Raw genomic sequence first — 113000 nt, 5'->3', positions numbered from 1 at the left:
GCTTCCTTGGCCTGCCCCTCGTCCTTGTCCTTGGTCTTCTTGCCCCTGGTGAACAGCTCGCTGGCGCCGTCCAGCAGCTGCCGCTTCCACTGGCTCACCTGGATTGGGTGAATAGCGTGATCAGCGGCGATCTCCTGGATCGTCTTGCGGCCACTGATCGCCTCCATGGCGACCCTGGCCTTGAACTCGGGGCTGTGAGTGCGGCGTTTGCTCATCGGTGGGAGCCCCTTTCAGGGGCGGTGCCCCGCCTCAGAGGTTAACGATGGGCCCTGTCCAGAAAAACCAGACCACCTCAGGGAGGCCGCCTGCAGTTCTTTGGAAGGATGTACGACTATATTTTGAAGCCAAGTAAGAAACGGGCTCTCGCAGGCAAACCACAATCCGAGGCGTGATCCCCGCCGCTGTGCAAGCCTTGGCCAGGGGGTGAACAGGAAAGACCACGTCGCGACCCGGATCTACCAGATGCGATCCATTCAGGGATGCAGCCGTATCCAGCAGGCGCTCAGTCGACAACAGAACGCTGCCGCCAACCGCAACACGCACAAGGCGACTGATCGCCTCCGAAAGAAAAGCCCTGACCGCATCCTCCCGCGGGGGCGACTCCAGGGCAAGGTGGAAAGACATGGTCAGGATGTATCGGAGTGCCTGCTCTCGAAGCTCCTGGGTCATGCCACCTGCGGGCAGCCCCGCAAAGAATTGCCCGGCATCACGAAGGCCCCACGAATGAATCAGTGCGCTGTGATGGGGTCTTTTCCCGCAATAAGAAGAGTTTTGAATGTGCGGGAAAATATATTTCTGGAGAACAGTGGTGCCGGTTCTGGGGGCGCCAATGTGCAGGGTGATTTGAGCCACGACCTCCCTCGCATTGCATCACGCCACCATAAAAGATGGCGATTGCGTCAGAATCTGCATCGACGCTCGCTGGGGCTTGCGCCTGTCAGGTGAACGTATTGATTACCAGCCAGGTTATTCCACCGTGACGCTCTTGGCCAGATTGCGCGGCTGATCCACGTCCAGGCCCCGGTGGGCAGCGATGTGATAACTGAGCAGCTGCATCGGGATCACGGTGAGCAGGGGGCTGAGCATCTCCTCCACCTCTGGCATGGGCAGCAACTGGTCGAACAGGGTGGTGTCCGGGCCTTCAGGAGCCACGCCGATCAACTGGGCATCGCGGGCCTTGGCCTCCTGGGCATTGCTGAGCACCTTCTCGAACACCGGGCCGGGCATGGCGATCGACACCACAGGCACCCGGGCATCGAGCAGGGCAATCGGGCCATGCTTCATCTCGCCGGCCGGATAGCCCTCGGCATGGATGTAGCTGATCTCCTTGAGTTTCAGGGCACCCTCCAGCGCGATCGGGTAGTTGATGCCCCGGCCCAGGAAGATCACGTCCTGGGTGTCGGCGAACAGGTGGGCCAGCTCCTCACAGCGGCGGTCGTGGTCGTTCACGAGGTCCTGGAGCAGGGCCGGGATCTGGCGCAGGTCTTTCGCCAGGGACCGCAGCCGTTCCGGGGGGCAGCCGGCCCGACCGCCGCCACGGCGCTCCGCGAAGGCCAGCGCCAGCCCATAGAAGGCCAGCAGCTGGCCGAGGAAGGTCTTGGTGGCCGCCACCCCCACTTCGATGCCGGCGCCGATGTCGAGGATGTGGGGCACCAGACGGCCCAAGGAGCTCTCCGGACGGTTGGTGATGCCCAGCAGCTTCGGGGCATAGGCCGGATCGGCCACCAGCCGGCGCCGGTCCCGCTCCATCGCCAGGGCCGCCAGGGTGTCCGCCGTCTCGCCGGACTGGGTCACCCCGATCGTGAGCGTGTGGGGGACCAACGGCGGCGGTGCATACCGAAATTCGCTGGCGTAATAGACGCTGGTGGGGATGCCGGCCAGCTGCTCCAGCAGGTGGGCTCCCACCTGGGCGGCATGGCGGCTGGTGCCGCAGGCCAGGATCTGGATCCGCTCCACCTCCTCATAGACCACCTCATCCAGCGGTAGGGCCACAAGGGCCAGCCCATCGGCACCGGGCCCCGCCCCGCCGCCATCGTCCTGAGACTCTGGCCTGGGGTGCGGCAGGTGCCGGGCCACCCACAGGGCCGCTGTTTCCGGTTGTTCATGGATCTCCTTGAGCATGAAGTGGCGGAAGCTGCGCTTGTCGGCCACGTGCTCGGTGCCGCTCAGCAGCGATGGGGTGCGTTCCACCCGCTCCCCCTGGGCGTCGTAGAGCTCAATGCCCAGGGGTGTCAGCAGCGCCACCTCGCCATCCTCAAGCGGCAGGATCGTGCGGGTGAATCCGGCCAGGGCTGGGGTGTCGCTGGCGCAGAGGAATTCCCCCTCGCCCAGGCCGATCAGCAGCGGCGCGGCCCGCCGGGCCACCACCAGGGCCCCAGGAGCCTCGGCCCAGACCAGGGCAAGGGCATAGGCGCCCTGCAGCAGCGGCAGCACGTCCTGCACCGCCTCGAGCAACAGCCGCCCACCGATGCGGCGGCCCTGCTGGCGGAGTTCCGCCAGTCGCCTCGCCACAAGGTGGGGAATCACCTCGGTGTCGGTGTCGGAACGGAACACAACGCCGCCAGCTTGAAGCTCCTCCCGGAGGCTGCGATGGTTCTCGATGATGCCGTTCTGGACCACCGCCAGACGGCCGCTGCCATCGAGATGGGGATGGGCGTTGCGCTCCTCCGGCTTGCCATGGGTGGCCCAGCGGGTGTGGCCGATGCCGCAGTGGCCCGGGGCCCCATCGGCCTCGTAACGGGCTGTGAGATTGACCAGCTTCCCCTCAGCCCGGAGGCAGTGCAGCAGGCCTTTCGTGCTGGGCACATCCGAGGATGTGGCGCCATCCACGCAGCCGGCATTCACCGCGGCCGCGTCTACGGAGAGCGCCTCCACAGTGGCGATGCCGGCCGAGTCATAGCCGCGGTATTCCAGCTGTCGCAGCCCTTCCAGCAGCTGGGGAGCCACCTCCCGCGATCCGATCAGGGCAACGATGCCGCACATAGGGGCGTCTGCAGCGGGAAGGGCAAAAAAAAGCCCGGCGGTGGGCCGAGCTGAGCTTATTGGGAGCCGATTCTTTCAGATGGCTTGCGGCAGTAGCATGGAGACCGCATTCCCTCAGGAAGGCCCTCTCTCTGCCGCACTGCGACAAGCTGATTGGTCGCTGAGCTGAAGCTGGCTGTTCAGCTCCAATTCAGTAGGCCAGGCCCATGGAGCGGCTGGTCTCATCGCCCAGGTATACGCGGATTGAGAGGAAGTCCGTGGGGCAAGCGGTTTCACAGCGCTTGCAGCCGACACAATCCTCGGTGCGGGGAGAGGACGCGATCTGGCCGGCCTTGCAGCCATCCCAGGGCACCATCTCGAGCACGTCGAGGGGGCAGGCGCGCACACACTGGGTGCAGCCGATGCAGGTGTCGTAGATCTTGACGGCGTGGGACATGTGCCTCGGTGCGGAGGTGGCCGGTAACGAACGGCGTGGCCACGAACGTACCCACACCGGCCGGAGAGCAGGTCGGCGGGGCGCGAGGCCGTCACCCTTGTTCATAAGTCCGAGGGGGGCGGTTCAGGGCGACCCGTAGGATGCGGCCTCCCTCCCCAGCGGCCATGTCCCAGGAAGCGATCTTCGAGAAAGTCCGTTCGATCGTTGCCGAGCAGCTCAGCGTCGACGCCGGCGAGGTGAAGCCCGAATCCAACTTCCAGAACGATCTGGGCGCCGACTCGCTCGATACCGTCGAGCTGGTCATGGCCCTGGAAGAGGCCTTTGACATCGAGATTCCCGACGAGGCTGCCGAAGGCATCACCACGGTCGGCGATGCCGTCAAGTACATCCTGGACAAGCAAGCCTGAGGCGATTGATGGTGGAGGGATTCCACCGCGTCGTCGTCACAGGTCTCGGCGCGGTCACACCGATCGGAAATGACGTTTCCCAATACTGGGAAGGGTTGAGCGCTGCACGTAATGGGGTGGCACCGATCACCCTGTTCGATGCGGCGCGCCATGCCTGCCGCTTTGCTGCGGAAGTCAAGAACTTCGATTCCAAGGGTTGGCTGGAGCCCAAGGAAGCCAAGCGCTGGGACCGGTTCTGCCAGTTCGGTGTTGTGGCGGCCAAACAGGCCGTCGGCCATGCCGGCCTCGTGGTCGACGAGAGCAATCAGCACCGCGTCGGCGTTGCGATCGGCTCCGGCGTGGGCGGCCTGCTGATGATGGAGACCCAGGCGCACGTGCTCAAGGATCGCGGGCCGGATCGGGTCAGTCCCTTCTGCGTGCCGATGATGATCCCCAACATGGCCACCGGCCTCGCGGCGATCGCCCTCGGCGCCAAGGGACCGAGCACCGCCGTGGCCACGGCCTGCGCCGCCGGCTCCAACGCCATCGGCGATGCCTACCGCCTGATCCAGATGGGTCTGGCGGACGTGATGATCTGCGGTGGTGCCGAATCGGCGATCACGCCCCTGGGTGTGGCTGGCTTTGCCAGCGCCAAGGCGCTTTCGTTCCGCAACGATGATCCCGCTACTGCCAGTCGCCCCTTCGACGCCGAGCGCAACGGTTTCGTGATCGGAGAAGGATCGGGAATTCTGGTCCTGGAGAGCCTGGAACACGCCAGGGCCCGCGATGCTGAAATCCTGGCCGAGGTTGTGGGGTACGGCATGACCTGCGATGCCCATCACATCACCTCCCCATCTCCGGGAGGCGTTGGAGGCGCTGAGGCGATGCGGCTGGCCCTGCGCGATGCGGGCCTCGAACCCGAGCAGGTCGACTACGTCAACGCCCACGGCACCAGCACCCAGGCCAACGACAGCAACGAGACATCGGCCATCAAGGCGGCCCTCGGTGATCATGCCTACCGGATTCCGGTGAGCTCCACCAAGTCGATGACCGGCCACCTTCTCGGCGGCAGCGGTGGCATCGAGGCCGTGGCGGCGGTGCTGGCGATTGGCCACGACCTCGTACCCCCTACGATCAACTACCAAAATCCGGATCCGGCCTGTGATCTGGATGTCGTTCCCAATCAGGCCAGGGAACAGAAGCTGAACGTGGTGCTCTCCAATTCCTTCGGTTTCGGTGGTCACAACGTCTGTCTCGCCTTCCGTCGGATGCGCTGATCCCGGCTCTCCCGGGCCCGGCCCACGGACTCCTCTACCCCTTACCCCTTTGCTGCCACCCATGGTCGTCGCCACCCCCACGTCGGTCGAAAGTCTCTGCATCAACAGCATCCGCTTCCTTGCGGTCGACGCGATCAACAAGTCCAACTCGGGCCACCCCGGCCTGCCCATGGGCTGCGCGCCGATGGCCTTCGCCCTGTGGGACAAGGTGCTGAAGCACAACCCCCGGAATCCGAAATGGTTCAACCGGGATCGCTTCGTGCTGTCGGCCGGCCACGGCTGCATGCTGCTGTACGCGCTGCTGCACCTCACCGGCTACGACTCAGTGAGCCTCGACGACATCAAGCAGTTTCGCCAATGGGGCTCCAAGACTCCGGGCCACCCTGAAACCTTCGAGACCCCCGGGGTTGAAGTCACCACCGGACCCCTGGGTCAGGGCATTTCCAATGCGGTGGGCCTGGCGATCGCCGAAGCTCACATGGCCGCCAAGTTCAACAAGCCCGGCTGCACGCTCGTTGATCACACCACCTACGTGATCATGGGTGATGGCTGCCATCAGGAGGGCGTCAGCAGCGAAGCCGCCTCCCTGGCCGGCCACCTGGGCCTGGGCAAGCTGATTGCTCTCTACGACGACAATCACATCACCATCGATGGCAACACTGCGGTGTCGTTCACCGAGGATGTGCTGAAGCGCTATGAAGCCTATGGCTGGCATGTGATTCATGTGCCCGACGGCAACACGGATGTGGCCGCCATCGCCAGGGCCATCGAAGAGGCCAAGGCGGTCACCGACAAGCCGTCGATGATCAAGGTGACCACCACGATCGGCTACGGCTCTCCCAACAAGGCCAACACCGCCGGGGTTCACGGCGCAGCCCTCGGCGCCGACGAGGCCGAGCTGACCCGCAAGGCTCTTGACTGGAGCTACGGCGCTTTCGAAGTGCCTCAGGAGGCCTACGACCACTGGCGCCAGGCGATCAGCCGCGGTGAAGCCGCCGAAGCCAAGTGGACCGCCAACCTGAGCGCCTATCGCAGCCAGTACCCGGCTGAAGCCGCCGAGTTCGAGCGGATGCTGCGCGGTGAACTGCCCCAGGGCTGGGACGCCAAGCTGCCCGCCTACGCCGCGACGGACAAGGGTCTGGCCACCCGGCAGCACTCCTACAACTGCCTCAACGCCATCGGCCCTGCCCTGCCCGAGCTGATCGGCGGTTCCGCCGACCTGACCCACTCCAACCTCACCGACATCAAGGGTGAGGCCAGCTTTCAGAAGGGCGGCGAAGCTAATCGCTACCTCCACTTCGGTGTGCGCGAGCACGCCATGGCTGCGATCCTCAATGGCATCGCCTATCACGGCAGTGGCCTGATCCCCTATGGCGGCACCTTCCTGGTGTTTGCGGGGTACATGGTGGGCGCCATGCGCCTTTCGGCCCTCAGTGAACTGGGTGTGATCTACGTGCTGACCCACGATTCGATCGGCCTCGGCGAAGACGGCCCCACCCATCAGCCCGTGGAGACCCTGGCCAGCCTGCGCTCGATCCCCAACCTGCTGGTGATCCGCCCTGGTGATGGCAATGAAACCAGCGGCGCTTATCAGGTGGCGGTGACCAACCGCAAGCGCCCCACCGTGCTGGCCCTCAGCCGGCAGGCCATGGCCAACCAGGCCAACTCCAGCGCCGCCGCTGTGGCTAGGGGTGGATACATCCTGGAAGACAGCAACGGCACCCCCGAGCTGATCCTGATCGGCTCCGGCACCGAGCTTGAGCTCTGCACCAAGGCCGCTGCCCAGCTGCGCGCCGACGGCAAGAACGTGCGCGTTGTGTCGATGCCCTGCGTGGAACTGTTTGAGGAGCAGGACGCCGCCTATCGCGACAGCGTGCTGCCGGCGGCCGTGCGCAAGCGTCTGGTTGTGGAAGCCTCCAGCTCCTTCGGCTGGCACAAAGTCGTGGGCCTCGATGGCGACACTGTCTCGATCGACCGCTTCGGTGCCTCGGCTCCTGGTCCTGTGTGTCTGGAGAAGTTCGGTTTCACCGTGGACAACGTGGTGGCCAAGGCCAAGGCTCTGGGCTGATCCGTTGAGAAGCACATACTGAGACGCCACCCTGTCCCAGAGCAGGCCCTGCCAGACATGCGGGGCTTGTTCTGGGCAAATTATTCATCAATATTGCATGCTAGCCTCTTTATATCTTCGCAAGAGATGCTTTTGTGTAGGCTTGATTGCGATTGAAGTTTATGGTCAAAGCTGCACACTGTCTCAAGCTCTTGCGCGTTCAGCGCGGGTTTCTACCGGGTATTGAGCCTTATTCTCTATGGATTAAGTGGGAGCTGGCAAGGTACTTTAAGATAGGAATGAACAGGCTGGCAACAGTAAAGGATCTGTGTCTGTCCACACTTCAGATCACGAGCTCTGAATACGAAAATAGCCTTCGCAATATTTCTGTCGAAACTTGCGATCCAGCCGGAAGAGTATTCCTGGCAATAGCTGACGCAACCCAGCGGAACATAGGCCTGCCCTCAAGGGCTATTCCAAGGGGCCGAGCGCTTCGAGGTGTCGATTCCTATTTGCTAATACTTCCCGCAAGTGAATACACGTGGAGGCCAGCCTTGGAATTGTTGCGATTATGCACTATTTTATCTTTGAACCAGGAGGATCGCCAGGAAACAGCTCAAATCCCTGCAAGATTGTTCAAATGCAAAAAAGATATGCAGGAGAGCCTCCCGCAAGGAGTCAACTCCTTGCGCTTGCTTGCGGCAGCTCAAGCGATGAACATTCCGACAAAACGAATCACCGGCAGATTGCACAGATATGGATGGGGCTTCACTTCAATTCTTATGGATAGTTCTGTAACGCAATTTGACAGCGCCATCGGCTGCAATGCCTCGAAAGACAAGCTCTTTACAAAAAATATTCTCCGTGACGCTGGCCTGCCAGTCGTTGAGGGCGAAGTGGCCAGATCAGTGGACCATGCCTGGCAACTCGCGAGTCAGTTTGGTTTGCCTGTTGTCCTCAAGCCCCGAAATGCTGATGGGGGCCTGGAAGTCCACGTGAGGTTATCCAGTGAGGAAGAAGTCAGAGAAGCCGCTAATGCGATTTTTGCGCGCAGTCATCAAGTCTTGGTTGAAAGATACTATTCAAGTCGTGACTATCGGGTTCATGTTCATCAAGGCTCAATATTCAGAGTGGTTGAGCGTCGCCCTGGATTTGTCAGGGGTGATGGTAAAAGTACCATTCTTGAGCTCTTAAGTCTTAAGAATCTCGAGATTGCGAAAGTCGTTGGCAGTCAGGGTGGACAACGCATGCCGATTGAGCTTGATCTGGAGGCCAAGCGGATGTTGGCCTATCAGGGGCTCACCCCGGCGAGCATCCCAACTGATGGGGATACTGTTTATCTTCGTGGGGCTGCAAACATCTCCCGCGGAGGTGAGATTGTTCCTGCTCTTGACAGTGCTCATCCCGATAATCTCCGCCTCGCAATTCGAGCAGCAGAGGCCTTACATCTTGACCTTGCGGGTGTAGATCTTCTGCTCCCTGATATCAGTGAATCATGGTTGCAGACAGGTGGCATCATCTGCGAGGTGAATGCTCAGCCTCAAATAGCAACTGGACACGATGTACTCCTAAATAAATTACTCGGAGGGGATGGACGTATCCCCATTGATGTTGTGCTAGGATTTGAGAGTGTGTTGCCTTTGAAGGACAGCCTTGACCGACGTCGCCGGCAGGGCGATTCTGGTGGTATTGGCTTGGTGGGCCAGGATGGCGTCTTCCTTGATGATGAGTGCTTGAGTGGGCCGCCTGAGGATCAGTTTCTGGCAACATCTATGCTGCTTGGCTGCCAGCATCTACGACATCTAATCTTGGCGCCTTGGCATGACTCTTTGGCCGTGGATGGGTTGCCCATTGATCGCTTCGACAAACTCATTGTTTGCACGAGTGCTGACAATCTATGCAATGGGCAGAGCCAATCCCTCCAACCGGAAGGGAAGCTGTGGTCAACGCTGAAGCAGATGTGCCATTCCTGTCATCGCACTGATACACTTGAAGCCCTGCTTGAATATTTTGTAAATGGTGGCCGAGAATAGGAAGATGATAGAAACTAGCTCAGCAGCCAAGCAATTCTATCCGAATGACTTGGAGCCGTATCAGTCGGCTTATCTGCATGGCGGTAAAGCTAAGGAGCAATGGTGTATTCAGCAAGTGAGCATTGATGGCGAGATCCTTCAAGCCATGGTGGATATTCTCAATCCTTTCTCCTCGTCAACAGATCCAGGAGGCTTTCATCTTTCAGTGTTCAGTTCGCAGGAGTTCTGCGCAGAGCTCAGTCTTTTCTGGTTGTTCAAAAAACTTGAATTGCCTTGCAAGGCCCAGGAAGCATGGATGCGCGAGTGCAGATGCTCTCTACGCAGGCCGATCCGCTCACGGCAGAACATCCGTGTCGACATGAAGTGCAAGTCGTTTCGGGTTATCGGTGGCATGGCCTATATCCATGCACGATTTACGGTTCGCGATTCTGGCGACGGTCTCTTCTTGTTGGAGCAGCGAGGAGGATTCCGTTGTTAGAATTCAATCTAGGCTTGGAAAGCAACATGCAGAGATCCTGGTCTTCGCACTCTCTATTGAGTGCTTTGGTGAATGACCCATATGCTGTGTATGCAGAGATGAGAAGGCTTGACCAGCCGCTCTTTATCCCCCATCATCCTGGTGAGGCTAATCGAGCTCAAGGGAAATGGCTGCTCAGTACTTATGCTCAAGCTCAGGCGGTGCTTGCGGATACTGTTCACTTCAGCAAACGCAGTGCAGATGCAAAGGGTGAGGAAGCTGAGGCAGGATTTGATGACAGCATGTTGTTTCAGGATGATCCTGATCACAAGCGATTGCGCCATTTGGTCGAGGGCTTCTTCCGAGGGAAACCCGTTTCTTCCTATGCAGAAGTTGTGAGGTGTAGCTCCATTGAGCTGCTAGAGGTTGTGGAACTCAATTCCGTGATCGATCTTGTTCCAGCTTATGCGGAGCTGCTGCCTCTCTCTGTTATTGCTCGTCTCATTGGGCTGCCACAGGAAGAAATACCACTCCTTCGAGACCTTTCGCGTAGGATTACAGCCGCCTCTGATGATCTTGCCGTCAACGATAGTTCACTCGCGGCCAAAGCTTTGGCTTTCCGCCAACTTCAGCAATTGTTTCAAGCGGGGCTCAAGGGCGCATGGCGACCGCGTGAGGATTCCTTGCTAGAGGCATTGCTAGATGCTCAAGAGGCTCATCTTCTTGCTGGCAACGAGGCAGCTGCGATGTTGATGCTGCTGATGTTTGCTGGGCATGAAACCACAATTGCTTTAATTGGTAGTTGTCTGAACTTATTGTTGAGCAATCCAGATCAACTTGGCTTGCTCCATGCCAACCCTGGTCTTATCAAGGGAGCAGTTGATGAGACTCTGCGTTTTGAAGCTCCCCTTCAGCGCTCGACCTTCCGCATGGCTATCGATGAGGTAGCCATCGGAGCGCATCGCTTCGTATCCGGTGATCAAGTCTCGGTCATCCTTGGCTCCGCAAATCGAGACGAAAAGATATTCACTGATGCCGACACATTCCAGATTGATCGATTCCCTAATCCGCATCTTGCGTTTGGTCGCGGCAGCTACCATTGTCTTGGGAGACATCTTGCTGTCATGGAAGCCGAGGTTGCTGTGCAGGCTTTTCTCCAGCACTTCCCTAGAGCTCGCATTTCAGGGGAAGTTGTCTGGTCCCGGAATAGCTTTATCCGATCTCTGCAGTCCTTGCCTGTGCTGGTTGGTGCGTGAGCTGTGAATCCGTCTGTTTTTAATAGTCAGAGACTGACTCGCTTTGTGATGGAGTCGTTGCAAGAGCGCGGATGGGCATTGGTGCCTGCTCCCCATGGGGGCATTACTGGACTTCGAAAACTTTCGGAACAGCTTTCCCTTGAGGTGCTTCCCAGTATCGGCAGGCAAGTTTATCAGGCTCCCTTTCCAGGGGGCACTCTGCATCATGCTCCCTGCGGGCAAAAGGAAGTGCTTGGACATTCTGAGCGTGCATATCGTCCAATTCTGCCCATGCCTGATCTCTGTATCTTTGCTGCACTCCGATCCATACCAGTCCACCTTGGTGGCCAACTCACATTGGTTGATGGAGAAAGCATGCTTTGGCATTTGCCGAGCAGCCTGGAGATGCGACTGCGACGTGAGGGAGTTGTCTACGAGATGGAGTGGGGAAAGGAGCGGTGGCAATCTGAATTCGGGCTTGATCATCGAGATGATCTTGAGATGTTATTGAGCACTTGCCCTCAACTGTCCTATCAATGGAAAGGGGAAATTCTGAGTCTTCTTTGGCGTCAATCCCCGCTGCGTCGCTCCTGGTCTTCAGGCCGTGAAGCTTTTGCCAATGGCATGCTCGCCCATCTTGCATCATTACCGGCTGGTGTCGATAATGCTGGCCAAATCTATTGCCATGCAAGCAATGGCATTTCCTGGGGTGGGGGAGGGCCATTTGCTGATAGAGAATTGGTGGAGATCATCAAGGCGCATCAGCGATGCATGCATATCTTGACTCTGGCCCCTAAAGAAATGGTTGTGATTGACAATACAAGGGTCATGCATGGTCGAAAAGCTTCCGCTGTTGCTGTAGGCGATGAACTGGTTTGTAGATTTGGCAGGCTGACCAAGCCAGCTCCAGCTGAACGATCAAGATGGTGCTGAGGTTTTGAATCTTTCGCGACCTTGTTCCCTCGCAGTCCTTGGGCTGGGCAACCCCTTCTGCCTGACATCTTGACACCCCGCCGTTGGGCTGAATTGAGTACCACCCTGATCGCGCATCGCAGCCAGTACCCGGCTGAAGCCGGCGAGTTCGAGCGGACGCTACGCGCTGAACTACTCCAGGCCTGGGACGTCAATCTGTCGACTGACACCGCGGCGGACAAGCATCTGCCACTCAGCAGCACTCCTGCAACGGCAGGGCTGATTCAAAGTTTCAGCACGGGTTGGGCAGTGCCCGCCGCCGCGCCATCTTCAGCATCGCCGTGATGTCGTGCATCACCGCCTGCATCCCAGCTCGGATCGACGGAAACCCCGCAAGCCTGAGCAGGTTCAATGCCAGGGTTCGCAGCGCGGCCATCGCCCCAGCGCCGTTCCCGCGGTAGCGGTGAGCATCTTCCTGGAGCTGGGTGTCACGAATCCAGTGCCAGCCTTCAATGCTCCAGCGGTCTCGCACCAGTTTCAGCAGGGCCACTGGGGTGGTGCGCAGGCTGGTAAGAAACAGGTGGGTGGCCTGAAAGGGCTTGCCTTCGCGGCTGCCGGTGGCCGCCACCTCGACGATCCAGCTGCTGCCGCCCCAGGCCTCACGGATATGGTCCGGGGCCTCTTTAGCCCGCAGGGTCCAGGTGATCTCCCGACCGTGGCTGATCTCGTGATCCGTTGCCACGAAAGGGATCTTGCGCTTCCCTTGGAACTGGCTCCGGATCTGGCGATGCAGCGTCTTCTGGTTGGCCTTGACGGTCAGGAGGAAGTCGGCCCCCTGCTCCTGGAGCTGCCGAAAAACGGCTTCTGCGTATGCAGGGCATCCGCCTGGATGAGCACGCCGTCCAGATCAAGCTCACCGAGAAGCTGGCGCAACACAGCTCGCTCGTGGTTTTCTCCGGTGGCATAGCAGGCCTGGCTGATCGCCACGCCCAGGGCGGCGGAGTAAAGCGTCACCTGGGCAATGAACGCCGAGCCGCCACCGGCGGTGGACTCGATGGAGCCTCGCAGGGTCTTGCCGTCACAGATCAACTGGTCGAGATCCGCTGCACCACCTGGGATCTGGGCGATTGTCCAGTCACGGATCGCAGCGCAGAGGGCCGCCACGTCCACCTGCAGGAAGAAGTAGCGGAAGGAGGAATCCGATGGCGGTCGCCGCAGCTCCTGGCCCAGCGCCTCGGTGAGAGCACCGTGGTGCCGGCGGGCAAAGCGTTCCAGATCCCGCAAGCTCTGGCAGCGGCTGAGGATTCCCAGCACCGCCACCAGCAGGAGGTACCAAGCCGGAAAGCGCACGCCCCGGCGCATGCGAGCGTCCGGAATCGCCTTGAGGTAGTTGATCAGATCGAGATCGGTTGCGGCAGAGGCGATTTCAGGCACCAAGCAGGGGCAAGCCTGCTCAGTTCACCCCATGGGGAGCACCGGCGCCAGAGCGACTGTGACGCACTTTGAATCAGCCTTGCCTGCAACGGCCCCAACGGGTATCGCGCCTGCCCTGAGCTGATCGACGGTTCCACCACATGCGGTGATCCCAGCAGACTGGAACCCTCAGCCCAGAAGGCATGCTCTCCTCCCTTCAGCGGTTTCGCAGCCACTCGGCCCCCTGGATCACCCTGGGGATCGGTTGTGCCGTCGTTGCGGCATTTGGGCTTGGACTGTCGCAGTGTGCCGCGCAAACTGGTGGCTCTGCTCAAACTGCCGCTTCCGGTGCCGCCCGCCCGGCCACCCTGTTGAGTCCGGATCCAGAGGGCTTGCCCGTGGAGCCGGTGACGCTGACCCCGGTGGTGCAAGGGCTGGAGCACCCCTGGGGCATGGACTGGCTGCCCAACGGCGATCTGCTGATCACCGAGCGGCCGGGACGCCTGCGGATCGTTCGGGCGGGGACGCTTGATCCTGTTCCGGTGGCTGGTGTGGCCCCGGTCGCCGCGGATGTGGTGGCCGAGCAGCTGTTCGCCTCAAGCCAGGGGGGGCTGCTCGACGTCGCGGTGCATCCCGGCTTCGCCGACAACGGTTGGGTGTATTTCAGCTATGCCCATGGCGATCAGCAGGCCAACGGCACCAGGGTCGCCCGGGCTCGCTTCGATGGACGGACCCTGCGAGGCTGGCAGGTGATCTTTGAGGTGAACCGGACCAAGGCCGGTGGCCAGCACTTCGGATCCCGTCTCGTGTGGTTGCCCGATGACACCCTGCTGGTGTCGATCGGTGATGGCGGCAATCCTCCGGTGAGCCTGGACGGCGCCTGGATCCGCCTTCAGGCCCAGAATCCGGCCAGTCACCTGGGTAAGGTGGTCCGCCTCCGCGAGGACGGCTCCATTCCATTCCTCCAGACAACCCCTTCGTAGGCCGTAAGGGAGCCAATGCGGCGGTGTGGAGTCTCGGCCACCGCAACATCCAGGGCATGACCTATGACGCGGTGCGCCGCAGCGTGTGGGCCACGGAGCACGGTTCGCGCGGCGGGGATGAACTCAACCTGCTGAGCCCCGGCATCAACTATGGATGGCCGATCGTGTCCCATAGCAGGGAATACGACAGTGGTCGTTCCGTGGCACCCACCAGCTCTTCGCCGGGATTCGCCGATCCGCGTCGGGTGTGGATGGCCACCATCGCTCCATCCGGCCTGGCCGTGATGCAGGGAGATCGGGTTCCCCAGTGGCGCGGCAACCTCTTCGCGGGTGGTCTGGTGGCCCGAAGCGTGCGCCGGTTGCAGTTGAATGAATCAGGCGATGTGATCGCTGAATCGATCATTCCCATCGGCGAGCGGGTGCGTGATGTGCGTCAGGGCCCCGATGGTGATCTCTATGTGCTCACCGATGCTCCGCAGGGCCGGCTGTTGCGGTTACGCCCCGCTGGGACGTAGCCCTGCGGCAGGGCGAGTGGCAGGAGTTACTCGTGCTGGCTCAACACGGCAACCTGAGGCGGTGGGCCAGGGGGGCTTGCACCATGCGTCTGGCCGCCGCCGTTGGGTCGGCCTGGCCCCGGCGACAGGAGAGGATGAGAACCCGAAGCACACAGCCGATGATCCGCTCCCGCGCCGCCGTGGCCTGGGCCCAAGGCCAGCCCCTGGAGGTCACCGAAGTGGACGTGGCTCCGCCTCGGGAGGGTGAGGTCTTGCTGCGGGTGGTGGCCTCGGGCGTGTGCCACACCGATGCCTACACCCTTTCAGGCGCTGATCCCGAGGGCCTGTTCCCTGCGATCCTGGGCCATGAAGGTGGCGCGATCGTGGAGGAGGTGGGCGCTGGGGTGACCTCGGTGGCGGTGGGCGATCACGTGATTCCGCTTTACACGCCGGAATGTCGACGATGCAAATTCTGTCTCTCCGGCAAGACCAATCTCTGCCAGGCGATTCGCACCACACAGGGCCAGGGATTGATGCCCGACGGCAGCAGCCGCTTCTCGAAGCAGGGGCGGATGATTCATCATTATATGGGTACTTCTACGTTCTCCGAATACACCGTACTTCCGGAGATCGCTGTGGCGAAAATCAGCAAGCAGGCACCGCTCGACAAGGTTTGTCTGCTTGGCTGCGGGGTGACAACTGGCATCGGTGCTGTGCTCAACACGGCCAAGGTGGAGCCCGGCAGCACGGTGGCCGTGTTCGGTCTGGGTGGTATCGGCCTGGCGGTGGTGATCGGCGCGGTGATGGCCAAGGCCTCGCGGATCATCGGCATTGATCTGAACCCGGAGAAGTTCACGATTGCCCAACAACTTGGCGCCACTGAATGCCTCAACCCGCATGATTACGCTGCCCCGATTCAGCAGGTGCTGATCGACCGCACTGATGGGGGTGTGGATTATTCCTTCGAGTGCATCGGCAACGTCGATGTGATGCGTGCCGCCCTGGAGTCCTGTCACAAGGGCTGGGGTGAATCCACGATCATCGGGGTGGCGGGTGCCGGCCAGGAGATCAGCACCCGTCCCTTCCAGCTTGTGACCGGCCGGGTCTGGCGTGGCTCGGCCTTCGGTGGTGTACGAGGCCGCACCGAGTTGCCCGGTTACGTGGAACGATTCCAGAAGGGAGAGATCCCCCTCGATACGTTCATCACCCACACGATGGGGCTGGATGAGATCAACCGCGCTTTCGAGCTGATGCATGCGGGCCAGAGCATCCGCTCGGTGATTCACTTCTGATCGGCTGCACCATGACGTCAGACCGGCGATTGCCTCTCCAAGGGTATTCACCCGAAGGGTCATCGTTCTGGCAGGCGAATGATGGGTCCTCTTCAGGCAGGCAAAACCATTGCAGGGTAAATTGAATGATGTGAAAAATCCTAATGCTGATGATTCTTCGGCAAGACAGCCGAGGCGGAGACAAGGGGATCGATTGAAAGTGGGATCTCACGGAATTGCTGTCGACAGATTCGACGCCTGATCCGGTGAATCGATGGATGGCCATCTAGCCGACAACCAACTGAACACCCATCCATGCCTCTTCCAGCTGCTGCGAGCCATCCCGCAGGGACTCGAAAGTCCTTCAATAGTCTCGCCAAGGCGCTGGCAGGCTTGGCGGGCATGGCCACCTTTCTATTTCTTCTGGCGAACTTCTACGCGGCATCTAAAATTCCCAAATGTCCGCATATACCAACGCTCGTCAACTGCACCAATAAGGCGTATCCGGTTCTGGGTGGCGCCGATGTCGTTTCCTTTTTCGGCCGTGCGGATGGCACTCCTCCCGCGCGGGGCAAGCCGGCCTATAGGCACGTTCATCTTGGCTATACATACTATTTTCATAACAGCGAAAACATGAGGCGTTTCGCTGAGTCGCCAAGCCGGTTCATCCCCAGGAATGGCGGTTTCTGCTCCTGGGGAATCTCCAATGAATTCGAACCGGAGTTTGTATGGGCACGTGACTGCCTGGGTCCAGCCGTAAGCCTGAACGCATGGATCATTCGCAATGATCGCCTTTACCTGTTTCTTGCCGACAAGCCAGAAGAGAAGTTCGAGAAAAACCTTTCAGAGAACGAGAAGAAAGGTGATCGGCGCTATCTCGCATGGTTTCCTGAGCAGGGATTCAAAATGAACACGACATGTGTCTTCGAAGACCACAGGCGTCTGGATATAGAGATTCCGCCTTAAAGTTATCTCTTGTTGGCCGCGGTATGGTTGGCGGTGGGTCGTCTTGGGTGGCCCCGGCTGTCTTCCTGGGGGTTGATGCAGTGGCTTCAATTCAGCATGTCCGCACCCGGCTCTGCATCCTGATCAAGCATCCATCCGTTCTTGGAACATCTTTCCAGGACAGATAAGATAGGCCGAATCACTGCGGGTCCACTGGGATGCTCACCCTGCTCTCCGAGAGTCGCAGCTTCGGCGGTCTCCATCGCCGCTACCGGCACCGCTCCCGGCAGCTGGCCTGTGAGATGGTGTTCGGTGTGTTTCTGCCTCCCCAGGCCCTCGCCGGCGGGTCTGTTCCGGCCCTTCACTGGCTGTCGGGCCTCACCTGTACCGATGAGAACTTCGGCCAGAAGGCCGGTGCCCAGCGGCTGGCGGCGGAACTGGGCCTGGCCCTGGTGTTGCCCGATACCAGCCCGCGCGGGCACGAGGTGCCGGGCGATCCGGATGGCGGCTGGGATTTCGGCCATGGCGCCGGCTTTTATGTGGACTCCTGCGCCGAGCCCTGGCGTCGCCACTACCGCATGCACAGCTATGTGGTCGAGGAGCTGCCGGCCCTGGTCGAGGCGGAGCTGCCGATTCGCTCCGATCGGCGCGGCATCGCCGGTCATTCGATGGGGGGCCATGGGGCCCTGGTGTCCGGCCTGCGCCACCCGGGTCGCTACGCCTCCGTGTCGGCCTTCGCACCGATCGCCCATCCCAGCTTGTGCCCCTGGGGCCGCAAGGCGTTCGATCACCTGCTCGGTCCCGATCCTCTGAGCTGGGCTGCCTGGGATGCCTGTGGCCTGCTGGAGGGCGGCGCCACCCTGCGGGGACCCGACGGAGATCTCCTGTCGCTGTTGGTGGATCAGGGCACGGCCGATCCCTTCCTGGCCGAGCAGCTGCGGCCCCACGACCTCGAAACCGCCTGCAGGGCTGCGGGCCAGCCGCTGGAGCTGCGCCTTCAGCAAGGCTACGACCACAGCTATTTCTTCATCGCCAGCTTCATCGACGACCATCTGCGACACCACGCCCGCGCGTTGATCGGCTGAAGCTTCAGCTGCTCAGGTGCTCAGGTGCTCGCACCTCGCCCGCGCCCGCCGTGGCGGCACACGCCATACATTTCCCTCATGGCTTTCTCCGCACCCCCCACCGAATCCTTCGACGTGATCGTGGTGGGCGGTGGCCATGCCGGCTGCGAGGCGGCGATCACGGCGGCGCGGCTGGGGCTGTCCACGGCGCTGTTCAGCCTCAACCTCGATCGGATCGCCTGGCAGCCCTGCAACCCGGCGGTGGGCGGGCCCGCCAAGAGCCAGCTGGTGCACGAGGTCGATGCCCTCGGCGGCGTGATTGGTCGCCTGGCCGATGCCACGGCCCTGCAGAAACGGGTGCTCAATGCCAGCCGCGGTCCGGCGGTGTGGGCCCTGCGCGCCCAGACCGACAAGCGCCAGTACGCCCGCCAGATGCTGCAGCTGTTGCAGCACACCCCCAACCTGCACCTGCGCGAGGCGATGGTCACGGGGCTGGAGGTGGAGCTGGAGAGTGGTGAGCCCCTGCCGCCAGCCGCTTCCCAGGGCAGTGGCCCGATCAGCGGCCCCATTGGCCGCATCCTGGGGGTGCGCACCTATTTCGGCAGCACCTACGAAGCCGGTGCCGTGGTGCTCACCACCGGCACCTTTCTGGGGGGCCAGATCTGGGTGGGAAATCAGTCGATGCCGGCCGGTCGCGCCGGCGAGCAGGCCGCCGAGGGGCTCACCGAAGCCCTGCAGGCCCTCGGATTCCGCACCGATCGCCTCAAGACCGGCACCCCGGCCCGGGTCGATCGCCGCAGCGTGGCCCTCGATCAGCTGGAGGAGCAGCCGAGCGATGCCCACGACCGCTTCTTCTCCTTCGATCCGGCCAGCTGGGTGAGCGGCGAGCCGATGAGCTGCCACCTCACCCGCACCACGGCGGCCACCCATCAGCTGATCCGCGACAACCTTCACCTCACCCCCATCTACGGCGGCTTCCTCGACAGCGCCGGCCCGCGTTACTGCCCCTCGATCGAGGACAAGATCGTGCGCTTCGCCGATAAGGACAGCCACCAGATCTTTCTGGAGCCGGAGGGACGCGACACCCCGGAGCTCTACATCCAGGGCTTCTCCACCGGGCTTCCCGAGCGTCTGCAGCTGCAGTTGCTGCGCACCCTGCCGGGGCTGGAGCAGTGCGTGATGCTGCGGCCCGCCTACGCCGTCGACTACGACTACCTCCCGGCCACGCAGCTGAAGCCTTCGCTGGAGACCAAGCGGATCGCGGGGCTGTTCAGCGCCGGCCAGCTCAACGGCACCACCGGCTATGAGGAGGCCGCGGCCCAGGGCCTGGTGGCTGGCCTCAATGCGGCTCGGCGGCTGCGCGGCCAGGCGCCCGTGCAGGTCCCCCGCCAAGGCAGCTACATCGGCACCCTGATCGACGACCTGGTGACCAAGGATCTGCGCGAGCCCTACCGGGTGCTCACCAGCCGCAGTGAATACCGCCTGATGCTGCGCGGCGACAACGCCGATCGCCGCCTCACTCCCCTGGGCCGCGAGCTGGGCCTGATCGATGACCGCCGCTGGGCGATCTATGAGCGCAAGCAGGAGGCGATCGCGGCCGAGAAACGCCGGCTCGAAACCGTGCGTCTCAAGGGGAGCGATCCTGCGGCCGCGGCGGTGGAGGCCGAAACCGGCGCGCCGATCAAGGGATCGATCCTGCTGGCCGATCTGCTGCGCCGCCCCGGATTCCATGCCACTGCCCTGGTGCGCCATGGGCTGGCCGATCCGGAGCTGCCGGCCGTGGTGCGGGAAGCCGCTGAGATCGACATCAAGTACAGCGGCTATCTGGCCCGCCAGCAGCAGCAGATCGACCAGGTGCAACGGCAGGAGCATCGCCCGATCCCCGCCGACCTGGACTACGCCGCCATCGCCACCCTCTCCAGGGAGGCTCGCGAGAAGCTGGCGGCGATCCAGCCCCTCAGCCTCGGGCAGGCGGCCCGTATTCCGGGAGTGAGTCCGGCGGATGTGACCGCGTTGCTGCTCTGGCTGGAGCTGCGAAAGCGTCGTGAGGCGGCCGCAGCACCGTCCCCTTCGACCTCGTCAACCCTGGACAAGGTCGGTACGTTGAGGCGCTCTTCCTGAGACGCACGCGTGTCGCCCCGTCGAGGCATTCCCACCTCCCGGGCCTACTGGGAGCTCAAGGCCGATCAACTCCTCAACCGGGTCTTCGATCCGGCCCCCACGATCGAGGTGGAGTTGTGCGACACGCCTGTGGCCGGCTCGCTGTTCAGCGCCGCCGGGGTGTCTGCGGCGGCGACCCCGATGCCTGCAGAACAGGCCGTCCCCCCTGCGATGCAGGCTGTGGAAGCCGGACTGCAGATTGCAACATCTCCAGGCTCTGTCCCGGCGCCGATGGCTGTTGCCGAACCCATGGCGGCAGCCACAGCGCCGGCGGCGGCTGCCGCCCCGATGGCTGGAGCCCCGCCAGAGCCCCCGGATGCCCCTTTGCCGCACCATCAGCTCGTCGCTGATCCCCTGGCCGCGAGCGGTCGGCGTGGCATGGTGCCGAATGCAGTCCAGATCACCCGGATTCCCTGGCACCGCCGGCTCGGCGAGTGGGTCAGTGAGCGTCCCGGCCTGGCGCTCGCTGGTTTTGGTGGCACCTGCCTGGCCATGGGAGCCAGCTCGTTGCTCCTGCTCAGCCACTGGAACGCCACCCAGCAGGCCCTGCGTCAGGAGAGAAATCTGCTGCTGGTGGAGCGGCTGCGGGCACTGGGCCCTGCCGCCACAACCACGCCGGCCGGCAACACCGACCCTGCCGAAGGCAAGCGTGGCGCTCCCCCCGAGGAGGGAGTCAGTGCATCGCTGCCGCCGCCGCCGCCCGATGAGCCCTGGATGGAGGAGCTGGCCACGTTGCCCCAGGGCGGTGCCCCCACGGCCGCGCCCCTGAGGGTGCCCGTGAGTTCCTCGATCGCCACACCTGCCCCGGCCTCCAGCGGAGGCGGTGGGGGCTCTGCTCAGGCTTCAAGCGCCAGTGCAGATGGCTCTGAGGGAGGCGGCGGCGGTGGCGATGCTCCTCAGCTCGTGGGTGTGGTGCAGATCCCCGGCCGGGGAGGTTCGGCCATCTTCCAGATGGGCGGCACCTCCACCACGGCCGGAGTGGGCGAGTCGATCGGTGGCAGTGGCTGGCGACTGCGCTCAGCCACCGGCGACAGCGCCGTGATCGAGCGTGGTGGCCAGCAACGCCGCATCAGCATCAGCAGCGGTTTCTGAGGCCAGGGTTCCGCCATCCCGGTTGGATCCTCAGTTCCTTGTTCGGCGCGGTCGATCGAAGCCTCTGCCTAGGGTGAATCTCCGGGCCTGAGGCTGTGCATGACTGGGTCCGCTCCGTTGCTGCCCTCGCCTCGGATTCTCTGGCAGGCCCCGTATCAGGACGTGGTGGAGGCAACGGCGGGCCTGGATGCCGCCGCCACCCAGCCGCTCACCGGGCCCTGGAAGTTGCTGTTGCTCGGCGATGGCAGCCCGACCCGCCATCTGCAGTTGCTTACGGGTACGCCCGTGCAGGTGGAGCTGATTGCCATGGCAGCCGAGCCCGAACAGCCAGCTGGCGCCCATCCCCCGGCTGAGGTGGCTGAACTGGCCCCTCCCCTGTTGCGCCGCCAGGTGTGGCTGCGTTGCGGCGCCCATACCCTGGCCTGGGCCGAGAGCTGGTGGAATCAGGCGGAGGCGGAAGCCCATCTCCAGGATCGGCGCCTGCCCATCTGGCGCAGCCTCACCACTAACCGTGCGGAGCTGTTCCGGGAGGTGGATGGCCTGGCCCTTGTGGAGGCTCCCTGGCTGGAGCGGGGCTTCGGGGTGGCGGGACCGTTCTGGAGCCGCCATTACCGCTTCTTTCGCGGTGGTCAGGAACTGACTGTGATCCGCGAAGTGTTCTCTCCCTTGCTGGAGCATTGGCTAGGGCCCGCTGGTACCCCGGCAGTTGGATCCTCCGCAGCGATACCCAGCCATGCCTCGGTTGCCCCCAGGCTGGCCCACAGCCTCTAACGGCGGCCGCTTCTGATGTCGATCGACCTGATGTCCATTGGCACCCTTCTGAACAACGCTTTATGAAGTTGGTAACGCGTTGTCACTGTTTGTTGTTGACAGATTGACGACCTTCGTGGCCGCCGGAGCATGTGGACGTCTGAATCGATGCCGCCATGGCCAACTCTCACTCCCGGCGCACTGGCCCGCCCTCTCCCGGCCCGGCTGTGGAATGGCTGAGCCTCACCGACCTCGGTCGCCTTTATGGCGTTTCGGCCGTGCAGACGGGGCGCATCCTGGTGGCGGCTGGCCTGCGGGAACGCAGCGGCGAGCCGACCGCGGAGGCCTTGCGACTCGGCCTGGCCGTGATGGGGCCGCCTCGCCACCACCACCACAGCGCCCTCTGGAGCCGCCAGGGTTGTGCCTCGGTGCTGGAGGGTGATGGTCTGATGCCCATGGCCCAGCGCTCCCTGGTTTCGCTCTGGGCCGACCTGCTCAGCGCCCTCCAACTGGGAGCGCCTGGAATCAGCACCTCGGCCGAGGAGATGGCCAGCGAGTTGCCCCAGGAGCTGGTGCGGCCCGTGAACCTGGCCCTGGGTCAGCTCGGCTCCAGCTTTCGGGTCCAGCCACCGAAACGCAGCGGCATGGCTCAGCCCAAAGGTGGCCGGCGCGAGAGCCTCAGGTAGCGGGGAAGGCCTTTCCAGACCCCTGTTTCCAGACCCCTGGCATGATCCTGCCCACGCCAGGGCCAGGGGTGCCGCGAAACTCAGGCCAGCCGCAGGGCCTGGGCCTGCTTGCTCGCCTTGTCAAGCAGCTCGCGCAGATGGTCTTCGTCGGTGTGGCTGAGGTTGGTGCGCAGCAGCTTGGCGTGGGGGGCGTGGGTGCGCAGCCGCTCGATCACCCGATCCGGCGTGGCCTCCCGCACCAGCAGGCACAGGGCGGCACTGCCCTTGGGCAGGGTTTCGCCCAGCTCGCGCATGAAGGCGTCGTTGATGCCCAGATCCGACAGGGACCCGGAGGCGGCGCCCACCCCGGCACCCACGGCGGCGCCGAGCAGGGGATTGAGGAAGAGCAGGCCCACCAGGGTGCCCCAGAAGCCGCCGCCCAGGGCACCGGCGGCGGCCAGGTTGATCGCCTGGCGCAGGTGCACCTGGCCTTCCGAGTCGTGCTCCACTACCACGGCATCCTCCAGGGAAATCAGCTGCTCCCGCTGGATGTCCACCAGCTCCCGGCGGACCTGCTCGGCCTCCTCCACCTTCGGGAAGCTCACCACCACCAGACTGCTCATGATCTCTGCGCCAATGCAGGTTCAGGCTAAGCAGGGGGATGGGTACCGCTGGTCAGCTCTAGGGCCGGCGACGGCTGGATCGGGGCAGGGGCCGCCCGCCCGCTTCCCGCTCGATGGGCGTCGTGGGCGCCGTTGGAGTCGTGCCGGGGCTGGGACGCTGCCAGCGGGGTAGGCTGAAGTTGGCCTGATCAGGCCACTCTTCCTGGGTGTCTGGTTCGCTCCTGGGCGGCCTGGTTTCGGCTGGCCTGGCCTGGTCTGAACGGGAGTCGACCGGCTGGGAGGCGCGTGGGCCGGAGCTGGCGATCCGCGGGTTGGTGCCGGCGGATCCACCAGCCCGTTGGCGCCGGGAGATGGCTTCGAGGGGGCGCCGACCACCGGTGCCCTGTCCAGCACGGGACGCTCCCCGGTTGGAACGTCCAGCCCCGGACGGTTCGGTGGTGAACGGTTCGGCGTTGAACGATCCGCCGCTGGATGCTCCGGAGCCGGAACGCCAACGGGTCGAACGCTCGTCAGGAAATCGCCCATCACCGGACCCGTCATCACGGGAGCGCGTCACCGGCGGCTCGGGTTCAGGCCGGCGGGGGGTCGGGTCGTTCTGCTGCCAGGGTTCGCGCCAGTCGTCGTCGTTGTCATCGAGCAGCCAGTCGAGCTTGTCGCCCATCCAGCGGCCCAGGTCGTCGAGGCGTGGCCGTGAACCGGCTCGGGGGGTGGCTCCACGCCCTGACGGACGCGAGCCAGGGCGAGCCCCGGACACCCCATCCACCAGTTGCCGTCCCGCGCTCACCCAACGATCCAGCCGCTGCTCCAGCGGGTCATCGCCGCGCCGCCCACTGCCCGGCCGGGAGTTCCAACGGGGTTCGTCGCTCATCGGGCCACCTGCTCGGTTCAGCCTATCGACGCCGCCCCGCCAGCCACCGCTCCCGGCGCAGGCCCACCAGCGCGATGGTGAGACCGCCGAACTGCAGGGCCCAGAGAAAGCTGTCCATGGCGCGACCCTAGAGGCCTTGCCGAGCGGCCCCGACAGGCTCCTGGGCCGGCCTGAACACCAGCACGCAGCTGGCGTGCCAGAGCCCGTTGTGCCAGCGCTCGCAGCACTGGCGGCAGGCCAGGTTGCGGCGGCGGCGCTGGTAGCGGGCCTGCAGGCCGCATCGGGGACAGTGGGCGATCCAGCGGGTCGCGGTGGTGGGGACCGGGAAGCTGTGGCGCAGGCTCACCACGAAGTCGTGCTGGCGGGCGTTGATCGATGCCATGCGGGCGCGGAAGTGGGGGCCATGCACTTCCCGCAGGTCGAGGATCCGGTCCACCCAGGCGTGGATCATCTCGTGGCAGAGCGTGCTCAGGGTGGCCTGGCGCGGCAGCGGTTCCAGCAGCGGGCGCGACAGCACGATCTCGCAGAGGTCGCTGCCATCGGCGCGGCGGCCACGGCGGTAGAGGCCGGCGGTACGCGACAGGCGGCCATCGCTCCAGCGCAGGGTCACCAGCGGCTGCCCGCCGGGCGCCAGGCTGCCGTCGAAATGCTCCCGGTCGAGGCGGTGGAACAGGGGCAGCAGGGGCTCCAGGGTCATGGGGTTGGTGGTCCCGCGGCGACAGTCTGACCGGCCCGTCCGTCAGACTCCGGTGCTCTGAACTGCAGCCGCGCGCACATGGACTGGGGATTGGCCCGCACGATCGGTAGCAAGGCCCTGCTGGCCGGAGCCGGCGCCCTGCTTCTTTACTGGACCATCAGTGCCGTGCGGCTGGTGATCAGCGCCAGGGGGATCAACCCGCTGATCAAGCAGTTCTTCACCCAGGTGGCCAGCGGCCAGGTGGATGGGGCCTACCTGCTCACCACCAAGAACTACCGCTCCCACGTGAACCGCCAGCAGTTCATCCGCTTCCTGGCCGGCCTGCAGCTCAACAAGTACCGCAACCTCAAGAGCGGCCGCCCCCGCATTCAGGACGGCCAGGTCATCCTCACGGTGAAGCTCAAATCCGAAGGCAACGAGGAACTGCCGCTCGACTTCACCTTCGCCAAGGTCGACGAGGCCTGGCGGGTGGACCGCATCCAGCGGCTGGCCGCGGCCTGATCGCCAGCGCAGGATGGCCGCCGTGAGCACGACGGACCCGAGGGGCGGCGCCCCCAACGGCGGTGGCGGCCCAGCCCCGGGGGCCGCGCGGCAGCGGGCCGAGGAGCTGCGGCGGCTGCTCAGCCGCGCCGCCCATGCCTATTACGTGCTCGACGCCCCCGCGATGGAGGATCCGGTCTACGACCGGCTCTACCGGGAGCTGCTGGAGCTCGAGGGGACCCATCCTGAGCTGATCACGCCGGACAGCCCGACCCAGCGCGTCGGTGGGGCCCCGGCCGAGGGGTTCGTGAGTGTGGCCCACCGCATCGGCCTGCTCAGCCTCGATAACGCCTTCTCCCTCGAGGAGCTGGAGGCCTGGTACGGACGGCTGCTCAAGGTGCTGGATCGCCAGCCCCAGCCCGGCGCTCCCCTGCCGGCCCTGGCGATGGTGGGCGAGCTCAAGATCGACGGCAACGCCCTCGCCCTCAGCTACGAGCACGGCCTGCTGGTGCGGGCCGCCACCCGCGGCGACGGCGAGCGGGGCGAGGAGATCACCGCCAACGTGCGCACGATCCAGAGCGTGCCGCTGCGGCTCCAGCTCAAGCGCCCGCCGGAGTGGGTGGAGGTGCGCGGCGAGGCCCTGATCCCCGACGCGACCTTTGCCGCGATCAATGTCGAGCGGCAGGCCCGGGGCGAGGCCCTGTTCGCCAATCCCCGCAACGCCTGCGCCGGCACCCTGCGCCAGCTGGATCCGCGGGTGGTGGCCGCCCGCCGGCTCGATTTCTTCGCTTACACCCTGCATCTGCCGGACGACTGGCAGCCCGCCGCCGCTGATCCCCAGCGCCCCACCGGCCAGTGGCAGGCGCTGCAGTGGCTGCAGAGGGCCGGGTTCCGGGTGAATCCCAATGCCTCGCTTCTGAACGATCTGGCGGCGGTGGAGGCCTTCTTCGCCCAGTGGGAGGAGGGGCGCCGGCAGCTGCCTTATGCCACCGACGGCGTGGTGGTGAAGCTCAACGATCTGCGCCTGCAGGCCGATGCCGGCTTCACCCAGAAGGCACCCCGCTGGGCGATCGCGCTCAAGTACGCCGCCGAGGAGGCCCCCAGCAAGTTGCTGCGGCTGGCCTGCCAGGTGGGACGCACCGGCGTGGTGACGCCCGTGGCCGAGTTCGAGCCGGTCCCCCTGGCCGGCACCACGGTGAGCCGCGCCACCCTCCACAACGCCGACCGCCTGGCGGAGCTGGATCTCCATGCCGGCGACACGATCGTGGTGCGAAAGGCCGGCGAGATCATTCCGGAGGTGGTGCGGGTGCTGCCGGAGCTGCGGCCTGCGGCGGCTCCGCGGCTGGCCTTGCCCCAGACCTGCCCGGAATGTGGCTCGGAGCTGGTGCGGGAGAAGGGCGAGGCGGCCACCCGCTGCGTCAACAGCAGCTGCCCGGCGATCCTGCGGGGCGCCCTGCGCCACTGGGTCAGCAAGGGGGCCCTGGATGTGGACGGCCTCGGCGGCAAGCTGATCGAGCAGCTGGTGGATCGGGGCCTGGTGGCCTCGATCGCCGATCTCTACCGGCTCGATGCAGCCCTGCTGGCCAGCCTGGAGCGGATGGGCGAGAAGAGTGCCGCCAATCTGGTGGCGGCCCTGGCGGCCTCCAGAACCCAGCCCTGGCCGCGGCAGCTCTACGGGCTCGGCATCCATCACGTGGGGGAGGTGAATGCCAAGGCCCTGGCCCGCGCCTTCCCCAGCGCCGCCGATCTGGCCGCCGCCGCCGCCGACAGCCCGGAGCGGATCATCGCCGTGTTCGGCATCGGCGGGGAGATCGCCCAGAGCCTGCAGCAGTGGTTCGGCACCCCGGCCAACCAGGCCCTGCTGGCGGAGCTGGAGCAGCTCGGCTTCTCCCTGGCCTTCAGTGCGGCCGAGCAGCAGGCCATGGCCGGTCCCAGCGAGGGGGCCGCGGCCCTGGCGGCGCCCCTGGCTGGCTCCACCTTCGTGCTCACCGGCACCCTGCCCAGCCTCAGCCGCCGCCAGGCCCAGGAGCGGATCGAGGCCGCCGGCGGCAAGGTCACCGGCTCGGTGAGCAAGAAGACCAGCTACGTGGTGGCCGGCGAGGAGGCCGGCAGCAAGCTGGCCAAGGCGGAAAGCCTCGGAGTGGCGGTGCTGGATGAAGCGGCTCTGCTGGCCCTGCTGGCCGAAGCATGAAAAAGGGCCCAGCTGGGGGCCCTCAACATCATCGGCGGGTCACCCGAAGGCTCAGAGCACGCCGGTGTCCTGGATCAGGTTGAGCTGGCCACCCTGCACAAGGTTGCCGTTCTCGCCGATGTTGCCGTCGCGCAGGCTGTGGGCCTGTACGTCGGCCAGGAAACTGGTGCCGGGGAGCTGGTTGTAGAGGGTGGAGACATCAAGAATCCCGGAGGATTCCCAATTGCCCGGATCGGTAGCGCTGGGGTCGGTCTGGCCGTAGTCGGTAGGGACTGCGGTCCGATCGATCTGGGCCCAGCGTTCAGTGGAGGCCTGGCCCGTGATGGAATCTGTCTCGGTGGGGCTCACCTTCCAGATCGAGGCCTCTTCCTGGGCGAAGTAAGGCGCAGGCACCGAGCGATCTTCCTGCACATAGATTGACCCATCAGCCGACCAGGTGAGGTTGTCGGGGCTGCGGATGATCGTGGCACCGAAGGCGGCCTGTTCTTCGGGCGTATCGATCGCACTCCCGTTGGTAGTCTCCCAATCAGAAATTTCTCGATCGCCGTCATAAATCACGGTCAGATTGGTGCTGTTGTTTCCCGCAACAATCTCTCCATCAGGATTGAAAGCACCGCTGAGATCCAGGGTGATCAGGTTGCCGAAGGTGTCGGCCCCAGCAAAGGCCGAATTGCCGGTGGTGGCGAACACCACCTGCTGGCCATTGGTGGGATTGATGCTGGCGTCCTCCAGGCGGCTGAGCTGGAGCGCCCCGAGGGCGTTGGCGTTGGCTCGCAGGGTGGCCTCATCCCAGCTGGCCACTGTGGAGCCGTCGCCCACCAGCTCCCAGCTGCCGGCGGCGGCGGTGCCCAGGGCCAGGCCATTGAGGTCAGCGGTGAGGTCAGCGGAATCGGGTACAGCCACCGGATTGTCGACATCATCATCCGTGTAGTCCTGCTCGACCAGGCCAGCATCCGTGCCAATGCTGCCACCCGTCGGAACCCAGGTGTAGACATTGCCCTGGCTCGCCGCCAGGCCGTTGCGTTCCAGGAAAGAGGCCGCCGGATCCACCGACTTGCTGCCCACCCACAGATAGAGGGGGGAGGTGTTGTCATCCATCAGGATCACAGCCACGGTGTTCGCGCTGCCCGTGTCCACCTGCACGGCGGTTTCCCAGCCACCGCGGCCCAGCCCCGGCAGGGCGTAGAGGGTTTCGGTGGCGGTGTCGAGGGCATAGAAGAGACCCTCATCCGTCTCCTCACCGGTGAGGTAGATGGAATCCACAAAGCCATGGCCGGCCCCGAAACGGTCGGCTATCTCGAAACTGCCAGAACAGAAGCGATTGAAACCTCCGTTCAGCTGGGCGGCATCGGTGACCAGATTGCCGTTGGCATCCACGATGGTTGTGTAAGCGATCCCTCCATCGATCACCGCCGACTGGTAGCCGTTGCTGGCGTCATCATCGACGTCCTTGTCAACGATCAGCTTGTGGATGCGGGCGCCGTTGAGGGCCACACCGCCCACTACATAGGGGGTGCCGGTGCCGTTGTTGAGCTCGCTGTTGGCCAGCACGGTGTAGGTGCCATCTCCGTTGTCGTAGGCACCAAGGCCATCGAAGATGCCGGTGGGTGTGTAGACACTGGCGCCGGGCTCCAGGCCGTTGGTGAACTCACCATTGGTGATCAGACTGCTGATCTGCAGCTCGGGCCCTCCGGCCACATCCTTGAGCATCGTATGCTCGAAGACGCCCGCACTGCCGGGGCCAGGGGTGTTGATCAGAGCACTCAGGTCGAGGATGTCCAGGGTGTTGCTGACCTCATTGGAGATCACCAACTGGCTGCGGCGTGTGGGGCTGTCCTTGGCGGGAATCACCAGCAGGCCCTCGGGGGAGAGACTGCCCTCAATCACGCTGTGGCTGACGTACTGGCCATTCGTCGGCTCACTGATGTCGAAGATGACCAGGGTGGTCTTGAGGCCACGCTCCATCCCCACGATGGCGTAAGTGCGGCCGTCTTCCTGGATGGTCGTCACCGTCTCGGGCTCCACACCCTTGGCATCACTGCGGCCGTCGTCATACGTGCCCGCTGCGAAGGCGATTGTCTGAAGGCTGTTCCCGCTGTCCCAGACAAGCTCGCCGGTCTGGGCATCAAAGATGCTCACCGAGCGACTACCAAGGGAGACGTTGGTGGGCGTGCCATCAGAGGCCAGGATGGTGTCCAGTCGGCCATTGGCGGCAGCGGGATTGCGGGCTATATCTTCATAGTCTCCGTATTCCCGGGCATCCCCTTCATTGGCGGTGATGTAGTAGGTCTTGCCTTCCACTTGGAAGGCGCTGATACCATCGGGCATGCGTAAGCCGACAAAATCCTGTCCCAGTTGGGGCAGGAAGTCCTCGCCACCGTTGCTGCCATCTCTGTCGGAGAGATCTACGGCTAACTGGCTGTAATCGACTGAGCCCAGTTCGTGAATCGCCACGATGCGGCGGGTCCTCAGATCAACTACGGCCACGCCGTTGTTTTCCTGAAGGCTGACGTAGGCTTTGTCACCGAGAATGCTGATGTACTCTGGCTCAATGTCCTGGGATGCGGTGGTGCCGTCGGGACCGGAAATGCGCAGGCCAGTGGGTAGATCCAGGCCGTCAAAGCTGAGATCCGTATAGTTGAAGCGAGGGTTGAGTCTGGAGCCCTTGATGTCGATAATGCCAATCGAGCCCGCAGGATCGATGCCGTAGTCACCGCTGGGCTGGGCCTCATTGGCGATTACCAGTTGGCGTCCATCCTTGCTGAAGGCGATGCCGTCAGGCAGATAGCCGACTTCCACATCTCGCAACTTGGTGAGCCGGCCGTTCCTCCCCATCCGGAAAAAGCGCACCAGGCCCTTGGAGGGGATGTCGTCGTAGTCCGCCGGCGTGAGGGCCACAGCCACCAGGTTTCCGTAGGCTGCCACCGAGGTGCTGTTGTAGGCACCGCCGTAGCTACGGCGCTCCACCAGTTGCGGCGAGGCCGGATTGGTTGCATCGGTGATCTGAAGCGTTTGACCTCCCCCCGAGGAGAGCAGAAACAGCTTCTTGCCGAGTCGCACATAGGCAGAGATCTCGGTCTGGAGCTGTTCGCCAGTGGTGCCGCCTGGCGAAAGATCGAGACTGCCAAGTAAGGGATCGGCAGGGTCCGCATTGAAACGGAACCTGCGAGCAAACCTGGAAAGCTTGTCCTCAAATCGATCGAAGGAGAATGACCTCCGGCGTCCACGTCCACCATGCAGCGCTTGATTCAGACCGAAGAAGCCGTTTGATGAAGCGACCATGGATGAAATCCTAGGCTCTTGAAGCTCTCAGAGGCCCCGCCTTGTGATCACTAACAACTGTTTAAGAGCCTGAAATTATTCTGGCAAAGGTGTTTGCTGACATGTCGGCTTGTGTTCCTTGATGCACTGAGCCCTGTGCTGAGCTCGATCAGAGCGATTCCAGGGCCAGAGGCGTGCCGGTGGGCCCACCCGCAGAATCCAGGAGGGAGGACAGAGAGCTGCTGAGCTCCTGTTGAGCTCTGATCACGACTGAGCGGTTGACCCATGTCGCAGACAGGACATGGCTTTTCAGCGAACTCTTAGGCCAACCTGGCGCATGCGGCCCTTGCCGCTTCTGATTTGACCGTCTCTTTGTCCGATGCCCAGACCTCCTGCCTCCTCTGCGCCCCCGCCTGTCCCTCCGGCCGTCTTCCGCTGGATCAAGACCGAGTGCGGCCGGGCCAGCTACCTGGAGCTCGCCTCGCGCCCCGGCTTGCCGGCCAGGCTGCGGCTGGCCTGGTTCGTGCTGATCGCAGCGATCCGCGACTGGCCCCTGCCCGATCCGGACGCGCAGGCCGGGCCCTGAACCCGGGCAGGGATCCTGACGCGAGGCGCTTCAGCTGGATTCCTGCTGCTCCAGCGCCCGCCGGGCCGCCCTGCCCACCACCCACACCGAGCCCACCGTGGCGATGACCCCCAGAATCCGCAGGGCCCAGGTGCCGGCATCGGCCTGGCCGTGCAGCACGTCCCCGAAGCGGGCCACGTCGCCGGCCAGGGCACCGAGGGCACAGAAGAGCACGGTGCCAGGGAGGATGCCGATCAGGCCGATGCAGTAGTCGCGCAGGCTCACCTCGCTGAGCCCGTAGGCCAGGTTCAGCAGGCTGAAGGGAAATGCCGGCGACAGGCGGGTGAGCAGCACCAGGCGCAGCCCCTCGCGGCTCACGGCCACCTCGATCGCCTGCAGCTTCGGCACCGTCGCCAGCCGCCGGCGGGCCCAGTCGCGCAGCCAGTGGCGGCCCAGCAGGAAGGCGGCCACCGCCCCGAGGCTGGCGCCCACGAACACCACCACGCTGCCCCACCAGGTGCCGTAGAGGGCGCCCGCCAGCATCGAGGCCCACACGCCGGGCAGCAGCAGCGTGACCCAGAGGGCATACAGCGGCACGAAGGCCACGGCGCCGGCGGGGGAGCGCAGGGCGGGAAGGATCTGCTCGAGCAGGCCGGAGGCATCCATGGCACGAGCCTGGGAACGCAGCATTCTGGGGAAATGGACAACCCCTCCGCCACGCACTGATCAGACGGCGGACCTCAGAGCCCCGCAAACCACTCGTAGCCCTGGTCTTCCCAGGTGCCGCGGCGCTCGCCCAGGCTGGAGGCCACCCGCAGGCCCGTGACCCACTTGCTGAGCTTGTAGCCCAGTTTGATCGGGGTGGCGATCCGCACCGGGGCCCCGTTCGCCGCCGGCAGGGGCGCGCCGTTCATGCCCGTGGCCAGCAGGGTCTGGGGGTGGAGGGCCGAGGCCCGGTCCCAGCTGGAGAAATACTGATCGGCCGAGCTGATCTCCACGTAGCCCCCCAGGGGCGAGATCCCCGCCAGGCTGAGCACATCGGCCAGGCGCACGCCCGACCAGGCCACGATCGCCGACCAGCCCTCCACGCAGACGTGGCGCATGACCAACGTGTGTTGGGGCAGGGCCGCAAGAGCCGCCAGACCCAGGCTCTGGGGACGGCTCACCAGGCCATCGACCCGCAGGCGGTAGCTGCTGGGATCAAGCCTGGGCACGCCATTGAAGCTGTTGATCAGCAGGGCAGCCGGTTCCACCTGATCGGGCCGGAACAGCGGCACCGGCCCCCGACCCTGCAGCAGGGCTTCGAGACGTTCGTTCAGGGGTTGGGTGGCGTCGCCCACCGAGGAACTGAGGTCATTGAGCGCACAACCGCCCAGCAGCAGCGAGGAGCCACCGGAGATGCCCAGGCCCAGGAGCTGGCGGCGGCTGAGAACGGGTGTGCTGGGCATGGCAGGGCTCAGGCGGGCATGGAGATTCAGACGGGCCTGCACTCAAGCGAGCATTGAGCGCAGCAGCCGCATCCCGCCGATCCGCCACGACAACAGCACGTGGGCGATCAGCAACAGAGCGATGGCAGGGATCGTGGCGAAATGGCAGACCCGCAGGGTCTGCCAGGCGGTGACACCGAAGGCCTCCCCGAAGGAAAACAGGCTCGAAAGCCACCAGAACTGGGCCGGCTTGTACATCGCCAGGCCGGTGATCAGGCTGAAGCCCAGCAGGATCAGCATCAGGCTGTACACCAGCCGGTGGCTGGCCAGCTGGCGCTTGCCAGCGTTGCCGCTGCCCTTGAGGGTGCTCAGATCACCGGCCTGGGCCAGCCGCCGCCGCCGCTGGACCAGCAGCAGGGCGATCCAGACGCCGAGGTTGAGGGCGTAGAGCCCCATGAACCCGAAGTGCCAGTCGCGCCCCCCCGCCAGCCAGCCCCCCAGCGTCAACAGATCCGGAATGGTGGCGCCTTCGCGGCCGCCGAACACGGGATTGGCGTTGTAGATCTGCAGGCCGCTGGCCGCCATCACCACCAGCACCAGCAGGTTGAAGCCATGGAAGGCCCGGGTCCACCAGGGGGCGTGCCGGATGCGGGCGGACTGGACCGGAGCCTCGGGCATGGGTGAAGGCGAGCCTGAAGGGGATACCGGTGAGCCTGGCGGATGGATTGTTGGAAGGGTTCCACTGATCTTGGCGCCATCGCTTGACACGCCATTGCCACGTCATTGCCAGGTCATTGCCAACGATGCCGCCTCGAGGGTTGTCCGTTCTTCCGGCCGGTAGGTTGTCGCGAGTCCTCCGGATGTTCGGCTGATGGCCCCGCGTCGCTCCAGTTTCCTTGCCGATTTCAAGGCCTTCATCAACAAGGGCAATGTGGTTGACCTTGCTGTAGCGGTGGTGATCGGCGGCGCCTTCGGCAAGGTGGTCGACGCAGTTGTGAGCCTGGTGATGACCAGCCTGCTGGAGCCCGCGCTCAAGGCTGCCCAGGTCGACTCGATCAACGCCTGGCCGGCCGGCGCCGTGATCGTGGCGCTGATCAACTTCCTGGTGATCGCCTTCGTGGTGTTCCTGATCGTGCGGGCGATCGAGGCCACCAAACGCAAGGAGGAGGCGGTGGCACCTCCCGATACTCAGGCCCAGCTGGCTTCGGCGGTGACAAGGCTCGCCGAGGCGCTCGACCGCAAGGGGCTGTAGGAGACGGCCGCAGGAGCCGCTGCAGATGGGGGTTGTCAGGCCCCCTTCTCGATGCAGAGGTCTTGAAGGGTCCGAAAATCGGCTGGCACGCTGCCAAGCGCACCTGTCGGTCCGTGCGGTGGGGCAACCAACTGGGGAGTCCCGTGACCCCATTGCAGTCCGACGTTCCCGTCCCGTCAATGGCCTGTCCGTCTGCCCGGCTGGTTGCACCCCCTCCCGTTCCCAGCCGCCATGAGCGCAGCGCCAATGGCGGCCGGCTGAGCAGCCTCAAGCTGGATGCCAAACGCAGCGGCTACCTTCAGCTGACTTGATTACCCATAAGCCTCCGCAAGCCTGAGATCCCGCTCCGTGCAAGGCATGCAGCAGCAAACTGCATTGGCGATGCGCTCGGTCATCTCAGCCATGGCAAAGCGCCGATTGAAGCGGAAGCAGAAGCCGCCCAGGTAGCGCTTGGCGTACTTGTCAAAGTTGAAGGCATGGAAGGTGCCGTTGAAGCTGGTCTTTAGGTTGCCCAGCAGGGTGTTGATCCAGCGGAACTGCGGCAGGTCGTTGGGGTGCTGGCCGGTGGTGACATTCGCCTTGTGGTGGCAGTTGGCCGTGGTCACGGCGCGGAAGCAGGCCAGGCCATCGGAGAGTACATCGCTACCGGGAGTCAGATTATTCAAGGACCAGTTAGCGATCGCCTCTGAACTGAAGCTATTCACCGGCGCGATCTTTGCGTGGATCGGATGGCCGGACTCGTTCAACGAGACGGCTGCCACGATCGGAATCTTGTTTTCTGATCCGCGACCCACCTTGCCGCCAGTGCGTTCTCCGCCGAGGTAGGCATCATCTATCTGAATCTTTCCCCGCAGCAGATACTCCTCCTCCCGTTCGCTCATCGCCCGCAGGATCTTGTTGTGAAGCAGCCAGGCGGTGTCGTAGTTGACGCCCAGGTGACGACTCAATTCCAGCGAGGAGATCCCGTTCTTGGCCTGGCCGATCAGATAAAAGGCCAGGAACCAGTTTGTCAGAGGGAGCTTGGTGGCCTGCAGGATCGTGCCGGCCGTGAGTGTTGTCTGATGGCCGCAGTTGCGGCATTGGTAGCGCTTGAGTCGTCGGCCGTAAACCAGGCCATGCTCATGCCTATTGCAGCGAGGGCACCGGAACCCATCCGGCCAGCGAGCCTTCTCCAGAGCAGCCTCACATTGCTCCTCTGTGCCGTAGAGCCGCTGGAACTCAGGCAGAGACAGGCCCTTCTGGAACTGGATGCCGTTGCGCGCCATGGCCAGAACAGTATCTGCGTACCACTCTAGTCGGGACAAATGGCCTGCACGGAGCGAGCTGGGTAATCAAGCAAGCGATTCGTGGCCCGCGAGGTGTTTGGCATCCTGCGCGGGGGGCCTGCGGTGCGAACGGCACCCGGCCTGATCAGCAGCCGGATTGGAACAGTCCTCCAGGCTCCCGCCGGAGCCGTTGCCTGCCCCTCCAAGGCAGGCGGCGGTTCCGGCGGAATCAGAGCCGGCCGGTGGTTCAGCTGTCGACGGGAATCAGCACATCGAGCAGCTCGGTCCGTAACGGCTGGCCGGGTTGCTCCGGCACAACGAGGACGACGGCCTTGGCCTCGATCAGATCGCTGTCGTCAGCTATGGCCTCGCTATCGGCATCCCAGCTCTCCAGCGCTGCATCCAGCCAGCGGGTCTTGGTTTCCAGAAAAGCGATCGCGTCATCGGGACTCCAGCGGGCTTCGCTGCCGCGGCAGGGATAGCGCTGCAGAAGCTCGAGGATGCCGATCTCCTGCAGCTCAGGGGTGCCGGAGGGGTCGCGCACCAGCACGGCGTCGGCATCGGTGGAGTTGTCGATCAGCTTCTGGATGTCGCTGCGATCGTCGTCCTCCTCCAGCTCCTGCCAATCCCGGAGATCAATGACCTTCTCCAGCAGGGCCTGCAATTCATCCATAGGCATCGGTGGCGCTTGTTTTGGCCTGGTGGGATGGGAAGCGAGCTCGATCAGGCCTTCCGCTGCCTCGATGATCTGCGTCAGCGCCATTTGCTCCGCCACCAGGGTGAACGTGGTCTCGGTCAATTCTTCGAGTGGCAAACGCGGAGCATCCACGTCGTTTCGTACCCGATCGATAGCCTCCAAGAGGAGAAGCTGGTTCGATGTGGTGATCGGCTCCACAGCATGGGCAAGGCGGTATCGGTTCCATCTTTGCTCAGCTGTCGTGCCCCTCCAGTACCGGGCAACCACCTGCCGATGACGGAGGTGAGGCGGGGCTTGACAGTCCAGAGGAGTGTCAGGCTGGAAGCAGACAATGGCCTCTGGTTCTCAAGCAGACAGCCATGGCCTCCGGCATCACGGTTACGTCCAATCCAGATCCGGCTCAGCTGGCCAGCCTGGGCGTGACGAGCTGGCCGTCCTGGGGATGTGAGGTCAGCACCTTTCCCTGGACCTACGACGAGCAGGAGACCTGCCTGCTGCTGGAGGGGGATGTGACGGTCACCCCCGATGGCGGTAAGCCGGTGCGCTTTGGGGTCGGTGATCTGGTGGTGTTTGACGCCGGGCTGAGCTGCACCTGGGAGGTGCACGCCCCGGTGCGTAAGCACTACCGCTTTGGCTGAGCACTGCCGCAGAGTGGGACAGATGCAGACACCACCCCGCCCCGCGCCCCGTGAGACCACCGAGGCGATGGTGCGCAACATCGGCCGGGAGCTGGCGGAGATCGAACAGGCCATCGGTCGCTGCCGCGGCGATCTCATCGCGGAACCCAAGCTGACCGGCACCTGGATGGCCCACCTGCTGATCAGCACCACGGAGCTGCTGCGCAACCTGCTGATCGAGTCGGCCAAAAGGCCCCAGCGGATCAACGGTTCGGGGTGACGGGCCCCATCCAGCGCCGGTAGAACCAGACCCCGCCGCTGCCCCAGCCCAGCACCCAGGTGAACAGGAAGCCGATGGCCTGGAGGTTGCCCGTCATAGGAGTGAGAGGGGAGTGGTGGCCATCAAAATCCCCCGGGGTTGCCGGGGGTGGTGGGAAGCTTGAGCGGAGCAGGAGCTCAGAAGCAGAAGGGCAGGAACTGGGTGCGGCAGGCGGCGTAGCCATCCACCAGGGCGCCGAGGCCGATCTGATGGGCGATTCCAGAACCGGTGAGGCCTTCCACCACGATGCCGATCACGATCCCGAGCATGGCGGCGCGGCCGTTGAACAGTTCAGCGCGCTTGAGCTGCTCCATGTGAATCAGCTGCTCGGCGCGGTTCTCGAACCATTTGTCGTTGGCAGGGGTGTTGGTCATGGGAGCTCCGGTGCGGTGGATGGTGGTCTTGGACGAATGGCTCAGTCGGCCGGTCGGGGCTGGAGCAGGGCACCTGTGATCCAGGCGCCGATCAGCAGGAGAGCAAGAGTGCCGGTCATCGCTGGGGGGTGGGGGCGAGATCGCTGGGGCGGGTCAGAACGAATGCGGTCATGCCGGTGAGCAGCACCACCAGTGCGACGACGGCGGTGATGGCGGCGGAGTAGTCGGTACTCATGGCGATCAACCGAGCCCGATCTGCTGAAGGATGCCCTGGCCGGTGAGCAGCTCGGTGGCAAGGCCGATCACGAAGCCCAGCATGGCCAGGCGGCCGTTCCAGGTCTCGGCGAAGGCGACAAACCCGAAGCGGGGAGCGGGATCAGTCATGAGTGTTTCAGTTCGTTACGACAACTGTAACGCCATGTGAAGCGGTTGGGACATGGCGGATTCCCGCATGGGTGCCTGAATGGTGGGAGCGCCGGGCCGGCAGGGTGATCCATTCCCCCGCCGGCAGCGGGCTGGAGAGCTTGAATCCCGGCACCAGCAGCTGCAGGCCGGCCGGGATCGGCGTGGTGGAGCGGTAAACGGGCAGCAGCAGGGTGGTGCCAGCCGGCAGCGGTTCCTCGCTGGGCCAGCTGGCCAGCTCCGGCTTGAATTGCCACAGCAGGCTCAGGCTGAGATTCGGCTTGGCCGCCACGCTGCTCAAGGTCTCGCCCTCAGCGGTGACGTAGGCCTCGCTCTGCTGCAGCACCACCAGCGCGAGCGGAACTGGAACTGGCTGGCAGCTGAGCTGCACCAGAGGTTCAGGCCTCGTGCAGCAGGCCCAGGGCCTGCATCACTTGGAGACGGATGCCGCCCAGTCGGCTCCAGGCTCGCACCGCATCCTCTCTGCTCCGGTAGGGACGCCAGTCGTCTTCAGCGATGCGGCGTTGCAGATGGGCCGCCACGCGTTGCGCGACAGTCACATCGCTGGGCCTTGCCAATCGCAGCGTTTTCCTCCCGATCACCACTTCGGCAGCCATGGCACTCCGGGTCACCGCTGGAAGGCAGGGTTCATTCCAAGCCATTGCCGCAGCTGCGGCGTAACCAGCAGGAACAGGAAGAGTCCCATCGCCATTGCGCAGATCACAAAGCTGATGCCGAACAAGCCGAGCAGCCCCGGCCCCCACCAGCAGGCCACGAGCAGAACAGCCCCATAGCTATGGAGGGGTGATGCCCATCGCCTGGCTACCGAAGGACCTCGTCATATCAGACTGCAGGCGCCAGGCCGTGAGCAGGGTTTTGGCGATGCGCCTGAGCTCGGCAACGTCGTTGCAGGCATCGCCAGGGCCGCCGGGGCTACCGGAGAATCGCGGCAGGCTGGACTGGAGCGCCCATCGCCCGGGTGAGTGACAACCGATCAGACCACTGAGCCTGCGACTTGAGGATGGCAGATAAATTGACCTGACTCTCTATAAGGCAGGCATGCCCGCTATCGGGAAGCAGCAGGGTTGTTGCCCTCGGCAGACAGCGTTCCAATCGCCACGCCTCGCGCCGGGAAGGGAGGAGGCGATCCGCTCCTGAGGCCAGGATCAGAACAGGCTGACGAACGCGATCGATTGCAAGATCCTCCAGACGAAACTGCCGGAGCAATGCCAATCGCCAGGCGGCACTCTGGGGGCTGACTGCCTGCATGGCAGCCAGCAGCCGCTGCCGTCGTGGCCTGCTGACCCGGTGGGATGCAATCAAAAGATTGCAGAGACTGAGGGTGGAGAGTCGGTAGAGCGGTGCCGGCAACAGCTGAGTCAACGAACTGCAGGCACTGATCCATGGTTGTCGCCCGGCTGATGAAGCGGGATTGACCAGAATCAACTGGTCACACAGGTCTGGAAAGTGCGAGATCAGGCTCAACGCCAAACAACCTCCAAACGATTCGCCACAAACTGTGGTCGTGTGGCCAGGATGCCGTTGCTGCTCCATCCTGATCAGAGTGGCCACCCGCTCGGTCAGTTCGCCCCATCCTGTGCGGTCGTCTGGGGGAATTGACAGACTGCGGATGTCAAAGTGCGGGCTGAGTCCGGCAACCTGGGATTGCAGCAAGGTGCCGCTGCCGTCCATGCCAGGCAAAAAGACAAACAACGGCCGAGATGGTGTTGCAGGCGTGCAAGGGATTAGCCGTAAAATCTTGGAGGTGGTGATCATGAATCTGGAAGCCTCAGCAGCGTCTGTGAGCCAAGAATTCAGCAATCTGGCTCCAGCAGACCTGGGTGATTTCTCTGACAACAGTGGCTCCGCTGCTGCCTCGATAGCGGGATCTCAAACCCTTATCGATCAGCAGAGGATAGCCAAAGAAAACATCAACATGTCGATAGACGACCGCAGAATGCCAGCCATCACCTTGAAACAGTGCTTCCGATGGATCGAAACGCCGAAACCATTCAAGCGGTGCAAGCTTTCCCTGCTTTTCATCCCTTGAAGCGATGGCAACTGGCAGAATCGCCAGGTCATCCACCGGCACCCTCAGGGCAAGATGGGCAAAACCCCTGTGGAACGGGCTCAGCTGATGGGGGGCGTTGACCTTCACCATCGGATCCGCGCCTTCGGGAAACACGCCTACCACCTGATTGTCTTGCAAAAACCTTGCTGACTTCAGAAAGAATGACGACTGCCTTCCTTGACCAGTCTTGAGCGGGAAGGCACCCATCAGCATCATTGCCTGCTGCAGTAGCGGCACTTGACTCATGTAATAGTGATAGACGAACCGCACCGGCCGACTGATCGCCGTCATCAGCAGGGGAGCATCAAAAAGACTGCGGTGGTTGCTGACAATGAGTAATCGATTCCTGGTGGGAATTCTCTCAAGATTGTGCAATGACGCTGAAATCCCTGCGGCACCCAGCAGGCTGCGTGACAGTTGCAAGGGGATGGGGTGTTGCATGCTTGCGATCTTTCCAGTCTCAGCAACGTGAAGGGCAAGCGGCTGGTTCCACCTCGCTGGAGGGACGCCACCTGATGCTGGCCTTGCCGTCAGGTGGTTCGGAGCAGGGAGGATCTGCTCCGCCGGTCCAGCGGCACGAACCACTCGCGCAGCACCTGCCGTTTCCCTTGCCAGTGCGGTGCAATTCGGCACCCCAGTTGGATCTGCCCATGATCCAGCAGCCGTCCCAGCCGCTGCATCGCCGCTTGTTCGGATCTCGAAAAGCGACCCTGCTGGCTGACCAGCCAGTCGATCTCGGCCTGGGTGATCACCCCGGAACTGAGGCTCTCGAGGAACAGCTCGCCAGCGGTCATCGGCTTGTAACGGATCTGTTACATCCTGGCGATTCGGCGGGACCTCCGCGAGGTCTCCACCACCGATCTGTTGCTCGGATGGCCTGCTGTGACTTGGCCCGGACGCGCACCCGGCGCTTCACGTTCCTTCATAAGGCTTGCCATGATTTTTGCAAACGTTTCCTCCCAGTGTCCACGTCCACCCTGCTCGAGCTCTTCGTGGCCTTCATGGCCGCCTGCTTCGCCCTCTGGTTCGTCGCCCTCGGCAAGCCCGTCACCAGCTTTGCCCCTCCGGCTCGGCTCACGGCGTTGGCTCCCGCGGTGAAGGCCTATCTGAGGCCCGGCCCCATGGCGTCCTTCGGTCTGCTGCTGCTGCGGCTCACCATCGGCGCCCTGATGATTCACCACGGCCAGGAGAAGCTCGCCGATCCCCAGCAATTCGCCAACACCTATGTGGCCTCGCTGCATCTGCCCTTCCCGCTGTTTTTCGCCTATGCCGCCGGTTTCTCCGAGCTGATCGGCAGCTGGCTGGTGATCCTCGGCCTGCTCACACCCCTCGGCGCCCTGGCCCTGAGCGGCACGATGACCGTGGCGGCCTACCAGCACATCTCCACCGCCGGCTTCAACATCTACGTGCTCGAGCTGGTGCTGCTGTACCTGGGCGGCAGCCTTGCGCTGCTGTTCAACGGCCCTGGCCGCTTCTCCTTTGATGCCGGCATCATCCCGGCCGTGCTCGATGACATGAGCGTTGTCGCTGCCTCCGACTCGGCTGTGTCGTCTGGCGACGTTGGCGACCTGCTCGCGATTCCCGTGCCCGTGACCCACAGCCCCCGGGGTTGAGTGCCCTTGCCTGATGAGGCGGCGCCAGGCCGCAGGGCCAAGCAACGGTGTCGCTCTGCGGAGCTTCAGTCGGGGCGCTGCCTATCCCGACCTCGGCCTGCGTCCCATCGATGGCCACCTCATCGGGGAACAAGGCCGCCACAGCGGCTGGAGAACGATCGCACTCAGCCTCTTCACAGACGCCCCGTAATCTGCCCAGATCCCAGTGACTGCAATGGATTCGGGCGAGAGAATACGGTGTGCAGAAGCCCAGGCCCTTCCGTCCCTGGCAGCCGGAGCAGACCACCTTGCTGCCGCCATCACCGAGTGATTGGCTCCCGGATGACCACCGGGTGTAGTTCCGGCTGGATCTGATCTGGTCGATGCGCTGGCTCTCTCACAGGTCTTGATCCCCGCTCTGGCCAAGGATCCCCGCGGGGAGAAGGGCTTTGATCCGCGGATGTAGCCGCAGGCTTCCGCGCAGCGGTTGACGATGCGGCTGCTTTACGAGTTTGCTGAAAAACCCGGCCATCTCTGCGAGAATGGGCCAGCTGTCCAGCCCAGATGCGAGGTCAACGGGAGCGCAGCGGCTCCCTGTTCTCCTACGTGTCGATTGAGGATCGGATCCCGGCCGGCCATCCGCTGCGGCGGATCCGCAAGCTGGCCGATCAGGCCCTCGATCGCCTCAATCCCACCTTCTGTGATCTGTACGCCGCAGAAGGCCGGCCATCAGTGCCGCCGGAGCAACTGCTGCTGGCCTCGTTGCTGCAGGCGTTCTACGGCATCCGCTCGGAGCGGTTGCTGCTCGAGCAGCTCCACTACAACCTGCTGTTCCGCTGGTTTGTGGGGCTGAGCCCAGATGATCCGATCTGGCATCCCACCACATTCACAAAAAACCGGGAGCGGCTGCTGAACGAGCAGGTGATGGGGAAGTTCCTGGAGAAGCTGATGGGTGCTCCGGAGGTCAAGCCGCTGCTCAGTGACGAGCACTTCTCCGTCGATGGCACCTTGCTGCAGGCCTGGGCCTCCCATGCCTCACTGGAGCGGATCGATGGGCAGGACGATCCGCCGCCACCGCCGTCAGGCCCTGGCGAGGGTTTTGGCGCTCCAAAGCCCGGCAAGAAGCGAGCGAAAGGGGATTTCCGAGGCATCAAGCTCAGCAACAAGACCCACCGCTCCGGCAGTGATCCCGACGCCTTGCTGGCCCGGAAATCCAACGCCCACCCGGCTCAACCGAGCTACCGGGGTCATGTGCTCATGGACAACCGCCATGCCCTGATCGTCGATTGCAAGGTCACGCAAGCCACGGGCACCGGGGAGCGGGATGCCGCCAAAGCCATGGCCGCGGATCGTCCCGGTGCCCACCAGAAAACCATCGGTGCCGACAAGCACTACGACACCAGGGGCTTTGTCGCCGAGATGCGCCGCATCGGCGTGACGCCGCACGTGGTGCAGAACACCGCCCGATCTGGTGGTTCCGCCATCGATGGCCGCACCACCCGCCACGTGGGCTACGCCAAGTCGATCCATGCCCGCCGCGGCATCGAGAAGGTGTTTGGCTGGATCAAACAGTGGGGAGGTCTGCGCCAGTTCAAGCTGCGCGGCACCGAGAAGGTGAGTGCGGTGTTCGGCCTGAATGTGATCGCCTACAACCTGATCCGCCTGGGCAACCTGCTCAAACCGGCGATGGCGGCGGCGTGAACAGGTGGTTGCCCAGAAGTGTGCCCAGACGGCAGTGATCAGGGAGCCCCAAAGGGGCAAAACACACCAAAAGGGGAGCTCTGAGCCGCTGAAACTCTGAAAACCAGACCGAAATGAGCTGCACCAGCTCTCAGGAGGGAAAAACGCTGCTTCTCAGGCGGTTTTTCCGCAAACTCTTACGCCTGCTACGAGGATCTGGCGTTCCGCGTGCTGACCGGTAATCAGCAACCTGATCACAGCCGCATCAGTGAAGTCCGGCGCCGCAACCTTGATGCCCTCAAAGGCCTGTTCATTCAGATCCCTGGCCGACTGGCCATCTCTGCCGTGCGGCACCAGAGAACTCGAGCAATCCAAACCACGCATGGATGCCCAGCCCTTCCTGCACGTTCGATCAGCCGGGCTGCGGATTCTCCCCGGTGAGGATCAGGAGCTGGTGAACGAAGGCACCTACGGCAAGGCCTGTGCCCTCTATCTGCAGGCGCAGCTCATGGCTCAGGGGTATGCAGTTCCGTTCTTCACCTGCGAAGACTGGGGATGGTGGGTGGAGATCCAGGGCCTGGGTAGGGTCTGCGGGATTGGGATCTACGGCAGGGCCCTCGATGATTCGGAAGATCTTGATCTCTGTGTCACCGTACTCACGCCCAGCGCCAGTCGATGGGCCTGACTTTAGCGCTCAAGCGCAGGATTCTTCGCCCGAGATTGCACGGCTGCAGGAACTGGTTTGAATGATCTTCGAGGCCGATCCAGAAAGTCACGATTCTTGGTGAATCATCTGAGTTCCCCCTAGAGGACTGTCCGTTCTTCCGACCGGTAGGTTGTCGCGAGTCCTCCGGATGTTCGGCTGATGGCCCCGCGTCGCTCCAGTTTCCTTGCCGATTTCAAGGCCTTCATCAACAAGGGCAATGTGGTTGACCTTGCTGTAGCGGTGGTGATCGGCGGCGCCTTCGGCAAGGTGGTCGACGCAGTTGTGAGCCTGGTGATGACCAGCCTGCTGGAGCCCGCGCTCAAGGCTGCCCAGGTCGACTCGATCAACGCCTGGCCGGCCGGCGCCGTGATCGTGGCGCTGATCAACTTCCTGGTGATCGCCTTCGTGGTGTTCCTGATCGTGCGGGCGATCGAGGCCACCAAACGCAAGGAGGAGGCGGTGGCACCTCCCGATACTCAGGCCCAGCTGGCTTCGGCGGTGACCCGGTTGGCCGATGCCTTGGACAGGAAGGGTCTGTAGGGGCGGCCGCAAGAACCACCCGCTCGATCTCCAGCTCGAGATCACTGCGCGCGTAGGCGAGCTCAGCTGGGCCGACCGCAACTCGGATGCACCTACGGTGACTGAGCTGAATCTGGGAGTCGACCACCATCGCCCGCCGCGAGCGATCCACCACCTCAGGAGCCAGCCGAGGCTTTGCCTCCGGTCCACGAACCGTGAGCGCGCCACCGGGCGCTCCGGAAGAGCAGCTGGTGCAAAAACTGCGGCGGATCGAGGCCCTGTTCTCCAGGCCTGGCACAGACGGCGAGCGGGAGGCGGCCGAGCGGGCCCGCGAGCGCATCCAGGGCCGTCTGCGAGAACTGGCGGCCGAGGAGCCCCCGGTGGAGTTCCGCTTTTCCCTGGCCGACCAGTGGTCGCGGCACCTGTTCGTGGCCCTGCTGCGGCGCTATGGCATCCAGCCTTACCGGTATCGCGGCCAGCGGCGCACCACGGTGATGGCGCGGTTGAGTCGCCCCTTCGTGAATGAGACGCTCTGGCCGGAATTCCAGGAGCTGCAGCAGACCCTCTCGGCCTACTTCGATGCCCTCACCGACCGGGTGATCGAGCAGGCCCTGGAGGTGACGGCTGGTGAAGCGGAGGAGCGGGCCGAGCCAGCGCAGCTGGAGCCGATGGACCATCAGGGGTCGTTGCTGTAGGGCGGCACCCGACGCCGCCCAAAGGCTCAGATTCAGATCAACCCGTACTCGATCCACAGGCCTGGCCTGCCAGAACAGATCACTGTGATCAAGGCCCTCTTGTCAAGCGTCAATCTGGGCAAGGCTGCCAACAGGAAACTTTCACCGGCCGATGTAAACGGAAGCGGGAGAAGCGCCACCTGGCTTGACAAATCAAGCCAAAGGCAAGACGATGCAAGCAAGAATCAGAGTCTTGATGACCTATATCCTGTCTGACTTCTTCCCTGGCGCCAGCGAGCAAGAGTACAGGGACGAGATTGCCGCAGTTCATCCCGGTGAGGGCTTGCCGGAAGGGCAGCTCCATCATTTTGCCGGTCAATCCGATGATGGTGTTCTGATCGTTACGATCTGGGATTCCAAGGAGTCTGCCGATCGATTCCTTTCCGACGTTCTGATGCCGCGCGTTTCGGCGTCGAATGGTCTTCGCGGTGAGCGTCAGCACCTTGGCGCCGTTGGTTTTTGATCTTTCGTTGGCAATACCAGGGGCGTGTTCGCCGATCGGCCCGACCGTTGCGGCCAGGCCCAGGATGCGCAGGGCTCGGGTGATGGGGGCCGTTTGGCCTGAACGCACCTCACCGAAGCGGGTCACATCACCGGCAGACTGAACCAAGGTTTCAATGCCTTCCGATGAGTATCATTGCTATGGTATTTGATACTCCTGTGGCCCTGTCGAGGGTGCCCCTCCTCGTCGCCAGCCGGGCACAGAGGGAGCTGGGTTTGCAGGGCAGTCCACCCCGGCCGGCATGCCCACCCTGGCCGGCTGGCCATCTCTGCCGTGCGGCACCTGAGAACTCGCGCAATGCAACCACGCATGGAAGTCCTTCCCTTCCTGCACATCCGATCGGCCGGGCTGCGGATGCTCCCCGGTGAGGATCAGGAGCTGGTGAATGAAGGCACCTACGGCAAGGCCTGTGCCCTCTATCTGCAGGCGCAGCTCACGGCTCGGGGGTATGCGGTTCCGTTCTTCACCTGCGAAGACTGGGGATGGTGGGTGGAGATCCTGGGCCTGGGAAGGGTCTGTGGGATTGGGATCTACGGCAGAACCATCGATGATTCGGACGATCTTGATCTCTGTGTCACCGTGCTTACGCCCCTCGCCAGTCGATGGCCCTGGTTTGGCGCTCGGGCGCAGGAATCTTCTTCCGAGATCGCCCGGCTGCAGGAAAGGCTTCGAATGATCTTTGAGGAAGATCCAGATATCTCGATCCTTGGTGAATCTTCTCAGTTCCCCCTAGGGTGAAGAGCATCACTGCCCCGCCCTGGAGGGAGGCCTGCTCCCCAGACCACTATGGAACCATCCGCTCTCGGCTGTCCGGTCCCACGTGATCGATTCCCGGGCCGCGAGAGGCTCTATCCCTGGATCTACAAGATCCGGGAAGACTTCGTATTCCAGAGCATCCATCGGGGTAAAACGTTTCACGCCGAATGGCTGCGGCTGGAGCCGGATGGAACAGTTACGATCAAGGCCAATGCCACCGGCTATGCCTGGGATGGCTGCACGCCCAAGTTCAGTGTGCTCGGCCTCTTCATTCTGGGCACGCCAGACGGACACATCGACATTGAGACCGGGAAGTCGCTCACCTATCACGCCTCCCTGGTTCACGATGCGTTCTATCAGTATCTCGAGGATGTTCCGATTCCCAAGCGGGAGATCGATCGCCAGTTCTACGACATGCTCAAGGAGCGGCGCTTTCCTCTGGCCTGGCTCTACTACAGGGCTGTTCTGTACTTCGGGGGCTGGGGTGTGAAGCAGCGCAACCTTTAACCAGCACCGGCACCCGCTTGAAGCCAGGTGTGCCGCTCTCGGGATCCTTGTGCGGCCGCATCAGCACATTGGCCTCGGGGTAGAACATCAGCCCCGCGCCGCGGCGGATCGAGCCGGGGATCAGCTCGATCCCCTCCAGGGCGCCGGCCTCGCCCTGCACCGTGACGCGCTGGTGGGCCCGCAGGCCGCTGGCCGCCAGGTCGTCCGAGTTGATCAGCAGCGTGTGGCGGTGCGGCATGCCGCGGTACTGGTCGCCGGTCTTGTACACCACGGTGTTGTGCTGGCCGTAGCTGCGGGCGGTGATCAGGCTGAGCACCAGGCCCCGCTCGCCTTCCGCCAGGCCGCCGAAGTGCTCCGGGCCCGGCAGGGTGAGGTCGGGCAGGGGCGTGACGGCGAGCTGGGCGCGGCCGCTGGCGGTGGGGAAGCGCGGCTCGTGGAACACCCTGCCGGCCACCTCGAACTCGCGCCGGCTGGCGGCGCCATTCGATCGGAGCGCTGCCATTCCGGCGGTGGGCCAGCTCCGCCAGGAACTCCACCTCGCTGATCAGCTGGCCGCCACCTCGCGGGGCACCGCCGGTTGCAGTTCGGCGCCGATCGCCTCCACGCTCTTGAGGCAGCGCTGCAGCGGTTCCCCCAGTTCATCGCGGAAGCCGCCGTTCTGGCCGCCGGTGCCCCAGGCGCACGACAGGCAGGCGCTTTTGTGGGTGAGGGTCTGCCAGAGCCGGGCTCCGGAGGGGCGGCGGCCGGCTGAGCTGCGGTTGGATCGGCTGCCATGTTCGGGTGTGGCCGGGGGGTGCAGTGGCTATGCCGGCAGGGTTGTGATCGGTCAGCACGCCCGCTGGAGGATTCCGAGGAAACCATGAATCAACGGATTCAGAGGGCCTCTGGTCCTCCTCCCTCCGGGTACGTTGAACCTTTTCTGTCGTTGTCGGCATGAACGTCGGTCTCCGCGTTGCCCTCCTTGCCGGGCTGGGCCTTGCCCTCTCCGCGCCTCAAGGCTGGTCGGCGGACGTGTCCAGCGCTTCGCAATCAGCCTGCATGACGGCGATCAACACGCAATACGCTGGCAAGGTGCGCAACCTCAAGGTGGTGCGCAGCGAGTTCTCCCAGGCCAATTCCGAAGTGATGGTGAAAGCCATCGGCGTGCGGGGTACCAGCGAGAACGAAACCTGGAGGTGCCTGGTGTCGAACAGCGGCAAGGTGGAAGATCTCTCCGTGGTTCCCTCCGCCCCGCGCAGCAGCAGTTCCAGCTCGGTGAGCGAAGCGGCCAAATCAGCCTGCATGACGGCGATCAACACGCAATACGCCGGCCAGGTGCGCAACCTCAAGGTGGTGCGCAGCGAGTTCGCCCAGGCCAACTCGGAGGTGATCATCAACGCGATCGGCGTGCGCGGCGGCTCCACCAATGAGAAGTGGCGCTGCCTGGTGTCGAATTCCGGCAAGGTGCAGGACCTGAGCGTGCTCGGCAACTGAAGACGCTGGCCCTGGTTCTTGCATGACGCCGCATGGAATGCAATCCGCCTCCCTGCCGGACCCTGAGCAGCCGCGGCCTCCTCGAGGCGCCCAGCGCGCCATGCAGGAATGGGAGGTCAGCCTTCTCGGCAGAGACTGCCGGGAAGTGGTGAGCCAGCTCTTCACCGAGGTGTTCACAGCCTCCGAAGGTGCGCAGGAAGGCTTGCTGGTGGGCCGGCTTGCCTCTGCACTGTCCGCCCTGATCGACGATCAGGAGGTGATCGCCTTCGGGGCCCAGCAGGGAGCCTGCCTGCTGGGCTGCCTCTTCTTCACCCGCCTGCACTTTGCGCAGCATCAGATTCGTATCGACCTGCTCGCTCCGTTGGCGGTGAGCACGGCCCATCAGCGCCAAGGCATCGGCCTGGGGCTGATCCATCACGGTCTGCAGGAGCTCAGGCGCCGCTCGCTGGCGGCGGTGCTCACCTACGGCGACCCCGCCTTCTATGGACAAGCGGGATTCAGGCCTCTGGCGCAGGAGGTGATCCAGCCGCCGCTGCAGCTCTCGCGGCCGGAGGGATGGCTCGGCCGTTCGCTCACGGCAGAAGCCATTCCCGCCATCCCGGAGCGCCCCACCTGCGTGGAGCCCTTCCGGGATCCGGTGTACTGGTGATGCCCTGCCCCCAGGCGGTGTCCAGAGGCGGCCGGGCTCAGCCCAGCCCTTCCAGTCGCCCCCGGGCCAGCGTCGCCTGAGCTTCGGCTTCGGCCAGGTTGGCGCGGCACTCCGCCACCACCTCCGGGGGAGCCTTGCCGGCGAAGTTGGGATTGGCGAGGCGGCTGGCCAGGCCCTTGATCTCCTTCTCGGCCTTGGCGATGTCCTTCTCGAGGCGGCCGCGCAGGGCATCGAGATCCACCAGGCCCTCGATCGGCAGCAGCACCTGCAGTTCGCCGCTCACGGCGGCGAGGCAGCGTTCGCTCGCCGCAGCCTGGGTTGAGGCAGCTGGATCGCGCACCTCCACGGAGGCGGCGCGGGTGAGGGCGGTGATGTCGCCGCTGGCTGCGTTCAGCACCGCCGCCAGCTCCGGCCGTCCGGTGACGAACACCACCGGCGCCGGTTGGGAGGGCTTGAGGCCGGCCACGGCCCGCAGGTTGCGCACCACCCGGATCGCCTCGATCAGTTCGGCGAACTGGGCTTCCAGGGGGGCGTCAAGGGCGGCCTCGTCCACGGCGGGCCAGGGCTGCAGGGCCAGGAAGGTGCCCTCGGGTGCGCCGGTGAGCCCGTGCCAGAGCTCCTCGCTGAGGTGGGGCATCAGCGGATGCAGCAGCACCAGCAGCTCCGCCAGCACCTTGGCGAGCACCTGGCGGGCGACGCGCTGATCGGCCAGGGCTGCCGCGCTGAGCGGCTCGCCCGGGGTGCAGGCCTCGCTGGCAGGGCGGGGATTGAGCCGCCGCTTGAGCAGCTCGATCGTCCAGTCGCACACCTCATTCCAGGCGAACTCGTAGAGCCCCTTGGCGGCTTCCCCGAGGCCGTAGCTGCTGTAGCGCTCGGCCGTTTCGCGGTTCACCCGCGCCAGGCGCGAGAGGATCCAGCGGTCCGCCAGGGTCAGCGCAGCCGGATCGGGATTGCCGAGGCTGGCGGGGGTCTCCCCCCCGAGATTCATCAGGGCGAAGCGGGTGGCGTTCCAGAGCTTGTTGGCGAAGTTGCGGGCCGCCTCCACCGTGGCGGAGCTGCCGTCCTTGCGGTCGTAGTCGAGGCGGATGTCCTGGCCGGCGCCGGCCACTTCGCGCACCAGGGCGAAGCGCAGAGCGTCGGCGCCGTAACGCTCGATCAGGGGCAGGGGGTCGATGCCGTTGCCCGCTGACTTGCTCATCTTGCGGTTGTTCTCGTCCCGCACCAGGCCGTGAATCATCACGTCACGGAAGGGGATCCAGGTGTCGCGGCCGCCGACCGGTACCTCGCCCTCCTGCAGAAAGGCGCCGGAGAGCATCGTCATCCGCGCCACCCAGAAAAAGATGATGTCGAAGCCGGTCACCAGCACGCTGGTGGGATACCAGGTGGCCAGATCGGCGGCGTTCTCGTCGGGCCAGCCCAGGGTGGAGAAGGGCCAGAGGCCGCTGGAGAACCAGGTGTCGAGCACGTCGGGGTCCTGCTCCAGCTGCAGCTCCCGCCCGGCCGCCCGGCTGGCTTCACCGAACTGGGTCTCCGCTTTGGCCTGGGCTTCGGCCGCATCGCGCGCCACCACGTAGGGGGTGGCGTCGGTGATCACGCCGCCGGTCTCGCTCACCACGAACCAGGCGGGGATGCGGTGGCCCCACCAGAGCTGGCGGCTGATGCACCAGTCGCGGATGTCGGTGAGCCAGTCGCGGTAGACCTTCTCCCAGCGCTGGGGCACGAAGCGGGGCTCACCGCGATCAAGGGCCTCGCGGCAGCGGGCCGCCAGCGGCTCGGCTCGTGCGAACCACTGGGTGGAGAGCAGCGGCTCCACCGGCACCTTGCCCCGATCCGAGAACGGCACGCTGTGGCGGTGGGGTTCCACCTTGACCAGGAAGCCTTCGGCCTCCATGGCGGCCACCACCGCCTGGCGTGCCTCGAAGCGATCCAGCCCTGCGAAGCGGCCGGCCGCGGCGTTCATGGTGCCGTCCTTCGCCATCACCGTGATCAGCGGCAGGCCATGGCGGCAGCCGATGGCGAAGTCGTTGGGGTCGTGGGCGGGGGTCACCTTGACGCAGCCGGTGCCGAAGGCGGGATCGACGTGCTCATCGGCCACGATCGGAATCTCTCGGCCCACCAGCGGCAGGGTGATCGTCTGGCCCACCAGGGCGGCGTAGCGGGGGTCGGTGGGGTGCACCGCCACGCCGGTGTCGCCCAGCAGGGTTTCGGGGCGGGTGGTGGCGACCACCAGGTGATCGACGCTGTCGGCACCGTTCTCGCTGCCATGGGCGGCTGAACCCTTGGCGCCAGCCGTGAGCGGATAGCGGAAGTGCCAGAGGTGCCCGTCGAGCTCCTTCATCTCCACCTCCAGATCGCTCACCGCCGATCCCGAGGCCGGGCACCAGTTCACCAGGTACTCACCCCGGTAGATCAGCCCCTGCTCGTGCAGGCGCACGAAGGCCTCCACCACGGCTTTGTTGAGACCGGGATCGAGGGTGAAGCGCTCCCGCTTCCAGTCCACCGCATAGCCCAGCCGCCGCAGCTGCCCCACGATCGTGCCGCCGCTCTCGGCCTTCCAGCTCCAGGCGCGCTCGAGGAAGGCGTCGCGGCCCAGGTCATCCTTGCTGCCGCCCTCGGCCTTGATCTGCTTCTCCAGGATCGACTGCACCGCGATCGAAGCGTGGTCGGTGCCGGGCAGACACAACACGTTCTTGCCGCGCAGGCGCTGGAAACGCACGATCGTGTCGATCAGGGCCGTCTCGAAGCCGTGGCCCATGTGCAGGCTGCCGGTCACGTTCGGCGGCGGAATGACTACCGAGAAGGGCTCACCCGGTGCGTTCGGATCGGGGTGGAAGGCACCGGCCGCTTCCCAGGCCGCCTGCCAGCGGGCTTCGGTGCCGGCCGGGTCGTAGGTCTTGGGCAGGGCCGCGTCAGCAGCCGCAGGGCCGGCGACGGTCACGGCCTGGGAGGCGGAATCAGGGGTGGCCTCGGCCATGGAAACGGTGCACCGGCGGTGGTCCCATGGTCTCAAAGCGACCCTGTCCCTGCGCTTGCTTCGGCGGCGCCCCAGCTCAGCCTGTCGCGAGCCTCGCCAGGTAATCCTCGAGCCGACCCGCATTGATCCAGCCGGTGGCGATCGTTTTGGTATGGGTGTGACTCACCCGCCCCCGGTGAATGTGGGAGAGCCCGGCCGGAAAGATCACGAGCTTGCCCCGCTCGGCCTCCTCGTGGTGCTCCTGCCAGTGGAACTCGGTGCCCCCCTCCGGCAGGCTGTTGCCATAGAGGATCCAGGCGAGCACGCGGCGATTCGGCTCGGTGGCCTCCTCGCTCAAGGTCCAGTCGCAGTGCCAGCTCCTGAAGCCTTCCCCGGGGGCGTAGCGCTGCAGGTTGAAGATCGGGTTGACGAACAGGGCCTGCTCCGGGCAGCACTGGCGCAGCAAGGGACGCTCTTTCAGGTACTGGTTCAGACCGGCGGTCACGCCGCGCACGATCACCTCCGCGAGGGCAAAGGCCTCCGGATCGCTGCGGTCGATGGCCACCAGGCTGATGTCGGTGGAGATCTTGTCGGGCTCCTGGTCGCCGCCGGCCGCTGCCGCGCCCTGCCCTTCTGCGCTCCGACCCTCTGCGCCACCTGAGGAGAAGGCCACACCGCGGCGGTGCAGGTCGGGGCGGCGATCGAAGAAGGCGATCACCCCATCGGCGAGGGCTTCGTATCCGGCATTCCGGTAAGAGGCGATCAGGCGCATGGGCCTTCTCCAGCCGTGCCGTCCGTGCCGGCCGCGCTGCCGGCGGCGTGTCCGTTCCCATTCTGGGCCCAGGGCACCGCCAGCACGGCCTCCAGGGCCTGCCAGCGCTCCGGCTCCACCACCCGCTCTCTCAGGCCCAGCTGCTCCAGGGCCGCTGCCGCCAGCTGCTGATCCACCGGCCCCTCGCCCGTCAGGGGCAGCACCAGCACCTGCTGCTCGGCCGGGTCCGCCATCACCTGCAGACCGAGATCCTCCAGCTCCCGCTCGAAGAACAGGCGCCGCATCCGGCGGGTGAGCACCGGCCCCAGGGCGGCAGCGAAGGCCTCCAGGTCATCGCGCTCGCGGCCGGAGCCGCAGTTGAGCGCCAGCCAGATCAGCAGCTTCGCCCAGCTGTCGCGGGTCCAGAGGGGCGCAAAGCTCTGGCGGTGCTGACGCACCAGTTCGGCGATGGCGAAGTCGAACAGGGTGGCCTGCAGCGCCGCAGCTGAGGCCTGGGAATCGGAAGCCATCGGCCCATCCTCCCGCCAAGGTCGCCGCCAGCGGGCAAACTGCAGAGGCAACGTCCCTGGAGACGCCTGATGCCCCTGGATCTCAACGACCCGGAGCTCGAGTTCGCCGATCTGGTGACCGCCTACCAGAGCTGGGTGATGGCCGTCATCAACGACGAGAAGCTCGGTGGTGAGCCCCTGCTCACCGAGGACATCGCCGACGATGCCCTGAATGCGATGCGCTTCCTGCCCGATGTGGTGACCAGCGCCATCGAAACCACCCTCGCCCGCGTCTACGACGTCGATCCCGACGAACTGGCCTCGCTGCTCTACCCCGAGGACTGACCCGCGTGGCCTCAGGCGCCTACGTGCTCGGAACCGAGCCACCCGAGCGGGAGCGGCTGCGCCTGCAGCATGAGGTCTGGTTGCCCCTGGCCCAGGCGGCCTGGGAGAGGGCCCAGCTGGCACCGGGTCAACGGGTGCTCGATCTGGGGGCAGGACCGGGCTTCTGCAGTGTGGAGCTTGCCCGGGCGGTGGGGGCGAAAGGGCGGGTGCTGGCGCTGGAGCACAGCGACACCTACGTGGACCACGCCCGTGCGGCGGCGGCTGCCGCCAACCTCGCGCAGCTGGAGGTGCGCCGCCACGATCTCGCCGGCGATGGCCCGTTCGACTGGGGGCGGGAGGCCGGCAGCTTCGATCTGGCCTGGAGCCGCTGGCTGGCCATGTTCCTCCCCCGGCTGGAACCCTTTCTGGCCCTGGTCGGGGAGGGGCTGAGGCCGGGCGGCCGCTTCGTGGCCCATGAATACATGCACTGGGACACGTTCGCCCTTCATCCCTATGGCGAGGCCGTGGACCGCTTCGGCAGGGCCGTGCGGGCCAGCTTCCGCGAGGCCGGTGGCGATGAGGATGTCAACCGGCGCCTGCCGGCCCTGTTGGTGAGCCGTGGCTTCCGCATCGACGATCTGCGGCCCCTGCCGGTGCTGGGACGTGGCGGCGATGGCTGGTCTCAATGGATGGAGCGGTTCGTGAGCCTCTACGGCGAGGAGCTGATCCGCCAGGGCCGCTGGAGTGAGGCCGATGCCGAGGAGGCGGTGGCGGAAATGGCGGCGGCACGCTCCGATCCCGGTAGCTACTGGGTCGGGCCCACGGTGCTCGAACTGCGGGCCACGCGGGTGGGCACCTGACGGATGGCTGAGCGGCCTTGGCAGAAGCGACGCTTGCAGCTGTGGCTCCGGCACCATTCCCCTGTGGCCCTGCCCCTGGCGTTGTTGCTGCTGGTGATCGGGGGCTGGTCGCTGAAGAGCGCGGTGCAGTGGCTCGGCAGGGATGCCGATTCCGCCAGCCCTGCGCTGCGCTCGAAGCTGCAGGGCATGGCCCTGGAGAGCCTGGAGTCGGTGTCCGGTCCGCCGCTGAGGGGCACCCTCTACATGGGAATCGTGATCGACCCGGACCGCATCCTCAACCCTGAGGCCTATGGGGATCTGAACAAACGGGTACAAAGTCTCACCAATGCATTCCGCACCGTTCATCCCGGCGTGACGGTGCAGGTACAGTTGTTCCGCAGTGACAGCGTCATCCCGAAACTGAAAGCCAGGGTGCGCAGCGGTCTCGGTCCTGACCTGCTGGTGGCCAGTGGACTGATCGCCGGTGATCTGCATGCGATGGGCCTCTCCGACTCTGTGCAGCTGACGACGCAGGAACAGCAGCAGTTCCATCCGGCATCCCTTGCTCGCCTGCGACTGCCGAATGGGCGGCTGAGCGGCGTGCCTCTCTTGTATTTCCCAGAGGTGATCTGCTTCAACCGCAGCAAGGTGAAGACCAGTCCAGCCACTCTCGAGGAGCTGCTGCAGGCCAGTGCAGAGGGCCTGCGGGTGGGGCTGGCCACCAATCCGATCAACATCTATTGGACGGCCGGTGCCCTCGGTGCCAATCAGGCTCTCGTGACGGTGATGCGGGGCAAACCACTCCAGCCGGAGCTGCGCCAGCGGCTGCTGGGCTGGCTGCGCTGGTTGCAGTCCGCCAGCCTGCAGCAGCGGGTCACCTTCTATGCCGATCAGGGGCAGGTGCTGGACGACTTCCTCCACGACCGGCTCGACTGGATCAGCTGCAGCAGCACCAACTTCTCGACCCTCCAGCGCCAGCTGGGTCCGCGGCTGGGGGTCGCGACCATGCCATCCGGCCTCGGCGGTGAGCCCACCCCGATTTCGCGGGAGCGGGTGATGGTGCTCGGCAAGGGCTCCAGCCCGGATCAGCGCCGGATTGCCAAGGCGATGGCGAGCTTTGCGATCAATCCCCTGATTCAGCGCAGCATGACGATCGGCACCTTTTCCCTGCTGCCGGTGAACCGGTTCGTGCCGCCACCGGTGAGCAGCTCCTCGACCCTGGAGGCGCTGGTGGAATCCCAGCGCCAATCGAATGCCACAGAGCCGCTGCTGGATCTGCTCCATGCAGGCGATCCCCGTCTGGAGGCGCTGGCCCAGACCCTGGTGCAGCTGGTGTTCGGTGCCCTCAGCCCTGAGGCGGCCACCGAGGCCCTGATCCGCGATCTCCGGCCTCTGCCTTCCCTCCAGGCCAGCCGATGATGCAGTTGCTGCAGGATTTCTTCGGCTGGTTCGGTTATCTCGAGCGGCCCTCCGTGCTGGGCCAGATGTTGCTGGCGCTCCTGCCCCTGGTGGGGCTGCATCTGTTGCGAAGGCGGTTGCGCCGCCGCTCTCCTCTGGTTCCTCTGCTTCTGCCCCTCACCCTGGCTCTGATCGGTCTGGGAACTGGCCTGCTGGCCTGGGCTGGTCAGCCCTACGGGTTGGCCCTGCTTCTGCTGCAGCTGCGTGCAGCCTGGTTCGGCCTGGATCTGCTGCAGCTCCTGCTGACGAAGGTGCTCCCCTCCGGACTCCTGCATCAGCTGCAGAGTCGTCTGATTCGTCCGGCTTTTCTGCTGCTGGCGGGGATAGCCCTGATCGACCAACTCGACACCCTCGACGACCTGGCGCTGATCTCAGTCGGCACCTGGTTCGGAGTGCCGCTGGATCTGAGCAGGCTGTTTCTGGCGCTGGTGATCCTCTATCTGGTGGTGGTGGGCTCAGGCCCTCTGGCTGCGGCCCTGGCCCTGTTGGTCAAGAAGGTGCTCGAGATCGATGAGGGCAGTCGCCGTGCCGTGCAGTTGCTGTTCCGCTACCTCGTGGTGGCGATCGGCGTGGTCTGGGTCTGCAGCCATCTCGGGCTCAACGCCACGGCGATCCTGGCGATCGCCGGCGGGCTCTCGGTGGGGCTGGGCTTCGGCATCAAGGAGGTGTTCTCCAATTTCGTCAGCGGCCTCTGGCTGCTGTTCGAGGGGTCGGTGCGGCCCGGTGCAGTGCTGTTCATCGATGGGGATCCCTGCGAGGTGCGTAGCCTCGGTCTGCGGGCGGCGGTGCTCTGGCGCGACCGCGACAACGCCGAGCTGGTCATCCCCAACCAGACCTTCTTCACCAGTACCACCACGACCTACACCGGCAGCGATCGGATGCGGCGCTCCCAGGTCAGTGTGGGAGCGGCCTATCGCCATGATCCCGAGCAGGTGGTGGCGCTGCTGGAGGCCACGGCCCGTGCCCAGGCGCGTGTGTTGCCCTCGCCGCCGCCCAAGGCGCTGGTGCTGGCTTATGGCGAATCGTCGATCGATTATGCCCTGCGTTTCTGGATCGCCAATCCGATGGACAACGTGTCGATCTGCAGCGAGGTGAATATGGCGGTCTGGAAGGCTTTTGACGCGGCGGGCATCGAGATTCCCTTCCCCCAGAGGGTCGTCAAGACCATCGAGGCGCCCAGTCCCGTGTCCGTTCCTCCCGCAGCGCCTGATCGATAGGGTTCGGGCACCTGCCTGATCCCGATGAGCACGCTGCCGTCCGCTCTTTCGGGACGCCAGGCCCACCCGGCCGATGCCCTGGCCGATTCCCATGCCCGCGCCGGCCCGGAGCTGCTGGCCAGCCTCGACAGTGATCCCACCGCTGGCCTCACGGCCCATGAGGCGGAGGCGCGGCTGCGGCGCCAGGGACCCAACACGCTCACCAGCCGCGGCGGTCAGCCGGCCTGGTTGCGCTTCCTGGGCCAGTTCCACGATCCGCTGCTCTACACCCTGCTGGCGGTGGGGGCGATCAAGGCGCTGATCGGTGATCCGCGCGAAGCCCTGGTGATCTGGAGCGTCACCCTGATCAATGCCGTGATCGGCTACGTGCAGGAGAGCCGGGCCGAAACCGCCATCGCCGCCCTGGCGCGCGCGGTGCGTACAGAGGTGACCGTGATCCGCGGCGGCCAGCCCCGGCGTCTGCCCTCCGAGCAGCTGGTGACCGGTGACCTGGTGCAGCTCGAGGCCGGCGACAAGGTGCCGGCCGACCTGCGCCTGCTGCAGTCCCGTGCGTTGCGGGTCGATGAATCCGCCCTCACCGGCGAATCCCGGCCCGTGGTCAAGGGCACGGCCGCCGCGCCCCTGGACACCCCCCTGGCGGAGCGCAGCGGCATGACCTATGCCGGCAGTTTCATCACCGCTGGCCAGGGCGAGGGCCTGGTGGTGGCCACGGCCGATGCCACCGAGGTGGGACGCATCTCCACCTCGCTGCAGGAGCAGGTGAACCTGAGCACGCCGCTGACGCGGCAGTTCGCCCGCTTCAGCACCACGATCCTGCGGTTCATCCTGGTGCTGGCCCTGCTCACCTTCCTGGTGGGACTGCTGCGGGGCCGTGCTCCGGCCGAGATGTTCGACGGCGCGGTGGCCCTGGCGGTGGGGGCGATTCCGGAGGAACTGCCGGCGATCGTGACCATCACCCTGGCGATCGGGGTGAACCGGATGGCCCGCCGCAACGCGATCATCCGCAAGCTGCCGGCGGTGGAAGCCCTGGGCAGCACCACGGTGATCTGCTCCGACAAGACCGGCACCCTCACCCAGAACCGGATGACGGTGCGGGAGGTGTACGCCGGAGGGGTGGTGCTGCGGCTGGAGGAGCTCTGGCCCGAAGCCCCCGAGCCTGATGCGGCCGATCCCCTCGCCGCCAACGTGGCCCTGCGCGAAACCCTGCTGGCGGGTCTTCTCTGTAACGACGCCCGCCCCAGCCACGATCAGACTCTGCTGGGGGATCCCACCGAGACCGCTCTGCTGGTGGCGGCCCAGGTCGCCGGATTGGATCGGGACCGCTCCCTCGATCGCCATCCGCGCCGCGATGCCATTCCCTTTGCGGCGGAGCAGCAGTTCATGGCCACCCTGCACGGCAATCAGCGGATCCTGGTGAAGGGATCGGTGGAAACCGTGCTGGCCCGCTGCAGCCACCAGCTGGGGGCCGATGGCCGCGAGCAACCGCTCGTGGCGCCCACGATCGAGGCGGTGGTCTCGGCCATGGCCGGCCGCGGTCAGCGGGTGCTGGCCTTTGCGGTGGGGCGGGCCGAACCGCGCCAGACGCGGCTCGAACCCCACGACGTGGCTGCCGATCTGGTGTTCCTGGGGATGCAGGGCATGCTCGATCCGCCCCGTCCGGAGGCGATCCAGGCGGTGGCGGCCTGTCAGGCCGCCGGCATCACCGTGAAGATGATCACGGGGGATCACCTCGAAACCGCCCGTTCGATCGCCCGTCAGATCGGCCTGGGCCGGCCCGCAGCCGAGGGGCAGGGGTCTGAGGTGCGGGCCCTGGAGGGGCGAGAGCTGGAGGCGATGAGCCCCGAGCAACTGGCGGCCTGTGTGGGCGACACCGATGTCTTCGCCCGCGTGGCTCCGATCCAGAAGCTGGCCCTGGTGCGGGCCCTGCAGGCCGGTGGTGCCGTGGTGGCGATGACGGGCGATGGCGTCAACGATGCCCCTGCCCTCAAACAGGCCGATATCGGTATCGCCATGGGCCGCGGCGGCACCGAGGTGGCCCGCGAAGCCGCCGACATGCTGCTCACCGACGACAACTTCGCCTCGATTGAAGCGGCGGTGGAGGAGGGGCGCGCGATCGCGCTCAATCTGCGCAAGACCCTGGCCTTCGTGCTGCCCGTGAATGGAGGCGCCTCGATGACGATCCTGTTTGCGGCCCTGTTCGGCCTGGAGCTACCGGTCACGGCGCTGCAGGTGCTCTGGCTGAACATGATCAACGCCCTGCTGATGTCGGTGCCGCTGGCCTTCGAGCCCAAGGCGCCCCTGCTGATGCAGCAGCCCCCCCGGCCACCGGGCCAGCCGATGCTCACCGCCGCCCTGATCCAGCGGGTGCTGCTGATCTCCCTGTTCAACTGGGCGCTGATCTTCTCGCTCTTCTCCTGGGGACAGGCGCAGGGCGGCTCTCTGGCGCTGTCGCGCACCATGGCGATCCAGGGATTGGTGCTGTCGCAGGTGGTGTATCTGCTGAGCATCTCCCAGATCGGCAAGCAACCGATGCGCTGGATCCGTCATGGCTGGCAACAGTTCACCCTGTCACCGGTGTTGATGCTGGGCCTGGGTCTGGCTTTGCTGTTCCAGGTGGTGTTCAGTCAGCTCGGCTGGATGAACGCCTTCTTCGGAACGGCACCGTTGGGCATGACGGAGTGGTGGATCTGTGCATTGCCGATGCTGCCGATGATTCCGCTGGCCGTTCTGGCGGAGTGGCTCGATCCCACCACGGGTCGGCATGAACGCCCCGCCAGGTAGTCGGTCGCATCGTGTAGGGCCTCCGTGGCGGCCTGAATGACGATGACCCGCTATGTTTGGTGAGTTCATCACATCGACCCAATGCTCACGGGATCCGATCTACTCGCCAAGGTCAAGGAACTGGGCGATGTCTCCAAATCCGAACTGGTCCGCAGCTGCGGCTACGTCAGCACCAAGAAAGACGGCAGCGAGCGGCTGAACTTCACCGCTTTCTACGAAGCTCTGCTGGAAGCCAAGGGCGTCAGCCTCGGCGACGGCGGCAGCAAAGGCGTGGGCAAAGGCGGCCGCAAGCTGAGCTACATCACCAAGGTGCAGTTCAACGGCAACCTCCTGGTGGGCAAGGCCTACACCGCCATGCTCGATCTCCAGCCTGGCGACGAATTTGAGATCAAGCTTGGCCGCAAGCAGATCCGCCTGGTGCCGGTCGGCAGCACGGACGACGAGGATTGAGCCGCCAATCGGCTTGACTCCGAAGGGCGGCGGGTTGCAGTGGCGCCTGTCCTGCTTCCCGCCTGCCCGATGCCTTGCTTGTCCGGCAATCACTCCAGCTGCAGCGTGCCCCGGGTGCGCTGGCGTCGCTCGAAGTCCTGAGACTCATAGCGGGCCATGCAGTCTCCCTGAGGCACCAGCAGGCAACTCACGTAATCCGAGGCTTCCACAAGTGCCGCACGGATCGCTTTCGCCGCCGGTGTGCGTTGTGTTTCGCTGCTGTTGTTGCCGAAATTCAATGTGCCTGCGGCGCCGGTGAGTGCCTGGCCTGTCCGCCCCATGTTCGGTGCCAGATAGAGAGCCAGTCCGGCCGCCGGCAGGAGACTCCCCCCTGATTCGCGCGCCTCGCTCACATTGCTCGCCCGTCCTTCAACGGTGCGACGGCCCACCACCTCGCCGCTGGTGCTGTCGACCACTCGCACATCGATCGCCACGTAGTCCTTGGTTTCGAGCTGCTGTTTGCGAGTGCCGAAGCCCAGCAGGCCGAAGTTGCTGCCCGAGCTCTTGCTATCCACCGTTGAGTCGTAGGAGGTCACGGTGCCAAGCACGATGTAGCGCGCCCCGGTCATTCGCCCTTTCTGTGCCGCATTCGTGCCCTGGCGCACAATGCCAAGCTCAGTCAGTTCCTGCTCTGACAGCACCTCCTGCAGTTGCTGCCGCTCCACCACCTGCAGGGTGCCGGTGGCCTGCAATTCGTTGGCCAGTGCCGCGGCCAGATCCGTCGCCACAGGGCCCTGCCACCACCAGGCTGGCTGTGTCACGGTGTTCTTGAAGTTCGGCACCGAAACGGTGGGTTTGCCGCCACGGATCGCCTGCTGAGCATTCGCGGCGGGCGAGCCCAGCAGCAGAGTCAGCAGGGGCAGGGCGAGGGACAGCCGGATCCAGGGCGCCGCCATGGGTTGTGTGGTCATCTGCGGGTTCAACTCTGCGGAATGTTGTCGTTCTGGCCCTCAGGGACTCTGCGCTGCATGGCTGGTGTCCCCCGACGACCACTCCGCATTCTGCGAGTCCTTCTCCCCCGCTTGCCTTGGTTGGAGCGTCAGTTGCCAGGCTGGTGTCAATGCCCGAACTGGACGAGGCTGGGCGGCATTCCGTAGTGACGCCCACGTTCCAGGGGGCCAACGGTTCGGTTCACTGGAGTCACTCAGCCCTTGATCCGTCCGATACGGATCTCCTGCCATGACCGCCACCCCCCTCTCCGCGGCAGCCCATCCCTCCCCTCTGCCCCTGCAGCAGGAGCGTGAACGATCAGCGCCGAGGCCGGCGCCGATGTTCGAAATGATTCCCTACGAGCGCTTCCGCGATACGCCGGCGGTGCGCTTTTACGACATCACCGTGCCCACCTCCAATGCCCGCGATCTGGTGGTTCACAGCGGCCCGGCGATCAGCCCACCGGATGATCCTGAGACCGGCGCCTGGCAGTTCTATCTGCATCCCCACCAGGAGGACAACCTGCTCGCCCTGCACGGCGGCCGCACCTTCTATCTGGTCAACCTGGGCTGGAACTATCCGTTCCACATCGTGCGCTTGCAGACCGGAGGCGACATTCTCCGCATTCCCCCCGGTACCTTCCACCGTTCCGTCTCGGACCCCAATGGCTCAGTGGTGATCAACCAGGCCGTTCGCGACGAGGGGGCCAGCGTGGTCCGGGAGTTCCGTGTCTACAACAGCCATGACATCCCCCGGCTGTTCGCCACCACCTCCCGCACCGCTCCCCTGCCGAAGCTTCACGGCGTCCGCTGGTAAGGGGCCTTGGTGCGTGCAGGCCTGCTCGGCACCGTCGTTCAACCGGCGGTGCCCTTCAACTTGCTGGCGAACTGCTCCGGGGGCAGGGGCCGATCGAACAGGTACCCCTGGAACAGATCGCAACCCAGCTCCTGAAGCAGGTTCCACTGCTGCTCGGTTTCCACGCCTTCGGCCAGGGTGCGCAGGCCCAGTTCGCGCGCCATGCTGATGGTGGCGCGCAAGATCACGCGATCGGTGATCGTCTGCTCAAGGCGGTCCACGAAGCAGCGATCGATCTTGAGTTTGCTCAGATGCAGCGAATGCAGCGTGGCCAGAGAGGAGTAGCCGGTACCGAAATCATCGATGGCCAGCTTGAAGCCCATTGCTGTCAAAGCGTTCAGCTGTTCCGCCGCTTCCTTGGGATAGGCCATCAGGGCCGTTTCGGTGATTTCCAGTTCCACCTGCCTGGCTGCCAGGCCATGCCGCTGCATGGCTGAGCGCACGGTGTCCGGCAGGGAGGGAAGGCGGGGTTCGAGTTGCACGGCTGAGACGTTCACGGCGATCGGCGGCACGATCAGTCCCTGGTTCTGCCAGCTGAGGATCTGGGCGAAGGCTGCTTCGATCACCCAGGCCCCGATCGCATGGATCTGGCCGGTCTGCTCCGCGAGTGGAATGAATGTGTCGGGAGGAATGGTCACCCCCTGGTGATTGGTCCAGCGCACCAGGGCTTCGGCGCCCACGATCACCCCCTCCCCATCCACCTGGGGTTGGTAGAGCAGGCGCAGCTGCCCCCGTTCCACGGCATGCTCCAGCTGGGTTTCCATCTCCAGCCTGGCCCGCAGTCGCTGGCTCACAGTTGTGGAATAGGCCTGCATCTGGTTGCGGCCACGGCGCTTGGCTTCCATCAGGGCTGAATTGGCGCACTGAAGCAACGTGTGGGCATCACTCCCATGCTCCGGGCAGCTGCTCACGCCGACGCAGGCGGTGGGCTGCACCGGCAGGGTCTGGCCCACGAGCCTGCCTGACGCAAGCTTGCTCTGCAGTGCGTGCCCCAGTTCGACCGCCGCCCCCAGCGAGGTGATGCCGCGATGGCGGATCACCAGGAATTCGTCGCTGCCCAGCCTGGCCACCCAATCGTCCGGCTGCAGCAAATCGCGTAGCGTCAGAGCGGTGGAGCAGAGCACCCGGTTGCCGACCTCGGGCCCGAAGGTCTCGTTGACCGAATCGAACTGATCGAGATCCAGATTGATCAGGGCGATGGATTCGTTGTAAGTCTTGCTTTGCAGAAGCCCTTCCAGATGGCGCAGCGTCGCGGCTTTGTTGGGCAGATCGGTGAGTGAATCACGGTAGGCGGCATCCTCGAGCTGGCGCTCGAGTTCGTGCATGGTGGTCACGTCCTGTACGGTGCCGATCGTGGTCAGCGGCCATCCCCGGTTGTCGTAGGTGGTTTTGCCCCGCTCGAGCACGTGTTTCTCGCGTCCATCCGGGAAGAGCAGGCGATGCTGGATGCGATAGGCATTGCCGCTCAGGAGGGCCTTCTGATAGGCGGCGTCCACGGCCCTGCGATCGTCAGGATGGACCAGCGTCAGGAAGTTTTTGTAGGTGTTGGGCGGGGCGTTGGGATCGACTTCGAAGATCCGGAAGGTCTCATCTGACCAGCTCAGATGACCGCTGGCATGAATCAGCTCCCAGCTGCCGATGTGGCTGATCTCTTCGGCTTCGTTCAGCTGCCGGTTCATCTGGGCGAGCTTCCAGCTGATCTCCCCCTGCTCGGTCTGATCCAGAAAGGCCTGCAGGATGATCGGTTGCTGATCCACCTGCACCCGCAGAAACCGTACGGTCACGTTGCGGATCAGCCCTGTTTTGCTGCGGTGAAGGGAGGCAAAGCTGCCATGCCCTTCCTGCAGCATCCGGGCCGCCAGTTTGGCGAGCCAGACGCAGCCCTCGTTGTGGTTGGCCTGGATCTCGGCGGGGTCGAGGGCGAGAAATTCCTCCCGGCTGTACTGAAGCCGTTCGTGGGCGGAACGGTTGCAGTCGAGGAAGCGGAGCGCTATGGGATCGAACAGCACGTAGTCGTCGCCACTGACCTCCGGGGCGTAGCGGAACACATCAGCGAGGCTGAGGGCGCGGGGGATGAATGGATCCGCCGGCTCGTCGGTAGGGTTCTCGGTCGCTGGGCCGCTGGCCCTGAGGACCAGAGGGACCTTGGTTCGCAGGGGATCGTGCGGATTCGACGACGCTTGAGGCCCGACCATGGTCACCCCGAGCCAGCCTCCCCGGTGCCGAATCCATCCACTGTAGTCAGGCCAAGGCTTTCAGCTACGGCCAGTTTGACGAGGGACACAGCTTGGTACGTCCTGGAGCATTTCTTCGCAAGGTTGCCCGCGATTCAGGTCGAGCCGGCGGTCTGCGCCGGGCTCAAGCGGTCTGCGCGGAGGGGGTGAGGGGCTCGAGCAGCCGTTGTGCAAAGGCCTCTGCCGTCAGGGGGCGATCGAAGAAATACCCCTGGAAGCTGGAGCAGCCCAGCTGCTTGAGCAGCTGCCACTGCTGAGCCGTCTCCACGCCTTCGGCCAGGGTCTCCAGCCCCAGCTCCCGCGCCATCGACAGCGTGGCGCGCACGATCACCTGATCGGTGAGGTCGGTCTCGAGGGCGTTGATGAAACAGCGATCGATCTTGAGCTTGTTGAGCGCAAGGGCGTGCAGGGTCTCCAGGGAGGAGAAGTCGGTGCCGAAGTCGTCGATGGCCAGGCGAAATCCCTGATGGGCCAGTTGCTGCAGCTGCTGGCGCGCTTGCTGGGGATTGCTGATCAGGGCGGTTTCCGTGATCTCCAGCTCGATCCGCTGCGGGGGAATGGCATGCCGTGCCAGGGCCGCTGCCAGGGCCGCCTCCAGGGGTGGGTCCTGCGGCTCCAGTTGCACGCCGGACACATTCACGGCCAGCAGCGGCAGCCTCAGGCCCTGCAGGTCCCACTGCCGCAGCTGCCGGCAGGCTTCCTCCACCACCCAGGCGCCGATTGCGTGGATCTGGCCCGAGCGCTCCGCCAGGGGGATGAACTGATCCGGGGGTACGCAGGTCGCGGGCGTCTTGAACCAGCGCACCAGGGCTTCGGCGCCGATCAGCCGCCCCTCCCCATCCACCTGGGGCTGATACACCAGCCGCAGCTGCTGGCGCTCCACGGCATGGCTGAGCTGCATCTCCAGATCCAGTTGTTCGCGGATGCGGGTGCTGAGGCTGGTCGAATAGGGGTGCAGCTGGTTCCTGCCCCTGCGCTTGGCCTCCATCAGGGCGGTGTTGGCGGCCTGCAGCAGCAGATGGGGGTCGATGCCGTGTTCGGGGCAGGTGCTCACGCCGAAGCAGGCGCTGGGTTGCACCGGCAGCAGCGGGGCCAGCTGGGCCGTCTGGATCAACGACTGCTGCAGTTCCTTGGCCAGGGCCACCGCATCTCCCAGGGAGTTGGTTCCGTTGCCGCGGATCACCAGGAATTCATCGCTGCCCAGTCGAGCGATCCAGTCGTCGGGCTCCAGCCGGTTGCGCAGCCACATCGCCATGGCGGAGAGCAGGTGGTTGCCGGCCTCCGGTCCAAAGCTGTCGTTGATCGACTGGAAGCTGTCGAGATCGAGGTTGATCAGGCCGATGCACTGGTTGTAGGGCCGCCCCTTCAGCAGCTGCTCGAGATGGCGCAGGCTGGCGGCCTTGTTCGGCAGTCCGGTGAGCGGATCGGTATAGGCGGCCTGCTCGAGCTGGTCCTGCAGGGCGTTGATCTCAGTGATGTCCTGCAGCGTGCCGACCGTGTGCAGCGGCTCGCCGTTCACGGCGTAGTCGGTCTCGCCCTGCTGCCGCAGGGTCCTGCGGGGGCCATGGGGCAGCTGCAGGTGGTAATCCACCTGGAACGGATCGCCGATCTGGATGGCTCGTTCATAGGCGTGCAGCAGCCTGGTCTGATCGTCGGGGTCGAGCCGGGCCAGCAGGCTGGCGAAGCGCAAGGTTTCATCGCCGCTGTCCTCCAGTCCCCAGATCCGGCGGGCCTCCCTGGAGCAGACCAGCGCATCGGTGGCGTGCACATGCTCCCAGCTGCCGATGTGGGATTGCCGTTCGGCTTCGTTCAGCAGATCGTTCAGGTGCTGCAGCTGCACGACCGGCGGAGACCCCAGCGGCGGCTGGGGCTGATGCAGCACAAGCAGCAGCACGTCCAGAGAGCCGCTGTCGCTCTCCAGGCCCTGCAGCCGATAGGTCAGCTCCACAGGCAGACCTGGATCCGCTGCCGTCCACAGGGCCACGGCGCGGCCCATGGGTTGCTGCCGCAGCTGGCTCAGCGGCGGCAGCTGAGCCAGCAGAGCTGACAGCACCGCAGGATCCGCCGGGGCGGCGGGATTCGAGCTGGCGACGCCTGGTCCACCCGAGCCGCTGTCAAGCAACCGGCGGGCGGCTGGATTGGCCTCGATCAACGCACCGCTGGTCGCCTCGATCAGCAGGATGGCGTCGTGAACCAGCTCCAGGCTGGCCGCAGCCAGGTCATTGAGGCTGGGCAGGATGCGTCCTTCCTCCGAATCACCGCCCTTGGTTTTCGGCGTTGGTGAGGGCATCAACACATCTTGCTGGGCCTGGCTGCTATCTGAGCTGCTGCCTGGCCTGGAAGAGTTGAATCTAATCGTTGGAGTGGAACGCTTTATTGAGCGTGCCGGCCCGCCCCGGCTGGGGTGAACACAGTGAAGCTGGGTTCCCTGTCCCCTGCTCCAGTTCCGGCAACGAATCTGCCGGACAGGTTGTTCTTCTTCCGGTTCGGTCCGCCAGCTGCATGGCCACCCTGTTTCCCCAGCCTTACACCAGCCTGGACATCCGCCAGCCCCTGGACAGGCGTCTGGCTGAGTTGCACGGGCAGATTCGCAGGCAGGTGCCGGCTGTGGAGCGGCTGGCCTTCGCGCTCTATGAGCCCCGCAATGATCTGCTCAGCACCTATGCGAGCCACAGCTGCATCGCTCCCAACCTCACCTTCTACGACCATCAGCTCGCCACCATCCCCAGCCTGTCTCAGCTGGCCGCGTCACGCCAGTGTCGGGTGATCGACGACATGCTGGCGGAGCTGCCACCGATCTCGCTCCACACCCGCTGGCTGCTCCAGCAGGGCTGGCGCAGCTCCTACACCGTGCCGCTCCATTGCGGCGGTGAGCTGCTCGGTTTTCTCTTTCTCAATGCGATTGAGCCGGGTCTGTTCACGGCCGATCTGTTGCAACGGCTCCAACCCTGGGTGGAACTCAGCGCCAGCATGATCATGCAGGAGATGGGCTTGGTCCATGCGCTGCGGCAGGCGGTGCAGCTGGCCCTGCACCTGGCGGATCTTCCCGAGGGCGGCAGTGCCGATCATGTGGAGCGTGTGGCGCTCTACAGCCGTCTGATCGCCATGGAACTGGGGCACCGTCGACCACTTCCCCCAGACTTTGCCGCCGATCTCTATGGCTTCGCCTCCCTTGCCGATGTGGGCCGGCAGCTCACCTCCGTCGCCCTGGCCAGCAAGCCCGGCCGCCTCAGCGTGGAGGAGCGCCGTGCCATGGACGCTGAGGTGCTGCGTGGCGTGGAGCTGGTCGACGCCCTGATCGCGGGGCTGCGCCTGGTGGCCAGCCCCAAGGCGCAGATGCTGCATCGCATGCTGGCGGGCCGCCACGAGCTGCTGGATGGCAGCGGCTACCCCTTCGGCCTGGAGAGCGGGGCCATTGCCCTGGAGGCCCGCATCGTGGCGGTGGCGGACATCTACGACGCCCTCCCCGCGGAGGAGGCCGAGGCGACCTTGCTTCAAATGGCAACTGACGGCAAGCTCGACCGCGCCTGTGTCGATGCCCTGCTTGGGGCCAGGCAACAGCGCCATGCCATCGCGGCCGCCTATCGGGATCCCTAATCGGCGAACTGCCACTACGGTTGGGCCTCCTTCAACCGCCTGCGGACTTCCGCCAGCGGTCTTCTGGCGTCTGCCGCAGCGCCTTGCCTCCCCGCCATGTCCCTGCAGCTCTCTCAGCAGACCTGTGCCAACTGCCGTTTCGCGCGGCGCTCGGCGGCGTTCGATGCCGATGGCCTGCTCTCCTGCCGCTATCTGCCACCCCAGCCGAGCAGGGACCACAACTGGCGGATCGTGCCCGAGAACTTCTGGTGCGGATGCTGGGACTGGGGGCCGCCCGATCCCTTGGTGGGACCGGTGCCGCCCGTTCCGCCCGAGTCATGACCCGCTTGCCGTTGTGCCGAGGCGGACGACTCCAGGTTCAGGCCAGCCGTAGGTCCACCGTGCAGAGGCCTTCAGCGGGCAGGGTCCAGGGAGGGGCATCGCCTTCGCCGACCCAGCCACTTCGGATGATCGGTTGGAATGTGGTGCCGTCGTCGTCGAGGCAGAAGCGGGCCACCGTGTTCAGGTTGCCCTCAGGGTTGGGGCTGTGCTGCTCGATGCTCAGCTCCAGCGGCATATGGGGCTCGATGGCCGGATGCATGCAGGGGTAGAGCCTGTGGTGGCGGTAGCGCACCGCCAGCGGTGGTTCCTCACCCCCCGCTGCCAGCGGCGCCAGAGGCAGCAGGCGGCCATTGAGACGGAGGTGGTGGTGGTCGCGGAAGCTGCCGCTCGCTCGGATCTCCAGGCGGCGCAGCGAGGCATCCACGAAGCGGCTGGTGAAGCCCCCCTCCACCGGGGTGTCGCAGATCAGGGGCCAGGGTTCCAGGGCGGGGCGGATCTCCAGCCAGGCGGCGCCGTCCTGCCAGTCGAGCAGGGGCGGGAAGCGCCAGTCCCATAGCTGCTGGAAGGGGGTGGGATCGAGCCCAAGGCCATCCTCCGCCAGGGCCGCCAGCACAGTGTCGAGATCGGCCCACAGCTGGCTGGGCAGCAGCATGCGGTCGTGCAGTTCAGTGCCCCAGGGGCGCAGCTGCTCCGGCCGGTGGCGAGGATCGAGCAGGTGGGCCGCCAGGGAGCTCCAGAGCAGGGCGATGGCGCTGCTCCACTCCACCCGCGGCAGGGATTCCAGGGCCCGGAATTCGATCAGCCCCAGGCAGCCCGCCGGCGCCCCCGGATTCCAGAACTTGTCGAAGCTGATCTCGCTGCGGTGGTTGTTGCCGCTGCGATCGGCATGGAGGTGGCGCAGGGTTTCGCCGATCAGGCTGCGGCGATCGGCGCCGGCGTCGGGCGGACCATCAGGGTTGCCCGCATCCGCCTGCTCGATGCAGCTGTAGGCCAGCTCCAGGTCAAACAGGGAGCCGATCGCTTCATCCGGCCGTGGTGCCTGGGAGGCCGGCCCCACGCAGGCGCCGCTGAACAGGTAGCCCAGGCTGGGGTGGTGCTGCCAAAAACGCAGGATGCCGCTCAACCAGGCCGGTCGACCGAAGAAGGGATTCTGCTCCAGGCTGGCGCCTCCCCAGAGCAGGTGGTTGCCGCCGCCGGTGCTCTCCTGGCGCCCGCCGCCGGCGCTCTTCCAGCTGCGCAGGCCCACCGTGGTGCAGGCCATTTCCAGCCGCCGCAACCAGCCGTCGTACTCAGCCCAGCTGTGGCACACGGGCAGGTTCACCTCCAGCACGCCCGGATCGGCGGTGAGGCCGAGCACCTGCCAGCGCCCTGGTCCATCGCTCGGCAGCACGCCGCTCAGGGCCGGGGCCGCCAGGGGGGCGCCCGGCACGGCATCCGCCAGGCCATCGGCCACCGCCTGCAGCAGCAGCTCCAGGGGCTCGCTCAGCAGGGGGGGAAGAAACAGATCCCAGCTGCCGGCAGCCACCGCCCCATCAGACTCGATCACCTCCAGGGTGAGCACCTGACGGGGGGCGTGGTCGGGGAAGTGCTCAAGCGGCAGGCGCAGGCCGGCTGGTCCGGGCGCACCGCTGAGCTGGCGGTGCGCCTTCGCCAGGGGCCAGGGCACCGCCAGCCAGGCGGGGTGTTCGGGATCGCGGCCCTCCGGTGGGGTTGCATCGTCGATGGTGAGTGGCACGGCCCACACCCGCCGGTGAGGATCCATCGGGTCGCTGAGTTCGACCGGATGCAGCTCCACCCCCAGCCGCGCCCCCAGGTCCGCCAGCCAGGCGGTCGCCTCGGCGGCAGTGAGAGGCTTGCCCAGATCACCGGGCTGACTGGGTTCGGGCCAGCGCACCGGCGGTGGACTGCCCTCAAGGCCGGTGATCAGCCGTAGCGCCCAGCGGGGATTCACCTCTCCCTCGTAGCGCTTGCCGGGGCAATACAGCAGGGTGCTGCCCGGCCACACCTGCTGCTGCAGCTCCCGCGCCAGGCGCTGGGCGATCGGCAGCTTGGTGGGGCCATCGGCGCAGACGCTCCATTCGGCACCCTCCGGCTCGAATGGCACGTAGGTGGGCTCGCCGCCGAGGGTGAGGTGGATGCCGGCGGCCCTCAGCCGGGCCTCGGCCGCGGCGGCTGCCGACGCTCGTTCCGGCTGGTTATCAGCGGCGGGGGGGTGAACCGAGGAGTGGTGGTGGACCGGAGGCTGGGACAACGGTGGCGCTGAAGAAGGACGGAACCCAGGGGTGGTAGGGCGGACAGCGACCGACCGTTGCCGGACGGCCTCAGGAATGGCGCCCGTCGCCGGAACCCCCCACCACATTGCAGGCTCGCACCGGTGCCGGCTCCACCTGCCAGATCCGCTCGGCGTATTCGCGGATGGAGCGGTCGCTGCTGAAGAATCCGCAGCGGGCCGTGTTCAGAACCGACATGGTGCCCCAGCGGCTCGGATCACTCCAGGCCGCGTCGACGGCATTGTGGGCACGGCGGTAATCGCCGATGTCCGCCATCACCCGGAAGGGGTCGCTGCTGCAGAGATTAGCCAGCAGGGGATGGAACAGGTCGCGGTCCCCCTCGCTGAAATGGCCCGAACCGATCAGGTCGATCGCTTCGCGGGTCACGGGGTCGTTCTCGAGCCACGGCATCGGGTGGTAGCCGTTCCGGTTGATCACGGCCAGTTCCTCGGCCGTGTGGCCGAACAGGAAGAAGTTGTCTTCGCCCACCCGCTCGCGGATCTCGATGTTGGCGCCATCGAGGGTGCCGATGGTGAGAGCGCCATTGAGAGCCATCTTCATGTTGCCGGTGCCCGAGGCCTCCTTGCCGGCGGTGGAGATCTGTTCGGAGAGATCCACCGCCGGGTAGATGCGCTGCGCCAGCTTGACGTTGAAGTTGGGTAGGAACACCACCCGCAGGCGCCCATCCATGGCCGGATCGATGTTGACGATCTCGGCGATGCCCACGATCAGGCGGATGATCAGCTTGGCCATGGCGTAGCCCGGCGCCGCCTTGCCCCCGAAGATGAAGGTGCGGGGCGGCAGCTGCTCGCCATTGCGGATGCGCAGATAGCGCTCCACGATCTGCAGGGCGGCCAGGTGCTGGCGCTTGTATTCGTGGATGCGCTTCACCTGCACGTCGAACAGGGAGGTGGTGTCCACCAGCACCCCGGCCTCCTGTCGGATCGCCTGGGCCAGGCGCTGCTTCGCCTGCTCACGCACCCCCTGCCAGCGCTCCAGGAAGGCGGCGTCGCTGGCCAGGGGCTCGAGCCGCTCCAGCTGATCGAGATCCCGTCGCCAGCCCGAGCCGATCGCCTCATCGAGCAGGGCCGCCAGAGGCCGGTTCGACACCGCCAGCCAGCGCCGTGGTGTGACGCCATTGGTGATGTTGCAGAACCTCTCCGGCCAGAGGGCGGCGAAGTCGTGGAAGAGCTGCTCCTTCACCAGCTTGCTGTGCAGCTCCGCCACCCCATTGACGTGCTGGCTGCCCACCACGGCCAGGTGGGCCATGCGCACCCGGCGATGCTCGCCCTCCTCGATCAGGGAGAGCCGCTCCAGCAGATGGGGCTGGCCGGGATGGCGCAGCCGCACCATGCGCAGGAAGCGGGAGTTGATCTCATAGATGATCTCCAGCTGCCTTGGAAGCAACTGCTCGAACAGCTCCACTCCCCAGGTTTCCAGGGCCTCCGGCAACAGCGTGTGGTTCGTGTAACTGATCGAGGCGGTGGTGATCGTCCAGGCGGTGTCCCAGTCGACGCCGTGCTCATCGATCAACAGGCGCATCAGCTCCGCCACCGCGATCGCCGGATGGGTGTCGTTGAGCTGAACGGCGAACTTCTTGTGGAAATCGGTCACCGCCAGGCCCTGCCCCTGCAGGATGCGGAACATGTCCTGCAGGGAGCAGCTCACGAAGAAGATCTGCTGGCTGAGCCGCAGGCGCTTGCCCTGCTCCATCTCGTCGTTGGGATAGAGCACCTTCGAGAGGGTCTCCGACTGGGTCTTGCGCAGCACCGCCTTGGGGTAATCGCCCGCGTTGAAGGAGGCGAAGTCGAAGTCGTCGGGCGCCTGGGCCGACCACAGCCGCAGGGTGTTGGCGGTGTGCACGCCGTAGCCCAGGATCGGCGTGTCGTAGGCCACGCCCAGCACGATCTGACCGCCGATCTCCACCGGGTAGCTCCACTCCGGCCGGATCACCTCCCAGGGGTTGCCGCGGCTCAGCCAGGGGTCGGTGCTCTCCACCTGGCCCGTGGGGCCGATTCCCTGGCGGAAGATGCCGAACTCGTAGCGGATGCCGTAGCCGATCGCCGGCAGCTCCAGGCTGGCCATCGACTCCTGGAAGCAGGCCGCCAGCCTTCCGAGGCCGCCGTTGCCCAGGCCCGGTTCCGGCTCCTCGGCGATCAGGTCCTCAAGATCCAGGCCCAGTTCCTCACAGGCGGCCTCGGCGTCATCCCGAATCCCCAGGTTGACCAGGTTGTTCTCCAGGTGGGGGCCCAGCAGATACTCGGCCGAGAGGTAGATGGCCGTGCGCACCCCCTGCTCGGTGTAGGACTCGGCCGTGTCCACCCAGCTCTGCAGCAGCCGGTCGCGCACCGCCAGGGCCAGGCTGCGGTAGTGGTCGTGGCTGGTGGCCAGCGACGGGGCCTTCGCCTGGCTGTAGAAGAGATGCCGGCGCATCGCCTCGGCAAGGCCATGGCTGGACGCCGTGCCCGGGGACTGGGGGGAAAGAACCATGGAAAGGGCGCGGCACAGTGCCGCATCTGGATCAAAGGGTGGTCCCTTCATGCTCCCCGCTGGGGTGGCGATGCTGCACCAATCGCTACCGATGATGGGGGTTTCGGCATCTCTTCGGCTTCGTCAGACGGCCGCCAGCGCTTCTGTCATGGCCAGTTCTTCGGCTTCGATGCTCCACTCCAGCTCACTGGTCACCTTGGGGGGGCCGGAGAAGCTGCCGGTCACGGCGGCGGTCAGTTCCGGCTTCGAGGAGGTGGCCACCGGGATGTAGCGATCGTCGATGGCGCCCATGCCGCTGGGATCAAAGGCCCGCCAGCCGGCCCCCGGCAGGTACACCTCCGCCCAGGCATGCAGGTCATAGCGTTTCGGCCTCGGCTCCACCAGGTGATAGCCGCTCACGAAGCGGGCCGGCAGGCCCACGCAGCGGCAGGTCTCGATCATCAGCATCGCCAGGTCGCGGCACGATCCCACCCGCTCCTTGAGCGTGCGGCCGGCCGGCCAGGCCGGGCCGATGTGACGCTGGGTGTATTTCACCCGGTCCTGGATGATCTCCACCAGCTGCGTCAGAAACAGCAGCGCCCGCTGGTCGGAGCCCATCAGCGCCTCCTGGGCCAGGTCCACCGCCGCCGGATCGTGCTGGCCATTCGGTAGCCAACCCTGGAGACTTCCCAGCAGATCGCAATTGAGATGGCCCATCGGATAGGGGAGCAGCGGCTCGTTCTCCTCAAGGCAAACGGCCAGGGCTGCCGGCACCAGGGTGTCCACCACACTGGTGGCCTTCACCTCAAACACCTCCGTGGCATCGAGAAAGCGGGCCCGCAGGATCTCATCGCCGCTGGCGGCGATCAGGGGGTAGAGGCGGCTGGGATCGGGGGTGATGCTCAGCTCGAAGGAGCGGAGGTGCTGAAAGCCGTGGCCGCGGGGCCTGAGACAGAAACGATGGGGACCGAGCAGCACCGGTGCGCTGTAGCGGTACGTGAGGGTGTGGGTGACGCGGGCGCGCATGCCGGTGGAGTGGAGCCGCTGGATGGGGAGATCAGGCGTCGGAGCTGTCGCTGCTCTCCGAGCTGGTGGGGATGGCCACCTCGAAGTAACGGGCCTCGATCAGATCGTGGATGGCGTTGAGATCGCTCTGAAAGGCATCGATCGCCTCGTGAAGACCAGTGGCGATCAGATCGTCGATGCGGGTGTAACTCCAGCGGGCCAGGGTGAGGCCGCTGAGGCATTCGAGCGCATCGGGAGCGCCGGGCACGGAGCGGCCCTGCACGATTCTCAGGGTGTCGTGAATGCGCTCCAGGCAGTAACGCACCGAACGGGGAAACACCGGATCCAGCAACAGAAAGGCGGCCACGGCCTTGGGTTCGATCGCCCGCTGGCTCGACTGACGAAACATCTGATAGGCCCCGGCCGAACGCAGCAGGGAGATCCACTGCAGTTCGTCGAGCACACCACCCACTTCCGCCGGGCTTGGCAACAGCAGGAAGTACTTCACATCAAGGATGCGGGTGGTCTTATCGGCCCGCTCGATCAGGCGACCCAGTCGGCTGAACTGCCAGGAGAGGTCGCGGCTGAGGGTGGCATCGGTGATGCCATAGAACAACTGGCAGCCCCGCCGGATCTCATGGAGCTGCTCCTGGGGAGGCTTGCGCCAGAACGCCTCATTCTCCTGCAGGGTCCAGTAGAGATCGTTGATGTGCTCCCACATCTCCGTGGTGATCACCTCGCGGATCTGGCGGGCGTTCTCACGGGCGATGGCGATGCAATTGACGATGCTGTTGGGGTTCTCGACCTCATGCACCAGAAACTGCACCACGTCGGTGGGCGAGCCTGCCGGGCAGAGCTTGTCGAACAGCTCGCGATCCCCACTGGCGTCGATCAGGGGCAGCCAGGGTTCAGCGCTGCCGGGCGGGCAGTCGAGCGCCATGGCTTCACTCACCTCCACGAAACGGGAGATGTTTTCGGCCCGCTCCACATAGCGGTTGATCCAGTAGAGCGATTCAGCGACGCGGCTCAGCATGCGCCCACCTCCTCGGCCTGGCGTTCGTCCACGATCCAGGTGTCCTTGCAGCCGCCCCCCTGGGAGGAGTTCACCACCAGGGAGCCTCGCCGCAGGGCGACGCGGGTCAGCCCTCCCGGGCTGACCCAGGCCCCCTTGCCGCGCAGCACGTAGGGCCGCAGGTCGACATGGCAGGGGAAGAGTTCACCGTCGCTGAGGGAGGGAACGGTGGAGAGGTCCAGGGTGGGCTGGGCAATGTAATTGCGGGGATTGGCCTTGATCTTGTCGGCGAACTCGCTGATCTCAGAGGCGCTGGCGTGGGGGCCGATCAGCATGCCGTAGCCACCGGCCTCGGCCACGGCCTTGACCACCAGTTCGCCGAGATGTTCCAGCACGTAGGCCTGATCCTCGTCGCGGGAGCAGAGATAGGTGGGTACGTTCTCGATGATCGGCTCCTCGTGGAGGTAGTAGCGGATCATCTCCGGCACATAGGCATAGATCAGCTTGTCGTCGGCCACGCCGGTGCCGGGGGCGTTGGCGATCGCGACGCGGCCGGCGCGGTACGCGGCCATCAGGCCGCGTACCCCCAGCATGGAGTCGCTGCGGAACACCGCCGGATCGAGGAAGTCGTCGTCAATGCGGCGATAGATCACATCCACCGCCTCGAGGCCGCTGGTGCTGCGCATCCAGACCCGATCGTCCTGGCAGATCAGATCACGCCCCTCGACCAGCTGAATGCCCATCTGCTGGGCGAGATAGCTGTGCTCGAAATAGGCACTGTTGAACACACCCGGCGTCAGCAGCACCACCTTCGGCGTTTCGGTCCAGGGAGCGAGTTCCCGCAGGGTCTGCAGCAGGTGAGAGGGGTAATCGTCGATCGGCTGGACGGTGCGGCCCTGGAAGAGGCTGGGGAACATGCGTTTCATCACGCGCCGGTTCTCCAGGAAGTAGGCCACCCCGGAGGGGCAGCGGAGGTTGTCCTCCAGCACGCGCCAGGTGCCTTTGCCATCGCGCACCAGATCCAGGCCGGAAATGTGGCACCAGCGGCCCAGCGGCAGCTGGAATCCCTGCATCTGGGGGCGCCAGCCCTGGGAGCTCTCGACGTCGGAGCGGGGGATGACGCCGTCGTTGAGGATGTTCTGATCGCCGTAGACATCGGCCAGGAAGTGGTCGATCGCTTCGAGGCGCTGGATCAGTCCGAGTTCCAGCCGCTGCCATTCCCCGACAGCGATCAGCCGTGGCAGCGGATCGAAGGGCAGGATCCGCTCGACGCCACGGTTGCCGGAATCATTGAGGCGGAAGGTCGCCCCGAGACGTTTGAGCAGCATGCCGGCGGCGGCATGGTTGCGGTTGAGTTCCTCCAGCCCCAGATTGCCGAGCGAGGAGAGCAGGGGCCGCAGGGCCGCCCGGGGTTCATCGGTGGAACTGAAGTACTCGTCGTAGCCGCGGTTGGGTTTGTACTCGGTAAACATGTCCCGGCTCCGGCTGACCTTGGCGGATCATGCTGAGCGTCGGGGGCACCTCTGGGTATGAATAGCTACGGAATGGCTGCTTGGCGTCAGGAGCTTCAAGTCCTCTTCCGCTGCTTTCCTGGCCAGGGGTCCGTGCCGAACAGCGCAGATGCCTCAATCAGCCTAATCGCGCCGGAGGTCGGCTCCGTTCTGTGGGTGCCGGTCTTGGCTGAGCAGCTCTGTGTGTCGGCAGGCGTGCACGACGGCGACGGGGCTCGGATGTCATCTCTGGCGGGTTGATCGGTGACTGCTGGGACCGTGTCTGAAGACGGTGCTGCGGGGGAAGCCCGTGCTGGTAAGGCCTGAGCTGGCAGGTGGGGATGCTTTGGCCTGAAGCGTTCTGGGGCTGGTTGCACGGAGTCGTGGCGCAGGCAGCCGGATCCGTTGTGACGGTGACAGGTTGTTCCGAGAATCCGCGCCTAGTATGCCGTCCCGGAAATAACAGCTAGAATCGAGAGTGTCACCCGAGGTGCCTTGTGGCGCTTGGTCGTCCGATGCCTCCGCTGGTCCTCAGCGAGGACGAGGTTCAGCAGTTGCGGGCCCTTGCAAATTCCCGGTCGTTGCCGCATTCGATCGTGCAGCGCGCTCAGATCGTGCTGGCCTGCGGTGCCGGCGAGACCAACACCGCCATCGCCAAACGGATGGGGCTGACGGGGATGACCGTTGGCAAGTGGCGCAAGCGGTACCGGGAGCTGGGCCTGGAGGGCCTGCATGACGAGCTGCGGCCGGGTAGGCCTCGCACCTACGAGGACGACACGGTGGCGGAGGTGATCAACCGGGCACTGCAGACCAAGCCCACCGATGGCAGCACCCAGTGGTCTGCGCGCTCCCTCGCGGCTGCCACCGGCATCTCCAAAACCACCGTTCACCGCTGGCTGCAGACTTTCTCGGTCCAGCCCCACCGGCAGAAGTCGTTCAAGCTCTCCACCGACCCGTTCTTTGTGGAGAAGGTCCGCGACATCGTCGGCCTGTACCTGAACCCTCCGGATAAGGCGATGGTGCTCTGCGTCGACGAGAAGACGCAGATCCAGGCACTGGACCGCACCCAGCCGCTGTTGCCCATGGGCCTGGGTTACGTGGAGGGCGTCACCCACGACTACATCCGCCACGGCACCACCACGCTGTTCGCTGCTCTGGATGTGGCAACAGGCGAGGTGATCACCCAATGCAAGCCCCGCCATAGGCATCAGGAGTTCCTGGGGTTCCTGCGCCAGATCGAGAAGTCGGTCCCCGAGGAGCTTGATGTCCACTTGATCGTCGACAACTACTGCACCCACAAGCACGCCAAGGTGAGGGCCTGGCTGGCGCAGCGGCCCCGCTTCCACGTGCACTACACACCGACCTACGCCTCCTGGATCAACCAGGTGGAGCGTTGGTTTGGGATCATCACCCAGCGGGCGATCCGACGCGGCAGCTTCTCCAGCGTCAAGGAGTTGATCTCCAAGATCGAGCAATTCGTGGCGGCCTACAACAAGACCAAGGCGCCGTTCAACTGGACGGCCACAGCGGATTCAATCCTGGAGAAGCTCCAGCGACTTTGCTCGCAGATCTCCGGGACGGCACACTAGGAGTTTGTTGCCAATAGAGCAGCGAGCCCCTGGTCACGACGAATCCCGGTGAGGTGAGCTCTGAGGTCTACCTCTCCCGCTGAGCTGGTTCATTGGGGCGAGGTTGACTCAGCCCTGGCGGCATTGCCAGGGTCTCTACCCCTCATCCCGTCGCTGCTGCCCAGAGCTGCTGCTGTGATCGCCTGTACCGGAACAACTTGAGCAGGTTGTGGGTGGCAGCGATCAGATGCCATTCACCATCGACCTTCTCCAGGCCCCGCAAGAGAAACCGCCGCAGGCCCCGGCCTTCCTTGATCTGGCCGTTCACCGGCTCCACGATCGCTTTGCGCTGGGCGTAGATCCTGGATCCCTTCTTGCTTCTGATCTTGCGGGCCATGCGGGTTCTGGCGTCGGCATCTCTGGGCAGCGGTCCTCGCTGTGGCGGTGGCGGCTTCCCATGCGGCAGACGGCCGGTGGCGATGTAGGCGTCAATGCCAAGGTCCTCACAGTGACCTGCGTTGTCGTCGCTCCAGTAGCCCGCATCCATCGTCATCACGTCCGGCAGTTCACCGGCGCTGGCGGCGATCCGCTCCAGCATGGGCTCCAGGTGCTCCACGTCCGGTGGCTGGTTGCTGACGCCCACCGCCACGATCACCTGGTGGTCACTGTCGACCGCCAGCTGGCAGTTGTAGCCCTGCAGGTAGGTGCCGCCGGACTGCATGAGGTGGCTGTCGGAATCTGTGAAATTCCGTTGGGTCTTGGCCGTCGGTGTGCCGTCAGCCTTTCTCGCCAGACCACGCCTGGGCATCGCGTCAGAGGCGAGTGGCTCCAGATCTGGTGGCTCGAGGCCAGCGCTCTCGGCGGCCTCGATGGCTTTGTCCCCCGCCGCTGCTGCCTTTGCCGCTGCGGCTTCCGCTTTCCTGTTCAGCTCGGCCTGCTCAGGGGCCGATCCATCCGATTCCTCGGCTGCGGTCGCTTTGGCTCTGGCCTTCTCGGCTTCCTCCTGCCGCTGCCGCGCTGCAGCTGCAGCGGTTTCCGCCTCCATCTCCTTGCGGGCCTGACGGATTTTTGCGAGGCGGCCCTGCTTGTGGCGCAGCTCATCGGGAAGTTCACTGCCCAGGTTTCCTTTGCCGTAGCGCCGGTCTTCCTGGGCATCCAGGATCTCGGCCTTGCGGATCAAGGCGTTGATTTCCTTCTGGAGCTCCTTCTCCGCCCTGAGCATCCGCTCGTGGCTCATCGCCTTGTGCTTGGAGGCATTGGCCTGCACCTTGGTGCCATCGAGGGCCACATGGCCCAGGCTCACCATCCCCGCCTTCTGGCACAGGCGCAGGATCTGAATAAACAGGCCCTTGAGGGCATCAAGGTTGCGCCGGCGGAACTCGCTGATTCGGCTGTGGTCCGGCTGCTGGTTGCCGGTCAGCACGCGGAATGCCAGATCCTCGTAGCAGGCCCGCTCGATCTTCCTGGAGGAGACGATGCCCACGCAGTAGGCGTAAAGCAGCAGCATCGTCATCATGCGTGGATCGAATCCCTTCTCTCCGCGGGGGTCCTTGGCCTGAGCGGGTACGAGGATCGCGGAGAGATCCAGCTCATCCACCAGGTCCAGCAGGAAATACACCTGGTGGTCTTCTGAGAGCCACTCACGCGGTGACGGCGGCAGCAGGGTGGCCTGCTGCGGCTGCCAGGGGCGAAAGGTCTTGCGCTTCTGCATGCCCGAGTGTATCGCCCAGATCCATTGCAGTCACTGGGATCTGGGCAGATTGATGGGCGGCTGTGGAGAGACTGGGTGCTGATCTATGCGCGACAGGCTCCTAGTGTGTGAGGGTGAGATTGGCAAAGAAATCAGAATTGACTTTCTGCAGGGGATAAGCCTGCACTGACCGGGTTGTCCAGTCGATGCATCCGCTGAGAGGCGGTTGCCTGCCTGGCAACGCCGCTCCGACCCGAGACCTTGCCGCGCAACCTGGCCCAGCTCGTTCCGTGCCCCCTTTCCATGACCTCCCAGGGCCATTACCTCCCCTTCAGTGATTCCGATCCCGGCCTGGCCACTGAAGGGCTGGAGTATCCGGGCAGTTTCTTTGCCGGCACGACCCTGCAGCCGTCCATTGGCCCCAGCGACGATCAGGACTCCCGCCGACATCTGCGCAATCCAGTGGAGGCCTGCCGCCCGATTGCCGTGCAGGTGCTGGATGATCTCGGCCAACCTGCCTCTGCCTGGTATCTCGCCGACATCCTTGATGTGAGCGTGGGCGGCTTCTGTCTGCTGATTACGGAAGACCAGCCCATGCCCCTGGCCCAGCGCCTGCGGATACGACTGGATGTGCGGCCCCATCCCTCCTTCGGCGTGGACGTGATGCCGGCCGTGCTGCGCTGGTTCGTACGCTCCGGCTTTGTGGTCACCCTCGGCGTGGGCTTTGAGAAGCCCCTCGACTCGCTGCCCCTTCTGCTGCCCTGCCGCCGGTCCACCAAGCGTCAAATCACTGCCTGACCAGCTTGTGCAGGCTCCTTACCCGGCAAACATCACAGTAAGAAGTAGCGCTGCGCCATCGGCAGCACCTCGGCGGGCTCGCAGGTGAGCAGCTCGCCGTCGGCGTAGACCTCGTAGGTCTGGGGGTCGACCTCCATTTTGGGTAGGGCCGTGTTGTTGCGCATCGCCCCCTTGTCGATGCCGCCGCGGGTGTTCACCACGGGAACGCAGGGCCGGCTCAGCCCCAGGCGCCGCGGCAGGTCGTCGTCCAGGGCAGCCTGGCTCACGAAGGTGAGGCAGCTGGGGGCCAGGGCCCTGCCGTAGGCGGCGAACATCGGCCTGCCGTGCACAGGGCCCGGGGTGGGGATGGAGGCGTTGGCATCGCCCATCTGGGCCCAGACGATCGAGCCGCCCTTGATCACCAGTTCCGGCTTGACGCCGAAGAAGCCCGGTTTCCACAGCACCAGATCGGCCAGCTTGCCCACCTCCACCGAACCGATCTGGCTGTCGAGGCCGTGGGCGATGGCCGGGTTGATCGTCACCTTGGCGATATAGCGCTTCAGTCGGCAGTTGTCGTTGCGGCCGCCGCCGGGGCCCGCCGCATCGTCCGGCAATGTGCCGCGCTGCACCTTCATCTTGTGGGCGGTCTGGAAGGTGCGGATGATCACCTCCCCCACCCGCCCCATGGCCTGGGAGTCGCTGGCGATGATGCTGAAGGCGCCGAGATCGTGGAGGATGTCTTCGGCGGCGATCGTCTCGCGGCGGATGCGCGACTCGGCGAAGGCCACGTCTTCCGGGATGCGCGGATCAAGGTGGTGGCACACCATCAGCATGTCGAGGTGCTCCTCCAGGGTGTTGCGCGTGTAGGGGCGGGTTGGATTGGTGGAGCTGGGCAGCACGTTGGCTTCGCCGCAGATGCGGATGATGTCCGGCGCGTGGCCGCCGCCGGCCCCCTCGGTGTGGAAGGTGTGGATGGTGCGGCCGCCGATGGCGCGAATCGTGTCTTCCACGAAGCCGGCTTCGTTGAGGGTGTCGGTGTGGATGCAGACCTGCACATCCATCCGATCCGCCACCGAGAGGCAGCAGTCGATCGCGGCCGGGGTGGTGCCCCAGTCTTCATGCAGCTTCAGGGCGCAGGCGCCGGCCCGGACCTGCTCCTCCAGGGCTTCCGGCGTGCTGGCGTTGCCCTTGCCGAAGAAGCCCAGGTTGACCGGCAGGCCTTCGGCGGCCTGCAACATGCGGGCCAGGTGAAAGGCGCCGGGGGTGCAGGTGGTGGCATTGGAGCCGGTGGCCGGGCCGGTGCCGCCACCCAGCAGGGTCGTCACCCCGCTGGCGAGGGCGGTCTCGATCTGCTGCGGGCAGATGAAGTGGATGTGGGTGTCGATCGCGCCCGCGGTCAGGATGTGCCCCTCGCCGGCGATCGCTTCCGTGCCCGGGCCGATCACGATGTCGACGCCATCGCTGATGTCGGGGTTGCCCGCCTTGCCGATCGCCACGATCCGGCCATCGCGCAGGCCGATGTCGGCCTTGACGATCCCCCACCAGTCGAGGATGAGGGCATTGGTGATCACCGTGTCCACAGCCCCGGCGGCGCGGGTGGTCTGGGCCTGGCCCATGCCGTCGCGGATGACCTTGCCGCCGCCGAACTTCACCTCATCGCCATAGGTGGTGAAGTCGCGCTCCACCTCCAGGATCAGCTCGGTGTCCGCCAGCCGCAGGCGGTCGCCGGTGGTGGGGCCGTAGGTCTGGGCGTAGGAGCGGCGATCGATGCGGTAGGGCATGGCCGGAGCTTGGGGGGAGACCGGCCAGGGCCGGGAGGCGGAGGACTGGTGGAGTTGGAAACGGAGGATCAGTCCAATGGACCGTTCACCAGGCCGTTGAAGCCGAACACCTGGCGCTCTCCGGTGAACGGCACCAGCTGCACCTCGCGGCTGTCGCCCGGCTCGAAGCGGATCGCGGTGCCGGCCGGGATGTCGAGCCGCAGGCCCCGGGCGGCGTCGCGGTCGAACCTGAGGGCACTGTTGGCCTCGTGGAAATGGAAGTGAGACCCCACCTGGATCGGCCGGTCGCCGCTGTTGGCCACCAGCAGGGTGGTGACCGGCCGCCCGGCGTTGAGTTCAAGCGTGCCGGGTTCGCTCAGCAGTTCGCCGGGAATCAGGGGGGCCATGGTGAGCAGTGTTGGAGGGGGTATCGGGATCAGCGGATCGGGTCATGCAGGGTGACCAGCTTGGTGCCATCAGGAAACACGGCCTCGATCTGCACCTCGTCGATCAGTTCAGGCACGCCTTCCATCACCTGCTCGCGGTTCAGCCAGGTGCTGCCTGTGGCCATCAGATCCGCCACGCTGAGGCCGTCCCGGGCTCCTTCGAGCACCTGAAAACTGAGCCAGGCCACGGCCTCGGGATAGTTCAGCTTCAGGCCCCGCTTGAGGCGACGCTCCGCCAGCAGGGCAGCGGTCACGATCAGGAGCTTGTCTTTCTCCTGGGGGGTGAGATGCATGGCGGCGGCACGGCGGCTCCACTCTGGCAGCGATCCGTGGACTCGACCGGTTCAGATGGAACCGAATGGCGCCTCACGACCCGCAGGACAGCAATGGCTGCTCCTGGAAGGGCCACACCCGCGGCAGTTCCGGTGGCGGCAGACCCTGGCTGAGGCGGATGCGCTGCCAGATCCGGGTGAACCAGAAGCGGGCCGCCTGGCTGGAGGGGCCGCGGTAGCGGGCCACCAGGCCCTGATCCAGGGCGCCACAGGCCATGTCGCCCTCCAGGCCGCTCCGGTCCTGGCGGCAGGCCTCCAGCAGTCCGTCGCGCTGCTCGAGAGCCAGGGGGGCAGGTGACGCCCACACCAGCGAGCCGAACACCGGCTGGCCGGCCATGCCATGGGCGCTGTCGAGGGCGGCCCCACCCAGCTCCAGGCGATCGACCAGCTCCCAGCGGGGGCCGATCGGTGTCTGGCGTCGGATCTCCAGCGCCGAACGCCAGCGGCCTGGCCCCAGGTCTTCGCCGGCGGCGGTGAGGCCGAGGCGCACCACCTCCATCGCCAGGAAGGAGGCCCCTTCGCTCAGCTCCACCCGCAGATCCTGCTCAAACAGCCCACCGCCGTAGAGCACCAGTTCCTGGGGCAGCCACTCCAGATCCGCCCCCGCGGCCAGCACGAAGCGCAGCTCTTGCCGGGCCCAGCTGCCGGCGGGGGCGCGGCGGGAGCGTCCCACCGAGCCGTAGACCTTCTGGGCGGCCACGCTGGTGAGCAGGGCGCGGCTGCCGGCGTCCAGGTCGGCCTCGATCGTGAGGCGGTCGCCGCCCACCAGGCCGCCGGCGGTGTGCAGCAGCGGCAGTTCGCAGCGGCCATCGCTCTGGCGGAAGGCCCGCTGCAGCTTCAGCGGTGCCGTTGCCCAGCCCTGGTGGAGCGAGCCGCGTTCCGGGTCTGCCGCGGCCAGGCTGAAGCGCAATCGGGCCTGGCCGTGCCACGTTGCGCTGGCGGGTGGGGTGGAGATACTCAGCCCAGCGAGTCACCGCCATGATCCCCGCCGCAGCCTCCCTGTCGCCAGAGCCTCAACCGCCGGTGCTGACACGCCGCTTCTTCGGCGGCAACCCCGCGGCGTTGCGGCTGGCCCTCAGTGCTGAGGAGCGCCAGTGCCTGCGGGGCCGGCGCCACAGTGTCTGCGGCAGGCCCCTGCTGTTGCACCTCCCCCGCGGCGAGGCTCTGCAGCCCGGCGAGCTGCTGGCCCCCGCCTCGGGGGACGAGCTGCTTGTGCGGGTGGAGGCGGCGCCGGAACCGCTGTTGCAGGTGAGGGCTGCTGACCCCCTGGCGCTGCTGCAGGCGGCTTATCACCTCGGCAACCGCCATGTGGCACTGGAGATCCAGCCCGGCGAACTGCGGCTTCTGCAGGATCCGGTGCTGGCCCATCTTCTGGAGCACCGAGGTCTGTGGCTGCAGGCGATCGTGGCGCCGTTCCTGCCGGAGAGCGGGGCCTACGGCCACGCCGATGCACACAGCAACGCTGATGCACATAGCCACGCTGATGGACATGGCCATGCTCATGGGCACAGCCACGAGCATGGCCACAGCCATGCTGCTGCTCACAGCCATGACGGCTGATCCCGCCGCCGCTGCCCTGGCCCGCCTGCGGCTGTACCAGTTGGTCAGCCCGGCCTTGCCGGTGGGCGCTTTCAGCTACTCGGAAGGCCTGGAGGTTCTGGTGCAGCAGGGCAATCTGGCCGATGCCGCCGCCGTGCGGAGCTGGCTGGAGGCCGAGCTGCGCTTCGGCACGGTGCGCCTGGAGGCGGCAGCTCTGTCCACCCTGATGCAGATGGAGGACTTCGCTGCGCTGCTCCGGCTGGATGGCTGGCTGCTGGCGATGCGGGAAGCCCGCGAGATGCGGGCCCAGCAGCGCCAGATGGGTCAGTCGCTGCTGCAGCTGCTGCGGGCGCTTGGATTCGTGGTGCCCGCTGAGGATCTCGCCTGGCCCGCCGCCTTCGCCCAGGCCGGTCGGGTGCTGGAAATCGGAGCTGCGGAGCTCACGGAGGCCTATCTCTACGGCTGGGTCGCCAACCAGCTCAGTGCCGCGGTGCGGCTGGTGCCTTTGGGCTCCACCGATGCCCAGCGGCTGCAACTGGCCCTGGCACCCCTGATTGCCTCTGAGGCCGCCTGCCTGGCCGAAACGGACCCCCAGACTCTCTGGAGTGGCGGGGTGGGCGCTGCTCTGGCCCAGTTGCGCCATGCTGAGCTCTACTCGAGGCTGTTCCGGAGCTGATGAGCAAGCTGCGGGTTGGAGTGGCAGGCCCGGTGGGATCGGGCAAGACGGCGCTGGTGGAGGTGCTTTGCCGCCGCCTGCGCCAACGGCTGGAGCTGGCGGTGGTGACCAACGACATCTATACCCAGGAGGATGCCCAGTTCCTCACCCAGGCGGGGGCCTTGCCGCCGGAACGGATCCGGGGTGTCGAAACGGGAGGTTGTCCCCACACCGCCATCCGGGAAGACTGTTCGATCAACCGGGCGGCGGTTCAGGAGCTGGAGCAGCGCTTTCCTGATCTCGATCTTGTGCTGGTGGAGAGCGGCGGCGACAATCTGGCCGCCAGTTTCAGCCCGGAACTGGTGGATCTGTGCATCTATGTGATCGATGTGGCCGCTGGAGACAAGATTCCGCGCAAGGGCGGACCCGGCATCACCCGCTCGGATCTCCTGGTGATCAACAAGATTGATCTGGCTCCCCATGTGGGGGCCAGTCTGGCGGTGATGGAGCGCGACACGTTGCGCATGCGGGGGGAGAGGCCGTGGTGTTTCACCAACCTCCACAGCGGTGAGGGCGTGGATCGGGTCGAAGGATTTCTGCTGCAGCAGTTGCCCGGCCTGGCTTGAGCTGCGTCCGGCTGTGGATGCGCGCTTGATGGGCGGTTGAACAAACAGTAGCGGCGGCTACAAAGTTTGGAATGCCCACCTACTTACCGTCCGACAACCGCTGCGAGGCGGACAACAACAAGCGCATTTTTCCGGAGAGCTCTCTATGAAGCCATTCGCGATGCAGAAATCGTCCCTGCGTCTGATTGGTGGCGCCACCGCATTGGCCACTGCCTTCAGCCTGGCAGCCTGCGGCGGTGGCGGCGGCGGTGAGTCCGCCTCCGGCGACTTTGACGGCGAAGTGAAGGTCGGGATCCTCCATTCCCGTTCCGGCACCATGGCCATTTCCGAGAACACGGTGGCCGAAGCCGAGTTGATGGCGATCGACGAAATCAATAAGGAAGGCGGCGTCAAGATTGGGGATAAGAGGCTCAAGATCGTCCCGATCGAAGAAGATGGCGCCTCCGATTGGCCCACCTTTGCCGAGAAGGCGAAGAAATTGATCGATCAGGATCAGGTGGCCGTGGTGTTCGGAGGTTGGACCTCCGCCAGTCGCAAGGCGATGTTGCCGGTCTTCGAAGCCAAGGACCACTTCCTCTTCTACCCGATTCAGTACGAAGGGCAGGAGTGCTCCGCGAATATCTTCTACAGCGGCGCAGCTCCCAACCAGCAGGCCGAGCCTGCGGTGGAGTGGCTGCTGAAGAACAAAGGCAAGGATTTCTTCCTGGTGGGCTCGGATTACGTCTATCCGCGCACGGCCAACACCATCATGAAGGAGCAGCTCAAGACCCTGGGCGGCAATGTGGTGGGTGAAGACTATCTGCCCCTGGGCAACACCGAGGTGGCTCCGATCATCGCCAAGATCAAGCAGGCTCTGCCCAATGGCGGTGTGATCGTCAACACCCTGAACGGCGACAGCAACGTGGCCTTCTTCAAGCAGATGAAGGCTGCAGGCATCACCCCCGCCAACGGCTACTCGATCATGAGCTTCTCGATCGCCGAGGAGGAGGTCGCAGCGATCGGTCCTGAGTATCTGGAGGGCACCTACGCCGCCTGGAACTTCTTCCAGAGCCTCGATACCCCTGGATCCAAGAAGTTCACCGAGGCCTTCAAGGCCAAGTACGGCGACAACCGGGTCACCAATGACCCGGCTGAATCCGCTTACATGATGGTCTACCTCTGGGCCAAGGCTGCCGAGAAGGCCGGCACGGTCGATAACAAGGAAGTCCGTAAGGCCTTGATCGGCGTCAGCTTTGATGCTCCTCAGGGAACGGTGACGGTGCAGCCCAACCACCACACCGAGAAGCGCGTGCTGATCGGTGAAGTCCAGAAAGACGGCATGTTCAAGATCCTCGAGGACAAGGGTTTCGTCAAGCCCGTGGCCTGGAACCAGTTCGTGCCGGAAACCAAGGGCTACACCTGCGACTGGACCCGCACCGACGTGGAGAACCCCGGCAAGTTCAAGATGTGATCGAGCTGGATCCGGGCGGCAAGCCTGGATCCCTCGTTCGGGATTCGGCCACCGGACTCCGTCGCGGTTGCTGCTTTCACGAGGGGGAGTGCGCTCCCCCTCTTTTTGTACCCGGCGATGACACTTCTCTACGACACTCTCTTCAACGGCCTGGCAATCGGCTCGGTGCTTGTGCTCGCCGCCCTCGGGCTGGCGGTGGTCTTCGGTCTGATGGGCGTCATCAACATGGCCCATGGCGAGTTGATGATGCTTGGCGCTTACAGCACCTTCGTGGTGCAGAACCTTTGCAAGAATGGTCCCCTCGAAGCGCTGTTCCCGATCTACATCCTGATCGCCATTCCCGTGGCGTTTCTGGTGAGTGGTCTGGCGGGCCTGTTGCTCGAGAAGACGGTGATCCGCCGCCTCTACGGCCGGCCCCTCGAGACCCTGCTGGCCACCTGGGGGGTGAGCCTGATCCTGCAGCAATTTGTCCGTTCGGTCTCCAGCGCCTTCTTCCTGGGCCTGCTGCTGACCGTGGCCCTGGGTCTGCTGGCTCCCCGGATCACCCCGGCCGTGTGGTGGAAGCAGCGCTGGACTCCCCTGCTCGGAACCGGCAGCTGGCTGATTGCCGGCGGCGTTGGCATCGCGCTGGCCTCAGCGCTGGGGGAAGTGCGCCAGCTGGATCAGCCCTGGTTCAGCGCCCGCAACCTCGACGTGACGGCACCACTTTGGCTGCGTGATTCCCTTGATTTCGGCGGTGTCACCATGCCCACCGCCCGCTTATTCATCCTGGCCCTCACGGCCGTGGCCCTGATCGGTGTCACCTGGTTTCTTCAGAAGAGTGTCTGGGGTCTGCGGATCCGCGCCGTGACCCAGAACCGGCCGATGAGTGATTGCCTCGGCATTCCAACCGAAAAGGTGGATGCTCTCACCTTCCTGGTGGGATCCGGGCTGGCTGGCGTCGCCGGGGTGGCTGTCACCCTGCTGGGTTCGGTGGGTCCCAACCTGGGCGGTAATTACATCGTCGACTGTTTCATGGTGGTGGTGCTTGGTGGTGTGGGCAAGTTGCTCGGCACCGTTGTGGCGGCCCTGGGGATCGGCGTGCTCAGTTATGTGATTGGCTCCGGTTCCCTCCTGCTGGTCTGGCCTGCGATGCCGGCAGGTCTCAATGAGGTGGTCACCTTCTTCGCCACCACCTCCATGGCCAAGGTGATGGTGTTTGCCCTCGTGGTGGTGTTCCTCCAGTTCCGTCCGGCGGGTCTCTTCCCACCGAAGGGCCGCCTGGTGGAGGCCTGAACCATGGCAAGTCCTTCCACCTCAGCCTTGACATCTGCCGGCGGCGGCAGCCCCTCAGGTTTCGTGCGCCGCTGGCTGCCCTGGATCCTTCTGATTGCGGCGGCCCTGATTCTGCCTTCGGTGCTTCCGCCCTTCCGGCTCAACCTTTTAGGCCGCTTCCTCTCCCTGGGCATCGTGGCCCTCGGCATCGATCTGATCTGGGGCTTCACCGGTATGCTCAGCCTTGGGCAGGGCATCTTCTTTGCTCTGGGCGGTTATGCCCTGGGTATGCATCTGCAGCTCACATCGCTGCAGCCCGGCCAGCTGCCTGAATTCTTCGGGCTCTACGGCGTCAAGGAGTTGCCGGCGTTCTGGCAGCCCTTCAATTCAGCCGTCTTCACCTTTTTCTGCCTCTGGATCCTGCCGGCCCTGGTGGCGGGAGTGCTCGGTTTTCTGGTGTTCCGCAACCGGATCAAGGGGGTCTACTTCTCGATCCTCACCCAGGCGGCCCTGCTGGTTTTCTTCAACTTCTTCAACGGTCAGCAGAAGTTGATCAACGGCACCAATGGACTCAAAACCGATACCGCGCGCATCTTCGGGGCCCTGGTGGGCAGTGATGCGATGCAGCGCAATCTGTTCTGGGTCACGTTGCTGCTGGTGGTGCTCAGTTGGTTCCTCTGCCGCTGGCTCACCCGCGGCCGTTTCGGTGACGCCCTGATCGCCATCCGCGACGATGAACCGCGCTTGCGCTTCACCGGCTACAACCCCACGGCCTATAAAACCCTGGTGTTCGCCATCGCCGGTGCGATGGCCGGAGTCAGCGGTGCTTTGTACACGGTGCAGTCTGGAATCATCAGCCCTCAGTACATGGCGGTGCCCTTCTCGATCGAGATGGTGATCTGGGTGGCGGTAGGTGGCCGCGGCACCTTGATCGGTGCGGTGCTCGGTGCGGTGCTGATCAACTATGCCAAGAGCCTGATCAGTGAGCAGTTGCCTGAAACCTGGCTCTTCATCCAGGGTGGTCTGTTTCTGCTCGTGGTCACAGCCCTGCCCGATGGTCTGGTGGGGTGGTGGACCCAGGGAGGCCCAGCCAGGATCCTGGCCATGCTGGGAATTGCCCCCCTGGCCCCCACCTATCCCGAGATCGATTTCGATCCTGCTGTTCAGGCTGAAGCCGAGGCTGTCCAATCCGATCCAACCCCCGGAGGTTCCCCATGAGTTCCGCCGCTTCCGCTCCTGTTTTGGATTCAGCCACGCCTCTGCTGGAACTGCGCCAGGTGAGCGTCAGTTTTGACGGCTTCTGGGCCCTCAATGATCTCAATCTGTCACTGGCTCCTGGTGATCTGCGGGCCGTGATCGGCCCCAACGGTGCCGGAAAGACCACCTTTCTCGATGTGATCACCGGCAAGGTGCGTCCCACCAAGGGGGATGTGTTCTTCCGTGGCCGTTCGCTGGTCGGGCTGCCGGAACATCGCATCGCCCGGCTCGGCATCGGCCGCAAGTTCCAGACGCCACGGGTGTATCAGAACCTCACGCCCCGTCGCAATCTCGAGCTCGCGGTCAGCCGCCGCGCCTCACCTTTTGATCTGTTATTCGGGCGGCTCGACGCCACCGCCCGTGATCGGGTGCAGGAGCTGCTCGAGGTGGTGGGCCTGCATCCCTACGCCCATCAGAAGGCCGGGGGCTTGTCCCACGGTCAGAAGCAGTGGCTCGAGATCGCCATGCTTGTGGCCCAGGATCCCCAGGTCTTGCTGGTGGATGAGCCGGTGGCCGGCCTCACCGATGAGGAAACCGAGCTCACCGCCGCACTCCTGCGCCAGCTGGCCGGTGCCCACACCGTGCTGGTGATCGAGCATGACATGGAGTTCATCCGCGATCTGCAGGCCCCCGTCACGGTGCTGCATGAAGGTCATGTGCTCTGTGAGGGATCGATGGATGAGGTGCAGAGCGATCCCCGTGTGATCGAGGTGTACCTCGGTAGCGACACCGAAGCCGCCTGAACGCCAGTTCCCCTTCCTTCATTCCTCTTCGGCTGTTTGATCACGCCGTTCAGTCACGCCGTTCCGCCTACCCCTGATGACCACCAGCCCCCTCACCCAGCCGGCCGCCTCGGCCACCGCCTCCGGCCCCCTGCTGGAAGTGCAGGGCCTGAATGTGTACTACGGCGAGAGTCACATCCTGCGCAATGTTGATCTCAGCGTCAGATCGGGTCAGATGGTCTGCCTGATCGGCCGCAATGGTGTCGGCAAGACCACTCTTCTCAAGACCGTGGTGGGCCTGTTGCGGCAGCGTTCTGGCTCGGTGGAGCTGGAGGATCGGGAGGTCTCGCGTCTGCCGCCCCACCAACGGGCCCGGGCCGGCATCGGCTACGTGCCCCAGGGGCGGGAGATCATCCCCCAGCTCACGGTGCGGGAAAACCTGCTGCTCGGCATGGAGGCTCGGCCGGGAGGTCTGGCGCAGCATCGCCACATCGACCCGCTGGTGTTTGAGCTGTTCCCGGTGCTGGAGAAGTTCCTGGCCCGCCGCGGTGGTGACCTCTCCGGTGGCCAGCAGCAGCAGCTGGCGATCGCCCGCGCTCTGCTGGGCAAGCCCAAGCTGCTGCTGCTCGATGAGCCCACCGAAGGCATCCAACCCTCAGTGGTGCTGGATATCGAACGGGCCGTGCGACGCATCATTGAAACCACCGGCATCAGCGTGTTGCTGGTGGAGCAGCACCTCCACTTCGTTCGCCAGGCGGATTGGTATTACGCCATGCAGAAGGGTGGTGTGGTGGCCAGTGGACCCACAGAAGAACTCAGCAAGCAGGTGATTGATCGCTTCCTGAGCGTCTGAATTTCTGAGCGTCTGATTGCAGCGGCACCGTGGGCTGATTCTGGGCCGGATTCCGATTCGGATCACAGCAGACTCAGTCTCACTGACTCGATCCGTTAACGCGCTGGAGACAGGAGTTGGCGCCAGAACTGCTTCACCTGACTCACGCTTGGCAATGGCTTGGCTCCGACCTGGCTGATCGGCCTGCAGCCAAGGCTGTTCAGCAGCAGGGCGCCGTCACCTCTGACCAGATCCTGTTCGCTGATCGGCCTTTCCTTGGCCAGGCCATGGCGGAGCGCCTGCTGGCGCATCACCCCGGGCAGGCAGCCGCTGCTCAGCGGTGGTGTGAGCCAGCGACCGCCGCGCCGCAGCAGCAGATTGGCGCTGGTGCCGCAACACAACCCGCCGGAGCTGCTGGGCAGCAGGGCGTCGTCGGCGCCTGAGGCAGCGGCCTGGCGGCGGGCCTGGATGGCGGAGCCATAGGCGAAGGTCTTGCAGCGGCTCAGCAGGCTGGTGGCGCTGCGGGTTTCGCTGGGGCTCACGATCACGTGCACGGGTTCGAAGCAGGCCGTTGCGGCGCTGAGGCTGAGCCAGAAGCGGTGGGTGCTGTGCAGCGGCACGGCGAGGCCACGGCCGCTGCTGCCCCGTGTCCAGTTGAGCCGCAGGGCACCGCTGGTGATGCCGCTGCGCGTCACGGCCTCAGTGATCAGGGGAACCAGGCGCGCCTGATTGGGCGGCGGTGCCAGGCCCAGCAGCGCAGCGGAGCGGTGCCAGCGGTCCAGATGGGCGCTCAGCAGATGGGGTTGGCCGGCTTCGATCAGCAGCGTCTCAAACAGGCCATCGGCGAGCAGCAGCCCCCGGTCGCTGAGGGGCAGGGCCAGCTCGTCAGGATGGCCCCAGGAGCCCTGGGGGCTGGGGATATCGATCCAGGCGATCACGGCCGGGAGGCTGGTTGACTCAGGTGGGCTGATCACGCCAGGGCCTCCAGCAGGGGCCCCAGCTTCCAGCCCAGCTCCTCCGCCTCATCGTGGGGGTCGGAATCGGCCACGATGCCGCAGCCGGCATGGGCCCGCAGGGTGCGGCCCTGCAGGAACAGCGAACGGATCAGGATGCTGCTGTCGAAGCTGCCGTCGTGGGCGAGGCGGAACAGGGAGCCGCAGTAGGGCCCGCGCGGCACCGGTTCGAGCCCATGCAGCCGCCGGCAGGCCCGCACTTTCGGTGCCCCTGTGATCGAGCCGCCCGGCCAGCAGGCCCGGAGCAGGTCCACAACTCCCAGCCCGGCGCGCAGCTGACCCTGCACCACCGAGGTGAGGTGATGCACCTGCGCGTAGCTTTCCAGGCCCACCAGCTGGGGTACCTGGATCGAGCCCGGCACGCACACCCGGCCCAGGTCGTTGCGCAGCAGGTCGACGATCATCACGTTCTCGGCCCGGTCCTTGGCGCTGCTGACCAGATCAGCGGCGGCATCCGCGTCGATCGCCGGGTCGTGGTGCCGCGGCCGGGTGCCCTTGATCGGCCGGCTTTCCACCAGACCGCTGGCGCTTACCTGCAGGAAGCGCTCCGGTGAGGCCGAGAGGATGGCCTCCACAGGGGTCTGGGCCGGGTTGCTCCCCTCGGTTCCCGCTGCAATCGCCAGCCCACCGAAGGGCGCCGGGCAGCTCCGCCGCAGCCGTTGGTAGAGCGCCAGGACATCGACGCGGCCCGTCAGCTCCTGCTCGCAGCAGGCGGTGAGATTGGCCTGGAACAGATCCCCGGCGGCGATCCAGTCGCGGATGCGCTCCACGCCGGCGGCAAAGGCCGGCCCATCGGTGTGCCAGCGCCAGTTCTCCAGCCGCAGGCCGGGCTCCGGTGGCGCCGGGTGAGCCATGGCTGCGCGTATTGCAGGGGCTGCGATTGGTGCTTGTGTTGCGCTTGCCTGGGGGGGTGTTGGGGCCAGGGCCTCGATCGCTGCGGTCATCGCCGCCAGCCGCGCGCCATCGTGGCCCTTGAGCCGCAAACAGCCTGCGGCCGCGTCGAACTCCAGCACCGGATCGTGGCGGGCGGCCCAGAGTTGGGCCATGGCCGGAGATCGCCAGGCTTCGCCGGTCTCCACCCAGCCGCCGGCCTCGTACGACAACCAGCCCATCCAGTGGCCGCCGCCGTCCACCATCGCCGCCAGCGCCGCGAACGGATCCCGGGCGCCGGGCTCACCCGGCAGGCCGCGGCAGCTCACCACCTCCAGCGGCGCCAGGCCCACCAGACTGCGGCGCCCCAGGGCGGTGCCGTCGCCATCGAGCCAGACCAGGCCGTCCTGGCCGTGCTGTTCCGCCAGCGCCTGAACCACCACCGCCGGATCCCGCCAGGCAATGGTGCGGCGCTGCAGCCCACCGCTGGCCCGCCAGCCCGTGAAAGGCTCGATCACGGGGCCTGGTGGCTGGCGAGGTCGGGGCGGCCGGCCTCGATCAGGGCGGCATCGCGGATGCGGCAGCTGTCGCACATCCCGCAGGGGGCGTTGCCGCCGCTGTAGCAGCTCCAGGTGGCCGCGATCGGCACCCCGAGCCGCAGGGCTTCCTGCACGATGCGCGTCTTGCTCCATTGCACCAGCGGCGCCCAGAGCTGGATGCCGCGGCCCTGGCGCCCCGCCTTGCTGGCCAGGTCGGCCAGGTGCTGGAAAGCCTCCAGGTAGTCGGGCCGGCAGTCGGGATAGCCGGAATAGTCGACCGCGTTCACGCCCAGGGCCAGCCGCTGGGCACCCCGGGCTTCGGCCAGGCTCAGCCCCAGGGCGATGAACACGGTGTTGCGGCCTGGCACATACGTGGATGGGATCACGCCCTCCTCCACGCCGCCGCTGGGCACGGCCATGGCCAGATCGGTGAGGGCTGAGCCGCCCCAGGCCGCCAGGTTGACGCTGATCGTGTGGTGCTCCTCCAGCCCGAGGCTGCGCGCCACGGCGCTGGCGGCCTCGAGTTCGCGGCGATGGCGCTGGCCGTAGTCGAAGGACAGCCCGATCACGCGGTGGCCTGCTTCCAGGGCCAGGGCGGTGGCGGTGGCCGAATCGAGGCCGCCGGACAGCAGAGCCACGGTCAGGGGCCGGGGATCCGTGTGAGGCGGGGAATCAGGGGAAGCGGCGGCGCGCAAGGCGGCGGAGGCAGGAGCGTGCAGGAATACTGGCGGATCCGGCCGCGCCGGTGCTTGCCCGCACGCCTGGATCTATCTGCCTGTTGGTGGCAGTCCGAAGGCGGAAGCTGCCCCAAAGGGCCGGCGCCCTTCAGGATGGGGATAGCGCCTCATGGATGTCGATGACGGGTTTCCAGGCTCCGGTACCGGTAACTCCGATCGCCCGGATGGCCTTCGCTGGCCTGGCCTTGGGGGTTCTCCTGGCTGGGCAGGGCGCGGCACGGGCCATCCCCCGCCTCGATCTCAAGCCCTTCCCTGCCGCTGCGGCCGGTGAGCGCCGCTGGGTGATCCAGCTGCCGGGCCTGCTGCAGCCCTCCCCCGATCCCGCCCTCTCCCCCCACCCGGCCGACTGGCGGGTGGAGCTGATGGTGGGGCGCACGATGGAGGTGGACTGCAACCATCGACGCCTAGGCGGCTCGATCAAGGCCGAGTCGCTGAAGGGCTGGGGCTACACCATCTATCGGGTCACGGCTCCCGGGCCGGTGGCCTCGACCCTGATGGCCTGCCCGCCCAACGAGAAGCCGCAGCAGGCCTTCGTGACCCTGGGCGGCGGCAAGCCCTTTGTGGTGCCTTACAACGCCAGCCTGCCGATCGTGCTCTATGCCCCCGCCGATCTGGAGGTGCGCTGGCGCCTCTGGAAGGCAGAGAAGCGTCAGCGGCCTGCTCAGGTGCTCTGAGGCTCGGTCTGCAGGGTGTGATCAGCGCACCCCCAGGTTCTTGTGGAGCTGCAGGCTCAGCCGCCAGTCCGGATGGGACTGCACATAACCGAGGGCCAGGCTCTGGCCGTCGGTGCTCTGCCAGCCGGGTTGCAGCAGCAGCACCGGCGGATCCGAGCCATTCCCCGCCCGGAGCCGGCTGGCGGCGCTGGCCATCACCTCCGCGAAGCCAAGGTCGGCCGTCTCGTGCACCACGACCTTGAGTTCGTGGCAGTGGCGCAGCAGATCGTCGGATGGAGGGCGATGCCGCTTCGGCGAGAGGGTGATCCAGTCGAAGTGGCCGCTGAGACGGTCCACCCCGCTGGTTTCCAGGTGCAGCGGCAAGGCCGTGCGCTGGTGCAGCGCAGCGGTGAGCTCGTCGAGATCGTGATGCAGGGGTTCTCCGCCAGTGATCACCACGAAGCCGGCGCCGGCCGCCGCCGCCTGCTGCGCTTCCTTCGCCAGGGCATCCAGACTGTGGAGCGGATGGGCGGCGGCGGGCCAGGAGTGCTTGGTGTCGCACCAGGGGCAGCCCACCGTGCAGCCAGCCAGGCGGATGAAGAAGGCGCTGCGACCACTGTGGACTCCTTCCCCCTGGAGGGAATGAAAGGTTTCCACCACCGGCAGTGCCGCCGCTGTGACAGCGATCTGCAGACCAGCGGCGGCTCCTGGTCGTGCCCCCGCTGCGACGGCGGTGGGCTGGTCTGCCGCTACACCGGAGAGCGGCGAGGTCACGGGGCGACGAGCGTGGCCTCGGCCTCGGTTGTTGTCGTTGCCGTGGCCGGTGGGGCCGCGACCTGGGGCAGCCGCTGCTGGGCCGCGGCGATCAGGCCGCGGAACAGGGGATGGGGCTTGCCGGGCCGCGACAGAAATTCGGGGTGGTACTGGCAGGCCGTGAAGAAGGGGTGGTCGCGCAGCTCGATCAGTTCCACCAGGCGGCCATCGGGGGAGGTGCCGCTGATCGTGTAGCCCGACTCGACGAAGAGGTTGCGGTAGGCGTTGTTGAACTCGTAGCGGTGGCGGTGCCGCTCGTAGACCACCGCGTCGCCGTAGAGCTCGGCGGCGAGGCTGCCCGGCGTCAGCCGGCAGGGGTAGACCCCCAGGCGCATGGTGCCGCCCAGGTCGACCACGTCCTGCTGCTCTGGCAGCAGATGGATCACTGGATGGGCCGTGTCGCCATCGAGTTCGGCGCTGGTCGCCCCCACCAGGCCAGCCTGGTTGCGGGCCCACTCGATCACGGCGCATTGCATGCCCAGGCAGAGCCCCAGGAACGGCACCTGCTGCTCCCGGGCCCAGCGGATCGCCGCCACCTTGCCATCGACGCCGCGATGGCCGAAGCCGCCCGGTACCACCACCGCATCCATGCCCCGCAGCAGGGCTTCCGCGCCGCGTTCCTCGATCTGTTCGGCGCAGATCCAGTGCAGATCAAGGGAGGCGTCGCGATCGATGCAGGCGTGGCGCAGGGCCTCCACCACCGAGAGGTAGGCGTCGTTGAGCTGCACGTACTTGCCCACCAGGGCCACCTTCACGGCAGGGCCCGGGTTGCGCAGTTTCGTGACCAGCTCCTGCCAGCGCTCCATGTCGCTGGGGTGGTCGGTGAGGCCGAGCACATCGAGCACCTCGCGGCACAGGCCTTCGTGCTCCATGGCCAGCGGCACCGCGTAGATGCTGTCGGCATCGAGGGCGGGGATCACGGCCCGGGTGGGCACACCGCAGAAACCGCCGATCTTGGCCTTGAGGTCGTCGCTGAACGGCCGGTCGCTGCGGCACACCAGCACATCGGGCTGGATGCCGATCGAGCGCAGCTCCTTCACCGAGTGCTGGGTGGGTTTGGTCTTGAGTTCGCCCGAGGTGCCGATGTAGGGCAGCAGGGTCACGTGCACGTAGGCCAGATCCTGGCGGCCCACGTCGCCGCGGAACTCGCGGATGGCTTCCAGGAATGGCAGCGACTCGATGTCGCCCACGGTGCCGCCGATTTCGGTGATCACCACATCGGCGCCGCTGTTGGCGGCCACCCGGTGGATCCGCTCCCGGATCTCGCCGGTGATGTGGGGGATCACCTGCACGGTGCCGCCCTGGTAGTCGCCGCGGCGCTCCTTGTTGATCACCGCCTGGTAGATCGAGCCGGTGGTCACGCTGTTGAGGCGCGACATGGCGGTGTCGGTGAAGCGCTCGTAGTGGCCCAGGTCGAGGTCGGTCTCGGCGCCGTCCTGGGTGACGAACACCTCACCGTGCTGGAACGGGCTCATCGTGCCCGGGTCCACGTTCAGGTAGGGGTCGAGCTTGAGGATCGAGACGCTGTAGCCGCGGCTCTTGAGCAGGCGCCCGAGGCTGGCGGCCACGATCCCCTTGCCGATGCTCGACACCACGCCCCCCGTCACGAAGACGAATTTCGCCTGCGTGGCCCGGCTCGGAGCGGGGGGCTTGGCGCTGGCGACCTGGGACATGGTGGAACGGCTGATTTTTCAATGTATCGGTTCACGACACGCCCCTTCCGCCGCAAGGGCCACCCTCGCTCAGAAAAGAGGGGTCAGCCCTCCAGCAGGCTGCGCAGCATCCAGGCGGTCTTCTCGTGGATCTGCAGCCGTTGGGTGAGCAGGTCTGCGGTGGGCTGGTCGTTGGCCTCGTCGGCCACCGCAAACACCTTGCGGGCAGTACGGGCCACGGCCTCATGGCCGCTCACCAGCTCCCGCACCATCGCCAGGGCCGGCGGCACTCCCTCGGTTTCGGCGATCGAGGCCAGGCCGGCGAAGGTGGCGCCACCGAACGGGGCGGGGAAGCCGAGGGCGCGGATGCGTTCGGCGATCACGTCCAGGGCGGTCCAGAGCTCCGTGTACTGGTCCATGAACATCAGGTGGAGCGTGTTGAACATCGGCCCGGTCACATTCCAGTGGAAGCCATGGGTCTTGCCGTAGAGCACGTAGCTGTCGGCCAGCAGGCGGCCGAGCTCGTCGGCGATCTGCCGCCGCGTGGCTTCAGGGATGCCGATGTCGATCGCTGGGTTGCTGGAAGCTGTGGTCATGGCCGAGGGAGGCGAAGGTCTGGCAGGGGGCCGGGGAAGCCTGGGGCGGGGGCCCTCCCGTTGTAGGAACGGACGCCGCACGGCGCCGGATCGCCACCGGCCGGCCGCTCGGTCGTTGAACGGCTCGGTCGTGTCTCTGGGCAGCGGTTCAGTTGTATTCGCCGGGGATGTCCTGCTTGGTCACGGTGACCCGCCCCACTTTTTTGCCGGAGAGCCGCAACAGCTCATCGCCGGAGAAGACATACCCCAGGCCGGCGCCGATCTGGGCCACGTCATCGGCGGTGGCGGCCGCCTGCACCGCCGCCCGCAGACCTGGATCGTCCTGCACCCTGCCGAGAAAGGCCTTCAGCTGATCGAGGGACATGGCCCAACCTCCAACGGTGGCCCCGAGCAGGGCCTCTGAATTCTGATCTCATGGGGCTCCCGGCTGGACCCCTCCAGAGCTTGCCGGGCCCTGCCGTCAGCTCTCCTCCTCGCTCCAGGTGCTGGCCACATGCAGCTCTTCGAGCTGCGCGTCTGCCACATCGGCGGGGGCCTGGGTCATCAGGCAGCGGGCCTGCTGGGTCTTGGGGAAGGCGATCGTGTCGCGGATCGACTCCTCGCCGGCCAGCAGCATCACGATCCGGTCGACACCGAAGGCCAGGCCGCCGTGGGGAGGGGCGCCCATGTCGAGGGCCTCCATCAGGAAGCCGAACTGGCGGTTGGCCTCCTCCAGGGGCAGGCCGATGGTCTGCAGCACCTGGCGCTGCAGGGCCGAGTCGTGGATGCGCAGCGAGCCACCGCCCAGCTCCAGGCCGTTCAGCACCAGGTCGTAGGCCTGGGCGCGGGCCGTGGGGAGGGTGTCGGCCCACTGGCCGGGATCGCCGCCCAGATCCTCGGTGTTGGGGGCGCAGAAGGGGTGATGCAGCGCCTCGAGCCGGTTGTCACCGGCGTTGAACTCGAACATCGGGAAATCCACCACCCAGAGGAAGTTCCAGGCGTCGTTCTCCCGGTCGGGCTGCACCATCCCCAGCTCGCGGGCCAGATACTGACGCACCCGATCGAGGGCCTTGTTCACGGTGGCGGTGTCGCCGGCGCCGAACAGCAGCAGGGTGCCGGGCACCGCACCGGTGCGCTCCAGCAGCTCGGCCCTGGTGGCGGCGCTGAGGTTGTCCTTGATGGCGCCGATCGTGTCGATCTCACCGCCCTCGCGCACGCGGATGAAGGCCAGGCCGCCAGCCCCCGCCTTCTGGGCCTCGCTGAACACATCACCGCCGGGCTTGATGCGCACATTGCTGAGAGCGTCATTGCCGCCGGGCACGGCGATGCACTTCACCGAGCCGCCGGCCGCCACGGCGCCACTGAACACCTTGAAGCCCATGCCGGCCACCAGGTCGCTCACGTTGGTGAGCTCCATGCCATAGCGGGTGTCGGGCCGGTCGGTGCCGTAGCGCTCCATGGCCTCGTGCCAGGTGAGCCGGGGGAAGGGACGGGGCAGCTCCACGCCTTTGACGGCCTTCCAGATGGTGGCGATCAGGGCTTCGTTGAGCTCGAGGATCTCCTCCTGGCCCATGAAGCTCATCTCGATGTCCAGCTGGGTGAACTCCGGCTGGCGGTCGGCGCGCAGGTCCTCGTCGCGGAAGCAGCGGGCCACCTGGTAGTAGCGCTCGATGCCGCCCACCATCAGCAGCTGCTTGAACAGCTGGGGCGACTGGGGCAGGGCGAACCATTCGCCGCCGCACACCCGACTGGGCACCAGATAGTCGCGGGCCCCCTCGGGGGTCGAGCGGGTAAGCACCGGGGTTTCTACCTCGATGAAGCCCTGGTCTTCCAGGAAGCGGCGGGCGGCCTGGATCGTGCGGGCCCGCAGGCGCAGGTTGCTGTTCATGCGCTCGCGGCGCAGATCCAGGTAGCGGTGGCGCAGCCGCAGCTCTTCGCGGGTGTTCTCCTCGTCGTGCACCGACACGGCGAAGGGCAGGTTGCCCTTCACGCTGTTGAGCACGGTGATGGCGCTGGCCAGCACCTCAATACGGCCGGTGGCCAGCTTGTCGTTGATGGCATCGGCAGGGCGCTCGCGCACCTTGCCCTCAACCTGGATCACCGTTTCGTTGCGCAGGTGCTCCGCCACGGCGAACATCTCGGCGCCGTTGTCGGGGTCCACGGTGATCTGCACCGTGCCGCTGCGGTCGCGCAGGTCGATGAAGATCACACCGCCGTGATCACGGCTGCGGTCCACCCAGCCGCACAGTTGCACGGCCTGGCCGGTGGCATCGGGGCGCAGGTCGCCGCATCCGTGGCTGCGCATGGTGAATTCGCTGGGGAATCGGGGATTTTCCCATGGAACCCCGTGTTGGCCTCCCCTGGATCGGTGCAGACCTGTCGGAATACAGGGCTGATTGAAAGTCTGATCAAGACACCCATCCCGGCCTGATCCCAGCCATGGCGAGCAGCTTGGCGATGTCATGGGCCACCGCGGCCAGTCCAGCTCTCACCGAGTGGTGGCCGTGGAGCCCGAGCAGGTTCAGGGCCAGGGTGCGCAGCGTGGCCAGCACCGCTGCACCGGGGCCGCCATAGCGGTGGGCATCCTCATGGAGCTGGGTGTCGCGGAGCCAGTGCCAGCATTCAATGCACCATCGGTCTCTCACCAGCTGCAGCAAGGCTTTTGGCGTGGTGCGCAGACTGGTCAGAAAGAGGTGTCTCTGGAGGGAGGGCTTGCCGGCACGCTTGCCGCTGACGACCACTTCGACGATCCAGCTGCTGCCGGGCCAGGCCTCGGTGATGAAGTCAGGAGCCTGTTTGGCCCTGAGTGTCCAGGTGGTGTCGCGCCCGTGACCCTGCTCTGAAACCGTTGCCGTGAAAGGGATCTTGCGGGAGTAGAGGAACTGCTCGCTGATCTGGCGGTGGAGGGTCCGTTGGTTCGCTTTCACCGTCAAGAGGAAGTCGGCCCCCTGCTCCGTGAGCTGCCGAAAAACGGTTTCTGCGTGTGGAGCGCGTCGGCCTGGATCAAGACGCCCTCCAGATCCATGGTGGAGAGCAGCTCCCGCAGAACCGCGCGCTCGTGGTTCTCGCGGGTGTCATAGGTGGCCTGAGCAATCGCCGCCCCGAGCGCCTTGGAGTAGAGGCTCACCTGGGCAATGAAGGCCCCGCCGCCGACCTCGGTCGCGACGATCGAGCCCCGCAGGGTCTTGCCATCGCACACCAGTTGATCCAGACCCGTTGCACCACCGGGGATCTGGGCGATCATCCAGACCTGCAGCTGCCGGCAGATTTCGGCCACATCCACCTGCAGGAACAGATAGCGGAAGGTGGAATCCGTGGGAGGCCGCCTGAGCTCAAGCCCCAACGCCTGGTTCAGCGCAGCGTGATGGCGGATGGCAAAGCGCTCCAGATCCCGCAGGCTCTGGCAGCCGCTCAAGATCCCGAGCACCGCCACCAGGAGCAGAAACCATTGGGGGAAGCGCACCCCACGGCGCATCCGTCCCTCGGGGATCGCCTGCAGAAAACTGATCAGGTCGGCAGAGGCATTGGCAGGAGAGGGTTCTGGCAAAGAAGGGATCCATTCCCGCCGACCAAACCCAATGGTCGCAGCCCTGCCGAGCGCACTTGTGACGGACTTTCAATCAGCCCTGTGTCGGAATAGCCTCCGCGGCTGTCGCGCGCCCCTGCGCTCCACCGTCGCGGCGGGCAGGGGCCCAGCAGAGGGGCGCACGATTTGGAATTCATTCAGCGATAGCCGAGCATGCTCAGCGCTTCTCATAGGGTTCCGGGGAGTTTCGTCGCCGTGCACGCAGGCTCCCGTTTCACCATGGCTTTATCTCGCCGCAGCCTGTTGCAGCTTTCTGGAACAGCAGCAGGAGCAATGGCGCTGAGTCGGTTCGCCCAGGGCCCTGCCACAGCGGCTCAACCTGAAAGTCAGGCCCTGCTCGGGGAACTGCAGGTCTGTGACCCTCCCGGAGACCCCCTGGAAGCGCTTCTGGAGCGCAACCGTGGCTTCAGCAGGGCCTGGCAGGCAATGAGCCGCGAGAGCGACCCTGTTAAGCGATTGAAGCTCAAAACCGAATTCTTCTACGGCGGCTGTCAGATCAACCCACAGGCGCTCAACGAGGGCCAGCGCCCCTGGGCTGCCCTTCTGAGTTGCGCCGATGCCCGTGTGGCGCCAGAGTTCGTTTTCGCTTCGGGTTCCGGGGAGCTGTTCCAGGTGCGCTGCGCCGGCAACACCGCCTTTGATGACGCCGTTGCCTCGATGGAATATGCCGTGAGTGTTCTCAAGGTGCCGCTGATCGTGGTGCTGGGCCACAGCAACTGCGGTGCTGTCAAGGCCGCCATGGGCAGCGATCCGCTCACGCCGCTGCTGGAAGGTCTGGTCAAGCCGATCCGGGCCAGCCTCGTGAGCGGCGACAGCCTCAGCCAGGCGGTGCAGGGCAATGCCCGCTACGCCGCCGGCTTGCTACCTGCCCGCAGTGCGGTGCTCAAGCAGGCGCAAGCCTCCGGCGCTCTGACGATCCGTAGCGCCTATTTCGATCTGGCGACCGGCCTGGTGACTGTGAACTGAGGTGAACGGTCTGACAGGCCGGGAGCACTCCTCCTGGCCTGTCCCCTACGCGCCCCCCCGGTAGAAGGGCCGCCGCACCACCGTGGCTGGTTCGTGGCGGCCGCGGATCTCCACTCCCGCAGCTCCGGCACTGTGCAGCCCTGATGCTCGGCCCACTGCTGCACTGCAGGCCAGTGGCCTAGCTGCGAGGCCAGCCGTTGGCGATCGTCTTCCAGGGCGATCAGATCGGCTAGCTCCGCCGCGGTTGCCGCCAGGCGTTTGCGCTCGCGCAGCAGGCGTTCCCGACGCTGCACCTGGCGGGCGAGGGTGAGTTCCTCCTCGTGGCTGAGCAGGTCAACGCGGCCGATGTCCTGCAGGTACAGGCGCACCAGATCGGTGCTGCCGCGCCGACTGCCGGATGATGGCTTGGGGCTGGGAGGGCCTGAGGTGGTCTGGCTTTTCTGGACAGGCCCCATCGTTAACCTCTGAGGCGGGGTACCGCCCCTGAAAGGGGCTCCCACCGATGAGCAAGCGCCGCGCCCACAGCCCCGAGTTCAAGGCCAGGGTCGCCATGGAGGCGATCAGTGGCCGCAAGACGATCCAGGAGATCGCCGCCGACCACGCCATCCACCCGATCCAGGTGAGCCAGTGGAAGCGGCAGCTCCTGGACGGTGCCAGCGAGCTCTTCACCCGAGGCAAGAAGACCAAGGACAAGGAGGAGGGGCAGGCCAAGGAGGCGGAGCTGTTCCAGCAGATCGGACGGCTGCAGATGGAGCTGGAGTGGCTCAAAAAAAAGTCTCAACTGCTCTGATGCCCGTGAACTGCGCAAGCTGGTCGATCACGACCACCCCGAGCTCAGCATCAGCAGGCAGTGTGCGCTGCTGGGGCTGCCTCGATCCACGCTGTACTACCGGCCGACACCGGTCCGTGTATCGACGCTGCGGATCATGGCCAGGATCGATGCTCTCTACCTGGAGGATCCCTGCAGCGGCAGCCGCCGGATGGTGGACTATCTGGCCCAAGATGGTATCCCGATCAGCCGAGATCGAGTGCGAAACCTCATGCGGCGCATGGGATTACGGGCGATCTACCAGAAGCCCCGGACGACGGTTCCAGGTGATCCGTCCGTGCGGTTCCCCTGCCTGGTGGACCTCACGCAGGTCACGTCGGTGGATCAGGTCTGGGCGACCGACATCACCTACATCCCTCTGCAGAAAGGGTTCCTCTATCTGGTGGCGATCATGGATCTCCATTCCAGGCATGTGCTCAGCTGGAGGCTCTCCAACAGCCTTGACACGAAGTTCTGTCTGGAGGCCCTGGAGATGGCCTTGGGAGGCGGCCGTAGGCCAGAGATCTTCCACTCCGATCAAGGCTGTCAGTTCACGTCCGCTGACTTTGTGGCCAGACTCAAAGGGGAGCGGATCCAGATCAGCTGGTCCGGCAGAAAGCGGTGCTACGACAACATCCTTGTTGAACGGCTGTGGAGGACTGTCAAGTACGAGGAGGTCTACCTACGGGCATACAGCGATGGCTGGGACGCTGAAATCAGCCTGGCCCGCTTCCTGTGGCGGTATTGCCATGTAAGACCTCACAGTTCCCTTGGAGGCAAAACTCCCCACGCGGTCTACACTGAGGCCGAACCATGTTCCACCCGTCCTGGGTTAACGATGTCAGGGGCCGGAACTGTCCAATAAAAGGCACCCACCTCAGCCCTTGGGCACAGGCTTGGCCTGGAACAGCCCCCCAACAATCCAGTCTCAATTGAGATCCACCCTCAAATCCCACGTTTCTGTTCGGGATTGCACGCTCGTTTGGGGATCAGCCCCCTTGGTTTTTGCCCGCCATCGGCATCACCATGCGGTTGAGACCACTGTGCTCAAGGCTCTGCTCGCCGTCCGCCCATGTTGAGCGCTTCGATCAGGAAGACGAACTGCTGGTTGGATTCCTCCAGGTGCAGGTCGTAGGCCTTGGGCGCAGGTGGTGGGCACGGTGTCGGTCCAGGCGGCCGGGTCGTTCACGAGCCCGCCTGCCTTAGGGGTGCCAAGGGGGATTGTTAGCTCGGCCTTGTTCTCCTCTTAGAGGTTGTTTTGCTGGGATCACCTGGAAGTCCTAATCGTCAAGTTAATCACTGCGCCTGCATCGCTTTGTCGGTCAATGCCGGTCTCCGTAAGTGGCCATAGCTGCCAAGAAAAAGTCGACTAGTCATGGGTTTTGCGTGAATTAGTGTCGATGGACTGGTGCGGAGAGCTGTTTTGGATTGGACCTTATGGTGTGCAGGTGATCGCGGGTCAGGCCGCACTTTTCGAGCAACAAGCCCTAGAGATTTGCTGTTAACTAATCGGAATAGCTTTTAGGCATCGGCCCTCTTTTGCAGGTTACTTCTGGCAACCTAGGCCATGACTGTCCAATAAGCCCAGAGAGTAGCTAGCGATAGCAGCATGCCGATTCTTTGCCTTGCCTTGTTTGCTAAATCACGGTTGCCAGCATCTGTTACAGCTTGATATTTTGTCGACCTGTATCTGGTGCATTGAAAGGAAAGAGCAATCGGTATGCCTGCCGCATGTGGATCAAGTCAATGCGTGGTCCAGCTTTCTCTTGTCGATATTGAGCTGGGAGTTTCTAATACTCCCTTGAGGTGTGGCATTTTTCTGAGAGTGCCTTAGGATTGGAAGGCAAGCTCTTCGCGTCAAGCATTCATATATGGGCACCTCGAAAAATCGTCCTCTCCGGGACTTCCAGGCCGGGATGACTCAGGCTGTGAAATGAGTCTCACTCGGCTCATCCACGAGGAATTGGGATTTTTCGAGGCGCCCATATTTCTTGTCATGATCTATTCGCGGCTTCTCATGCGCTGTCGGGGTTTACAGGGTCGTGCCAAAGCCATTGTCAATAGTCTGAATTTTCGCTTGACAACCCGTGTGGTTGTCCCAATGGTGATCTGTTTTGGTATTGGGAACACCATATTGTTTGTTTTTGCTGCTGATCGTATGGTCGCAGAGCAGCAAGCCAATCAGATGCGGCGTGCGAAAACACTAGATCGATTTTTCCATGCATGGGAAAAAGATGTGGGTCTGATGCTTCGCTCCCTAAGCCTATCGCCTGCGATTCGTTCAATGAATCAGCAGCAGGCTTCACGGATCCTGTCTCCGATCTACCCGCTAACCCCCTTGAGGAACTGGCGACTATGGGAGGCTGATGGATCGCTTGTCTCGGCCTCAGAGCAGGTCATCAATATTCCGCTACAACAAAAGCGCATTCTTCAGGATCCAGGTTTCCGGGATGCTCGCGCTGGGCGCTTCAATTTTAAAGTTTCATCAGTGCAATCGAACGGACGCCTCGATGCTTGCCTTCAGGCTAATCAGCCTGTTTATGGTCTAAACGATGATGCTTTGGTTCAGGGCATTCTTTCATTCTGTATTCCGCTGTCGAAGCTGGGTGAAGATTCTGGGCTTTTATTGGTTGGGTCTGAATCCGAGCTGACACAAGCCGGCACACCTGTTGGTTCCATTGAGCCACATGTCGGCAAATACCGAGGGCACTCATTCTTCTTGCTCAATAAGAGCGGGAATCTTGTGTTCCCTGTGAATTCAGGCGCAAGATATAGCCATCTTTCGCTTTTGTCTCCACAGCGAGTGGCGAGTAGCTCCTGGGCGCCATTTGTCAAGCTGGCGAAAGAATCTCTTGGCCAGGATAAATTTCGCCTTGTTGAAGTTCATGGAATACCCTTCTATATGTTAGTGCTGCCAGTCTCGTCGGAATGGCTGAGCGTAACTGTGGTCGATCGTGAAACGATACTCGCGCCTGTCATGCGCAACCTGAGAAATCTTATTATCGCTCAGCTTGTCACAGTTATTGTGACAGCCCTAGCGATTTCTTTTGCCTGCGGGCGAGTCTCGCGTCCCATTAAGGATGCTGGCAAGGCGATCAAAGCCATCAGTACAGGAGACTTTAATGCCCACCTCGATGAGGTTTATCCAGGCGAGCTTGGCGAGCTCTACTCCAGTATTAACCAAACAGGCGGTCAGCTTCAAAAACTGCTGGAGCAGGCATTGGCTCATGCTGTCACTGATCAACAGCTAGAGACAGCTAAGACGATTCAAAAAAGCTTTATTGTTGAGTCTCTTCCGGTCGTTGAGGGCGTAGAGCTGTCAGCTTATTTTCTCCCTGCTTATGAGATTGGTGCTGATTGGTTCGATGCTCTGGCGATTGATGATCTTTGCTATCTTGCAGTCGCGGATGTTTGCGACAAAGGAGTTGCATCAGCCTTGTTCATGAGTGTCTTTAGGACACTGGTTCGTTATGGGCTGAGTCAAGAGTCAATTCATGGCCCCTCGAACACGCCGCTTTCTGAGGTTGTTTCACTGGTCAATAACTATATGGCGAAGAACCATGGTGAAACCTTCATGTTTGCCACGATGTTCTTGGCATGTTTCGCGTCAGACACTGGCCGGCTTCGCTATGTATCTGCTGGTCATGAAACCCCCTTGCTCAGGAAGGGTGATCATTGTTTAAGGCTGGATGCCAAAGGTCCAGCGATGGGCCTCTTCCAGGGCGCAACGTATGAGCTACGAGATGTTCAGCTCGATCCGGGTGATGTGCTCGTTATTTTTTCAGACGGCATCATTGATGCGCGCTCGCCCTCTGGCGATCCATTTGGAATGGATCGGCTCGAATCGATGCTGCTGGCAATGTCTGATTCCTTAACGGCCGATCAAATCGCTTCGGAGATCAAGACAAATGTGTCCGAACATATTAACGATGCCGATCAGTTCGATGATATGACGCTGATGGTCATGCGATTCACGAAACCACGAGTGTTGAGATGAGTATCCCGGTATCGCTGCAAAGTTTCCCGGCCTATTCGGTTGATTTGCCTCGCGATTCGGAACTCTTGCTTCCTCGAGCGGGTGAACGAGAAGAAGTTCATCCTCTGCAGATCAGGAAGCGCTTACGCCACGCACTATCGGTACGACTGTCTTCGCTAAAGGCAGGAGAAAAGCGAGTCCTTCTTGTTTTGCCTGATCACACGCGTAGATCTGAGGCTTCCCATCTGGCTATCGACACTCTGCTTGCTCTTGTCGATAGCCGACCCGATCTATCGTTGACTGTGGTATTTGGCCTTGGTAGTCATCCGCCAATGGGCCTAGAACGTATTGGCAATCTGCTCGGCGTCGATCGCTTGCTTGCGTTGCAACAGCGTTCGATTCCGATCCTTGAGCAGACCACATTGCAGCCACTTCCTTCAAGATCCTTGAATGTTGCAAAGCCCGCGTGGATCGGTCCGGGAACGTTGCGATTAGATCTGCCCTCTGTCCTATGGGAGAGCCATCTCATTGTCGTTGCAGGAAATACTGAGCTTCATCCTTACGAGTCGCGAAGCGGTAGTGGTGGACTTCATAAAATGCTAGTGATTGGATTGGGCAATCAATCTATTATTCATCATACGCATGATATCCATGTGTTAACGGATTCAGCAGTCAAGAGGCGATTGATAGATAGTCGATTTGTTCAACTGCTTGACTATTACGCTAAGGCCATTATACAGGCTCTCCTGTCTTCTCACTTGGGTGTGCCACCTCTTGGCTTCTCGGTTGTCTGTCTGGAGCCTTCAGATTCTGCTGTACATGGTGTTTGGATTGGAGAAAAGGATGCTGAGCGCGTTGTGCTTACATCTCAACTCCATCAAGAGCGTACATGCCGAGTTGGTAAGCCCCTGGATTTTGTCATCTCAGATCCAGAAATCAGCAAGTCGACTGATTTACTCGCAGGTTGCCGTAGTCTTCATTTGCTGTGTGCCGCTGATCATCCTAGACATCCTGTCTTAAGCCGGTCTTCTCCTCTGCGCACCGCATTCTTGTTCAACACTTGCCATGAAGTCGCCAATGCAGATGGTATTGGAAATCGTGGTACCAAGCGACATCTCGATGTTTTGGCTGAGTGTATTCAGGCGGAGCTCATGCTACTGACCAAGCAACCAGGTTGCACAGCACGATTGATGAAACAGTCGAGAAATCGCGTACTTACACGTTGGTATTGTTATCTTCGGCTAATGAGTATTCAAGACGACTTTCTCCTGTCCCTCAGCAAGCTAGCTCAGCATGTTCAGTCACTCGGGACTGCCAATAATCAATGCATCGAGGTGCAGAAGAAAATGTACATGCGACTAAATCGCTATAAGGATATTCCAGGGATTTTGGGGCGTCGTATTCGTTCGCTCATGGCTCATTGTATGGCAGCGAATTGGTCCGCTGTGCAGCATGAAGCATCTGATTGGAGGGGGTCTTTGTCGGCATATGCGTTCGCGGAAGGAGGACAGCGGGCTCTTCGTTTTTTATTGATTCTTCAGCGGTTCGAGCGTTTTGTGATCGCTACAGACAATCCAGCGGTTATCGCCTATATCGAAATGCTTAGTCCCGATTTGCGTTGTTTGAAGTCTCCTGCCTGGTTTGAGGAGTTGCCTCCAGATCCTCCTTTCAGGCTTGATTTGCTGGGAGTCTCAGGGGTTGATCTACGCCAGCAGTCTCCCTCCCAGGCTCTTCAAAGCTGCTATACGGCTCATCAACTGTTGCGTGGTCACGCCAGGAAAGGTTTCTGCGGGTTTATTCAGAATCCCATTCTCCTAGAGCCTCTTTCATGAGCATTCACTTTCTGCTTCAACTCCTGCATTCTGTCTATCTACCAATCTTTTCTGCGATTCTGATTGGTGTTCTGCTGAGTGCTGGTATTGGTGCATCTTCTCGTTTTCTGCCCTCCAACTGGCACCGTTCATCCACCCCGCAGCGGAGCCTGGCCAATGCATTTGGAAGGTATCTTTTCCATATCGGAATACCGATATGTATCGTTAACTTTGTTAGAAGTGCTGGCTTCTCTCTCGAGATTCTATTGGCTCCCATTGTCGCATGGTGCGCAATGGGGTTGGCAATCTCAGTGGCTGTTCTTGTGTTGACTGTCACGCAACGGGTGCGTGACCAGAAGGATCGAGCTTCATTTCTCTTGCTCAGTTATCTTGGTAATACGAGCTATCTTGGTATACCGATTGTTTTGCTTTTGCCTCAGCTTGGCGAAGCATATTTTAGCTGGGCGGTGCTGTATGATGTGTTGGGGACATTCTTCGCCTCGTATGGTCTCGGTTTGTTGATCGCGAGCTGGGACTCCAAAGCGGACCTTACAAGAGAGCAGCGTTTGCGAACTGCGACGCGTGAACTCTTGACTAATCCGAGTCTATTCGCTTTTGTCCTTGGCTTGGGATTGAAGACGGTCGAATTCAATCAACTATTTTCTCAAGTCCTGAGTGGCCTGGCATGGTCTTCAATCATGTTGTGCCTTGTTGTTATGGGGATGCGCCTTCAGCAACTCGTTAGATTCAGTCATCTGCGGCTGGCAATCCAACCTGTTGCCATCAAAATGATTTTTGTGCCTGTGGTTGTTGCTGCAGCTCTGACCTGCGTTGGTGTTGAAGGACCTCCTCGCCTTGTGCTCGTTTTACAGGCCTCTATGCCCTGTGGCTTCGCCACTCTCGTCTTGGCTGAGCGCTATGGACTCACCCGTGATCGAGTTGTAGCAGCCTTGGCTCTGAGTACATTGCTGCTCATGCTCCTGCTCCCCGTGTGGGTGTCGGTTCTGACTACATGGTGACAAGTCCGCTCAGACTCGTGATAATTGCTTCATGCAAGCAGCCAGCCATGCTGCACGTTCCGTACATTTCTTTCACACGGCTCCCCCATTGATGAAACGTCGTAGTTTTCTGATCACCGGTACGACGTCTGCGTTGCTTGCAGCCTGTGGACGTACTTCGATGATTGGTGGTTCCTCAAATAGGCCGCTTGAGATTTGGTGGACAGAGGGTTACTACCCTGAAGAAGCGGACGCGATCGAGCTGATTGTTAATCGCTGGAAGGAACAAAGCCGTGCTGATGTCAAGCTCAGCTTTTTTAACGAGACGGAAATCGTTGCTCGAGCTATCGCTGCAGGTCGAGGTGGCCCTCATCCAGACATTTTATATGGCTATGGTTTGAGCAGTATGGCGCTGCCCCAGCTGGCGAGACAGGGCTTGCTTGCCGATCAAAGTCGGATTGTTGACCCCCTAGAAGCAGACTTTTTACCCGGCGTTCTGCGTTCCGTCACCTATAGGAATCAGCGAACTAATCAGTCGTCTGTCGTCGGGATGCCAATCTCGATGCAGTTTGCAAATATCCACTATTGGGAGGATCTCCTTGCTGAAGCGCAGATGGGTGTTGGTATTCCCGGCGACTGGGAGGCGTTCTGGTCTTTGTGGTCCGAAGCACAGGGGCGATTGAGGCGTCGTGGTTTTGCTGACGTTTACGGCATTGGGTTGCCGATGTCACCCTTGGCAAACGATACAACTGAGATCTTTGAGTACTTTCTCCAAGCTCATGGTGCCAATCTTGTCGACGCTTCAGGGAAGCTCATGATTGATGATCTTGGTCTTCACAAAAAGGTAGTGTCTGCTTTGTCAGACTATACCGATCAATACCGAGATGGATTCGTGCCGCCCGAGGCAGTGGACTGGTCTGATGCTGACAACAATATCAGTTTTCTGAGCAGCTTGTCTCTTATGACCGCTAATCCTACGTTGTCAATACCGGGTTCTCAGATGTCGGATGAGCTCACGTATGTCAAGCGTCTCAAGAGCACAGCTTGGCCTAAGACGCTCAGTGGCAGGCCAATGAATGCTATTCCGAGGATGAATTCTGTGGTGATATTTGCTGATTCGCCTCGTTATCGAGAGGCTGAGAGCTTCATCTCTTATTTGGTCCGTCCTGCAAATGTTGCTACGCTCCTGAAGGGCGCTAGTGGTCGTTTTCTTCCTGTGCTCAAGTCATTGTGGAATCAGTCGGATTGGGCCGGCTCCGATGATCCGCATCTTCGTGTTGCTCGCGAATCTTTGCGTCATACGCAGCTTCCTTTGAATGTCCTTAATCCTGCCTATAGCGAGGTCATGAATCAAATGATCTGGGGGAAGGCAATCCAAGCCGTCGCTGAGAAACGCTTGCCTGTTGCCCAAGCGGCAGATGATGCGATGAAGGCCATTGGAGTGATTTTTCAAAAATGGTGGCAATAGATCGATCGCTGCTACGTGTTGGCCTCGGGGCATGTTTCTTTGTCGGTATTGCAACGTTAACTGTTTATCAGTTCTACGCTGCACGGCTTGGTCGTTCTGAGTTGCATCATCTTGATGCTATTGCTGATGATCGGATGAGGCGTGTGGATGCCTGGCTGATCGATCAGCGGAGTTCCCTGCGCCAGCAGCTTGGAGACAAAACCGTCCTTGAGGCCGGTCGTGACGTGCTGGCGGCCCCACGTCGTTCCCGTGCCGCGCCGCCCTCGCCGGCTGAGTTGACCTTGGACGCTGCATTCCGCGCGACCTCATCCTTGCGGGTGTCGACGTCATTGCTTTCCAATGGTGGCATTATCGTGTATTCAACCCAACCTGGACTGCTCGGTTATTATCGTCCTCTAGCGAATACCACCACGCTCTTGCATCCGCATGAGCTGGAAACCAAGCCCTACAACTTATATACAGATGGAGGGACTGGCCTGCCTGCCATCACTCTGGCGTTGCCCTTGTGCGCTGGCCCTGTTGATGATCGCATCACTGACTGTCGATCCAAAAGGCGTTTGGGAGTGCTCGCTGCTGGTCTGGATCTAGGCGTCTTAATGCGGCGCGTCCGCCAAGATTCTCGCTCGGGCGACGTTTCGGTCACGTTGGTTGGACAGACGGGATTCGGCACCATCACCGAAGTTCACGCCGAGCGCTCCAATGGACTTGCGCCCTCTATCCCTCGGAAAGACAGGTTGCTCCCCCCCTTGTCCAGCACCGCAATCCTTCGTGCGATGGATGGTTTCTCCGGCAGTGGTGCATATTTGGATGCCCATGGTGTGCCCGTCCTGGGGGCCTATCGCTGGATCCCTTCGTTGCGTATGGCGTTGATGGTTGAGGCGCCCCAGTCGATCACCTTCGCGCCCGCACGTCGCATCGCGAGTGGTGTCTTTGTGATCGGCAATGCTTCGGTGCTTTTCGTCTGTTTCCTACTGGCGCGTCTTAGAGGGTCACGGACCGTTTAGCAACGAACGGCTTTCCTTTCTCAGTGTTTTCTTCGACGACGACTTGGGGTCAAAGCCCCCTTGAGCGAGAACGGAGAGCGGATTGAAAAATCCGCCTTGTCCATTTGCTCCGGGATGATGTGGAGGCACGCTGCAGCAGCTCAACATTCCCGCCCAGACCAGCGCGCTATCCCTCGGCGTCCTCGTCCACCCAGGTGCTGGCCACATGCAGCTCCTCGAGCTGCTTGGCGGCCACACCGCCGGGGGCGCCGGTCATCAGGCAGCGGGCCTGCTGGGTCTTGGGGAAGGCG

108 protein-coding genes and 3 pseudogenes (2 of these 111 cut by a window edge) are annotated in these 113000 nt (G+C 64.4%); 62 read left to right on the top strand and 49 right to left on the bottom strand.

Annotated elements, in window-relative coordinates; translation table 11 throughout:
- The 4 genes from H8F24_RS19180 to psaC all read right to left on the bottom strand — a co-directional run.
- Positions 1 to 215 carry the 5' portion of a transposase gene (locus H8F24_RS19180; RefSeq protein ID WP_231598098.1) on the bottom strand. Its footprint begins 73 nt before the window's first position, so only the first 215 of its 288 coding nucleotides appear in the window; its start codon is at positions 213 to 215; the stop codon falls past the left edge of the window.
- 34 nt (positions 216 to 249) lie between these two features.
- Positions 250 to 852 carry a hypothetical protein gene (locus tag H8F24_RS04525; protein ID WP_197171152.1) on the bottom strand — a complete coding sequence of 201 codons (603 nt, stop codon included), beginning with the start codon at positions 850 to 852 and terminating at the stop codon, positions 250 to 252.
- Positions 853 to 966: 114 nt separating this feature from the next.
- Positions 967 to 2982 (bottom strand): glutamine--fructose-6-phosphate transaminase (isomerizing), encoded by a 2016-nt coding sequence (glmS, locus tag H8F24_RS04520; RefSeq protein WP_197171151.1) that lies wholly within the window; start codon positions 2980 to 2982, stop codon positions 967 to 969.
- Between the two features lie 190 nt (positions 2983 to 3172).
- A complete protein-coding gene (psaC, locus tag H8F24_RS04515; protein WP_007099573.1) occupies positions 3173 to 3418 on the bottom strand; it encodes a photosystem I iron-sulfur center protein PsaC in 246 nt (81 codons plus the stop codon).
- 164 nt (positions 3419 to 3582) lie between these two features.
- Here psaC and acpP point away from each other — a divergent pair, with 164 nt between their 5' ends.
- The 7 genes from acpP (at position 3583) to H8F24_RS04480 (ending at position 11786) form a co-directional block, all read left to right on the top strand.
- Entirely contained in the window at positions 3583 to 3825 is a 243-nt protein-coding gene (acpP, locus tag H8F24_RS04510; RefSeq protein ID WP_197158099.1) for an acyl carrier protein, read from the top strand.
- An 8-nt stretch (positions 3826 to 3833) separates the two neighbouring features.
- Complete coding sequence (fabF, locus tag H8F24_RS04505; RefSeq protein WP_197158100.1) at positions 3834 to 5081, top strand: beta-ketoacyl-ACP synthase II; 1248 nt, start codon at positions 3834 to 3836, stop codon at positions 5079 to 5081.
- A 61-nt stretch (positions 5082 to 5142) separates the two neighbouring features.
- Positions 5143 to 7149 (top strand): transketolase, encoded by a 2007-nt coding sequence (gene tkt, locus H8F24_RS04500; RefSeq protein ID WP_197171149.1) that lies wholly within the window; start codon positions 5143 to 5145, stop codon positions 7147 to 7149.
- A 566-nt stretch (positions 7150 to 7715) separates the two neighbouring features.
- Positions 7716 to 9161: an acetate--CoA ligase family protein gene (locus H8F24_RS04495; RefSeq protein WP_197171147.1), complete on the top strand. Its 1446-nt coding sequence runs from the start codon at positions 7716 to 7718 to the stop codon at positions 9159 to 9161.
- Positions 9145 to 9639 carry a hypothetical protein gene (locus H8F24_RS04490; protein ID WP_197158106.1) on the top strand — a complete coding sequence of 165 codons (495 nt, stop codon included), beginning with the start codon at positions 9145 to 9147 and terminating at the stop codon, positions 9637 to 9639. Before H8F24_RS04495 ends, H8F24_RS04490 begins: the two co-directional genes overlap by 17 nt.
- A 14-nt stretch (positions 9640 to 9653) precedes the next feature.
- A complete protein-coding gene (locus tag H8F24_RS04485; protein ID WP_197171145.1) occupies positions 9654 to 10874 on the top strand; it encodes a cytochrome P450 in 1221 nt (406 codons plus the stop codon).
- 3 nt (positions 10875 to 10877) lie between these two features.
- Positions 10878 to 11786: a TauD/TfdA family dioxygenase gene (locus H8F24_RS04480; RefSeq protein ID WP_231598097.1), complete on the top strand. Its 909-nt coding sequence runs from the start codon at positions 10878 to 10880 to the stop codon at positions 11784 to 11786.
- Positions 11787 to 12057: 271 nt separating this feature from the next.
- On the opposite strand, the pseudogene H8F24_RS19175 reads toward H8F24_RS04480, so the two are convergent.
- A pseudogene (locus tag H8F24_RS19175) lies at positions 12058 to 13127 on the bottom strand (ISAs1 family transposase).
- A gap of 305 nt (positions 13128 to 13432) precedes the next feature.
- Between H8F24_RS19175 and H8F24_RS04465 the strand changes: the two are divergent.
- The 8 genes and pseudogenes from H8F24_RS04465 to H8F24_RS04430 all read left to right on the top strand — a co-directional run bounded on the left by H8F24_RS04465 (position 13433) and on the right by H8F24_RS04430 (position 22623).
- Positions 13433 to 14676, top strand: a pseudogene (locus H8F24_RS04465) (PQQ-dependent sugar dehydrogenase).
- A gap of 158 nt (positions 14677 to 14834) precedes the next feature.
- A complete protein-coding gene (locus tag H8F24_RS04460) occupies positions 14835 to 15947 on the top strand; it encodes an S-(hydroxymethyl)glutathione dehydrogenase/class III alcohol dehydrogenase (RefSeq protein WP_370594675.1) in 1113 nt (370 codons plus the stop codon).
- 294 nt (positions 15948 to 16241) lie between these two features.
- On the top strand, positions 16242 to 16892 hold the full coding sequence (locus H8F24_RS04455; protein ID WP_197171140.1) for a hypothetical protein: 651 nt from the start codon (positions 16242 to 16244) through the stop codon (positions 16890 to 16892).
- A gap of 197 nt (positions 16893 to 17089) precedes the next feature.
- A complete protein-coding gene (gene fghA, locus H8F24_RS04450; protein WP_197171138.1) occupies positions 17090 to 17956 on the top strand; it encodes an S-formylglutathione hydrolase in 867 nt (288 codons plus the stop codon).
- 78 nt (positions 17957 to 18034) lie between these two features.
- Positions 18035 to 20056: a tRNA uridine-5-carboxymethylaminomethyl(34) synthesis enzyme MnmG gene (mnmG, locus tag H8F24_RS04445; protein ID WP_197158118.1), complete on the top strand. Its 2022-nt coding sequence runs from the start codon at positions 18035 to 18037 to the stop codon at positions 20054 to 20056.
- A gap of 9 nt (positions 20057 to 20065) precedes the next feature.
- Positions 20066 to 21187: a hypothetical protein gene (locus H8F24_RS04440; RefSeq protein WP_197171136.1), complete on the top strand. Its 1122-nt coding sequence runs from the start codon at positions 20066 to 20068 to the stop codon at positions 21185 to 21187.
- A 99-nt stretch (positions 21188 to 21286) separates the two neighbouring features.
- Positions 21287 to 21958 carry a chorismate lyase gene (locus H8F24_RS04435; RefSeq protein ID WP_197171134.1) on the top strand — a complete coding sequence of 224 codons (672 nt, stop codon included), beginning with the start codon at positions 21287 to 21289 and terminating at the stop codon, positions 21956 to 21958.
- 155 nt (positions 21959 to 22113) lie between these two features.
- Positions 22114 to 22623 (top strand): hypothetical protein, encoded by a 510-nt coding sequence (locus tag H8F24_RS04430; RefSeq protein ID WP_197158123.1) that lies wholly within the window; start codon positions 22114 to 22116, stop codon positions 22621 to 22623.
- Positions 22624 to 22703: 80 nt separating this feature from the next.
- On the opposite strand, the gene H8F24_RS04425 is transcribed toward H8F24_RS04430, so the two are convergent.
- The 3 genes from H8F24_RS04425 to H8F24_RS04415 form a co-directional block, all read right to left on the bottom strand.
- Positions 22704 to 23225 (bottom strand): DUF1269 domain-containing protein, encoded by a 522-nt coding sequence (locus H8F24_RS04425; protein ID WP_197171132.1) that lies wholly within the window; start codon positions 23223 to 23225, stop codon positions 22704 to 22706.
- Positions 23226 to 23283: 58 nt separating this feature from the next.
- The gene (locus tag H8F24_RS20100) at positions 23284 to 24093 is read right to left on the bottom strand and encodes a hypothetical protein (RefSeq protein ID WP_197171130.1); all 810 of its coding nucleotides are present in this window, start codon (positions 24091 to 24093) and stop codon (positions 23284 to 23286) included.
- A gap of 127 nt (positions 24094 to 24220) precedes the next feature.
- A complete protein-coding gene (locus tag H8F24_RS04415) occupies positions 24221 to 24790 on the bottom strand; it encodes a SprT family zinc-dependent metalloprotease (RefSeq protein WP_197158129.1) in 570 nt (189 codons plus the stop codon).
- Between the two features lie 78 nt (positions 24791 to 24868).
- On the opposite strand from H8F24_RS04415, the gene H8F24_RS04410 reads away from it, so the two are divergent.
- Together H8F24_RS04410 and ligA are read left to right on the top strand one after the other, a co-directional pair.
- Complete coding sequence (locus tag H8F24_RS04410) at positions 24869 to 25291, top strand: hypothetical protein (protein WP_197158131.1); 423 nt, start codon at positions 24869 to 24871, stop codon at positions 25289 to 25291.
- A gap of 106 nt (positions 25292 to 25397) precedes the next feature.
- Complete coding sequence (gene ligA / locus H8F24_RS04405; RefSeq protein ID WP_231598223.1) at positions 25398 to 27461, top strand: NAD-dependent DNA ligase LigA; 2064 nt, start codon at positions 25398 to 25400, stop codon at positions 27459 to 27461.
- Between the two features lie 51 nt (positions 27462 to 27512).
- Here the strand turns inward: ligA and H8F24_RS04400 are convergent, their stop codons facing one another.
- Positions 27513 to 30521 carry a choice-of-anchor I family protein gene (locus H8F24_RS04400; RefSeq protein WP_197171126.1) on the bottom strand — a complete coding sequence of 1003 codons (3009 nt, stop codon included), beginning with the start codon at positions 30519 to 30521 and terminating at the stop codon, positions 27513 to 27515.
- 580 nt (positions 30522 to 31101) lie between these two features.
- Here H8F24_RS04400 and H8F24_RS04395 point away from each other — a divergent pair.
- Complete coding sequence (locus H8F24_RS04395; protein ID WP_197171124.1) at positions 31102 to 31308, top strand: hypothetical protein; 207 nt, start codon at positions 31102 to 31104, stop codon at positions 31306 to 31308.
- Between the two features lie 30 nt (positions 31309 to 31338).
- Here H8F24_RS04395 and H8F24_RS04390 read toward each other — a convergent pair whose 3' ends face one another.
- The 3 genes from H8F24_RS04390 to H8F24_RS04380 form a co-directional block, all read right to left on the bottom strand.
- Positions 31339 to 31953 (bottom strand): TVP38/TMEM64 family protein, encoded by a 615-nt coding sequence (locus tag H8F24_RS04390; RefSeq protein WP_197171123.1) that lies wholly within the window; start codon positions 31951 to 31953, stop codon positions 31339 to 31341.
- A 74-nt stretch (positions 31954 to 32027) separates the two neighbouring features.
- Complete coding sequence (locus H8F24_RS04385) at positions 32028 to 32735, bottom strand: molybdopterin-dependent oxidoreductase (RefSeq protein WP_197171121.1); 708 nt, start codon at positions 32733 to 32735, stop codon at positions 32028 to 32030.
- A 42-nt stretch (positions 32736 to 32777) separates the two neighbouring features.
- Positions 32778 to 33392 carry a cytochrome b/b6 domain-containing protein gene (locus H8F24_RS04380; protein WP_197171119.1) on the bottom strand — a complete coding sequence of 205 codons (615 nt, stop codon included), beginning with the start codon at positions 33390 to 33392 and terminating at the stop codon, positions 32778 to 32780.
- A 193-nt stretch (positions 33393 to 33585) separates the two neighbouring features.
- On the opposite strand from H8F24_RS04380, the gene mscL (H8F24_RS04375) reads away from it, so the two are divergent.
- The gene (gene mscL, locus H8F24_RS04375; RefSeq protein WP_197158144.1) at positions 33586 to 33966 is read left to right on the top strand and encodes a large conductance mechanosensitive channel protein MscL; all 381 of its coding nucleotides are present in this window, start codon (positions 33586 to 33588) and stop codon (positions 33964 to 33966) included.
- Positions 33967 to 34145: 179 nt separating this feature from the next.
- Positions 34146 to 34277, top strand: a complete 132-nt coding sequence (locus tag H8F24_RS19875; protein ID WP_255518223.1) for a hypothetical protein — start codon at positions 34146 to 34148, stop codon at positions 34275 to 34277.
- Here the strand turns inward: H8F24_RS19875 and H8F24_RS04370 are convergent, their stop codons facing one another.
- Together H8F24_RS04370 and H8F24_RS04365 are read right to left on the bottom strand one after the other, a co-directional pair.
- Positions 34278 to 35231, bottom strand: coding sequence for an IS1595 family transposase (locus H8F24_RS04370; protein WP_197171117.1), 954 nt, complete (start codon positions 35229 to 35231; stop codon positions 34278 to 34280).
- 247 nt (positions 35232 to 35478) lie between these two features.
- Entirely contained in the window at positions 35479 to 36030 is a 552-nt protein-coding gene (locus H8F24_RS04365) for a hypothetical protein (RefSeq protein WP_197171115.1), read from the bottom strand.
- A 257-nt stretch (positions 36031 to 36287) separates the two neighbouring features.
- Here H8F24_RS04365 and H8F24_RS04360 point away from each other — a divergent pair, with 257 nt between their 5' ends.
- Positions 36288 to 36566, top strand: coding sequence for a cupin domain-containing protein (locus tag H8F24_RS04360; RefSeq protein ID WP_197171113.1), 279 nt, complete (start codon positions 36288 to 36290; stop codon positions 36564 to 36566).
- Between the two features lie 22 nt (positions 36567 to 36588).
- Complete coding sequence (locus H8F24_RS04355; protein WP_197171111.1) at positions 36589 to 36825, top strand: hypothetical protein; 237 nt, start codon at positions 36589 to 36591, stop codon at positions 36823 to 36825.
- Positions 36826 to 37001: 176 nt separating this feature from the next.
- Here the strand turns inward: H8F24_RS04355 and H8F24_RS04350 are convergent, their stop codons facing one another.
- The 7 genes from H8F24_RS04350 to H8F24_RS04320 form a co-directional block, all read right to left on the bottom strand.
- Positions 37002 to 37238: a chlorophyll a/b-binding protein gene (locus H8F24_RS04350; RefSeq protein WP_197158154.1), complete on the bottom strand. Its 237-nt coding sequence runs from the start codon at positions 37236 to 37238 to the stop codon at positions 37002 to 37004.
- A 240-nt stretch (positions 37239 to 37478) separates the two neighbouring features.
- Positions 37479 to 37622 carry a chlorophyll a/b-binding protein gene (locus H8F24_RS04345; protein WP_197158156.1) on the bottom strand — a complete coding sequence of 48 codons (144 nt, stop codon included), beginning with the start codon at positions 37620 to 37622 and terminating at the stop codon, positions 37479 to 37481.
- Positions 37623 to 37629: 7 nt separating this feature from the next.
- On the bottom strand, positions 37630 to 38031 hold the full coding sequence (locus H8F24_RS04340; protein ID WP_197171109.1) for a hypothetical protein: 402 nt from the start codon (positions 38029 to 38031) through the stop codon (positions 37630 to 37632).
- 7 nt (positions 38032 to 38038) lie between these two features.
- Positions 38039 to 38272: a hypothetical protein gene (locus H8F24_RS04335; RefSeq protein WP_370594796.1), complete on the bottom strand. Its 234-nt coding sequence runs from the start codon at positions 38270 to 38272 to the stop codon at positions 38039 to 38041.
- A gap of 301 nt (positions 38273 to 38573) precedes the next feature.
- Positions 38574 to 39416 carry an alpha/beta fold hydrolase gene (locus H8F24_RS04330; RefSeq protein WP_197171107.1) on the bottom strand — a complete coding sequence of 281 codons (843 nt, stop codon included), beginning with the start codon at positions 39414 to 39416 and terminating at the stop codon, positions 38574 to 38576.
- Between the two features lie 13 nt (positions 39417 to 39429).
- Entirely contained in the window at positions 39430 to 40152 is a 723-nt protein-coding gene (locus H8F24_RS04325) for a lysophospholipid acyltransferase family protein (protein ID WP_197171106.1), read from the bottom strand.
- An 89-nt stretch (positions 40153 to 40241) separates the two neighbouring features.
- Positions 40242 to 40505 (bottom strand): hypothetical protein, encoded by a 264-nt coding sequence (locus tag H8F24_RS04320; RefSeq protein ID WP_197171104.1) that lies wholly within the window; start codon positions 40503 to 40505, stop codon positions 40242 to 40244.
- A 168-nt stretch (positions 40506 to 40673) separates the two neighbouring features.
- Between H8F24_RS04320 and H8F24_RS04315 the strand changes: the two genes are divergently transcribed.
- The 9 genes from H8F24_RS04315 (at position 40674) to H8F24_RS04275 (ending at position 46707) form a co-directional block, all read left to right on the top strand.
- The gene (locus tag H8F24_RS04315; RefSeq protein ID WP_231598096.1) at positions 40674 to 41324 is read left to right on the top strand and encodes a DoxX family protein; all 651 of its coding nucleotides are present in this window, start codon (positions 40674 to 40676) and stop codon (positions 41322 to 41324) included.
- A gap of 543 nt (positions 41325 to 41867) precedes the next feature.
- Positions 41868 to 43004 (top strand): IS5 family transposase, encoded by a 1137-nt coding sequence (locus tag H8F24_RS04310; RefSeq protein ID WP_197169629.1) that lies wholly within the window; start codon positions 41868 to 41870, stop codon positions 43002 to 43004.
- Positions 43005 to 43211: 207 nt separating this feature from the next.
- A complete protein-coding gene (locus H8F24_RS20095) occupies positions 43212 to 43424 on the top strand; it encodes a hypothetical protein (RefSeq protein ID WP_370594795.1) in 213 nt (70 codons plus the stop codon).
- Positions 43366 to 43668: a hypothetical protein gene (locus H8F24_RS04300; protein ID WP_197171100.1), complete on the top strand. Its 303-nt coding sequence runs from the start codon at positions 43366 to 43368 to the stop codon at positions 43666 to 43668. Before H8F24_RS20095 ends, H8F24_RS04300 begins: the two co-directional genes overlap by 59 nt.
- 180 nt (positions 43669 to 43848) lie before the next feature.
- Complete coding sequence (gene mscL, locus H8F24_RS04295; protein ID WP_197158170.1) at positions 43849 to 44229, top strand: large conductance mechanosensitive channel protein MscL; 381 nt, start codon at positions 43849 to 43851, stop codon at positions 44227 to 44229.
- A gap of 194 nt (positions 44230 to 44423) precedes the next feature.
- Positions 44424 to 44903 carry a hypothetical protein gene (locus tag H8F24_RS04290; RefSeq protein ID WP_197171098.1) on the top strand — a complete coding sequence of 160 codons (480 nt, stop codon included), beginning with the start codon at positions 44424 to 44426 and terminating at the stop codon, positions 44901 to 44903.
- Between the two features lie 235 nt (positions 44904 to 45138).
- Complete coding sequence (locus tag H8F24_RS04285) at positions 45139 to 45405, top strand: hypothetical protein (protein WP_197171096.1); 267 nt, start codon at positions 45139 to 45141, stop codon at positions 45403 to 45405.
- A gap of 336 nt (positions 45406 to 45741) precedes the next feature.
- Entirely contained in the window at positions 45742 to 46182 is a 441-nt protein-coding gene (locus H8F24_RS04280; RefSeq protein WP_197171094.1) for a hypothetical protein, read from the top strand.
- A 48-nt stretch (positions 46183 to 46230) separates the two neighbouring features.
- The gene (locus H8F24_RS04275) at positions 46231 to 46707 is read left to right on the top strand and encodes a hypothetical protein (protein ID WP_197171093.1); all 477 of its coding nucleotides are present in this window, start codon (positions 46231 to 46233) and stop codon (positions 46705 to 46707) included.
- Here H8F24_RS04275 and H8F24_RS04270 read toward each other — a convergent pair.
- Positions 46619 to 47209: a molybdopterin dinucleotide binding domain-containing protein gene (locus H8F24_RS04270; RefSeq protein WP_231598095.1), complete on the bottom strand. Its 591-nt coding sequence runs from the start codon at positions 47207 to 47209 to the stop codon at positions 46619 to 46621. The genes H8F24_RS04275 and H8F24_RS04270 overlap by 89 nt on opposite strands.
- Positions 47210 to 47216: 7 nt before the next feature.
- On the opposite strand from H8F24_RS04270, the gene H8F24_RS19165 reads away from it, so the two are divergent.
- The 3 genes from H8F24_RS19165 (at position 47217) to H8F24_RS04255 (ending at position 48829) form a co-directional block, all read left to right on the top strand.
- On the top strand, positions 47217 to 47570 hold the full coding sequence (locus tag H8F24_RS19165) for a hypothetical protein (protein WP_231598094.1): 354 nt from the start codon (positions 47217 to 47219) through the stop codon (positions 47568 to 47570).
- A gap of 70 nt (positions 47571 to 47640) precedes the next feature.
- A complete protein-coding gene (locus H8F24_RS04260; RefSeq protein ID WP_197171089.1) occupies positions 47641 to 48180 on the top strand; it encodes a hypothetical protein in 540 nt (179 codons plus the stop codon).
- A 37-nt stretch (positions 48181 to 48217) separates the two neighbouring features.
- Positions 48218 to 48829 carry a GNAT family N-acetyltransferase gene (locus H8F24_RS04255; protein WP_231598093.1) on the top strand — a complete coding sequence of 204 codons (612 nt, stop codon included), beginning with the start codon at positions 48218 to 48220 and terminating at the stop codon, positions 48827 to 48829.
- Positions 48830 to 48866: 37 nt separating this feature from the next.
- Here H8F24_RS04255 and H8F24_RS04250 read toward each other — a convergent pair whose 3' ends face one another.
- From H8F24_RS04250 to H8F24_RS04240, 3 genes are all read right to left on the bottom strand, one after another.
- Positions 48867 to 51803 (bottom strand): valine--tRNA ligase, encoded by a 2937-nt coding sequence (locus H8F24_RS04250; RefSeq protein WP_231598092.1) that lies wholly within the window; start codon positions 51801 to 51803, stop codon positions 48867 to 48869.
- A 76-nt stretch (positions 51804 to 51879) separates the two neighbouring features.
- Complete coding sequence (locus tag H8F24_RS04245) at positions 51880 to 52554, bottom strand: 2OG-Fe(II) oxygenase (RefSeq protein WP_197158183.1); 675 nt, start codon at positions 52552 to 52554, stop codon at positions 51880 to 51882.
- Positions 52545 to 53063 carry a protein phosphatase gene (locus H8F24_RS04240; RefSeq protein WP_197171087.1) on the bottom strand — a complete coding sequence of 173 codons (519 nt, stop codon included), beginning with the start codon at positions 53061 to 53063 and terminating at the stop codon, positions 52545 to 52547. The genes H8F24_RS04245 and H8F24_RS04240 overlap by 10 nt, the downstream gene beginning before the upstream one ends.
- A gap of 69 nt (positions 53064 to 53132) precedes the next feature.
- Here H8F24_RS04240 and H8F24_RS04235 point away from each other — a divergent pair, with 69 nt between their 5' ends.
- The 6 genes from H8F24_RS04235 to H8F24_RS04210 all read left to right on the top strand — a co-directional run bounded on the left by H8F24_RS04235 (position 53133) and on the right by H8F24_RS04210 (position 60111).
- Positions 53133 to 53387, top strand: coding sequence for a hypothetical protein (locus H8F24_RS04235; protein WP_197158187.1), 255 nt, complete (start codon positions 53133 to 53135; stop codon positions 53385 to 53387).
- Positions 53388 to 53392: 5 nt separating this feature from the next.
- Complete coding sequence (locus tag H8F24_RS04230) at positions 53393 to 54226, top strand: methyltransferase domain-containing protein (protein ID WP_197171085.1); 834 nt, start codon at positions 53393 to 53395, stop codon at positions 54224 to 54226.
- Between the two features lie 3 nt (positions 54227 to 54229).
- A complete protein-coding gene (locus H8F24_RS04225) occupies positions 54230 to 55624 on the top strand; it encodes an extracellular solute-binding protein (RefSeq protein WP_197158191.1) in 1395 nt (464 codons plus the stop codon).
- Positions 55624 to 56880, top strand: a complete 1257-nt coding sequence (locus tag H8F24_RS04220) for a mechanosensitive ion channel family protein (RefSeq protein WP_231598091.1) — start codon at positions 55624 to 55626, stop codon at positions 56878 to 56880. The genes H8F24_RS04225 and H8F24_RS04220 overlap by 1 nt, the downstream gene beginning before the upstream one ends.
- Before the next feature lie 24 nt (positions 56881 to 56904).
- Positions 56905 to 59661, top strand: a complete 2757-nt coding sequence (locus H8F24_RS04215; protein WP_197171081.1) for an HAD-IC family P-type ATPase — start codon at positions 56905 to 56907, stop codon at positions 59659 to 59661.
- 81 nt (positions 59662 to 59742) lie between these two features.
- On the top strand, positions 59743 to 60111 hold the full coding sequence (locus H8F24_RS04210; RefSeq protein WP_197158197.1) for an AbrB family transcriptional regulator: 369 nt from the start codon (positions 59743 to 59745) through the stop codon (positions 60109 to 60111).
- An 89-nt stretch (positions 60112 to 60200) separates the two neighbouring features.
- Here H8F24_RS04210 and H8F24_RS04205 read toward each other — a convergent pair whose 3' ends face one another.
- Entirely contained in the window at positions 60201 to 61061 is an 861-nt protein-coding gene (locus H8F24_RS04205) for a CsgG/HfaB family protein (protein WP_197158199.1), read from the bottom strand.
- Between the two features lie 358 nt (positions 61062 to 61419).
- Between H8F24_RS04205 and H8F24_RS04200 the strand changes: the two genes are divergently transcribed.
- Entirely contained in the window at positions 61420 to 61896 is a 477-nt protein-coding gene (locus H8F24_RS04200; protein WP_197159013.1) for a redox protein, read from the top strand.
- 38 nt (positions 61897 to 61934) lie between these two features.
- Here H8F24_RS04200 and H8F24_RS04195 read toward each other — a convergent pair whose 3' ends face one another.
- Complete coding sequence (locus H8F24_RS04195; RefSeq protein ID WP_197171079.1) at positions 61935 to 64130, bottom strand: bifunctional diguanylate cyclase/phosphodiesterase; 2196 nt, start codon at positions 64128 to 64130, stop codon at positions 61935 to 61937.
- Positions 64131 to 64293: 163 nt separating this feature from the next.
- On the bottom strand, positions 64294 to 66459 hold the full coding sequence (locus H8F24_RS04190) for a bifunctional diguanylate cyclase/phosphodiesterase (protein WP_197171077.1): 2166 nt from the start codon (positions 66457 to 66459) through the stop codon (positions 64294 to 64296).
- A 212-nt stretch (positions 66460 to 66671) separates the two neighbouring features.
- Between H8F24_RS04190 and H8F24_RS04185 the strand changes: the two genes are divergently transcribed.
- On the top strand, positions 66672 to 67766 hold the full coding sequence (locus H8F24_RS04185; protein ID WP_197171076.1) for an HD-GYP domain-containing protein: 1095 nt from the start codon (positions 66672 to 66674) through the stop codon (positions 67764 to 67766).
- Positions 67767 to 67862: 96 nt separating this feature from the next.
- Entirely contained in the window at positions 67863 to 68087 is a 225-nt protein-coding gene (locus tag H8F24_RS04180; protein WP_197158206.1) for a hypothetical protein, read from the top strand.
- 37 nt (positions 68088 to 68124) lie between these two features.
- Here the strand turns inward: H8F24_RS04180 and H8F24_RS04175 are convergent, their stop codons facing one another.
- The 5 genes from H8F24_RS04175 to H8F24_RS04155 form a co-directional block, all read right to left on the bottom strand.
- Complete coding sequence (locus H8F24_RS04175; protein WP_231598090.1) at positions 68125 to 70338, bottom strand: transglutaminase family protein; 2214 nt, start codon at positions 70336 to 70338, stop codon at positions 68125 to 68127.
- A gap of 70 nt (positions 70339 to 70408) precedes the next feature.
- Positions 70409 to 72847: a glycogen/starch/alpha-glucan phosphorylase gene (locus H8F24_RS04170; RefSeq protein ID WP_197171072.1), complete on the bottom strand. Its 2439-nt coding sequence runs from the start codon at positions 72845 to 72847 to the stop codon at positions 70409 to 70411.
- A gap of 123 nt (positions 72848 to 72970) precedes the next feature.
- A complete protein-coding gene (locus tag H8F24_RS04165) occupies positions 72971 to 73852 on the bottom strand; it encodes a transglutaminase family protein (RefSeq protein WP_197171071.1) in 882 nt (293 codons plus the stop codon).
- 31 nt (positions 73853 to 73883) lie between these two features.
- On the bottom strand, positions 73884 to 74864 hold the full coding sequence (locus H8F24_RS04160; protein ID WP_197171069.1) for an alpha-E domain-containing protein: 981 nt from the start codon (positions 74862 to 74864) through the stop codon (positions 73884 to 73886).
- Positions 74858 to 76315, bottom strand: a complete 1458-nt coding sequence (locus H8F24_RS04155; protein ID WP_197171067.1) for a circularly permuted type 2 ATP-grasp protein — start codon at positions 76313 to 76315, stop codon at positions 74858 to 74860. The genes H8F24_RS04160 and H8F24_RS04155 overlap by 7 nt, the downstream gene beginning before the upstream one ends.
- A gap of 515 nt (positions 76316 to 76830) precedes the next feature.
- Between H8F24_RS04155 and H8F24_RS04150 the strand changes: the two genes are divergently transcribed.
- Positions 76831 to 77922, top strand: a complete 1092-nt coding sequence (locus tag H8F24_RS04150) for an IS630 family transposase (RefSeq protein WP_197169690.1) — start codon at positions 76831 to 76833, stop codon at positions 77920 to 77922.
- 142 nt (positions 77923 to 78064) lie between these two features.
- On the opposite strand, the gene H8F24_RS04145 is transcribed toward H8F24_RS04150, so the two are convergent.
- Positions 78065 to 79612, bottom strand: coding sequence for an IS1182 family transposase (locus H8F24_RS04145; protein ID WP_197169597.1), 1548 nt, complete (start codon positions 79610 to 79612; stop codon positions 78065 to 78067).
- Between the two features lie 282 nt (positions 79613 to 79894).
- Between H8F24_RS04145 and H8F24_RS04140 the strand changes: the two genes are divergently transcribed.
- On the top strand, positions 79895 to 80389 hold the full coding sequence (locus H8F24_RS04140) for a PilZ domain-containing protein (RefSeq protein ID WP_197158217.1): 495 nt from the start codon (positions 79895 to 79897) through the stop codon (positions 80387 to 80389).
- A gap of 32 nt (positions 80390 to 80421) precedes the next feature.
- Here H8F24_RS04140 and ureC read toward each other — a convergent pair whose 3' ends face one another.
- The 4 genes from ureC to H8F24_RS04120 all read right to left on the bottom strand — a co-directional run bounded on the left by ureC (position 80422) and on the right by H8F24_RS04120 (position 83816).
- On the bottom strand, positions 80422 to 82149 hold the full coding sequence (gene ureC / locus H8F24_RS04135) for an urease subunit alpha (RefSeq protein WP_197171065.1): 1728 nt from the start codon (positions 82147 to 82149) through the stop codon (positions 80422 to 80424).
- A 68-nt stretch (positions 82150 to 82217) separates the two neighbouring features.
- Complete coding sequence (locus tag H8F24_RS04130) at positions 82218 to 82535, bottom strand: urease subunit beta (protein WP_197158221.1); 318 nt, start codon at positions 82533 to 82535, stop codon at positions 82218 to 82220.
- 29 nt (positions 82536 to 82564) lie between these two features.
- Positions 82565 to 82867, bottom strand: coding sequence for an urease subunit gamma (locus H8F24_RS04125; protein ID WP_197171063.1), 303 nt, complete (start codon positions 82865 to 82867; stop codon positions 82565 to 82567).
- A gap of 73 nt (positions 82868 to 82940) precedes the next feature.
- Positions 82941 to 83816 carry an urease accessory protein UreD gene (locus H8F24_RS04120; RefSeq protein ID WP_231598089.1) on the bottom strand — a complete coding sequence of 292 codons (876 nt, stop codon included), beginning with the start codon at positions 83814 to 83816 and terminating at the stop codon, positions 82941 to 82943.
- Between the two features lie 68 nt (positions 83817 to 83884).
- Here H8F24_RS04120 and H8F24_RS04115 point away from each other — a divergent pair, with 68 nt between their 5' ends.
- From H8F24_RS04115 to urtE, 8 genes are all read left to right on the top strand, one after another.
- Positions 83885 to 84466 (top strand): urease accessory protein UreE, encoded by a 582-nt coding sequence (locus H8F24_RS04115; RefSeq protein ID WP_197171061.1) that lies wholly within the window; start codon positions 83885 to 83887, stop codon positions 84464 to 84466.
- Positions 84456 to 85121, top strand: a complete 666-nt coding sequence (locus tag H8F24_RS04110; protein WP_197171059.1) for an urease accessory protein UreF — start codon at positions 84456 to 84458, stop codon at positions 85119 to 85121. Before H8F24_RS04115 ends, H8F24_RS04110 begins: the two co-directional genes overlap by 11 nt.
- Positions 85118 to 85726: an urease accessory protein UreG gene (gene ureG / locus H8F24_RS04105; protein ID WP_197159016.1), complete on the top strand. Its 609-nt coding sequence runs from the start codon at positions 85118 to 85120 to the stop codon at positions 85724 to 85726. Before H8F24_RS04110 ends, ureG begins: the two co-directional genes overlap by 4 nt.
- A 160-nt stretch (positions 85727 to 85886) precedes the next feature.
- Entirely contained in the window at positions 85887 to 87176 is a 1290-nt protein-coding gene (urtA, locus tag H8F24_RS04100) for an urea ABC transporter substrate-binding protein (RefSeq protein ID WP_197158227.1), read from the top strand.
- Positions 87177 to 87293: 117 nt separating this feature from the next.
- Positions 87294 to 88451 (top strand): urea ABC transporter permease subunit UrtB, encoded by a 1158-nt coding sequence (locus H8F24_RS04095; RefSeq protein ID WP_197158229.1) that lies wholly within the window; start codon positions 87294 to 87296, stop codon positions 88449 to 88451.
- Positions 88452 to 88454: 3 nt separating this feature from the next.
- Complete coding sequence (urtC, locus tag H8F24_RS04090) at positions 88455 to 89648, top strand: urea ABC transporter permease subunit UrtC (protein WP_197171057.1); 1194 nt, start codon at positions 88455 to 88457, stop codon at positions 89646 to 89648.
- Complete coding sequence (urtD, locus tag H8F24_RS04085) at positions 89645 to 90430, top strand: urea ABC transporter ATP-binding protein UrtD (protein WP_197158233.1); 786 nt, start codon at positions 89645 to 89647, stop codon at positions 90428 to 90430. The genes urtC and urtD overlap by 4 nt, the downstream gene beginning before the upstream one ends.
- Positions 90431 to 90506: 76 nt before the next feature.
- Positions 90507 to 91262 (top strand): urea ABC transporter ATP-binding subunit UrtE, encoded by a 756-nt coding sequence (gene urtE / locus H8F24_RS04080; protein ID WP_197171055.1) that lies wholly within the window; start codon positions 90507 to 90509, stop codon positions 91260 to 91262.
- Between the two features lie 95 nt (positions 91263 to 91357).
- Here the strand turns inward: urtE and H8F24_RS04075 are convergent, their stop codons facing one another.
- Genes H8F24_RS04075 through queC form a run of 3 tightly spaced genes read right to left on the bottom strand, consistent with a single transcriptional unit; the run spans position 91358 to position 94307 of the window.
- Positions 91358 to 92215 (bottom strand): aminotransferase class IV, encoded by an 858-nt coding sequence (locus H8F24_RS04075; protein WP_231598088.1) that lies wholly within the window; start codon positions 92213 to 92215, stop codon positions 91358 to 91360.
- A complete protein-coding gene (locus H8F24_RS04070) occupies positions 92212 to 93642 on the bottom strand; it encodes an anthranilate synthase component I family protein (protein ID WP_231598087.1) in 1431 nt (476 codons plus the stop codon). The genes H8F24_RS04075 and H8F24_RS04070 overlap by 4 nt, the downstream gene beginning before the upstream one ends.
- Positions 93639 to 94307 (bottom strand): 7-cyano-7-deazaguanine synthase QueC, encoded by a 669-nt coding sequence (gene queC, locus H8F24_RS04065; RefSeq protein ID WP_197159017.1) that lies wholly within the window; start codon positions 94305 to 94307, stop codon positions 93639 to 93641. Before queC ends, H8F24_RS04070 begins: the two co-directional genes overlap by 4 nt.
- A 212-nt stretch (positions 94308 to 94519) precedes the next feature.
- Here queC and H8F24_RS04060 point away from each other — a divergent pair, with 212 nt between their 5' ends.
- On the top strand, positions 94520 to 95074 hold the full coding sequence (locus tag H8F24_RS04060) for an ecotin (RefSeq protein ID WP_231598086.1): 555 nt from the start codon (positions 94520 to 94522) through the stop codon (positions 95072 to 95074).
- Positions 95075 to 95095: 21 nt separating this feature from the next.
- Here H8F24_RS04060 and H8F24_RS04055 read toward each other — a convergent pair whose 3' ends face one another.
- The 6 genes and pseudogenes from H8F24_RS04055 to H8F24_RS19160 form a co-directional block, all read right to left on the bottom strand.
- Positions 95096 to 95740, bottom strand: coding sequence for a 7-carboxy-7-deazaguanine synthase QueE (locus tag H8F24_RS04055; RefSeq protein WP_197159020.1), 645 nt, complete (start codon positions 95738 to 95740; stop codon positions 95096 to 95098).
- A gap of 83 nt (positions 95741 to 95823) precedes the next feature.
- Complete coding sequence (locus H8F24_RS04050; protein WP_197171053.1) at positions 95824 to 97539, bottom strand: CTP synthase; 1716 nt, start codon at positions 97537 to 97539, stop codon at positions 95824 to 95826.
- 83 nt (positions 97540 to 97622) lie between these two features.
- Positions 97623 to 98114, bottom strand: a complete 492-nt coding sequence (locus H8F24_RS04045) for a Dps family protein (RefSeq protein ID WP_197171051.1) — start codon at positions 98112 to 98114, stop codon at positions 97623 to 97625.
- Positions 98115 to 98262: 148 nt separating this feature from the next.
- Complete coding sequence (locus tag H8F24_RS04040) at positions 98263 to 98478, bottom strand: Nif11-like leader peptide family natural product precursor (RefSeq protein WP_197158245.1); 216 nt, start codon at positions 98476 to 98478, stop codon at positions 98263 to 98265.
- 96 nt (positions 98479 to 98574) lie between these two features.
- Positions 98575 to 100398 (bottom strand): aspartate--tRNA ligase, encoded by a 1824-nt coding sequence (gene aspS, locus H8F24_RS04035; protein WP_197171049.1) that lies wholly within the window; start codon positions 100396 to 100398, stop codon positions 98575 to 98577.
- A 103-nt stretch (positions 100399 to 100501) separates the two neighbouring features.
- Positions 100502 to 101568: pseudogene (locus H8F24_RS19160) on the bottom strand (ISAs1 family transposase).
- 384 nt (positions 101569 to 101952) lie between these two features.
- Here H8F24_RS19160 and H8F24_RS04020 point away from each other — a divergent pair.
- Positions 101953 to 102645 (top strand): carbonic anhydrase, encoded by a 693-nt coding sequence (locus H8F24_RS04020; protein WP_231598085.1) that lies wholly within the window; start codon positions 101953 to 101955, stop codon positions 102643 to 102645.
- Here the strand turns inward: H8F24_RS04020 and H8F24_RS20015 are convergent.
- Positions 102606 to 103100: a sigma-70 factor domain-containing protein gene (locus H8F24_RS20015; RefSeq protein ID WP_304623205.1), complete on the bottom strand. Its 495-nt coding sequence runs from the start codon at positions 103098 to 103100 to the stop codon at positions 102606 to 102608. The two genes, H8F24_RS04020 and H8F24_RS20015, sit on opposite strands and share 40 nt — an antisense overlap.
- 47 nt (positions 103101 to 103147) lie before the next feature.
- On the opposite strand from H8F24_RS20015, the gene H8F24_RS19150 reads away from it, so the two are divergent.
- From H8F24_RS19150 to H8F24_RS03985, 7 genes are all read left to right on the top strand, one after another.
- Positions 103148 to 103435, top strand: coding sequence for a transposase (locus tag H8F24_RS19150; RefSeq protein ID WP_231598083.1), 288 nt, complete (start codon positions 103148 to 103150; stop codon positions 103433 to 103435).
- 10 nt (positions 103436 to 103445) lie between these two features.
- Positions 103446 to 104318, top strand: a complete 873-nt coding sequence (locus tag H8F24_RS04010) for an IS3 family transposase (protein WP_231598222.1) — start codon at positions 103446 to 103448, stop codon at positions 104316 to 104318.
- 1212 nt (positions 104319 to 105530) lie between these two features.
- Complete coding sequence (locus H8F24_RS04005; RefSeq protein ID WP_197171043.1) at positions 105531 to 107450, top strand: PP2C family protein-serine/threonine phosphatase; 1920 nt, start codon at positions 105531 to 105533, stop codon at positions 107448 to 107450.
- Positions 107447 to 109261: a lactate racemase domain-containing protein gene (locus tag H8F24_RS04000; protein ID WP_197171041.1), complete on the top strand. Its 1815-nt coding sequence runs from the start codon at positions 107447 to 107449 to the stop codon at positions 109259 to 109261. Before H8F24_RS04005 ends, H8F24_RS04000 begins: the two co-directional genes overlap by 4 nt.
- Positions 109258 to 110259, top strand: a complete 1002-nt coding sequence (locus H8F24_RS03995; RefSeq protein ID WP_197171039.1) for an AEC family transporter — start codon at positions 109258 to 109260, stop codon at positions 110257 to 110259. The genes H8F24_RS04000 and H8F24_RS03995 overlap by 4 nt, the downstream gene beginning before the upstream one ends.
- Positions 110260 to 110290: 31 nt before the next feature.
- Positions 110291 to 111706 carry an ABC transporter substrate-binding protein gene (locus H8F24_RS03990; protein WP_197171037.1) on the top strand — a complete coding sequence of 472 codons (1416 nt, stop codon included), beginning with the start codon at positions 110291 to 110293 and terminating at the stop codon, positions 111704 to 111706.
- A complete protein-coding gene (locus tag H8F24_RS03985; protein WP_197171036.1) occupies positions 111694 to 112710 on the top strand; it encodes a cache domain-containing protein in 1017 nt (338 codons plus the stop codon). The genes H8F24_RS03990 and H8F24_RS03985 overlap by 13 nt, the downstream gene beginning before the upstream one ends.
- 166 nt (positions 112711 to 112876) lie before the next feature.
- On the opposite strand, the gene aspS (H8F24_RS03980) is transcribed toward H8F24_RS03985, so the two are convergent.
- A protein-coding gene (aspS, locus tag H8F24_RS03980; RefSeq protein WP_370594811.1) for an aspartate--tRNA ligase crosses the window boundary here: on the bottom strand, positions 112877 to 113000 show its final stretch. The gene runs 1727 nt beyond the window's last position; 124 of the gene's 1851 nt are visible here — the last part of the coding sequence; its start codon lies off the right edge, out of view; the stop codon is at positions 112877 to 112879.

Source organism: Synechococcus sp. CBW1002 (assembly GCF_015840915.1).
Taxonomy (GTDB): Bacteria; Cyanobacteriota; Cyanobacteriia; order PCC-6307; family Cyanobiaceae; genus CBW1002.
This window is presented reverse-complemented; position numbering and strand designations above follow the sequence as displayed.

Coding starts and splice junctions, on each gene's coding strand:
- glmS (WP_197171151.1), bottom strand. CDS start 2,982: ATGTGCGGCATCGTTGCCCTGATCGGATCGCGGGAGGTGGCTCCCCAG.
- psaC (WP_007099573.1), bottom strand. CDS start 3,418: ATGTCCCACGCCGTCAAGATCTACGACACCTGCATCGGCTGCACCCAG.
- acpP (WP_197158099.1), top strand. CDS start 3,583: ATGTCCCAGGAAGCGATCTTCGAGAAAGTCCGTTCGATCGTTGCCGAG.
- fabF (WP_197158100.1), top strand. CDS start 3,834: ATGGTGGAGGGATTCCACCGCGTCGTCGTCACAGGTCTCGGCGCGGTC.
- tkt (WP_197171149.1), top strand. CDS start 5,143: ATGGTCGTCGCCACCCCCACGTCGGTCGAAAGTCTCTGCATCAACAGC.
- H8F24_RS04490 (WP_197158106.1), top strand. CDS start 9,145: ATGGTGGCCGAGAATAGGAAGATGATAGAAACTAGCTCAGCAGCCAAG.
- H8F24_RS04460 (WP_370594675.1), top strand. CDS start 14,835: ATGATCCGCTCCCGCGCCGCCGTGGCCTGGGCCCAAGGCCAGCCCCTG.
- H8F24_RS04455 (WP_197171140.1), top strand. CDS start 16,242: ATGCCTCTTCCAGCTGCTGCGAGCCATCCCGCAGGGACTCGAAAGTCC.
- fghA (WP_197171138.1), top strand. CDS start 17,090: ATGCTCACCCTGCTCTCCGAGAGTCGCAGCTTCGGCGGTCTCCATCGC.
- mnmG (WP_197158118.1), top strand. CDS start 18,035: ATGGCTTTCTCCGCACCCCCCACCGAATCCTTCGACGTGATCGTGGTG.
- H8F24_RS04435 (WP_197171134.1), top strand. CDS start 21,287: ATGACTGGGTCCGCTCCGTTGCTGCCCTCGCCTCGGATTCTCTGGCAG.
- H8F24_RS04430 (WP_197158123.1), top strand. CDS start 22,114: ATGGCCAACTCTCACTCCCGGCGCACTGGCCCGCCCTCTCCCGGCCCG.
- H8F24_RS04425 (WP_197171132.1), bottom strand. CDS start 23,225: ATGAGCAGTCTGGTGGTGGTGAGCTTCCCGAAGGTGGAGGAGGCCGAG.
- H8F24_RS20100 (WP_197171130.1), bottom strand. CDS start 24,093: ATGAGCGACGAACCCCGTTGGAACTCCCGGCCGGGCAGTGGGCGGCGC.
- H8F24_RS04415 (WP_197158129.1), bottom strand. CDS start 24,790: ATGACCCTGGAGCCCCTGCTGCCCCTGTTCCACCGCCTCGACCGGGAG.
- H8F24_RS04410 (WP_197158131.1), top strand. CDS start 24,869: ATGGACTGGGGATTGGCCCGCACGATCGGTAGCAAGGCCCTGCTGGCC.
- H8F24_RS04395 (WP_197171124.1), top strand. CDS start 31,102: ATGCCCAGACCTCCTGCCTCCTCTGCGCCCCCGCCTGTCCCTCCGGCC.
- H8F24_RS04390 (WP_197171123.1), bottom strand. CDS start 31,953: ATGGATGCCTCCGGCCTGCTCGAGCAGATCCTTCCCGCCCTGCGCTCC.
- H8F24_RS04385 (WP_197171121.1), bottom strand. CDS start 32,735: ATGCCCAGCACACCCGTTCTCAGCCGCCGCCAGCTCCTGGGCCTGGGC.
- H8F24_RS04380 (WP_197171119.1), bottom strand. CDS start 33,392: ATGCCCGAGGCTCCGGTCCAGTCCGCCCGCATCCGGCACGCCCCCTGG.
- mscL (WP_197158144.1), top strand. CDS start 33,586: ATGGCCCCGCGTCGCTCCAGTTTCCTTGCCGATTTCAAGGCCTTCATC.
- H8F24_RS19875 (WP_255518223.1), top strand. CDS start 34,146: ATGGCCTGTCCGTCTGCCCGGCTGGTTGCACCCCCTCCCGTTCCCAGC.
- H8F24_RS04370 (WP_197171117.1), bottom strand. CDS start 35,231: ATGGCGCGCAACGGCATCCAGTTCCAGAAGGGCCTGTCTCTGCCTGAG.
- H8F24_RS04360 (WP_197171113.1), top strand. CDS start 36,288: ATGGCCTCCGGCATCACGGTTACGTCCAATCCAGATCCGGCTCAGCTG.
- H8F24_RS04355 (WP_197171111.1), top strand. CDS start 36,589: ATGCAGACACCACCCCGCCCCGCGCCCCGTGAGACCACCGAGGCGATG.
- H8F24_RS04350 (WP_197158154.1), bottom strand. CDS start 37,238: ATGACCAACACCCCTGCCAACGACAAATGGTTCGAGAACCGCGCCGAG.
- H8F24_RS04345 (WP_197158156.1), bottom strand. CDS start 37,622: ATGACTGATCCCGCTCCCCGCTTCGGGTTTGTCGCCTTCGCCGAGACC.
- H8F24_RS04330 (WP_197171107.1), bottom strand. CDS start 39,416: ATGATCACCACCTCCAAGATTTTACGGCTAATCCCTTGCACGCCTGCA.
- H8F24_RS04325 (WP_197171106.1), bottom strand. CDS start 40,152: ATGCAACACCCCATCCCCTTGCAACTGTCACGCAGCCTGCTGGGTGCC.
- H8F24_RS04320 (WP_197171104.1), bottom strand. CDS start 40,505: ATGACCGCTGGCGAGCTGTTCCTCGAGAGCCTCAGTTCCGGGGTGATC.
- H8F24_RS04310 (WP_197169629.1), top strand. CDS start 41,868: ATGCGAGGTCAACGGGAGCGCAGCGGCTCCCTGTTCTCCTACGTGTCG.
- H8F24_RS04300 (WP_197171100.1), top strand. CDS start 43,366: ATGGATGCCCAGCCCTTCCTGCACGTTCGATCAGCCGGGCTGCGGATT.
- mscL (WP_197158170.1), top strand. CDS start 43,849: ATGGCCCCGCGTCGCTCCAGTTTCCTTGCCGATTTCAAGGCCTTCATC.
- H8F24_RS04285 (WP_197171096.1), top strand. CDS start 45,139: ATGACCTATATCCTGTCTGACTTCTTCCCTGGCGCCAGCGAGCAAGAG.
- H8F24_RS04280 (WP_197171094.1), top strand. CDS start 45,742: ATGCAACCACGCATGGAAGTCCTTCCCTTCCTGCACATCCGATCGGCC.
- H8F24_RS04275 (WP_197171093.1), top strand. CDS start 46,231: ATGGAACCATCCGCTCTCGGCTGTCCGGTCCCACGTGATCGATTCCCG.
- H8F24_RS04270 (WP_231598095.1), bottom strand. CDS start 47,209: ATGGCAGCGCTCCGATCGAATGGCGCCGCCAGCCGGCGCGAGTTCGAG.
- H8F24_RS04260 (WP_197171089.1), top strand. CDS start 47,641: ATGAACGTCGGTCTCCGCGTTGCCCTCCTTGCCGGGCTGGGCCTTGCC.
- H8F24_RS04255 (WP_231598093.1), top strand. CDS start 48,218: ATGCAATCCGCCTCCCTGCCGGACCCTGAGCAGCCGCGGCCTCCTCGA.
- H8F24_RS04250 (WP_231598092.1), bottom strand. CDS start 51,803: ATGGCCGAGGCCACCCCTGATTCCGCCTCCCAGGCCGTGACCGTCGCC.
- H8F24_RS04245 (WP_197158183.1), bottom strand. CDS start 52,554: ATGCGCCTGATCGCCTCTTACCGGAATGCCGGATACGAAGCCCTCGCC.
- H8F24_RS04240 (WP_197171087.1), bottom strand. CDS start 53,063: ATGGCTTCCGATTCCCAGGCCTCAGCTGCGGCGCTGCAGGCCACCCTG.
- H8F24_RS04235 (WP_197158187.1), top strand. CDS start 53,133: ATGCCCCTGGATCTCAACGACCCGGAGCTCGAGTTCGCCGATCTGGTG.
- H8F24_RS04225 (WP_197158191.1), top strand. CDS start 54,230: ATGGCTGAGCGGCCTTGGCAGAAGCGACGCTTGCAGCTGTGGCTCCGG.
- H8F24_RS04220 (WP_231598091.1), top strand. CDS start 55,624: ATGCAGTTGCTGCAGGATTTCTTCGGCTGGTTCGGTTATCTCGAGCGG.
- H8F24_RS04215 (WP_197171081.1), top strand. CDS start 56,905: ATGAGCACGCTGCCGTCCGCTCTTTCGGGACGCCAGGCCCACCCGGCC.
- H8F24_RS04210 (WP_197158197.1), top strand. CDS start 59,743: ATGCTCACGGGATCCGATCTACTCGCCAAGGTCAAGGAACTGGGCGAT.
- H8F24_RS04205 (WP_197158199.1), bottom strand. CDS start 61,061: ATGACCACACAACCCATGGCGGCGCCCTGGATCCGGCTGTCCCTCGCC.
- H8F24_RS04200 (WP_197159013.1), top strand. CDS start 61,420: ATGTTCGAAATGATTCCCTACGAGCGCTTCCGCGATACGCCGGCGGTG.
- H8F24_RS04195 (WP_197171079.1), bottom strand. CDS start 64,130: ATGGTCGGGCCTCAAGCGTCGTCGAATCCGCACGATCCCCTGCGAACC.
- H8F24_RS04190 (WP_197171077.1), bottom strand. CDS start 66,459: ATGCCCTCACCAACGCCGAAAACCAAGGGCGGTGATTCGGAGGAAGGA.
- H8F24_RS04185 (WP_197171076.1), top strand. CDS start 66,672: ATGGCCACCCTGTTTCCCCAGCCTTACACCAGCCTGGACATCCGCCAG.
- H8F24_RS04180 (WP_197158206.1), top strand. CDS start 67,863: ATGTCCCTGCAGCTCTCTCAGCAGACCTGTGCCAACTGCCGTTTCGCG.
- H8F24_RS04170 (WP_197171072.1), bottom strand. CDS start 72,847: ATGGTTCTTTCCCCCCAGTCCCCGGGCACGGCGTCCAGCCATGGCCTT.
- H8F24_RS04165 (WP_197171071.1), bottom strand. CDS start 73,852: ATGCGCGCCCGCGTCACCCACACCCTCACGTACCGCTACAGCGCACCG.
- H8F24_RS04160 (WP_197171069.1), bottom strand. CDS start 74,864: ATGCTGAGCCGCGTCGCTGAATCGCTCTACTGGATCAACCGCTATGTG.
- H8F24_RS04155 (WP_197171067.1), bottom strand. CDS start 76,315: ATGTTTACCGAGTACAAACCCAACCGCGGCTACGACGAGTACTTCAGT.
- H8F24_RS04145 (WP_197169597.1), bottom strand. CDS start 79,612: ATGCAGAAGCGCAAGACCTTTCGCCCCTGGCAGCCGCAGCAGGCCACC.
- H8F24_RS04140 (WP_197158217.1), top strand. CDS start 79,895: ATGACCTCCCAGGGCCATTACCTCCCCTTCAGTGATTCCGATCCCGGC.
- ureC (WP_197171065.1), bottom strand. CDS start 82,149: ATGCCCTACCGCATCGATCGCCGCTCCTACGCCCAGACCTACGGCCCC.
- H8F24_RS04130 (WP_197158221.1), bottom strand. CDS start 82,535: ATGGCCCCCCTGATTCCCGGCGAACTGCTGAGCGAACCCGGCACGCTT.
- H8F24_RS04125 (WP_197171063.1), bottom strand. CDS start 82,867: ATGCATCTCACCCCCCAGGAGAAAGACAAGCTCCTGATCGTGACCGCT.
- H8F24_RS04115 (WP_197171061.1), top strand. CDS start 83,885: ATGATCCCCGCCGCAGCCTCCCTGTCGCCAGAGCCTCAACCGCCGGTG.
- H8F24_RS04110 (WP_197171059.1), top strand. CDS start 84,456: ATGACGGCTGATCCCGCCGCCGCTGCCCTGGCCCGCCTGCGGCTGTAC.
- urtA (WP_197158227.1), top strand. CDS start 85,887: ATGCAGAAATCGTCCCTGCGTCTGATTGGTGGCGCCACCGCATTGGCC.
- H8F24_RS04095 (WP_197158229.1), top strand. CDS start 87,294: ATGACACTTCTCTACGACACTCTCTTCAACGGCCTGGCAATCGGCTCG.
- urtC (WP_197171057.1), top strand. CDS start 88,455: ATGGCAAGTCCTTCCACCTCAGCCTTGACATCTGCCGGCGGCGGCAGC.
- urtD (WP_197158233.1), top strand. CDS start 89,645: ATGAGTTCCGCCGCTTCCGCTCCTGTTTTGGATTCAGCCACGCCTCTG.
- urtE (WP_197171055.1), top strand. CDS start 90,507: ATGACCACCAGCCCCCTCACCCAGCCGGCCGCCTCGGCCACCGCCTCC.
- H8F24_RS04060 (WP_231598086.1), top strand. CDS start 94,520: ATGACGGGTTTCCAGGCTCCGGTACCGGTAACTCCGATCGCCCGGATG.
- H8F24_RS04050 (WP_197171053.1), bottom strand. CDS start 97,539: ATGTCCCAGGTCGCCAGCGCCAAGCCCCCCGCTCCGAGCCGGGCCACG.
- H8F24_RS04045 (WP_197171051.1), bottom strand. CDS start 98,114: ATGACCACAGCTTCCAGCAACCCAGCGATCGACATCGGCATCCCTGAA.
- H8F24_RS04040 (WP_197158245.1), bottom strand. CDS start 98,478: ATGTCCCTCGATCAGCTGAAGGCCTTTCTCGGCAGGGTGCAGGACGAT.
- aspS (WP_197171049.1), bottom strand. CDS start 100,398: ATGCGCAGCCACGGATGCGGCGACCTGCGCCCCGATGCCACCGGCCAG.
- H8F24_RS04020 (WP_231598085.1), top strand. CDS start 101,953: ATGGCGCTGAGTCGGTTCGCCCAGGGCCCTGCCACAGCGGCTCAACCT.
- H8F24_RS20015 (WP_304623205.1), bottom strand. CDS start 103,100: ATGGGGCCTGTCCAGAAAAGCCAGACCACCTCAGGCCCTCCCAGCCCC.
- H8F24_RS19150 (WP_231598083.1), top strand. CDS start 103,148: ATGAGCAAGCGCCGCGCCCACAGCCCCGAGTTCAAGGCCAGGGTCGCC.
- H8F24_RS04000 (WP_197171041.1), top strand. CDS start 107,447: ATGAGTATCCCGGTATCGCTGCAAAGTTTCCCGGCCTATTCGGTTGAT.
- H8F24_RS03995 (WP_197171039.1), top strand. CDS start 109,258: ATGAGCATTCACTTTCTGCTTCAACTCCTGCATTCTGTCTATCTACCA.
- H8F24_RS03990 (WP_197171037.1), top strand. CDS start 110,291: ATGCAAGCAGCCAGCCATGCTGCACGTTCCGTACATTTCTTTCACACG.
- H8F24_RS03985 (WP_197171036.1), top strand. CDS start 111,694: ATGGTGGCAATAGATCGATCGCTGCTACGTGTTGGCCTCGGGGCATGT.